77 protein-coding genes, 1 tRNA gene and 1 pseudogene (1 of these 79 cut by a window edge) are annotated in these 93,078 nt (G+C 49.4%); 50 read left to right on the top strand and 29 right to left on the bottom strand.

Annotated features, from left to right (window positions below):
- The first annotated feature begins 133 nt into the window (after positions 1 to 133).
- The 6 genes from CLV60_RS13300 (at position 134) to CLV60_RS34240 (ending at position 2,016) form a co-directional block, all read left to right on the top strand.
- Complete coding sequence (locus tag CLV60_RS13300) at positions 134 to 502, top strand: hypothetical protein (RefSeq protein ID WP_211302238.1); 369 nt, start codon at positions 134 to 136, stop codon at positions 500 to 502.
- Positions 503 to 556: 54 nt separating this feature from the next.
- The gene (locus CLV60_RS34685) at positions 557 to 718 is read left to right on the top strand and encodes a hypothetical protein (protein WP_229210957.1); all 162 of its coding nucleotides are present in this window, start codon (positions 557 to 559) and stop codon (positions 716 to 718) included.
- Positions 719 to 853: 135 nt separating this feature from the next.
- Positions 854 to 1,015: a hypothetical protein gene (locus tag CLV60_RS34680; protein WP_229210956.1), complete on the top strand. Its 162-nt coding sequence runs from the start codon at positions 854 to 856 to the stop codon at positions 1,013 to 1,015.
- A 118-nt stretch (positions 1,016 to 1,133) separates the two neighbouring features.
- Entirely contained in the window at positions 1,134 to 1,445 is a 312-nt protein-coding gene (locus CLV60_RS13290) for a DUF6922 domain-containing protein (protein ID WP_090149797.1), read from the top strand.
- A complete protein-coding gene (locus CLV60_RS13285; RefSeq protein WP_170118773.1) occupies positions 1,403 to 1,759 on the top strand; it encodes a nucleotidyl transferase AbiEii/AbiGii toxin family protein in 357 nt (118 codons plus the stop codon). The genes CLV60_RS13290 and CLV60_RS13285 overlap by 43 nt, the downstream gene beginning before the upstream one ends.
- Positions 1,756 to 2,016 carry a hypothetical protein gene (locus CLV60_RS34240; RefSeq protein ID WP_106595838.1) on the top strand — a complete coding sequence of 87 codons (261 nt, stop codon included), beginning with the start codon at positions 1,756 to 1,758 and terminating at the stop codon, positions 2,014 to 2,016. The genes CLV60_RS13285 and CLV60_RS34240 overlap by 4 nt, the downstream gene beginning before the upstream one ends.
- Before the next feature lie 96 nt (positions 2,017 to 2,112).
- Here CLV60_RS34240 and CLV60_RS13275 read toward each other — a convergent pair whose 3' ends face one another.
- Positions 2,113 to 2,511 (bottom strand): helix-turn-helix domain-containing protein, encoded by a 399-nt coding sequence (locus CLV60_RS13275; RefSeq protein WP_106595837.1) that lies wholly within the window; start codon positions 2,509 to 2,511, stop codon positions 2,113 to 2,115.
- A 140-nt stretch (positions 2,512 to 2,651) separates the two neighbouring features.
- Between CLV60_RS13275 and CLV60_RS34675 the strand changes: the two genes are divergently transcribed.
- The 4 genes and pseudogenes from CLV60_RS34675 to CLV60_RS34670 all read left to right on the top strand — a co-directional run.
- Positions 2,652 to 4,070: a HEPN domain-containing protein gene (locus tag CLV60_RS34675; RefSeq protein ID WP_229210955.1), complete on the top strand. Its 1,419-nt coding sequence runs from the start codon at positions 2,652 to 2,654 to the stop codon at positions 4,068 to 4,070.
- Positions 4,071 to 4,355: 285 nt separating this feature from the next.
- The gene (locus CLV60_RS13265) at positions 4,356 to 4,913 is read left to right on the top strand and encodes an antirestriction protein ArdA (protein ID WP_090149068.1); all 558 of its coding nucleotides are present in this window, start codon (positions 4,356 to 4,358) and stop codon (positions 4,911 to 4,913) included.
- Positions 4,914 to 5,062: 149 nt separating this feature from the next.
- Positions 5,063 to 5,224 carry a hypothetical protein gene (locus tag CLV60_RS34235; RefSeq protein ID WP_170118772.1) on the top strand — a complete coding sequence of 54 codons (162 nt, stop codon included), beginning with the start codon at positions 5,063 to 5,065 and terminating at the stop codon, positions 5,222 to 5,224.
- 57 nt (positions 5,225 to 5,281) lie between these two features.
- Positions 5,282 to 6,064, top strand: a pseudogene (locus tag CLV60_RS34670) (recombinase family protein); the annotation flags it as partial.
- Positions 6,065 to 6,809: 745 nt separating this feature from the next.
- Here the strand turns inward: CLV60_RS34670 and CLV60_RS13255 are convergent.
- The 3 genes from CLV60_RS13255 to hpt all read right to left on the bottom strand — a co-directional run bounded on the left by CLV60_RS13255 (position 6,810) and on the right by hpt (position 8,945).
- Positions 6,810 to 6,893: transfer RNA gene (locus CLV60_RS13255), tRNA-Leu, on the bottom strand.
- A gap of 84 nt (positions 6,894 to 6,977) precedes the next feature.
- Positions 6,978 to 8,378: an MBL fold metallo-hydrolase RNA specificity domain-containing protein gene (locus tag CLV60_RS13250; protein WP_106595836.1), complete on the bottom strand. Its 1,401-nt coding sequence runs from the start codon at positions 8,376 to 8,378 to the stop codon at positions 6,978 to 6,980.
- Positions 8,379 to 8,417: 39 nt separating this feature from the next.
- Positions 8,418 to 8,945, bottom strand: a complete 528-nt coding sequence (gene hpt / locus CLV60_RS13245; protein WP_106595835.1) for a hypoxanthine phosphoribosyltransferase — start codon at positions 8,943 to 8,945, stop codon at positions 8,418 to 8,420.
- 177 nt (positions 8,946 to 9,122) lie between these two features.
- Here hpt and CLV60_RS13240 point away from each other — a divergent pair, with 177 nt between their 5' ends.
- Positions 9,123 to 10,349 carry a tetratricopeptide repeat protein gene (locus CLV60_RS13240; RefSeq protein ID WP_106595834.1) on the top strand — a complete coding sequence of 409 codons (1,227 nt, stop codon included), beginning with the start codon at positions 9,123 to 9,125 and terminating at the stop codon, positions 10,347 to 10,349.
- Positions 10,350 to 10,387: 38 nt separating this feature from the next.
- Here the strand turns inward: CLV60_RS13240 and CLV60_RS13235 are convergent, their stop codons facing one another.
- From CLV60_RS13235 to prmA, 4 genes are all read right to left on the bottom strand, one after another.
- Positions 10,388 to 11,788 (bottom strand): dipeptidase, encoded by a 1,401-nt coding sequence (locus tag CLV60_RS13235; protein WP_262510556.1) that lies wholly within the window; start codon positions 11,786 to 11,788, stop codon positions 10,388 to 10,390.
- A 66-nt stretch (positions 11,789 to 11,854) separates the two neighbouring features.
- Positions 11,855 to 12,505, bottom strand: a complete 651-nt coding sequence (plsY, locus tag CLV60_RS13230) for a glycerol-3-phosphate 1-O-acyltransferase PlsY (protein ID WP_106595832.1) — start codon at positions 12,503 to 12,505, stop codon at positions 11,855 to 11,857.
- 154 nt (positions 12,506 to 12,659) lie between these two features.
- A complete protein-coding gene (locus CLV60_RS13225; RefSeq protein ID WP_106595831.1) occupies positions 12,660 to 17,342 on the bottom strand; it encodes a hypothetical protein in 4,683 nt (1,560 codons plus the stop codon).
- Positions 17,343 to 17,380: 38 nt separating this feature from the next.
- Positions 17,381 to 18,217, bottom strand: coding sequence for a 50S ribosomal protein L11 methyltransferase (gene prmA / locus CLV60_RS13220; RefSeq protein WP_170118771.1), 837 nt, complete (start codon positions 18,215 to 18,217; stop codon positions 17,381 to 17,383).
- 209 nt (positions 18,218 to 18,426) lie between these two features.
- Between prmA and CLV60_RS13215 the strand changes: the two genes are divergently transcribed.
- Positions 18,427 to 19,554: an ATP-binding protein gene (locus CLV60_RS13215; RefSeq protein WP_229210954.1), complete on the top strand. Its 1,128-nt coding sequence runs from the start codon at positions 18,427 to 18,429 to the stop codon at positions 19,552 to 19,554.
- Positions 19,555 to 19,598: 44 nt separating this feature from the next.
- Here the strand turns inward: CLV60_RS13215 and CLV60_RS13210 are convergent, their stop codons facing one another.
- Positions 19,599 to 21,413 (bottom strand): glycosyltransferase, encoded by a 1,815-nt coding sequence (locus tag CLV60_RS13210; RefSeq protein ID WP_106595829.1) that lies wholly within the window; start codon positions 21,411 to 21,413, stop codon positions 19,599 to 19,601.
- Between the two features lie 389 nt (positions 21,414 to 21,802).
- On the opposite strand from CLV60_RS13210, the gene CLV60_RS13205 reads away from it, so the two are divergent.
- Both CLV60_RS13205 and CLV60_RS13200 read left to right on the top strand, forming a co-directional pair.
- Complete coding sequence (locus CLV60_RS13205; protein ID WP_229210953.1) at positions 21,803 to 23,308, top strand: glycoside hydrolase family 10-like protein; 1,506 nt, start codon at positions 21,803 to 21,805, stop codon at positions 23,306 to 23,308.
- A gap of 2 nt (positions 23,309 to 23,310) precedes the next feature.
- Positions 23,311 to 24,528, top strand: coding sequence for an NADH-quinone oxidoreductase subunit D (locus CLV60_RS13200; RefSeq protein WP_106595827.1), 1,218 nt, complete (start codon positions 23,311 to 23,313; stop codon positions 24,526 to 24,528).
- A 73-nt stretch (positions 24,529 to 24,601) separates the two neighbouring features.
- Here the strand turns inward: CLV60_RS13200 and CLV60_RS13195 are convergent, their stop codons facing one another.
- A complete protein-coding gene (locus CLV60_RS13195) occupies positions 24,602 to 25,612 on the bottom strand; it encodes an aspartate-semialdehyde dehydrogenase (protein WP_106595826.1) in 1,011 nt (336 codons plus the stop codon).
- A gap of 209 nt (positions 25,613 to 25,821) precedes the next feature.
- Positions 25,822 to 26,406, bottom strand: coding sequence for a 5-formyltetrahydrofolate cyclo-ligase (locus CLV60_RS13190; protein WP_106595825.1), 585 nt, complete (start codon positions 26,404 to 26,406; stop codon positions 25,822 to 25,824).
- 115 nt (positions 26,407 to 26,521) lie between these two features.
- On the opposite strand from CLV60_RS13190, the gene CLV60_RS13185 reads away from it, so the two are divergent.
- Positions 26,522 to 27,733, top strand: coding sequence for an NADP-dependent isocitrate dehydrogenase (locus tag CLV60_RS13185; protein ID WP_106595824.1), 1,212 nt, complete (start codon positions 26,522 to 26,524; stop codon positions 27,731 to 27,733).
- A 114-nt stretch (positions 27,734 to 27,847) separates the two neighbouring features.
- On the top strand, positions 27,848 to 29,095 hold the full coding sequence (locus tag CLV60_RS13180) for a BamA/TamA family outer membrane protein (protein WP_229210952.1): 1,248 nt from the start codon (positions 27,848 to 27,850) through the stop codon (positions 29,093 to 29,095).
- On the opposite strand, the gene CLV60_RS13175 is transcribed toward CLV60_RS13180, so the two are convergent.
- The 3 genes from CLV60_RS13175 to CLV60_RS13165 are packed head-to-tail and all read right to left on the bottom strand — an operon-like array spanning position 29,092 to position 31,331.
- Positions 29,092 to 29,562, bottom strand: a complete 471-nt coding sequence (locus CLV60_RS13175; protein ID WP_106595823.1) for a type II toxin-antitoxin system VapC family toxin — start codon at positions 29,560 to 29,562, stop codon at positions 29,092 to 29,094. The genes CLV60_RS13180 and CLV60_RS13175 overlap by 4 nt on opposite strands.
- Complete coding sequence (locus CLV60_RS13170) at positions 29,552 to 29,767, bottom strand: hypothetical protein (protein WP_106595822.1); 216 nt, start codon at positions 29,765 to 29,767, stop codon at positions 29,552 to 29,554. The genes CLV60_RS13175 and CLV60_RS13170 overlap by 11 nt, the downstream gene beginning before the upstream one ends.
- 37 nt (positions 29,768 to 29,804) lie before the next feature.
- Positions 29,805 to 31,331 (bottom strand): RtcB family protein, encoded by a 1,527-nt coding sequence (locus tag CLV60_RS13165; protein ID WP_106595821.1) that lies wholly within the window; start codon positions 31,329 to 31,331, stop codon positions 29,805 to 29,807.
- A 182-nt stretch (positions 31,332 to 31,513) separates the two neighbouring features.
- On the opposite strand from CLV60_RS13165, the gene CLV60_RS13160 reads away from it, so the two are divergent.
- The gene (locus CLV60_RS13160; protein WP_106595820.1) at positions 31,514 to 32,728 is read left to right on the top strand and encodes a pyridoxal phosphate-dependent aminotransferase; all 1,215 of its coding nucleotides are present in this window, start codon (positions 31,514 to 31,516) and stop codon (positions 32,726 to 32,728) included.
- 74 nt (positions 32,729 to 32,802) lie between these two features.
- Positions 32,803 to 33,879 carry a ferredoxin--NADP reductase gene (locus tag CLV60_RS13155; protein WP_106595873.1) on the top strand — a complete coding sequence of 359 codons (1,077 nt, stop codon included), beginning with the start codon at positions 32,803 to 32,805 and terminating at the stop codon, positions 33,877 to 33,879.
- Between the two features lie 53 nt (positions 33,880 to 33,932).
- Here CLV60_RS13155 and CLV60_RS13150 read toward each other — a convergent pair whose 3' ends face one another.
- From CLV60_RS13150 to CLV60_RS13130, 5 genes are all read right to left on the bottom strand, one after another.
- The gene (locus CLV60_RS13150) at positions 33,933 to 35,831 is read right to left on the bottom strand and encodes a M56 family metallopeptidase (RefSeq protein WP_106595819.1); all 1,899 of its coding nucleotides are present in this window, start codon (positions 35,829 to 35,831) and stop codon (positions 33,933 to 33,935) included.
- A 2-nt stretch (positions 35,832 to 35,833) separates the two neighbouring features.
- A complete protein-coding gene (locus tag CLV60_RS13145; RefSeq protein WP_015813170.1) occupies positions 35,834 to 36,208 on the bottom strand; it encodes a BlaI/MecI/CopY family transcriptional regulator in 375 nt (124 codons plus the stop codon).
- Positions 36,209 to 36,393: 185 nt separating this feature from the next.
- Positions 36,394 to 37,518, bottom strand: a complete 1,125-nt coding sequence (gene dnaN / locus CLV60_RS13140; protein WP_106595818.1) for a DNA polymerase III subunit beta — start codon at positions 37,516 to 37,518, stop codon at positions 36,394 to 36,396.
- Between the two features lie 109 nt (positions 37,519 to 37,627).
- Entirely contained in the window at positions 37,628 to 39,280 is a 1,653-nt protein-coding gene (gene gldG, locus CLV60_RS13135; RefSeq protein WP_106595817.1) for a gliding motility-associated ABC transporter substrate-binding protein GldG, read from the bottom strand.
- A gap of 114 nt (positions 39,281 to 39,394) precedes the next feature.
- Positions 39,395 to 40,291: a 3-keto-disaccharide hydrolase gene (locus CLV60_RS13130; RefSeq protein ID WP_106595872.1), complete on the bottom strand. Its 897-nt coding sequence runs from the start codon at positions 40,289 to 40,291 to the stop codon at positions 39,395 to 39,397.
- A gap of 272 nt (positions 40,292 to 40,563) precedes the next feature.
- On the opposite strand from CLV60_RS13130, the gene CLV60_RS13125 reads away from it, so the two are divergent.
- Entirely contained in the window at positions 40,564 to 40,815 is a 252-nt protein-coding gene (locus CLV60_RS13125) for a hypothetical protein (protein WP_106595816.1), read from the top strand.
- Here CLV60_RS13125 and rnr read toward each other — a convergent pair whose 3' ends face one another.
- The 4 genes from rnr to lipB all read right to left on the bottom strand — a co-directional run bounded on the left by rnr (position 40,816) and on the right by lipB (position 45,515).
- Positions 40,816 to 43,203 (bottom strand): ribonuclease R, encoded by a 2,388-nt coding sequence (gene rnr / locus CLV60_RS13120; RefSeq protein WP_106595815.1) that lies wholly within the window; start codon positions 43,201 to 43,203, stop codon positions 40,816 to 40,818.
- A 120-nt stretch (positions 43,204 to 43,323) separates the two neighbouring features.
- Complete coding sequence (locus CLV60_RS13115; protein WP_106595814.1) at positions 43,324 to 44,058, bottom strand: 3'-5' exonuclease; 735 nt, start codon at positions 44,056 to 44,058, stop codon at positions 43,324 to 43,326.
- 321 nt (positions 44,059 to 44,379) lie between these two features.
- The gene (locus CLV60_RS13110) at positions 44,380 to 44,793 is read right to left on the bottom strand and encodes a hypothetical protein (protein WP_106595871.1); all 414 of its coding nucleotides are present in this window, start codon (positions 44,791 to 44,793) and stop codon (positions 44,380 to 44,382) included.
- The gene (lipB, locus tag CLV60_RS13105; RefSeq protein ID WP_106595813.1) at positions 44,793 to 45,515 is read right to left on the bottom strand and encodes a lipoyl(octanoyl) transferase LipB; all 723 of its coding nucleotides are present in this window, start codon (positions 45,513 to 45,515) and stop codon (positions 44,793 to 44,795) included. The genes CLV60_RS13110 and lipB overlap by 1 nt, the downstream gene beginning before the upstream one ends.
- 182 nt (positions 45,516 to 45,697) lie before the next feature.
- Between lipB and CLV60_RS13100 the strand changes: the two genes are divergently transcribed.
- The 15 genes from CLV60_RS13100 to CLV60_RS13030 all read left to right on the top strand — a co-directional run bounded on the left by CLV60_RS13100 (position 45,698) and on the right by CLV60_RS13030 (position 66,211).
- Entirely contained in the window at positions 45,698 to 45,928 is a 231-nt protein-coding gene (locus tag CLV60_RS13100) for a hypothetical protein (protein ID WP_106595870.1), read from the top strand.
- Positions 45,894 to 46,226 carry a type II toxin-antitoxin system RelE/ParE family toxin gene (locus tag CLV60_RS13095; RefSeq protein WP_106595812.1) on the top strand — a complete coding sequence of 111 codons (333 nt, stop codon included), beginning with the start codon at positions 45,894 to 45,896 and terminating at the stop codon, positions 46,224 to 46,226. The genes CLV60_RS13100 and CLV60_RS13095 overlap by 35 nt, the downstream gene beginning before the upstream one ends.
- A gap of 22 nt (positions 46,227 to 46,248) precedes the next feature.
- The gene (locus CLV60_RS13090) at positions 46,249 to 46,608 is read left to right on the top strand and encodes a YraN family protein (RefSeq protein ID WP_106595811.1); all 360 of its coding nucleotides are present in this window, start codon (positions 46,249 to 46,251) and stop codon (positions 46,606 to 46,608) included.
- Positions 46,609 to 46,689: 81 nt separating this feature from the next.
- Complete coding sequence (locus CLV60_RS13085) at positions 46,690 to 47,574, top strand: sugar phosphate isomerase/epimerase family protein (protein ID WP_106595810.1); 885 nt, start codon at positions 46,690 to 46,692, stop codon at positions 47,572 to 47,574.
- 122 nt (positions 47,575 to 47,696) lie between these two features.
- Complete coding sequence (locus CLV60_RS13080; RefSeq protein ID WP_106595869.1) at positions 47,697 to 50,606, top strand: PVC-type heme-binding CxxCH protein; 2,910 nt, start codon at positions 47,697 to 47,699, stop codon at positions 50,604 to 50,606.
- A 517-nt stretch (positions 50,607 to 51,123) separates the two neighbouring features.
- Positions 51,124 to 51,699: an RNA polymerase sigma factor gene (locus CLV60_RS13075; protein ID WP_106595809.1), complete on the top strand. Its 576-nt coding sequence runs from the start codon at positions 51,124 to 51,126 to the stop codon at positions 51,697 to 51,699.
- Between the two features lie 222 nt (positions 51,700 to 51,921).
- Complete coding sequence (locus CLV60_RS13070; protein ID WP_106595808.1) at positions 51,922 to 52,974, top strand: FecR family protein; 1,053 nt, start codon at positions 51,922 to 51,924, stop codon at positions 52,972 to 52,974.
- Between the two features lie 225 nt (positions 52,975 to 53,199).
- Positions 53,200 to 56,580, top strand: a complete 3,381-nt coding sequence (locus tag CLV60_RS13065; protein WP_229210951.1) for a SusC/RagA family TonB-linked outer membrane protein — start codon at positions 53,200 to 53,202, stop codon at positions 56,578 to 56,580.
- Between the two features lie 26 nt (positions 56,581 to 56,606).
- The gene (locus CLV60_RS13060) at positions 56,607 to 58,175 is read left to right on the top strand and encodes a RagB/SusD family nutrient uptake outer membrane protein (protein WP_106595806.1); all 1,569 of its coding nucleotides are present in this window, start codon (positions 56,607 to 56,609) and stop codon (positions 58,173 to 58,175) included.
- Between the two features lie 278 nt (positions 58,176 to 58,453).
- Complete coding sequence (locus CLV60_RS13055; RefSeq protein WP_106595805.1) at positions 58,454 to 61,207, top strand: DUF1553 domain-containing protein; 2,754 nt, start codon at positions 58,454 to 58,456, stop codon at positions 61,205 to 61,207.
- Positions 61,207 to 62,688, top strand: coding sequence for a DUF1501 domain-containing protein (locus tag CLV60_RS13050; protein ID WP_106595804.1), 1,482 nt, complete (start codon positions 61,207 to 61,209; stop codon positions 62,686 to 62,688). Before CLV60_RS13055 ends, CLV60_RS13050 begins: the two co-directional genes overlap by 1 nt.
- 33 nt (positions 62,689 to 62,721) lie before the next feature.
- Entirely contained in the window at positions 62,722 to 63,042 is a 321-nt protein-coding gene (rhaM, locus tag CLV60_RS13045) for an L-rhamnose mutarotase (protein WP_106595803.1), read from the top strand.
- A 44-nt stretch (positions 63,043 to 63,086) separates the two neighbouring features.
- Positions 63,087 to 64,595, top strand: a complete 1,509-nt coding sequence (locus tag CLV60_RS13040; RefSeq protein ID WP_106595868.1) for a c-type cytochrome domain-containing protein — start codon at positions 63,087 to 63,089, stop codon at positions 64,593 to 64,595.
- A 175-nt stretch (positions 64,596 to 64,770) separates the two neighbouring features.
- Positions 64,771 to 65,694 (top strand): sugar phosphate isomerase/epimerase family protein, encoded by a 924-nt coding sequence (locus tag CLV60_RS13035; RefSeq protein WP_106595802.1) that lies wholly within the window; start codon positions 64,771 to 64,773, stop codon positions 65,692 to 65,694.
- Between the two features lie 70 nt (positions 65,695 to 65,764).
- Positions 65,765 to 66,211 carry a barstar family protein gene (locus CLV60_RS13030; protein WP_106595801.1) on the top strand — a complete coding sequence of 149 codons (447 nt, stop codon included), beginning with the start codon at positions 65,765 to 65,767 and terminating at the stop codon, positions 66,209 to 66,211.
- A 193-nt stretch (positions 66,212 to 66,404) separates the two neighbouring features.
- On the opposite strand, the gene pnuC is transcribed toward CLV60_RS13030, so the two are convergent.
- Positions 66,405 to 67,019, bottom strand: coding sequence for a nicotinamide riboside transporter PnuC (gene pnuC / locus CLV60_RS13025; RefSeq protein WP_106595800.1), 615 nt, complete (start codon positions 67,017 to 67,019; stop codon positions 66,405 to 66,407).
- Between the two features lie 206 nt (positions 67,020 to 67,225).
- Here pnuC and mfd point away from each other — a divergent pair, with 206 nt between their 5' ends.
- Together mfd and gldJ are read left to right on the top strand one after the other, a co-directional pair.
- On the top strand, positions 67,226 to 70,573 hold the full coding sequence (gene mfd / locus CLV60_RS13020) for a transcription-repair coupling factor (RefSeq protein WP_106595799.1): 3,348 nt from the start codon (positions 67,226 to 67,228) through the stop codon (positions 70,571 to 70,573).
- A gap of 122 nt (positions 70,574 to 70,695) precedes the next feature.
- On the top strand, positions 70,696 to 71,952 hold the full coding sequence (gldJ, locus tag CLV60_RS13015) for a gliding motility lipoprotein GldJ (protein ID WP_106595867.1): 1,257 nt from the start codon (positions 70,696 to 70,698) through the stop codon (positions 71,950 to 71,952).
- A gap of 56 nt (positions 71,953 to 72,008) precedes the next feature.
- Here the strand turns inward: gldJ and CLV60_RS13010 are convergent, their stop codons facing one another.
- The gene (locus CLV60_RS13010; RefSeq protein ID WP_106595798.1) at positions 72,009 to 72,701 is read right to left on the bottom strand and encodes a ComF family protein; all 693 of its coding nucleotides are present in this window, start codon (positions 72,699 to 72,701) and stop codon (positions 72,009 to 72,011) included.
- A gap of 75 nt (positions 72,702 to 72,776) precedes the next feature.
- Here CLV60_RS13010 and CLV60_RS13005 point away from each other — a divergent pair, with 75 nt between their 5' ends.
- The gene (locus CLV60_RS13005) at positions 72,777 to 74,138 is read left to right on the top strand and encodes a dihydroorotase (protein ID WP_106595797.1); all 1,362 of its coding nucleotides are present in this window, start codon (positions 72,777 to 72,779) and stop codon (positions 74,136 to 74,138) included.
- On the opposite strand, the gene CLV60_RS13000 is transcribed toward CLV60_RS13005, so the two are convergent.
- The 3 genes from CLV60_RS13000 to CLV60_RS12990 all read right to left on the bottom strand — a co-directional run bounded on the left by CLV60_RS13000 (position 74,121) and on the right by CLV60_RS12990 (position 78,578).
- The gene (locus CLV60_RS13000; protein WP_106595796.1) at positions 74,121 to 74,546 is read right to left on the bottom strand and encodes a (deoxy)nucleoside triphosphate pyrophosphohydrolase; all 426 of its coding nucleotides are present in this window, start codon (positions 74,544 to 74,546) and stop codon (positions 74,121 to 74,123) included. The genes CLV60_RS13005 and CLV60_RS13000 overlap by 18 nt on opposite strands.
- Before the next feature lie 88 nt (positions 74,547 to 74,634).
- Positions 74,635 to 75,660, bottom strand: coding sequence for a Holliday junction branch migration DNA helicase RuvB (gene ruvB, locus CLV60_RS12995; protein ID WP_106595795.1), 1,026 nt, complete (start codon positions 75,658 to 75,660; stop codon positions 74,635 to 74,637).
- A 101-nt stretch (positions 75,661 to 75,761) separates the two neighbouring features.
- Positions 75,762 to 78,578: a PKD domain-containing protein gene (locus CLV60_RS12990; protein WP_106595794.1), complete on the bottom strand. Its 2,817-nt coding sequence runs from the start codon at positions 78,576 to 78,578 to the stop codon at positions 75,762 to 75,764.
- A gap of 277 nt (positions 78,579 to 78,855) precedes the next feature.
- Here CLV60_RS12990 and CLV60_RS12985 point away from each other — a divergent pair, with 277 nt between their 5' ends.
- From CLV60_RS12985 to CLV60_RS12975, 3 genes are all read left to right on the top strand, one after another.
- Complete coding sequence (locus CLV60_RS12985) at positions 78,856 to 79,887, top strand: PorP/SprF family type IX secretion system membrane protein (protein WP_106595793.1); 1,032 nt, start codon at positions 78,856 to 78,858, stop codon at positions 79,885 to 79,887.
- Between the two features lie 102 nt (positions 79,888 to 79,989).
- Complete coding sequence (locus CLV60_RS12980; protein WP_106595792.1) at positions 79,990 to 80,778, top strand: NIPSNAP family protein; 789 nt, start codon at positions 79,990 to 79,992, stop codon at positions 80,776 to 80,778.
- 98 nt (positions 80,779 to 80,876) lie between these two features.
- Complete coding sequence (locus CLV60_RS12975) at positions 80,877 to 81,887, top strand: alcohol dehydrogenase catalytic domain-containing protein (RefSeq protein ID WP_106595791.1); 1,011 nt, start codon at positions 80,877 to 80,879, stop codon at positions 81,885 to 81,887.
- A gap of 3 nt (positions 81,888 to 81,890) precedes the next feature.
- Here the strand turns inward: CLV60_RS12975 and murQ are convergent, their stop codons facing one another.
- Positions 81,891 to 82,694, bottom strand: a complete 804-nt coding sequence (gene murQ / locus CLV60_RS12970) for an N-acetylmuramic acid 6-phosphate etherase (protein ID WP_211302237.1) — start codon at positions 82,692 to 82,694, stop codon at positions 81,891 to 81,893.
- A 329-nt stretch (positions 82,695 to 83,023) separates the two neighbouring features.
- Here murQ and ilvD point away from each other — a divergent pair, with 329 nt between their 5' ends.
- From ilvD to leuC, 10 genes are all read left to right on the top strand, one after another.
- Positions 83,024 to 84,709, top strand: coding sequence for a dihydroxy-acid dehydratase (gene ilvD / locus CLV60_RS12965; protein WP_106595790.1), 1,686 nt, complete (start codon positions 83,024 to 83,026; stop codon positions 84,707 to 84,709).
- 276 nt (positions 84,710 to 84,985) lie between these two features.
- Positions 84,986 to 86,746: a biosynthetic-type acetolactate synthase large subunit gene (gene ilvB / locus CLV60_RS12955; RefSeq protein ID WP_106595788.1), complete on the top strand. Its 1,761-nt coding sequence runs from the start codon at positions 84,986 to 84,988 to the stop codon at positions 86,744 to 86,746.
- Positions 86,747 to 86,765: 19 nt separating this feature from the next.
- Complete coding sequence (ilvN, locus tag CLV60_RS12950) at positions 86,766 to 87,299, top strand: acetolactate synthase small subunit (RefSeq protein ID WP_106595787.1); 534 nt, start codon at positions 86,766 to 86,768, stop codon at positions 87,297 to 87,299.
- Between the two features lie 64 nt (positions 87,300 to 87,363).
- Entirely contained in the window at positions 87,364 to 88,410 is a 1,047-nt protein-coding gene (ilvC, locus tag CLV60_RS12945) for a ketol-acid reductoisomerase (protein ID WP_106595786.1), read from the top strand.
- 94 nt (positions 88,411 to 88,504) lie between these two features.
- Positions 88,505 to 89,761, top strand: a complete 1,257-nt coding sequence (gene ilvA / locus CLV60_RS12940; RefSeq protein ID WP_106595785.1) for a threonine ammonia-lyase IlvA — start codon at positions 88,505 to 88,507, stop codon at positions 89,759 to 89,761.
- Between the two features lie 18 nt (positions 89,762 to 89,779).
- Entirely contained in the window at positions 89,780 to 90,946 is a 1,167-nt protein-coding gene (locus CLV60_RS12935; RefSeq protein ID WP_106595784.1) for a hypothetical protein, read from the top strand.
- 13 nt (positions 90,947 to 90,959) lie between these two features.
- Positions 90,960 to 91,808 (top strand): AraC family transcriptional regulator, encoded by an 849-nt coding sequence (locus tag CLV60_RS12930; RefSeq protein ID WP_106595783.1) that lies wholly within the window; start codon positions 90,960 to 90,962, stop codon positions 91,806 to 91,808.
- Positions 91,809 to 91,869: 61 nt separating this feature from the next.
- Entirely contained in the window at positions 91,870 to 92,076 is a 207-nt protein-coding gene (locus CLV60_RS12925) for a hypothetical protein (protein ID WP_106595782.1), read from the top strand.
- A gap of 1 nt (position 92,077) precedes the next feature.
- Positions 92,078 to 92,371: a type II toxin-antitoxin system RelE/ParE family toxin gene (locus tag CLV60_RS35015; protein WP_374755646.1), complete on the top strand. Its 294-nt coding sequence runs from the start codon at positions 92,078 to 92,080 to the stop codon at positions 92,369 to 92,371.
- 181 nt (positions 92,372 to 92,552) lie between these two features.
- Positions 92,553 to 93,078, top strand: partial view of a 3-isopropylmalate dehydratase large subunit gene (gene leuC / locus CLV60_RS12915; protein ID WP_106595780.1) — the start only. Its footprint extends 878 nt past the window's final position; 526 of the gene's 1,404 nt are visible here — the first part of the coding sequence; the start codon lies at positions 92,553 to 92,555; its stop codon lies off the right edge, out of view.

Here is a 93,078-nt window from a genome sequence, read left to right as displayed (position 1 = left end):
TGGTCAATTTGCTCCGAAACGGGGTGGTCAATTTCGCCCGGAACAGGTGGTCAGTTTAAACTGAAACGGGGTGGTCAATTTCACCGAATTTTCCATTCATAACTACTCCAGAACAGGCGAATTCTGTCGCAGAATGGAACAACGGCTTGAATTAATCCAGGCACCGGAAATGAGGATCAATAAGCGGCAGGGGCTTGAAAATGTCCTGACCGACAAGCAGCATCTGAAACTTAAATCATCCGTCGACGAGCTTTTAAATACAGTAGTATCGATCGATGAGCTCAAAGCGAAATTGTTAGCCCAGGGGTACAAAACTTATGTCGGAAGAGGTATCGCATTCTATCATCTGCAGAAAAATATCAAGATTAAAGGCTCCGACTTAGGACGGAGCTATTCGCTAGCCTCCATTGAAAAAGGATTGGCTCAAAACATCGGAATCGAGGTGAAAGAGCAGCCAAAGCAGGTGCAAAACAGGCAGAAGAAGCAGGGCCTGGGCATTTGAATGCCAGTTTCTAGGGAGAATGAGTTATTTTAGCCCAAAGTAACCTATAACATCATGAAACTGAAAGCTATCAAATTCTTTTCTCCAGAGGAAAACGTTCCGGAAGCCAAAGCCGCAGCAAAAGCAGCGCCGCTTCCGACGGGCTACATTTCTAATTCTGGCAAGCTCGTTTTTCCGGCCACGGCGCTTCGCGATTTAGGAATTGATCCAGAGTAGGCCAATTTTAAAATCGGGACACAGGACGGAAAGCGAAAAATCAAATCGGTATACCTTGTTCCGGCCGCCAATTCAGATCAGACATTTTCGTTCGAGAAAAGTGGCAGGGGACACGTAATCCCGCTGGCTGTTATATTGAAAAAAGGTGGAGTTGATTATGAAAACAAAAAGCTGATTTTCAAAAGCTTGACTTTTGATTTTGATAAGGCTACCGAAGGATTCGAACTGGCTATTGAGACAGAAGCACCAAACCTGAATACACGGGCAAGCCTCGCGGCAGAAAAGCCAAAACTGTGACTGACTCGGAAAAAATGCACTTGCCTGTGAGCAGCTATTTGCTTACAGGCGGCTGATTTCACGATAGATTCGTAACTTTTGAGCCTAAAAGCCTCCGACATCTCTTACCTTGATGATCATGCAGCAGCCAACAACACTTGAAAAACCTGATTTTGGCCCCAAATGGTTTTGGGATTTGGACTATGAGAAGATAGACTGGCAGGCGTCCTATAAAACGGTAATCGCCCGGATCATCGAGCGTGGTAAAGAAGAGCAGTGGCAAGAATTAGTCCGCTTCTACGGGCTTCAAAAAGTCGTTGACACTCTTAAAAACGAAATTGTCTTTTTACCGGATTATGCCATTGAAGAGGCATGCACATACTTTCCGATCAAAAAAGAGGAAATGCTATGCTACACGAAGAAACAGTCGAGGCCAGCACACTGGCTTTGATTCGCCGGTTAATGGCCGATGAAAATCTTGCGGAGTTTTACCTTGTTGGTGGAACGGCACTGTCCTTAAAGTTAGGTCACAGGATTTCCGTCGACATTGATCTTTTCACCGGCAAAGATTTTGACTCCGCTGCCGTCAGCGAGCATCTTAAAGTGGTCTATGGGCTGACAGACGAGAAAACGGTTAAGAATGGCGTCTTCGGATTTATCGATGATGTCAAGGTGGATTTCATCAGTCATCAATACCCGCTTATCAAACCCGTAGAGCTAACGAGTGGGATCAGAATGCTTTCCTTGGAAGATACGGTGCAATGAAGCTTTCAGCAATCGTACAAAACGGAAGCCGAATCAAAGATTTTATCTATGTCTACTCTCTTTTGGAAAAGTTACCACTGGGGCTGCTCGTAAAGGCGTATACAGACAAATATCTTCAGGCCAGTCCGCAGATTGCCAAGACAAGTCTACTGTACCACCAGGACATCGATTTTTCGGTGCCAATCAAATTACTTGATAGAAAACTCGATTGGCAGGAAACGAGTATGCGCCTGAGCCAGGCTGTTCACAGACCGTAGAGTACGTTTGAGGATGAACAGCCCGAACAATCGCTGAAACCAGGAAAGCGGCCAAGGTTGTAAGCTTATCTGACAACCTTTGAGAAAGTCTCAGGCCTAATCTTGCTTTCCTTTAAGCAATTCTAGCTTTTCGCGTTCGCTTTGTAATAGACGCTCGTATAACTTTTTGTGTTCTTCGAAAAGTTCTACAAGCTTATCGAGTGGATTAAAGGTGCAATGATGGTTGAATGTTCCTGCACTATTATCATTAAAGTTATTGAAGTAGTTAAACACAGCGTCTTCATTAAAATTCTTAATCCCTTCCGCTGAAACGCCGAGAACTTTGCTGATTTGCTCCAACAACTCTTCATCAACCATTTCGCTCTGCTCAATTTTGGATACCGTTTGCTGGCTGACCTTCAGCTCGTAGGCAAGGCTTTCCTGCTTAAGACCGCGAAGTTCACGAATCCGGGCGATCTTCTGACCGACATGGTTTGGTTTTGTTGCTGTGCTCATGGTTACAAATAAAGGGAATATCTACGCTAAGGTCAACAGGCGGCGAGCAGTGTTTTACCAACGCTCTTTGGTAGGATACAACTTGTTGTGGTTCGGCACGCTCATCCGCGGCCTCTTTTTTGTCAAAAAAAGAGAAGCCTATGGAGATTGTAAATTTAACAACAAGCGAAAGTAGGGGTTCGACCGAACAGAAGCTTGCCGACGCTCGTGATCTGGTCGCAGAATTCTTTCACGCGACCGATCTGGAATTCATTCGCGTCGAACTCTGGCAATTCCTCAAAGCAGTAACCACAGAGAAACCGTTTTCATTTCTTGGTGATCCGTCGACGGTACTTTGTCTCCACAGACATTTGCAAAAGATCATCAAGGCATGTAGGCTTCTGCTAGAGGTTGCCGAGGAAGATGGAGTCGAGTTGAACACCAGCGATTTTCAGCCTTTCAGCCATGCACAAATTGAAGCCGATCGGCAGTACATGCGTGATGTCCGCGAGCTCAACGACCGGCATGGCGGAATAATCCGCAGATTGACACTCCCTGAGACCGTGCAGCCCCTTCTGGCGATTAAGCGCGTTTTTAATACTTACGGCTATGACCAATGGCAAGAGATTTTGGAAGACTGGGTGGAATATGGGTTAAGTAAGGTGAGTATCTGCGAGGCCACTGGCGAATGTGTTGAAATCATTCAGTATGAACTGTTGGAATCTCTTCTCGAAGCCGTTTACCTGATTTCAAGAAGCGATCAAGGAATTCCATTTCAGAAACGCCGGCTTGGCAAACTGGCGGGTAGTAAAGCCATCATAGAACTGCTAATTGCAGCACTCGATCCACTTCTAATATTTGAGGTCAAGCATCCTGCGCCTGAATCAACTGAGCAAAAGCCATACAGGGATCTGCTGATTGTGTTTGCCGATGACAACCAAAAGCCCGTCAAAGAGCATCAGCCCATCGTTGAGTTATTCAACGCCGGGGATGGAAAGCTCTGTTGCTCAGTCCACAAATTGTCGGATATTCATCAGGCACTTACCAGCGGGCAAGTATACTTCTCTTTGGCCTGTACCAGCGAAAACCTAGTATACCAACGGAGTGTTACGCCATTACCAAAAATGCTCCCTGAAACCCTCAGGCAACTGATTGAAAAATCAAGGCACGCGTTTAGGGTCGGAATTAGCAAAGCCAGAAAGTTTTTTGAGGGAGCACAGTATTACCAACAAGTAAACGAGCAAGCTCTGTCGATGTTTATGCTGCAACAAGCTGCTGAAACGACTTTTCGTAGCGCTGCAGTTGCGCTCTATGGAAGCGAACGGCGCACGCATTCCATCAGATCACTCAAAAGGTTTAACCATAGATTAGCTCCTCAGTTGAATGACATCTTCCCTGGCGGTTCGCCCGATGAAGAACGGCTTTTAGAGCTTCTAGAAGAAGCATATCTCGGGGCCAGATACAATCCGGACTATCAGATCAGCGAACAAGAAGTTCATTCAATTTCTTCCCGGGTGTTACGCTTGCTAGAATTAGCCGAAGCGGTTTTCGAAGATCGAATAGCTGCAATCAGTGTTTAGTGGGAGAGGTGACTACATACCTTTTTTAAGTTGCTCAGATTGCTGAAAAAAATCATTAAAAGATGCGTTCAGTGCAAACGAAAGTTACAAAGTAAAAAATGACGGTTGCAAGCCTGCACTACGTCATCCGGCTTTTTAGCTGAACCCGCGTTAGCCAGCCGCACCTTAAACCGCCGGATGGGCATGCAACCAAGGGGACGAGCCCCATCATTTTTTCATTGAGTGGAAGGCAGCGATTGCCCTGAGCACAAAGCCGGGCCTAAGCTATTTAAATGCCTTTCGATCATGAGAAATCTCGAAAATGCTCCAAAAATCTATGTTGGAACCTATGGTCAGTATAACAGTGGATCGCTGTTCGGTAAATGGTTTGACCTGACCGAATATGCTGATCTCAAAGAATTCCTGCAAGACTGCCACGAGTTTCATCGTAATGAATTCGACCCCGAACTGATGTTCCAGGACTGGGAGAACATCCCGGATTTTTTGATATCAGAATGCAGCCTTCACAAAGAAGCTTTTGCCTACTTTGAGGCTATCTGTGAAATCGACGATGAGACTGCCGAGGCATTCGAGATTTATTGTAAGCAGATCAACTATTGGCCATCTAATGGGTACGAGCTGGAAGACCAACTTGAAAGTTTCCGAGAAAGCTACCGTGGATTCTTTGGTGGATCGATGAAAGATCCAGAGCTTGAATACGCTTATCAGTACATCGAAGAGACAGGATTGCTGTCTGGCGTGCCATCTATGCTGGAAAAGTACTTTGACTACGAGGCCTTCGCAAGGGATTTGTTCATGGAAGAGTACAGCGAATATGAGGGTCATGTGTTTGCGGACTATTGAAACTTTTTCAAAGGGCTTGGATCTCTCAGGCCCTTTTTCCTTCTCAAATTCTTTTAAAAACATTCTTATTATTCCCTACGGAATGATAGGAACTTGTAAACGATCTATCATTACTAGCTTCCTGATTAACAAAAGTAAGCAGGGAGGGTATGGAGAAGAATGGTAAAAGTGGGATTTCCCTACAAAAGATTGTGCAGCTGTATAAACAGGAAGGTCTGGAAATTACCACTGAGGAGGCAGCATTGATCTTGGATTTTTTGAAGAGAATGGCTAAAATAGCAGTAAATCAGGTGTTTAAAGGGAATGGCTAATACACACCAATCCATTAGAAGGAGCAGTCAGTAACAATATTCATCGACATTGAACATATGAAAATAGCGGATCTCTATGTGCGGGTCAGTACCGACGAGCAGGCAGACAAAGGATATTCCCAGAGGGGACAAGAGGAAGTGCTTCGGAAATATTGCGAGATCAACCGGATAGGTGTCAGAAAGGTCGTTTACGAAGATCATTCAGCCAAGACCTTTGATCGCCCGCAGTGGTCGGCTTTACTAGCTGAACTGAAAAAGTCGAAAGGGAAAACAGACTTGGTGCTTTTTACTAAATGGGATCGTTTCAGCCGGAACGCAGGCGACGCCTATCAAATGATCAATATCCTGAGAAAAGTAGGAGTGGAGCCACAGGCGATCGAACAGCCGCTCGATCTTTCAATTCCCGAAAATAAAATGATGTTGGCCTTTTACCTGGCTGCGCCCGAAGTAGAGAATGACCGCAGGGCCTTAAATACTTTTCATGGGATGCGACGTGCCAAAAAGGAGGGAAGGTATATGGGTGTGGCGCCAGTGGGCTATGTGAACAAGATAGCCGAAAGTGGAAGAAAGTATATTGCGCTACGCGAGCCGGATGCTGGGCTGATGAAATGGGCATTTGAAGAGGTAGCCAAAGGGATCTATTCCGTGGAAGAGGTGAGAAGGCAGGCGGCGCGGAGGGGGCTCAAATGCAGCAATACTTGTTTCTGGCGCGCGTTAGGAAACCCGGTTTACTTTGGAAAGATCGTGGTAAGGGGCTATAAAGATGAAGAGTACCGCTTGGTAGATGGCCAGCATGAACCGTTGATTTCGGAAAAATTATTTTATGATGTGCAGGATGCGATCGATGGAAGGCGTAAAAGATACAGGCCGAACGTGAAAAAGCTGTCCAATGAAATGTTCCCGCTCCGGGGCTTTTTGGGTTGCCCCAAATGTAGCCGAATGCTTACAGCCAGCGCTTCGAAAGGCCGGAACGGGCGTTACCACTACTACCACTGTGTCGCTTCCTGTGGATGTCGGTACCCGGCGGGGCTCGTCAACGATGCCTTTGTTAGTGAACTACAAAAATTCACACCGAGAAAAGCGACGGCCGAAATATTCCGCCAATTAGTAACCGACGAGTTTTCGGATCAAGCAAAAACATCTCAAAATGAAAAGCGGCAATTGCTTAACAAAATTGATGAACTTAGTGCTAAGCTAGCAAAAGCCAGAGAACTTTTGTTGTCTTCAGATATCGATCCCAAAGATTACAAAACAATCAAAACCGAGATCGAAGAGAAACTATTGAGGCTGGAAGCAAGATTAACCGAGTTGACAAACGATGCCGGAGGTGTTCAGGGCCTTGATAAGATGATTGAAAAGGTGCTGGCAGTGCTTTCCAGGCTTGATAAGACCTATATCGGAGCGGATATCAAAATGAAGCGGGAAATTATTGGTTCGATATTTCCCGAAAAGCTCATATTTTCAGAAAGCGGTTATCGAACCGGAAAAATCAACGAGGTAGCTTCGTTTATCTACCAGATAAACAGCGATTTAGCTAAAATAAAAAACGGAACTTCCAGCGATTTATCGCAAAAGTTCCGTTTTGTGCCGAAGGCGGGACTCGAACCCGCACAGGATTGCTCCCTCACGCCCCTGAAACGTGCGTGTCTACCAGTTTCACCACTTCGGCCTGAAATCGGTGCGCAAAGATAGCAATCTTGTTTTGGACTTTACAAGCGTTTCAGGTTTCAAAAGGCGAAAAAATCTGAAAAATTTAAATTTTTACGCCTTCATATAGCGCCGGAATGTGGATTTTGCGGTATCCGGCCTTTTCGAGCTTCAATTTAAAGGCTATTTGCGTCTCGTACTCGCCGTGAACAAGGAACACTTCTTTCACGCGCTCGGGCTTCTGGCACGAAAGAAATTCGATCATCTCATTGTAATCGCCGTGGCCGGAGAAGGAGTCCATCGTTTCGACGCGGCATTTGACCTCGAAGCGCTCGCCGAAAATGTTCACTTGCTTGTCGCCACGCTTCAAAGCGCCCGCGAGCGTGTTCGCAGAGGCGTAGCCCACGAGCAGGATGGTAGAGTTCGGGTCGCCGATGTTGTTGGCAATATGATGCTTGATGCGCCCGGCTTCGGCCATTCCCGAGGCAGAAATGATAATGCAAGGTTCGTGGCGGTCGTTCAGCGCGATGGAATCCTGCACGTCGGAAATGTAGTTGAGGTACGGAAATGCAAATGCATCGCCGTCTTTTTCGATGTATTCAAGGATTTCGGGGTTGAAGCACTCATCGTGCTCCTTCATAATAGCCGTGGCGCGGATGGCAAGCGGACTGTCGATGTAGACCGGGATTTGCGGAAGCTGTCCGGCGCTCGAAAGTTGGTCGAGGGCATAAATGAGCTCCTGCGTGCGGTCGACGGCGAAGGCCGGGATAATGAGCTTGCCACGGCGACGAATGCAGGTCTCTTGAACGATGCGCAGCAAATGGGCGTGCATATCAATTTCCTTTTCATGCAGCCGGTCGCCATAAGTAGACTCACAGATGATGTAGTCGGCCTGCGGAAACTCTTCGGGCTTGCGGAGAATGCGGTCCTCGGGGCGGCCAATGTCGCCGGTAAACGTCACTTGTTTGAATGTCCCGCCGTCGGGGATACTCAAATGCACGGCGGCGCTGCCGAGCAAATGCGCAGCGTCGGTGAGGATTACAGATACTTCGTTGTTGTCACCCAAAAAGAACGTCTGTCCGTATCTCACCGTCTTGAAAAGCGATAATGCGTGTGCGGCATCTTCGGCGTTATACAGTTCTTCGAGTAACGGCCGGCCCTGCTTTTTTCGGCGTTTATTAATGCGCTCCAAGTCTTTTTCCTGAATATGGGCGCTGTCGAGCAGCATAATGCGGCAGAGGTCGGCGGTGGCGGCGGTGCAGTAAATCGGGCCCTTGAAACCCTTGCGCACGAGGCGCGGGAGCAGGCCCGAGTGGTCGATGTGCGCGTGCGAAAGGATCACGTAATCGACGTCGGCGGGTTTGAAGCCAAACTCCTGGTTGAACTCGTCGGTCTGGATGCCTTGGAAAAGGCCGCAGTCGAGCAATATTTTCGTTCCTTTTTCGGTGGTAATGAGGTGCTTGCTTCCGGTTACGGTGCGTGCGGCGCCAAAGAATTGGATAAGCATAAAGGTTGGGAATTTAGAACGTTGTTGAAAAAAGAGGGGTCAGGCGAGAACGTAGATCGCGTCGAGGTTACGCCCGATTCCGTCATAGTCGAGGCCGTAGCCGACCACAAATTTATTTTCGATTTCGAAGCCCACATAACGCATATCAACCGGCGTTTTCAATGCTTCCGGCTTGTGCAGCAAAGTAGCAATTTCGACGGATTTGGGCGACATTGCCTTCACTTTTGTGATCAGTTGCGACATCGTAAGCCCTGTATCTACAATATCTTCAATGATAATCACATCGCGCCCTGCAATGCTGGCGTCCATCCCGATGATCTCACGCACCGAGCCAGTGGAGGAGGTTTGGGAATACGAAGAAAGTCGTATGAAGTTAATCTCGCAGGCCAGCGAAATATTCTTGACCAGCTCACTTGCGAACAAAAACGCGCCGTTCAGCACGATGATGAACACCGGGCAAGAATCCGCGTAATCAGCATTAATGCCGACTGCTAATTCAGTAATACGTTTTTCGATCGTTTCGCGCGAAATAAAGGGGACAAATGTTTTATCCAGAATGTTAATCATAATTTTGAAGTGCGAATCAAGTTCCAATGGCTGGGCGGACTGTTGTTCCGCCGGGTTGTCGGCCGTTGAATGGTGTCAAATACTCTGAGGATCAATATTAACTCTTTTTTTAAAAACCGGGCCGCTGATAAACGCAAAATCTGAACCGGGCGTTAATAGAACAGATTTACCCCTGCTATGAGAAGATCAGTTGTTAACATAATCATATTCTGCTGCTTAACTGTAATTACAAGCCACATTGCGACCGCGCAATTATATTCTTCGGCCGAGCTGGACAAGAAGTATGCGATGGTTCTCCAAAATCCCGGGGTACAGATCGAATCGACCGAGGCGATCAATAAATTGTACAATTACCAGTTCTATGAAGCGGATGCGGAGTTCCGGTGGCTCAAATACCGCTACCCCAAACACCCCATGCCCCATTTTTTGATGGGCCTGGCCGAATGGTGGAAAATTGTACCGAACACAGAGAACGAAGCTTACGACAAAACCTTCCTCGCGCAGATGGATTCTACCATTACGCTGGCGGAGGAGTTGTACGATGATCAGGAAAATAAAATCGAACCTGCATTCTTTCTCGCAGCCGCTTACGCATTCAAAGGCAGGCTTTATGCCGAGCGCGAAAGTTGGGCAAAAGCAGCATTTGCAGGGAAAAAATCATTGAAATATTTCGAACAATGCAAGGGTAATGGTGACCTTTCGCCGGAGTTGCTCTTTGGTGACGGCCTGTATAACTACTATGCCGAATGGGTGCCCAAGGAATACCCGATACTGAAACCGATCCTCGCGCTTTTCCCGAAAGGCAATAAGAAACTCGGCGAGCAGCAACTGGAAAAGGTGGGTAACAATGCATTCTACACGCGCGTAGAGGCCCGGTATTTCCTCTTGCAGATTTACAGCATGGAAAACGAGTACAGCAAGGCGTACGAAATGGCCAAATACATGTGGCAGACATTTCCGAACAATCCCTATTTCGAGCGGTATTTCTGCCGGACGGCATTTGTTACCGGCAAAATGGCCGAAGCGGAGCAGGCTGCGCAGAATATTATTACAAAAATCAACCAGGGAATGCCGGGTTATGAAGGTGTTAGCGGTCGGAATGCTGCTTATGTACTGGCTTATTACAATATGAATTACCGCCACGACTACGACGTAGCGGGCGAATACTACAAGAAGGCGATTGATTATTCAACGCAAACCAACTCGATGAATGCCGGGTATTATGTTTCCTCATTACTGGGCTTGGGCAAAATCGCAGAGCATAAAAAAGATTACGACGAGGCATTACGCTACTACAAACTCGCCGATGACCGGGCCGATAAAAAATCCAGCCAGGATAAAGAAGCAAAGGCGGCGATCGCGAATTTAAAAAAGATGAAGCGGGAGCAGAGGAGACGGCGTTAAAAGGAAAGAGGTGACATTGCTGTCACCTCTTTCCTTTGTTACTTCTTCAATGTCGCATAATGTTTGAAGAAAAGCGGAATGGTCTCAATGCCTTTGTAATAGTTGAACAACCCGTAGCTCTCATTCGGCGAATGCAATGCGTCGATATCCAGCCCGAAGCCCATCAAAATACTCTTGCAGCCCAATTCCTGTTCAAACAGCGCTACAATCGGAATGCTGCCGCCGCCGCGCGTAGGGATGGGTTTCTTGCCAAATGATTCTTCCATGGCCAGTTCGGCTGCGCGGTACTCAACCGAATCCGTCGGTGTGACGTAAGGCAGGCCGCCATGATGCGGTACCACTTTCACTTTCACAGATGCCGGAGCGATCGATTCGAAATGCTTCGTGAAGATTTCACAAATCTCGTCGTCGTTCTGGTGGGGTACGAGACGCATCGAGATTTTGGCGTGCGCTTTCGATGGCAGGACGGTCTTAGCGCCTTCGCCAATATAGCCTCCCCAAATACCGTTTACGTCCAGGGTGGGGCGTACGGAGGTCCTTTCGATAGTCGTGTAGCCCCTTTCGCCCGTGACGTCGTCGATATCGAGGTCTCTTTTGTATTCTTCCAGATCAAACGGAGCTGCGTTCAGCGCTGCGCGCTCGGAGGCGCTTAGCTCCTGCACTTTGTCATAAAAGCCCGGAATGGTAATGTGGCCGTTCTCATCTTTCAGTGAAGCGATCATTTCGCAAAGGACGTTGACCGGATTCGCTACGCCACCGCCGTATACACCTGAATGCAGGTCACGATTGGCCCCTACCACTTCCACTTCTACATAGGTCAGTCCGCGCAGACCGGTTTCAATCGAGGGAACATCGTTAGCGATGATGCTCGTGTCGGAAATAAGGATCGTATCGCATTGCAGCATTTCCTTGTATTTTCGGATAAATGTCCCCAGGTTCGACGACCCGATTTCTTCTTCCCCCTCGATCATTACCTTCACATTGCACGCGAGCGTACCCGTAGCAAGCATGATTTCAAGCGCTTTGATATGCATATAAAACTGCCCTTTGTCGTCGCAAGCTCCGCGTGCGTAAATGCGGTCGTTCTTGATCACCGGCTCGAATGGGGGCGAGTTCCAGAGTTCGTAGGGATCTGCTGGCTGCACATCGTAGTGCCCGTAAACGAGCACGGTCGGTAATGCAGGGTCGATGATTTTTTCGCCGTAAACTACCGGATGGCCTTCTGTTTCGAAGATTTCCGCGCGGTCGGCACCGGCTTCGGCGATCCGATCGCGCACATATTCCGCCGCTTTGAGCATGTCGGGTTTGAACTTCGAATCGGCACTTACCGACGGAATGCGGAGCAGATCGAGCAATTCGTTCAGAAACCGGTCGCGGTTCTTTTCAATATATTCTTGCATTGATTGGTTGTTTTTAGTCTTTACTGAATCGGCGGTCAAGTTAAAAAAATAACCCCTAAGGTTGTGCCTCAGGGGTTGGGATTAACAAGGGTTAGATTAAGAATATCAGCTCCGCGCTTTCGATTTCGCGAAAATATTCACGCGGTTTTCGTTGCCGTTGAGCAGGCGGACAATGTTTTTCTGGTGTGTAAAAACGACCAAGACAAACATTACAAACCCGAAAACGACCAGCAACGGCTCGGGATGCCCGAAGGCGCCTGTCCAGGAAAGTACCGGGAACGCCAGCGTCGCGAGGATCGAGCTCAGCGATACGTACTGAGATGCTATTAGTGTCAGAATAAATATGGTGATGCAGACGGACGCGAGCTCGGGGTGAATGGCGAGTACCATTCCGAGCAGCGTGGCAATGCCCTTGCCGCCTTTGAAATTCACGAAAATAGGGAAGATGTGGCCGATGATGGCGATGATCCCGAAGATGATCTTGTACATCAGGAGCTCGGTTTCGCCGATTTCGTTCATATAGAAAAGCATGGAAGCGAGGCACGTGGCCGTCCAGCCTTTCAGTACGTCGATGAGCATTACAACTGTCCCAGCGCGTTTGCCTAATACCCGAAACGTGTTGGTGGCACCCGCGTTACCGCTGCCGTGTTTCCTGACATCTATTCCGAAATACCCAATGCCGTACCAGACTGAACTTGGGATGGAACCCAGCAAATAAGCAGCAACAATCGCAACTATTAATAAGGCAACACTCATTTTGTACTATTCAAAGATAAATTTAAATTACAAAAAGTTTTTCTCAAAAATACGATAGTTGGAGGATTTTACAAGCGAATGTGGTGTAAAACTACATTTCAGTATAAAATTTTTCAAAAATTAGCAGAAACTATTGTAAATGCTGCTAATGACCTTAGAATCCTTCTGTCGGTTCCGCTTTTTTCTTCTTTTCTTCGGCTTGGGATGGTGCTGCCTTCTTCTTCGCAGTTTTCACGAGCTTCGCTTTCTTAAGGGCAGGCTGGTAGAAATCGTCGAAGCGGTTAACAAACATATCCTTCTCTTCAGTTCCAATACTCACCAGCGTCATGTCCTTGGATTTCACGTTTTTAGACTTTGCGACGATCTCGTCATTGAAATCCAGCATCGAAGAAACGACACCGAGCTCACCTGCTTTCAGATCAAAATAGTACCAAACGTCCGGTGACGCTTCGAGGTACAAGCTAAACTCATCGCCTTCCACGCCGCGGCGGAGTTCAAGCACACCGGTCATTTGCGCATTGATATTGTTACGTCCGAAATGCGACACGCCGATAGGCCCCTGCGAGTAATACGCGTTATGCACGGGCGACCAGTGTAAGTTCACATTCGAAAGTACCATCGGCATATCCAGCAGCGGCGAAGCTTCGAAAATCGGTTTATAGCCCCCGGCCGTCAATTTCATGTAAGCATCTACGCCTTTCGGGCCGATTAATGCGGACAGTTTGCGGTTTAGCTGGTCGGGATCGTCGTCGGCAGCTGTACTATTGGACTCTGCCAAATTCGTTTCAACAATCTTGGCAGCCAGCGTAGGTGCGATAGGTGTGAGAGCAGGTGCATTGAAGAGCAACATCGTATTGAAACGGAATTTGGAGCTGTCTACCTGCACTTCGGCGCTGCCGACCGTTTGCAGCCAGTTGGCTTGCATAAGCTTGAATGGCCCTGCGAAAGAAGCGAGGCCGGTTTTATCGTCAAAGCTTAATGCGCTGCCTTCGTCGATAAGGCCATCGGCACCTGGCGGCGGGTTCACGCGGAATGCCTTTTTATCCTCATCATAGCTCAGGTTCCCTTGCGCCTGGTAAATATCCTCGTCGCCATCCGAATCCTTCGGCGAGAGGAAGCTCATATACATACCTTTCGCTTCATTATAATGCAGCCCGACCGATAGCGGAATCTCGTGCTCGTTTTTAAGGTCTTTATTAATTTTAATGGAAACCGATTCGCCCGGAGAATCCTGGTACACGATCCAGGAACTCTGGAAGTCTTTCCGGAACTTGATCACCGGTTTTACAAAACCATCCAGTTTCAGCGAAGGCTCATAGGCAACGAGGTTAATCGCTCCTTTGTATTGAATGCGGGGCGAAAGGAATAGATTTTCGGCTTCTTTAATGTCTGCGCGTGCGGTGGTATAATACTTAACGCCCGGAGTGGCTGCCTTATCCTTCGGTTTGCGCTTCCCTTCTTCGCCCGCGCCTACTTCCACGAGCTCGAAGTTCTGCATTTTGATATTGAATGTATCCTTCCGCGCCGTAATGTACTGGTAAGTGGCCGAGCCTTCGAAATGATTGCGGGAATCAATGCGGATGTCGGCGTCACGCAGGTGGTGCGAAACATTCAGCGTATCGATCTCAATCCGTGCCTTTTTCAGCGGAACGATCTTGCCTTTGCTATCTACGGCCACCATCCCGCGGTCTGGGATGATTTTCACGTCAGCCGTTTGAATAAAAGGTACGCCCCGGATGTTCAAAGTCACTTTTTCAATGTCATAAATCGCCTCGGAGCCGTTAAAAGTCAGACCTTCCTGATCGGGATCCGTGGAGGTGTAGGAAGAGGTTTCTCCTAAACCTTTCATCAGGATCGTCTTCTTGGTCATATCCCATTTGGCGCTTCCGATAAGCGTCTGGTAGGAAGCTGTCGGGATTTGCATTCCCGAAGAGTCATTTCCAAAACCCGATTCGTCGGTCACGAAGTTGGCAATGCCGGTTTTGAAGTTAAAATCAATATTGACATTGTTTCCAGTCAGCAGCTTTTTGGTAGATTTCACATCCCCGCTGTTGATCGCAAATGCCGATTTGTTAGCCAGAAATCCGTCCTTGTTGAATTTGATATCGGGTGAAGTGAGCTCGGAATCGGCCCGTTTCAATTTGCCATTTCCATACAAACCCGTCGAACGCAGCAATAAACTACCTTCCAGATTGGTAGTACCCTGGTGGAATGCGAAGGATTTGCCCGTAGTGCTGATAAACATGCTATCCGCATTCGGGTACCATTTCAATGCATAATCTTTCAACGCTACGGCCGGGAAATAGCCCTTACCAATTGTGGCTTCCTTAATGCTCGCCAGATCGCCGGTCGCCATGAGCGAATCGGATGTAAGGAGGACATTCTTGGCATTCATCGAGGCCGACAGGTATTTCAACACCGCTTTGGAATGCAAGCCGGTATTGTCCATTGTCAATGTATCCGTAAACTTCGCCAATGCTTTGCCTTCGTACAGTTTCACGTCCGTAACCGGTGGTTTGTAGTCGAAACCGAGCGAGTTATCCGGCATGCTCTTCAAAATGGTCTGAATAGGCGGGATAATGCCGTTGGAATTAAATGTACCCTCAAAAATGACGTCGCGCTGGTCGAGGCCATCCATATCGATCTTGGGAATTTTGAAAAACACCTCCCGCGGGTAAAGCACGGTCCCTCGTTCGGGCTGGTCGAAATAGACGATCATACCGTCGGGCACGACCAGCCTGGGCGATTTCTTGATGCCTTTCTGGATCCCCGACTTGTTTTTTGGATCGCTGAGGTAGAACGTACCACCTTTTTCATACTTCACGTGCCCGCCGACTTCGCCTTTCTGTCCTTTGGCAAACTTTTCGCGAGGCGTAAAGGTGATCGAATCGGACGGTGCCACATTCACGAAAAACTGGTTGTAATCGAATTTGATATTCTGGCCGCGGAACTGGTAGTTGGATGCAACCATCTGCCCATTCAGCGTGAAATTGCGGTTTTTGCCGATGATCACCTTCTTATCGGATGGAACCGCATATATTTTCAACGAATCGCTGACGATAAACCGGGAAACACCGAGCACGGTGAGCATGGTATCGGGCAGGTAAATCGTTGCATTAGCCGTCTCGTCGTTGGCTGCAAACTGGCCGCTCACCTGGAAATTGTCATAATCGGCCTTATCCAGGTTCGCGAGGACATACATCACGCCCTTTTTGCTCAATGCGTACTCATCGGTTGCTTTATTGTAAATGAAATAGTCGTCGAGCGTAAGCCTCTGCAATGCATTACGGATGATCGTCGGGTTTTGCTTGAATTTGGTAGCTAATTCTTCCGGAAGGAAAGACGTTTTTTTTGTCGTCTGTGCATAACTCGCAGCCATAATCAGCGGCTGGAAGCCAAACTCCTTATTAATCTCCCTGAAACGCTCTTTTTTGAAATAATCGAAGGATTCGAGGCGAACGGGTACCTCTGTTTTACCATTAATCCGCAAAAACTCCACTTTATCTGTTGGGAAGCGCCAGCGCATAGCCTGCGACCAGATATTCATTTTGTGGTAAGAATCGCGGTAGGGCAGCGGGCCGTAGTCGGTTTTGTCCATCCGACCGAGCCTTACGAGCCCTTCGTCGTCATTGTATTTAAATGTAACACCCGGGTGTATCAGAGAATCCCCGCCGAGCGGCATTGAATACTGGGCCCAATTGGCTGTAAAAACGGAGTCTTTCAACGCAAATCGCTTGCTGCGCGCTGTGAAAGCGGCTTTCTCCTGGTACTTGACATTAATGGTGGAGTATTTGTCGTTCAAAGCGGAGCTGTACCGGTCCAGACCAATGAGCGAATAGCCGCCTTTGTAATCGATATTCTTGCGGACTTCTTTTAGTTTAGCATCAATATCATTCGAAACGAAGCGCGGGTACTGTGCGGGCTGGCCCTTGATGCGTTTCACGCCCCGGTATTCCACCGTTCCTTTCACCGGCGCAGCCAGGTAGTTGTCCGAATGCAGGGTACTGTTTTCGGCGACCAGTTTGGGGTGGTTGATATTGAATGAATAAGCGTCAAGGTCTGCGTAGATGCTCGAATCACCAGCTGTTTGCCAGGTAAACTTGCCGTTTTTACCAACAAACACCCCATCGCGCAGCGAAACACTGCCATTTGCCGGCCCGAAAACAACAGAATCTCCCCCGGCGACCATTGCAAAAGTGGCGTTTTCAAGATCCATTAACGGCCCTGCGATAATCGGGAGCGAAGCAGATTTTGAGGGAGCAATTACGTAGTTGGAATCTACGGGCGTATCCCAGCCGTCGTTGGCTGCCTGTGTTTCCTTGGCTACGGTCGTGTCCGCTTTGGTATCGAATCTGTATTTGAAATTTCCTCCCAGCAAATAGAGCGTATTATAATTGCTGGCGTATAATTTGTTGCTTTCGGTAATCGGCAGGCTGGTTTGCAATACCTTTTGGAAGGTTTTCGCATCATATTTTTCTCCGGCATTGGCCGCTACATCGAGGAAGCCATCGAGCTTATCCGGCGATTTTTTGGCCAATGCCTGGGTATTTCTGATGAGCAAGGCCAGTAGTGGCCCTCCTTTTTGTCCTTTCGCCACCTGCGTTTTGACAATCGCAATGAATTTCGCCTGCTGTTGCGCATTAATGCCCGATACCCAGACGCTATCCAGCTGGGCCGTCGAGCGGATGAATTGCGGATTCCGGCTGCCGTCCATGATCTTCCGTAACTGCGGCATAAACTGTGCAGGATCATCCGACAGTTTGACCCCTTGTGCAGTTGCGTGTTTTCCGATAAAAGTCAGCAGGTAAAGCAGTATAGCAAAGCGAAATATCTTCATGGTTTGTAGCTGTTAGCTTTCAGCAATTAGCTAATGGACTATTTGATCTTTTCAAAAACAACGGTTGCCCATTGGTTGCGCGTATTGGAGCGGAGCTTTTTCAAGCCGTTTTCCGCGGCGCATTTTTCAATATCAGCCTGATCGGTTTCATAAAATCCACTGGTAACCAGCCAACCGCCGGGTTCCAGATGTTTTACATAGGTCGGAATTTCCGCCAGCAGGATATTCCGGTTTATATTCGCCAGGACTCCTCCGAAAATTTTCGCCTCCGGCACATCCTGAATCGTACCCTGGAACACCTCCGACTCCTCAGCAAGCCCATTCATCGCGAAATTCTCCCGGGTATTTTCCACGGCCCATTCATCGATATCAAAACCCAGCAAATGCGAAGCGCCCAGTTTGTGTGCGAGAATTGCCAGGATTCCCGTCCCGCACCCTACATCCATAATCGAAAGACGTTCATGAGGCAGGCTAAGTTGCTCGTTCATGACCAGCCACGTCGTTTCGTGATGTCCCGTGCCGAACGACATTTTGGGTTGGATCAGCAAATCGTATTTAAAAGAGGGATCGGGCTCATGAAACGTTGCCCGCACGCGTACCTGGTCACCTACCTCGATCGGCTCGTAGCTTTTTTCCCATTCCTCGTTCCAGTTTCTCCTTTCTAACGATTTCCACGTTGCGGCTATTGTCGTTAAATCCAGGTATTTGGCGGTTAAATCGTGGATTGCCTGCTCGTTAAAATCGGCCTCCTGAATGTAGGCGAGCAATCCTTCGTCGGTTTCCACAAACGATTCAAACCCCGCCTCGCCCAGCTCCGCCATCAATATCTCCGAAAACTCGGGATCCACTTTCAAATCCAGTTCGATGTAATTCATTGTAATTGGTTATTGGTAAAAATTGTGTGGTGAAGGTGTTGAAAATTTTCAGGAATGCAAGCAGATGGCTTGTAAGGATTGTTTTAAGCATCAAGGTCAGTACTAGGATTTCAGAATTAATACCGGTAATTTTAAATTGAATTTTAAAATAACGGGCTTAATTTCAAATTATGTTTCCCAGAACTATTGAAAAGGAAATAATTGAGTTGATGTCAGACACCGCGGCGATAGCGTTGCTCGGTCCCAGACAGGTTGGCAAAACGACGCTTGTTAAACAGCTCGCTACCCAATTTCCCAACCCCAGCATTTACCTTGACCTGGAATCGGACACTGACCTCAACAGATTGCGCGATGCCGAACTGTATCTCGGAGAGCGAGAGGAGTCCACTATCATTATAGACGAAATCCAGCGCATGCCTTCACTTTTTCCGTTGCTGAGATCACTGATCGATAAAAAGCGTACCCCGGGGCGATTCGTTCTGCTGGGATCCGCCTCGCCCGACTTACTCAAAAATAGTTCGGAAACGCTGGCCGGACGCATCGCTTATCTGGAACTACATCCGCTGACGTTCGAAGAAGTCAAAGAAAAGGTGTCTTATCGTGAACATTGGCTGCGCGGCGGATTTCCCGATGTTCTGCAAGCAGCATCGGACAATTCTGCATTTCGAAAAATGGGGGATTTCATCAGTACTTATCTCGAGAGAGACCTGCCTTTATTGGGTATTCCGGCCAACCCGCGTGACACACGCTTGCTTATGAATATGCTCGTAAGCGTGCATGGAAGCTTGCTGAATGTGTCACAGCTGGCCAATTCGCTCAAAATGAGTGTTCCGACGGTTCAAAATTATTTGGGCTATCTGGAAAACGCTTTTTTAATCAGACGGTTGCAACCGTGGTTTGTGAATATCAGTAAAAGACTGGTCAAAACGCCTAAACTATACATTCGTGACAGCGGAATGCTTCATTCGCTAGCCGGAATTACGGATTCCGAAGAATTGGCAGGGAATATTCTGCTGGGCAACTCATGGGAGGGCTATGTAATACAGCAAGTGATTGCTAGCCTGCCTTACAATATCCAATCTTACTTCTACCGCACGCAAGATGGTGCAGAACTGGATTTGGTGTTGGTAAAAGGAAATAGTGCCCGGGTAGCGATCGAAATCAAATATACCAACAGCCCGGTATTAAGCCGAGGCAATACGTTCGCGCAGCAGGATCTCGGAAGTCCGCCGTTGCTGGTCGTTACGCCTTCGGCAGAGGATTATAATATGAGGGAGAATGTAATGGTTTGTAGCATTGGAACCCTGGCAGAGCATTTGAAAAAGCTTCTAAAATAAAAAGCCCACCGATTTCATCGATGGGCTCCATAAATATATCCAGCCTATGGCTTCCTTCGCTTCGCAGCCAGATCATGCGCCGTGTCATAATACGACCTTAGATTCATCCAGTCAAACACATCCGAAATGTTCTCAACGCGGTTCCGCTGCATGATGCGGTCGCGACGTTGCATTCGCACGAATTTGAAGAGGATGTCGGCAAGCTGGTCGGCGGCTTGCGAGAAGGTCTGGGATTTGCGATTGATGACGTAAATGCCCCGGTTCTCGTAGTCACGCATGATTTGCATGATGTAATCGCCGAAACCGGAAAGGTCACTGGTGACGGTCGGAACGCCACGGACAACGCATTCGAGCGGGGTGTAACCCCACGGTTCGTAATAGCTCGGGAAGACACCCAAATGGCAGCCGCGTACAAATTGGCCGTAATCCAGACCGAACAACGGGTTGGTCGAAGCGATGAAATCGGGGTGGTAAACGATTTTCACGCGATCGCGCTCGTTGTTGACTAGGTTCGCGCGCTTGCAGAAATCGGTAATACCATCTTCCTGTTTGAGATCGTGCGTGACAAATGCAGGGAGCTTGTCGGTTTTCCAGCTCTGGATGGTCCTTCTCAGACGCAACCGCCAGTATTCGTCCACAAACTCGTTCAAATCAGGCATTTTGTGGTCGGCACCAGAAGCGGTGGCGAGAAAGAGCTTCTCACCGACTTCTTTTTCGATGGCCGTACAAGTTTCCTGCAACTCATTCAGCACCGCGCGCGATTGCAAAACATCGGGATTGACCGACGTATAGGGCTGTTTCGTTACAATGAACATCACCACCGTCATGTCCATATTGGCCTGCACCATTTTCCAGTTCAGGCGTGCGAGCGCTTCCAGTGTGAGGTCGTAACCTTTATTGGAATACTCATAACGGCCCGACGTGAAAAAATAGAGTGTCTTATCCAGATCGAAAGAGTAGCTGGGAAAGAAATGCCCCATTACAAACTCGTGAATGCGCTCTTTATGCTTTAAGTGCAGGTTCTGGAACTCGTGCACCGCCTGGAAGCGCACTACGTTGAGGCCGTTCGGCGTAACAAGGTCGGGCATGCGGCCGAGGAAAACTTCGCATTCGCGGGCGGTAACGTCGCTTACCGTCGTGAGCACATGCGCATTCAATGCAGCCTGGCGTTCGATCGAGCATTGCGCCAGGATACCGTAGTTTTTAGCTTCCTGCTCCCAGTCGAAGAAAGGGAGTTTGTTATAAAAACCCGATACATTTTGTGCAAGGTAGCGGCCCAGCATCGTGGCGTGCGTCGTGAACGTCATAGCGATCTTGACATTCTCGCGTTTCAGCTCGGGAAGCCCGGTGCTGGCCATCCATTCGTGGAATTGTGCCGAGATCTCTTCGCGTTTGGCATTCTCTTCGGCATATTCTTTCAGGAATATACGTACGAGTTCGCCAAAGCAGAGCGTCTGATTGACAAGGTGTTCGACGTTGATCGTCGGGATCCGGTTTTTTTCCCAAAGGTTAAATTTGATGGCATCGAGCTGGTTCATAATGCTGTCGACGTCGAACAGCACCACCCGGGGCTTTCCGGTCACGAGCCAGTAGCCATAATACACCGCGAAACCCATATCACGCATCCGCTTGACGACGCGCCCTGCCGGGGAATCGTCGAGATCGTGAATCATTTCAAATTCGGAAGACGCTTTCTTTTCGAAATAAGGCCCAAGGAGAAAATAGTTCTCTTCCCATTTCTCAACCATCGCGGGGACCTTGGTCCTTATTACGGTATATATCCCTCCAACTTGATTACAAACCTCCCATGCAACTTCGAACAGGACGTTTTTCTTAGTGGTTTTGACAAATGGTTCCAATTAGGGTACAGTTTAAGCGTTACTAGGGTATTTAAAGGGATTTTGCTTCCGGTTATGTCACAAAAATCCTTGTTATTACACAATAAATATGCAGAAAAATAATTCAGAATAACAACACTTGAATGTTTGCGTACACAACCGAAAAGCCGGTTTAAAACATCATTCCAGCGTCAAAATATAACTAAGTCAAGAAAAGGGCATTGGCGCCCATTTTCATATACCTATCCAAATCAAACCGTTATTGCTCGAAATTAAGACGGTTGTCGGCTAACTTTGTTCCAAAATACGTTACTTTGGTTGGATTAACATTTTGCATTGGTCAGATAGTGAAAAAAATTAAAATTGTTGCGCTTTCCTTCGTTCTTATCACGTTTTTGCTGGAAAGTTGCATGGCTCAGAGCGCGGAAACAGAGAGTAATCTGCCCCCGAAGAGAGAGTTTAGAGCGGTCTGGATTGCCACTGTCGACAATATTGATTGGCCAAGCAGCAAGACCCTTCTCCCGGAAGAGCAGCAGGAGGAATTCTCTGAGCTGCTTGATTTTCACAAGCGGGTAGGGATGAATGCGGTGTTTGTACAGGTGCGCGCAGCAGGGGATGCTTTCTATGCCAAAAGCCCCGAACCGTGGTCGGAATGGCTCACGGGCGTGCAGGGGCGTAAACCCGAGCCTATGTGGGATCCGCTCGACTTCATGATCACCGAAGCGCACAAGCGCGGCCTTGAATTTCATGCCTGGCTGAACCTCAACCGCCTGGTGCATAAATCTTCCAAGAGCGTTTCCGCTGAGAATATCAGCCGGCTGCATCCTGAGTGGATTCTGACGTACGACGGTTATAAACTCTTCGATTTCGGGATCCCGGAAGTGCGGAAGTTCATTACCGACATGACGGTCAACGTTGCAAAAAACTATGATGTCGACGGCATCCATTTCGACGATTATTTTTATCCATATGCCGCCCCCGGCCAGGTGATCCAGGACGATGCGACGTTCCGGAAATACTCCGACGGCTACACCAACAAGGCTGATTGGCGCCGCCATAATGTGGATTTGTTGGTAAAACAGATTCACGAAGCACTGGAAGCATTGAATCCGCGACTTAAATTCGGGATCAGTCCATTCGGTGTGTGGCGTAACAAAGACCGTGACGCAGAGGGCTCGAAAACTTTTGGAGCGCTGGCATCCTATGATGATCTTTTTGCGGACAGCCGCCGTTGGGTAAAGGAAGGCTGGATCGATTATATCGCGCCGCAGGTATATTTCTCTTCCGGCTTCAATAGGGTTCCTTATAAAAACCTCGTGGATTGGTGGACTGAAAACCGTTTCGACAGACATTTGTATATAGGTATGGGTGCCTACCGCGTCGGGAATAAGGACAAGGACTCGCACTGGTCGAATCCTGCCGAAATACCGAACCAGGTTCGCTACTTCCGTGATAGCGAGGCCGACGGGTCGATTTTTTTCAGTTCCAGATCGCTGAGGGCTAACAGTCTGGGTTTTGTGGACTCGTTGAGAAGGGACCTTTTCAAATACCCCGCATTGATCCCGACCATGCCGTGGAAAGATAAAGTTCCTCCGTTGTCCCCCAAAAGCCTGAAAGCCACACTGCTTTCCCGCGGCATTGAACTCACCTGGGAGCAGCCTGATGAAGCCTCGGACGGCGACAAAGCCTGGTACTACGTTATTTACCGTTTCCCGCCTGACGAAAAGGCCACAGCTCACGACCCGCGTCGTATTCTCGGAATGTGTTACGAAGGCGAAAAATTCGTAGATATGACTGCCGAAGCGGGCAAAAGATATGTTTATTATGTTACGGCAGTGGATCGCCTGCACAACGAAGGCCGGCCCATCGGTCCGTTGCGCGTGGAAGTACATGATCAGAAGCTAGTCAGGTTTTAGGTATGAGCAATTCTATCCAATACGAATATAAACCGGAGCATTTCATTGCTTCGGCGCCTACGAAATACAACTCCGAAAACCTTCGCACGGAGGAGATGGTGCTCAATATGGGCCCGCAACACCCGTCGACGCACGGAGTATTGCGCCTCGAAGTGGTGACGGACGGAGAAGTGGTGATCGACGTAGTGCCGCATTTGGGCTATTTGCACCGGTGTTTCGAGAAACACGCCGAGTCGCTGCCATTCAACCAGATCATTCCATATGTCGATCGCATGGATTACGTGGCCGCGATGAACTCGGAGCATGCCTATGTAATGGGTGTGGAGCGAATGCTGGGCATCGAAAACGATATTCCCAAACGCATTGAATACATCCGTGTCGTAGTCGCGGAGCTGAATCGCCTGGCCTCGCACTTTGTCGCGCTCGGCACGTACGCGATGGACATAGGTGCGTACACGCCCTTCCTGTGGATGATGCGCGACCGCGAGCAGATCCTGCGCCTGCTCGAATGGACGTGCGGCGCGCGGATGCTGTACAATTATATATGGATAGGCGGGTTGTTCTACGATCTGCCAGTTGGTTTCGAGGAACGTTGTGCAGAGTTTATCAAATATCTGAAACCCAAACTGACCGAATTGCAGCAGTTGGTGGTGGATAATAAGATATTTATCCAGCGGACGGCCAATGTTGGTGTATTGCCTCTGGACGTAGCTATTAATTATGGCTGCACAGGCCCAATGCTTCGTGGTTCGGGTTTGAGATACGATTTACGTAAAGTCGATGGCTATTCGGTCTATCCTGAGCTCGATTTTGAAATACCTATTGGCGAAGGAAAGCTCGGAAAAGTGGGGGACTGCTGGGACCGTACCTGGGTACGCGTGGTGGAATGCTGGGAATCGGTGAAAATCATTGAGCAGAGCCTGGTACAATTGCAGGGAGATCATAAAAGAACCCGCGATTTTGATCCGCAGGCCATTGTTCCGAAAAAGATCCGTCCGAAAGCGATGGATTTTTACGTTCGCGCGGAGAACCCGAAAGGCGAGCTGGGCTTCTATTTCCGTACCGACGGCCGTTCTGATATTCCCGTTCGCTGCAAGGCGAGGGCCTGTTCCTTCAATAACCTCTCTGTGATTGGTGAAATATCAAAAGGCGCATTGCTGGCCGACCTGGTTGCTGTCATTGGCTCGATTGACGTAGTAATGGGAGAGGTCGACAGATAAGTTCAGATTAATATATAAATGCAAAGAGCCGCATTCAAGCGGCTCTTTGCATTTATATAATGTACTTCGGAAATTATGCTTCCGCAGCTACTCCTACGAGGTCGTGTTTCGTCAGGAACTCGGCGATCTGAACCGCATTGGTAGCAGCACCCTTGCGCAAGTTATCCGCTACGATCCACAGATTCAGTGTTTTAGGCTGAGATTCGTCGCGACGGATACGGCCTACGAAAGTTTCGTCCTTGCCGTGAGCCGTCAAAGGCATTGGGTACAATGCATTTTTCGGATCGTCCTGTACGATTACGCCTTCGGTTTCAGCCAGGATCTGGCGTACTTCGTCCAGGTCGTATTCATTTTCGAACTCGATATTAACAGCCTCAGAGTGACCGCCGATCGTAGGGATACGAACAGTAGTAGCGGTTACCGCAATGCTGTCGTCGCTCATGATCTTTTTCGTTTCGTTCGTCATCTTCATTTCCTCTTTGGTATAACCGTTATCGAGGAACACGTCGATATGCGGCAGCACGTTCAGGTCGATCTGGTGCGGGTATACTTTACCTTTGCTGTGATCGCCGGCGCGCTCAGAGAACAATTGATCCACAGCAGCCTTACCGGTTCCGGTTACCGACTGATAAGTGGAAACAACCACACGTTTGATTTTATATTTTTTGTGCAACGGGTTCAGCACCACCACCATTTGGATGGTAGAGCAGTTCGGGTTGGCAATGATTTTGTCTTCTTTCGTCAATTCACCTGCATTGATTTCCGGAACCACCAGTTTTTTGGTTGGATCCATACGCCAAGCCGAAGAGTTATCCACAACCGTGATGCCTGCTTCTGCGAATTTCGGTGCAAGGGCGAGGGAAGTGCCACCGCCAGCCGAGAAGATCGCGATCTCCGGTTTGGCAGCAATCGCATCCTCGAAGCCGATCACCTTTATCTGTTTACCCTTGAATGTAACTTCCTTACCAACAGACCTTTCAGATGCGACGGCCAATAGCTCCGTCACCGGGAAATTACGCTCTTCGAGCACTTTGAGGATTTCGCCGCCCACCAAACCGGTAGCGCCTACTACTGCGATTTTCATTCTTGCATTAAGATTAAAAATGGATAGAATATGATTTACTCTTTGCGACAGACATACAACGCCCTCGCGAAAAGTGCCGCAAATTTACGCAGTTTTTTAGAATGATACCGGAAAATCAACCATTAATGCATTAAAATTCAGGAAGGAAGGATTAAAGCCCACATTTCAGACTAGTTTACTAGGCTTTTATATCTTCAAAATTTCACCATTCAGTTTTTGAAATCGTACGTACGCGTCGGCGTAATGCACAAGTCAAGCGGGATGTCGTATTCATCAACATCCTGTATTTCATCCACTTCCTCGAATAGCGAAAGACCCATTTTGATGCAATCAGGGCGGGTTTGAGGTAGAAATCTGTCATAATAGCCCCCGCCATAACCGACCCGGTAACCTTTGCGGTCAAACGCAAGGAGCGGGACCAGAACGATGTCGATTTCTTCCGGCCGGACTTTTTCAGAGCTGACAGGGTCTGGCTCCGGTATTTTCCATTGATTTACCACCAAATGTGTGAAAGGTGTCACCAGAAAATGCTCCATTTCTCTTGTACCAGGGATGATGTACGGCGCGGCAATGCGCATAGTCGGGAATGTGATGCGGAAGGATTCAATGATGAAAAACGTATCGATTTCGCGTGAACCGAGTTGCGGCAGAAAGGTATGGAGCGTTTTGAAATGCTCATCCTGTACATATTTTTCAAGATTCTGCGTGATCAGGGCATTTTTTTCAACGAGCCAGCGCTCGTCCGCTTCTTTTCTTTTTTGTAAAAACTCCTTTCGCAATGCGGCCTTTTTCATCGGGGACTATTGTCTTTTTGGGGATGTATCAGAGGAAATTTCGCCTTTTTATTCTATTGTTCGTACTTTCACGGTCTGATTTCAAAATCTTTAACTATTGTATAGAATCTAAGACATGAGCAAAATTAAAGTTGACAATCCCGTCGTAGAACTGGATGGCGATGAAATGACCCGCATCATCTGGAAATTTATCAAGGAAAAACTGATCCTCCCTTACATTGACGTAGATATCAAATACTACGACTTGGGTATCGAGTACCGCGACGAGACCAATGACCAGGTGACTATCGACGCTGCCAACGCGATCCGAGAATACGGCGTGGGTATCAAATGTGCGACTATTACACCTGATGAAGCACGTGTTGAAGAATTCGGTCTGAAACAAATGTGGAAATCGCCAAACGGAACCATCCGTAACATCCTCGATGGTACTGTATTCCGTGAGCCGATCGTAATGAGCAACGTGCCTCGCCTGGTTACCAACTGGACTGCACCGATTATCGTAGGTCGTCACGCATTCGGTGATCAATACCGTGCTACCGACTTCGTAGTTCCTGGAAAAGGTAAACTGACCATCAAATTCGAAGGGGAAGACGGACAAGTGATCGAGCACGAAGTGTACCAATTCAAAGGTGCCGGTGTAGCGATGGGTATGTACAACATCGACGAGTCGATCCGTGGCTTCGCGCGTTCATGCTTCAATGTGGCTTTGGACAAAGGATGGCCTCTGTACCTCTCTACCAAAAACACGATCCTCAAAAAATACGACGGTCGCTTCAAGGACATTTTCCAGGAAGTGTACGAAAACGAATACAAAGGAAAAGTACATTACGAGCACCGTCTGATCGACGACATGGTAGCTTCTGCATTGAAATGGGAGGGTAACTTCGTATGGGCTTGTAAAAACTACGACGGTGACGTTCAGTCGGATACTGTTGCCCAAGGTTTCGGTTCACTGGGTCTGATGACTTCTACATTGGTTACGCCGGACGGCAAAACAATGGAAGCTGAGGCCGCACACGGAACTGTAACCCGTCACTACCGCGAGCACCAGAAAGGCAAGCCAACTTCTACGAACCCAATCGCTTCCATCTTCGCATGGACACGTGGTTTGGCGTTCCGTGGTAAACTGGACAACAACCAACCGTTGATCGACTTCTCAGAAGCGCTTGAAAAAGTGTGTATAGAGACTGTGGAAAGCGGAAAAATGACCAAGGATTTGGCTGTGGGTATCTACGGAAACGATGTGAAACACGGTGATCACTACCTGTACACAGAGGAATTCCTGGAAGCTATCGACGAAAATTTGAAAGCTGCTTTGGCATAATAACCACATTTAGTGGTACAAAGCCACCGGTTTCGCGAGAAGCCGGTGGCTTTTTTTGTGGCGGGTACTATTTTAATATATATTACTAGGAATGTACTTAACAAACCCGACCCAGTGATCAAGGCTTCTTACATCATAACCGCGCTCATTATGCTGACCGTGAATGGTTTGCAGGCCGGGAGTTATGTAATCGGAAGCCAGGCCGCTCGTCAGGACACCGTGAGTACTGCGGATTCGGCCCAAAAGGTGATGCAAAAAGACCTGATCGATGTGCTCAGAAAGTGGAAATCGAAGGACAAATCGGATTCGGTACGCGTTCCGAAGATTCGCTCCGGTAAGCCGATCTTCTCCCTCGTACCCGCGGGCGGGTACACGCTCTCGTCCGGGCTCACGGGCTCGCTCAATGCGAACATCGCATTCTATACCAGCAACCCCAAAACGACCAATATTTCGAGCATTACCACCAATTTTATTTACACAGAATACAAGCAAATGACTATTCCGGTCCAGGCCAACATCTGGACGAGGCACAATAACTACAACTTTGTGGTCGACTGGCGGTTTTTCAAATATCCGCAGGATACCTATGGGTTGGGTATGGATTCTAAAATGACCGACGCCACGGGCTTGAAATATAAGCATTTGCGCTTGCACCAGACGGTTTTGAAGAAAATCGGCAAGTCGTTTTTCGTAGGGCTCGGGTTTGCCTATGACAAAAGATGGCAAATCATGCAGACGAACAAGGAGGAAAAGCTGAATCAGGACATTAAAGATTATGGATTAGGTCACAAATCATCATCCGTGGGACCCTTGGTTACAGTTGCTTACGACAGCAGGACGAACTCCATTAACCCGCTGAAAGGCTTTTACAGCAACGTTCAGTTCCGTCCGAACATGACCGCGCTCGGAAGCACCAACAACTGGCAATCCGTCGTGATCGACGTCCGCCGCTATTTCAACTTCCCTCAGGGTAGCCAGAACACCCTTGCATTCTGGAATTACAACTGGCTTACCATCGGCAAGCCGCCATATCTCGACCTTCCCGCTACCGGCTGGGACCCGACGACCAACATCGGCCGGGGTTACATTCAGGGCCGTTTCCGCAGCACCAATCTGCTCTATTTTGAATCCGAATACCGCTTTGCATTGACCAAGAATGGCCTTTTCGGTGGGGTTATCTTCGCCAATGCGCAGAGCGTTTCCGATTGGCCATCGAAAAGCTTCCGAAAAATCGCCCCTGCGGGGGGCCTGGGCATCCGTATAAAGGTTAATAAGACGTCGGGGGCGAATATTGCGATTGATTATGGGTTTGGAATGGATGGGTCAAGGGGGTTGTTTGTGAATTTGGGGGAGGTGTTTTAAGTTATTTGCAAATCTGACATTGAGCTGATAAGTTGGATCCCTTCCTTTTTACACGCGTCGGAAAAGTCTTTGACATCATAACTTGCCAATGCATTAATTGAATTCAGTTTGCAATCAGCAAGGATCAATGCGTCATTAGGAAGCAAATTGTATTTGGACATCATTTCCAGAAATACGGTGGTTATTCCTGGTTTTAATGGAGTTGTTTGAAATACATCCAGAAAGGGTTCAGGGTTATTTTGCTGAATTATAGCCCCGATATTTCCATCCTCCTTCACAGATCTCGGCGACTTTCCGCTCTCAATTGCGAGTAGGTAATATGTGTATTCACTCAGAACAGTGGAGTTCACGAATAAGCTCGACGCCTTATCGCTCATAAGGTAGAAAAGCAAATCGGTTTTGGTTTGCTTCTCAAATTCTACCAGAATGGAACTGTCAATGAAAATTTTCCGATGGTTATTGCTCATGCGGGTCCAAATCTCCTAAGTCAAAATTGGTTGGTTTTGATCTTTTGAGGTATTGTTGAGCAATTTTAAGTCTTGATTCGGCGTCAATTTCAGGCTGCACTAACGGGCGAATGATTACCTCGACCGGATCATCCGTAAATGTCTCCGGGAGAGATATGCTCAGTTTTCCATTTTTAGGTTTCTCAACTAATCTCAGCGCATTCATCCTGATCTTCTTTTACGAAAGATAACAAATTATCTCGTCAATCCTCCCGCCCTTCCTTCCGATTCGCATCCGCCATCCGCACAATCTTAGGTGAAAATTTAGCCAATACCTTCACCAGCTCCGACTGTGCCGCAATCACATCGTCGATATTCTTGTAAACCATCGGCGATTCGTCCAGGTCTCCGCCAATGAGCTGAATACCATTGTCTTGCAGAATCTTATTCATTTGGCTGCGGGTCGTCGTGGTGAATGCCTTGGTGCGGGACATCACGCGGCCGGCACCGTGCGAGGCGGAGTTGAGGGATTCTGCATTGGCTTTGCCGCGGATCACATAACCCGGCTGACTCATCGAACCCGGGATAATGCCCAGTTCGTCGCTGCCGGCTGGCGTGGCGCCTTTGCGGTGGACGATTACCTCGCGGCCGTCGGCCAGTTTTTCTTTCCAGGCGAAATTGTGGTGGTTTTCGATGATCTTCAAAGGCTTTTCACCCAGTGATTTCGCCATTTTGTTGTGGATTTCGTGGTGGTTGGCCGAGGCATAGTCGCCTGCGAGGTTCATCGCGATCCAGTATTCCTGACCTTCTTCCGTATTTAAATCCAGCCAGGCTAAATGCGCAGCTTGTTTGGGCAATACCGTTTTTTGCATCGCCAGTTTGGAATAATAGTTGGCGATGGTCCCACCGAAACCGCGTGAGCCGGAGTGGGAAAGTAGCGAGAGATATTCGCCTTTAGGTAAACTCAAAAGCGGATCGTTTTCAAATACTTCCACAATGCCCCATTCAACGAAATGGTTGCCGGTGCCTGATGTTCCTAGCTGCCGATGGGCCTTGTCTTTCAGCGATCGGATCGTTTTGGTTGCCTCCCATTCGGGCTGATCCATGATGCTTTCGTCGTATTTCCGGGCGATTTCGCCACCCATGCCGAATTTGGTGTTTTCAGTTAAGATCTTTTTCAGAAAATGCGGCTCTCGTTTGAGGTAATCTGTGGGAATGTCGAAAACGGACATGCACATGCGGCAGGCAATGTCAACTCCTACGGCGTAGGGTATTACCTTGTCGGCTTCTGTGGCGAGGACGCCGCCGATGGGCAATCCGTAGCCTTGGTGTGCGTCGGGCATTAATGCGCCAGCGACCGATATGGGTAAGCTAACGGCGGTTTCCATTTGCTGCAATGCGCCTTCTTCGATATGCTGTCTGCCAAAAACGGCGTAATGCAGCTTGTTTTCACGGAGATTAAATGTGTTTTTGGCCTGTGGCTCCTTCGCGTCCGACGTCAGTACAGCTTCTTCATTGGCAAGTAATTCCTGGCCGGCTTCCGTCAGAGAAATTTCGGTTCCGGATTTTCGCAAATCAAAAACCGTTTTAGCCAGATTAGTAACCTTATTTTTGGAATAAGCATATTTCTTAGGGTCGTTCAACATTTTGACGAGCATCAGCAATACCTTCTCTCTCGGGTATTTTGCGCGCTCGTGCAAGCCGTTCGCTACGCGGAGGAATGCAACGTGCAGGTTTTCCGGCACATTGGCCAGGAAGGTGATTTCTTCGATCGTGATTGGTGTGTCCATGGACAAATATCGTCGTTGGCGCCGCCATTTCAAGCAGATAGCGCTTCCTGCCTGCTAACTAATAGGTGGCCGATAAATCTTTCTTAACATAATACAATGCAACTGTTAAAAAACCCGTACCTTTGCGGGCAATTTGTTGATACAGTTCGCAGTACCTTCTTTAACTTAATTAAAACATTGCAATGTCCGCAGTAGCAGAGCAAACCCGGTTGGCCGACCGGATCAACGCCCTCGAAGAATCTTCGACGCTGGCGATGACCAAAATGGCCCGTGAACTGGCCGCACAAGGCCATAAAGTGATCAGTCTGAGCGTGGGAGAGCCAGACTTCAAGACGCCCGCACACATTTGCGAGGCCGCTAAAAAAGCCATCGATGATGGTTTTCATGGTTACTCACCCGTAGCAGGTTACCCTGATCTGCGAAAGGCCATTGCTGATAAGTTAAAGCGCGACAATAATATAGATTGGAAACCTGAAAATATCGTGGTTTCGACCGGTGCCAAGCATTCACTCGCGAACGTGATCCAGGTTCTGGTAAATCCAGGCGACGAAGTGGTGATTTTTGCACCTTACTGGGTGAGCTACTCCGAAATGGTGAAGCTGGCAGAAGGCAAATCGGTGATTATCGATGGTGCATTTGAAAACGATTTCAAAGTAACTGCCGCACAATTGGAAGCAGCGATCACGCCACGTACGAAAGTGGTGATGTACGCCTCACCGAACAACCCGACCGGCGCTGTTTATTCAGAAAAAGAATTGAGAGAAATCGCTGCTGTACTCGAAAAACACGAAGGTGTTTACGTGCTGGCCGACGAGATCTACGAATATATCAACTTCACAGAGGAAGGCCATTTCAGCATCGGTTCTATCCCTGCATTGAAAGATCGCGTGATCACTGTAAACGGTGTTGCGAAAGGTTATGCGATGACAGGCTGGCGGATCGGGTTCATCGCTGCCGCTAAATGGATCGCGGACGGCGTTGAAAAACTGCAAGGCCAGGTTACTTCGGGAACGAACTCTATCGCGCAGAAAGCGGCTACCGCTGCATTCAACGGACCGAAAGAGCCTTCTATCGAAATGGCAAAGGCATACCACCGCCGTCGTGACCTCGTGGTAGGTTTGTTGAAAGACATTCCGGGTTTCAAAGTGAATATACCGCAAGGCGCGTTCTACGCATTCCCGGATGTGAGCTATTACTTCGGCAAATCGGATGGCGAAACGCTGATCAAGGATTCCGACGATTTCGCTAACTGGATTTTGAACAAATCCTATGTTTCGACCGTGGCAGGTTCAGGTTTCGGTGCGCCAAACTGCATCCGTATCTCGACTGCCGCTGCCGACGAAGCATTGGAAGAAGCAGTAAAACGTATCAAAGACGCCGTTGCAACTTTGAAATAATATAAATATGAAATCATAAAGGCCTCATGGGTGTTACCTGTGAGGCCTTTGTGTTTATCGCCGACCATTTAATAATGAGCAAATATTATTTTTTAAAAGTAAAGGAAATAGAGAAAGAAACGGAGGAGGCTGCGACCATCCATTTCTGGCACCCGATCAATGAAGTCGTTCAGTACCGGCCGGGGCAGTTCCTGACTTTGCTGCTGCCTTTTGAAGATAAAAAAATCAGAAGGTCGTACTCGATGTCGAGCTCGCCTTATACCGATGTTTCGCTGGCGATTACCATTAAGCGGGTACCAGGTGGCTATGCATCAAACCACCTGCTCGACACACTGAAAGAGGGTGATGTACTGGAAGCATTGGAGCCTATGGGCCATTTCTTTCCCAAACAAGCTGATGATCAGACACGCCAGGTGGTATTTATCGGTGCAGGAAGCGGTATTACCCCGCTGTTTTCGATTCTGAAATCCGTTCTGATGGTGGAACCGGAAAGCGAAGTTTTTCTGATCTACGGTAGCAGAAGAGAGGATAGCATTATTTTCAAAGACAAAATAGCAGCTTTGGAGGCTAAATATGGCAAGCGCTTTACGGTTATCCACACACTAAGCCAGCCAAACGAAGGCTGGGAAGGCGAAACCGGGCGATTGAACAAGAGCCATGTGCTGAAAATCATCGAAAAACTGCGGGCGCTGGACAAAAAAGAAGCGGAATACTTCCTGTGCGGGCCGGAGGATATGATGGAAGAAGCACACCGGGCGCTATCGATCCTGGCGGTGCCGGAGAGTAAGATACGGAAAGAGAGTTTTGCCACTGCTACCTCGGCCAAGCCGGGAGAAGTGACAGTAGAGCCGGAAGCGGAGGATGATGACTCGCCCAAAACACGTGAGATCACACTGTTTTATGAAGGTACTGAGTACAAACTGCCTGTAAAACCGCATGAAACGGTGCTCGAAGCCGCATTGAATATGGACATCGATCTGCCGTATTCGTGTCAGGCGGGCATGTGTACCGCGTGTATGGGCCGATGCACGTCCGGTAAAGTTCAAATGGACGAAGAGGACGCGCTTTCGGAAGCGGAGATTAATGAAGGGTTCATCCTAACGTGCGTCACTCACCCGATGAGTGACGACGTGGTGATTGAAGTAGAATAGTGAATTTGCATATGTAAATAAAAGGGCAGCGATTCCAATCGCTGCCCTTTTATTTATTCCTTTGGGTCTTTCTTCGGGGGAAGTGGTGGTTTGGGTGCCGGGGCTGGTTTTGCCGGGAGAGCTGGAGTTACTTTCGCTGGTGCGGCCACAGGCGGTGGGGGAGGAGGGGTGCCCGCGCGTCGCATACGTCCGCTACGCGCAACGCGTGGAGCACGTGGAGGCTCTTCGATACCCTGCATTTTCCGGTAGCTCAACGTTTCCAGGCCGATGTTTTTGCCCATTTCGCTGATCTTGTAGTTGACCTCCTCTATTTCCCGCTGCAATTTTACCTCACCTCCATCAACCTTCATAGTCTCTTTGGTTGTATTGGTAATCTGGTTATTGAGTTCGGAAATAATCTGTTCCTGGGCTTTGATCTGTTGCTCAAAATCGGCCAATTGCTTATCCAGTTCTGTATCGCTGATCTTCGCTTCCTTGCCATCCTGATTAAACAGGACGGATCTCTTTTCCATCAAATCGGATCTCAGCTCTTCTGCACGGTGCTTTTTCCACTCCATTTTCTCGATTTCGCGTTCGAGCCGTTCCGTTTCAAATCTGTATTTCTCGCGTTCGCGGTGCAGTTCCTGCAATCTCACATGATAAGGTTTTAACTCCTCATGCATGGCGCGGATCTTTTGGTTGAGCTCCCACATCTTCCGATCCAAAGTATCATTGCCCGAATGCTCGAATTCTATTTCGGGGGAGTCAATATGAACATCGACATCGAAGAATTCTTCTTGGATGTTATCAAGTACCTGCTCTTCGATAGCCACTTCGGCCATTTCTTCCATTTCATGCTCTTTGCGGGTTTCGATTTTCGCCGGTTTCCGTTTTTTGACGGTCATGTGCTTGGCTGCTTTTCTTTCCTTGTCTTTTTCAACCTTTTGCGCAACTGCGTAAGCTGAAATGCCGATCACCAAACCGATAGCAAAAATCATCGCGGGAAGGCTTGAAAAGGTGCGGACAGGTTTTGGATTTAGGCCCAAAACACGCTGCACACGGTGGAGTAGCAATGGTTTTTTAGAAGCAAAAGCCATGGCTAATCCCGGCGTAGCCTGCCATTCGGCTACTTTCACCAGAGCATGAGCCAGGGACATTTTGTCCCCACAAACGGCCAACGCAATGTCGTCGCAGCAATGCTCGCGCTCGGCGCGCACTTTTTCGGACAGCCACCAGATCGCCGGATGGAAGAAAAAAATCACCTCCACGAACGATTGCAGCATATTAATCAGGTAATCGTTCCTGCGGATGTGTGCGAGTTCATGCGCGAGAATAGCTTCTACCTGCGCTGTGGAAAACCCGGAAAGCAAGCCGATCGGGATCAATACCACCGGGCTGAATGTTCCGATTACCATGGGTGTGAGCACCTTGGTGGTTTCGCGAAATTCGACGGCTTTGGAGATATTCATTTTGGCTATGATTACCCCGAATCTCGCCCGCCATTCTTTGTCCATGACGATTTTGGCATTGATACGGAGCCTTTCGGTGAATATCCATCCGCCGGCGAAACGCAGCAGCAGAATACCGGAGCCGATGAGCCAGCAGATCACCAACTCGTGTAAATGGGCAGTGAGCCACATTTGTATTTTAAATGTAATAGGCAGGTCCCGGGAGACTTCCGCCCATGTGCGGGATGCGGATAATGCGGTGTAGCGCGCCAAGGCTTTGGCATTGGAAATCGCGCTGGTGGTTTTAGGATAATAGTAAATGAATGTTCCGACAGACGCAACGACCTGTGCGAAAAGGAAGCCAACACCCGCGAGGTAGCGCGTATTGGCTGATTTTTTTCTCAAAAAATAGAATGCGGCGACAGCGACCAGCATCAGCAGTGTTCCCTGCCAGATGGAGTGGATGAGTGCCCAGCCAAATGCGGAAACGGCCGGACCGGGTAACAGATTTGAGAAGAATTTCATGGCTAACGATTGTTTTCCAGGTTATTTAATAACTCGCGAATTTCATCCAGTTCTTCTTTGGAGGTGGTGTGATTCCCTAGCGCCTGCATGACCATCTGCGCGGCGGAGCCCTGAAAGAGGGTTTCAACCATTTTACCTACCAGATTCTGCTGTGTCTCCTCTTTGCCGAGGAGCGCTACGTAAATGTGGGATCGTCCTTGCTCCGTGCGGTAGAGCAGCCCCTTGTCGTGCATGATCTGCATGAGCTTCAAGGTGGTGGTGTAGCCGACGTCCTTGGTTTCGGAAAGGGCATCGTGCACGGCACGGACGGTACTAGGTCCTGCCTGCCAGAGGTAGTTCAGGATTTCCAGTTCGGAGTCGGTGGGCTTGATATACATGATATTAGTTAATTACGATAATCTTCGTACCAAATGTCTACGAAAAAAATCGTACTTGCAAGCCTTTACTACGATTTTTTTCGTAATTAACGCTTTTGACTGCCTAATATATTGTATTTGAATGGATTATAAAACAAAAGTCCGGCCGAAGGGCCGGACTTTGAAATATTGCTTTGATTCGGTTCCTAAACGTAAGTATTCAGCATTACCGGCATTACCAGCATCAGGATGTCTTCGTTTTCCTCTTGATCTACCGGGATAATTAGTCCGGCGCGGTTTGGAGCGGAAAGTTCGAAGGTGATGGTTTTGCTCGAAAGATTACCTAATACTTCAATCAGGAATTTAGCATTAAAACCAATTTCCATATCGTCGCCATTGTATTCGCACATCAGGCGCTCGTTGGCTTCGTTTGAATAGTCAAGGTCTTCCGCGGAGATTACCAGGTCGTTGAGCGCCATTTTCATGCGCACTTGGTGGGTAGTCCGGTTGGAGTAGATCGAAATACGTCTCAGCGAGCTGAGGATTTCCAGACGGTTAATGGTAAGCGTGTTGGGGTTGTTGGTCGGGATCGCGTTTTCGTAATCCGGGAAACGCTCGTCGATCAACCGGCAGATCATGCGGATGTTACCAAAGCTGAAAAATGCATTTGAAGATGTGAATTCAGCTTTCACGGGAACATCATCAGATGGTAGACAGCTTTTTAGCAGGTTCAATGCTTTCCGCTGGATGATCATCGACGTATCAATGTCCGATTTGATATCGGTGCGACGATAGCGAACCAGGCGGTGACCGTCGGTAGCCACGAACGTTGCGCTTTCAGCTCCCATTTGCACGAACACCCCCGTCATAGCCGGACGAAGGTCGTCGGTACTCGTTGCGAACAATGTGTTTGAAATAGCCGATCCCAAGGCGGTGGAAGAGAAATCCACGGACTGGCCGCGGTTCACAACTGGTGTTTTCGGGAAATCGATCGGGTTTTCGCCCGACAGTTTATAGCGGCCGTTATCGGAAATAATTTCGGTACCAAATGTTTCAGCATTCACCTGCAAGGTAATGGGTTGCTCGGGCAGGCCGCGGAGGGTGTCGAGCAGCAACTTTGCGGGAATGGCAATAGCTCCTTTTTCGGATGATTCCACCTCAATTTCCGTGATCATGACGGTTTGAAGGTCCGATGCGGTCACGGTTAGTGAATTTCCTTCCAGTGTGAGTAGGAAATTTTCAAGGATTGGCACAATTGGGTTCGTTGAAACGACACCGTTTATAGCTGACAGCTGTTTGAGTAGAACTGATGACGAAACGACAAACTTCATAATTCGTGACGTAAGTGTTTAGTTGATAGATTTATATGCGGAAGATTCCGGAAAAACTTTGTTGTAGGGAACAAAAGTATAAAAAATTACGGAAGCGCCAGCCGCGTTGTTACCCAAATTTTCGGATTCTGAGATAATATCTGATGGCTCCAAAAAGGCCTATCAGCACCACGGGCAGCAGCAAATTGAGCGCCTGCCAGAACTTCCGGTTTTCCTGAATCTGGATTTTGTCCAACGCCCGGATGGCGATTTGTTTGCCGCGGGCATTGATCAAGCCGTTGGCGTCGGTCATGTAATCCAGTGCGTGTAGCACGAAATCCTTGTTGCCGAAGGTTTGCTTAGTCACGCGGTCGTAACCGAGCGGTAACGGTGCATTCCTTTTATAATCATAGTCGTTTACGATGAGGTCCCCATCGGAGCAGATAATCACCTTTCCGCTACTACCGCTGGCCTTGAACTTCGCTGCACGCGGATCACCGGGCAGAATGCGGTTTTGAAAGAGCGATGTGAATGATCCTTCGAGCAACACCCCGGCCAGTTTGATACCCGAACGATATTCCGCCGGTTGCGGGTCCTTACGTGCCTCGTTATAACCTACCAGCGCAGGTGCATTCACGAGCTGTGTGTAAGGCGAGGTCATCAGCAAAGGTGTTTTGGCAATGCCGTTCGCCCCGCCGACGGTGTCGATCGAGCTCAGAAACCGCGTGTAAACCGCATTCAGGTTACGGGTGACGGTATGTGGGCCGAAATTATTCAATAAAGGAAAGAAGCGCCAGGGCATTGGACGGATCTCCGGGTTGTCGCCTACATTACCCACATTCAGGAGAATCTGAGCACAGTTGAGGTCTTTGACGAGGTTAGTATTCAATCTAATGCCCCATTTGAAAAACAGGTCACCGAGATTCAAATCCAATGGCTGGGCATAATTGCCGTCGAGGCTCACGCTATCTACGCGCGCACCATCCACGAAGAACATGGCTTTGCCTCCTCCCACTACGTACTGATCGAGCTTGTATTTCTCATCTTCCGAAAACGCGCTGTCAGGTTTCATGACGATCAATGCGTCGAGACCCTCATAGGATTCCGGGTTGTTCATGTCCAGAAACACATCATAGCTCTGTTGGATTGTCGCAATAATGTCGCTCAAACGGGCGGGGGAAATTTTCGTATGGCTTACCACAAACCCCACTTTTTTGCGCTGCGGGTTCGCCAGCACGCGTATCGCGGATGCCAGTTCAAACTCGACGCCTTCGTAGGATTGGTTCAATTGTTCCTCCGGTGTGCTCGCTTTATTGCCTTTTAACAATTGAACAGGTACGGAAAGGGTATCAGCCTGGACGATAACGCCGGGGAAAATGATTTTTTCGGTGCGTTTGCCATCCTCGTTCGCGAAAACATTGGTGGGGTTTAGCCCGCGGTCGATGAGGCTCATGTATTGTTTCTGACGCTGCTCTTCACTCGTCGCGTCGGAAGGGTCTGAGTAATTGACGATCAGGTGGCCGTTGGCGTAGGTTTTAAACTCCTCCAAGGTCTCCCGTGTAGCGCTTTCGAGGCGTTCGAAGCCCGCCGGAAAGTCGCCCGAGAGGTACACATTCACGATTACGTCCCTTTCCAGGCTACCGAGAAGTTGCTTGGTGGCGTCGGAAATACTGTACCGCTTATCTTCGGTAAGGTCCCACCTGAAAAAGAAAGACGATGCCAGCCAGTTGATCCCGGCCAGGACAACCACGAGCAGTACAAACCGGGTAATGGTGTTTTTCATTAGCACAATGGCTGATTTATAAACGAAGAATGGACGATTCAGACGAACCGTCCATTCCTGCAAAAATATAAAAAACCGAAAATCAATCGGGTTTTATTGCCCGCATGACGCTGGTTATTTCTTTTTATAGGTACAAGTTGAATTGTCGGCTGCTACGTAATACGACTTGTAATTCGTCGCCTTCGGGTCCATACAGCCTTTCAGATTGAGCAATTCGATATTCCGGAAGTCGATCGGGTGGCTCTCTGCCTGCAATGCAATGTAGCCGCTGCCAAGTTTCGTACCGTCCTTTTTGATCCATTCGGCCTCGTTACCGACTTTACCGTCCTTGAACGTATGATTTTTGCCGACATAACCGCCGCCTATGCGCGGATTGGTGTAAACGAGTACCGTATCGCCGCCGATCATATGGTAAACGATCGAATCGCCGAGCACAATGGCTTCCGCATCCACCCATTGGTCGCCATTGTAGGTTTTGGAATCGGAATCAATACAATGCGCTTCGGCCAGCTTGCCATTGATATCCACGATTGTTCCGGGCGTGCATAGGTTACCTGTGTTGCGCTCGCCTGCATTAAGGCCGCCGAGATATTGCATTTCCAGTGATATCGGGAAGTCCTGATCGAGCCCGAGGCTTGCCGCGGATTGCGAGTGCAGCATAATACCGCTGTTCCGTACATTCCACGATGCCCCGCCGGGTACCTGGTTGCCGGTGAAACGGTATTGGAGCCTGATTTTGTAATGCGAATAGGGCTTGTTATAGTACATATGGCCGTATTCCGTCGTGAATTTGTCGTACTCCTTATAATTCACCCGGATCATATTGTCCTCCACCAGAAAGGTGTTTTTGTAATTGTCATTCACCTTATGGCCTGCAATTTTAACGTCCCAGCCGGTCAGGTCCTTGCCGTTGAAGAGGGGTTGCCATTCTTCTTTGTCGGCAGGTTTTTGGGCTTGGGTTGCAAGAGATATCAGGGATACAAAAAGGAAGAGGAAAATTTTCGGAGTCATAGCGCTAATTTTTTGCAGATAATACCATTTAATCGGCCAAACGGGGTGTTTGTACATCAAATGGAAGCTCCGGCCGGTATTTTTCTACCTTCGTCACCGTGCTTTTAATTGTTTTTTATTGGTTAAATTTATGTCTGATGCTGAAAGAAAAGAGCTGGCGGAGGAGGATGAGCTTCTAAAAAAACTCCTTAATTTATATCACGAATACAGGCAGGATATCAGCATGACAGATGAGAATTGGCACAACACGTTGATGCTATACTAGAACGAATATGGGAAATCAAACAGCTTTTGAAAAGTTCAATGTAGGATCCTTAGTACATCCTCTATTCCTGCCTTGTGTAAAGGAATATCTCGCTTTGGAATCAGAGGAAGAGCGTAAGAATTTCTGGAAAACCAGGAAAATCGACGCAGATCAAGAGGCCATAACAGCGGCATGGCGTTATGGAATGCAACGACTCGCCGAACGTGCGGACGACCTGAAAAGGCGAGTCATTGCAGCAAAATGTGCGGAGCAGCACTAACTACCGCCTCCGCCGCTTCACCTTAGCTGAGCTTCCACCACCCGTTCCCCCAGCGCCCCGCTTCACACGCCCCGAACCTCTCGGCTCCTTCGGCTTGCGGTCGCGCGGCCGGCGATCGTTATCCCTATCAAAGCTCGGACGGCTGAATTCGCTTCTGCGGCCAGGCTTGGTTCCTGCCAAATAAAGGTCCATACTCCGGCGCGCGAGGTTGGTTTCCTTCACTTTTACTTTTACAGCATCGCCGAATGCGTAAATCTTCTTGGTATGCTGACCAATCACGCGGTAATTGTCTTTGTCGAGCTCGTAGTAGTCGTCGCCCAGGTCGGTCATTCGGATTAATCCTTCCGAAGCGGTTTCGGTGATTTCCACGAAAATACCGAACTCGGTTACGCCGGTGATGATACCGTCGAACTCCTTCTCAGGATCCATCATGCTCATGAACTCGACCTGCTTGTATTTGATCGAAGCCCGTTCCGCTTCGGCAGCGAGTCGCTCGCGTTCGGAGGAATGCTTCGAAGCAAGTTCATATTGCTCGCTATCGACGTTGTTGCCGCCGTCGAGATAATGCTGCAACAGCCTGTGCGCCATCACGTCGGGGTAGCGGCGAATAGGTGAGGTGAAGTGCGAATACCGCCTGAATGCCAGTCCGAAGTGACCAAGGTCCGCGGTACTGTACCGGGCTTTGGCCATCGTACGCACTGCGAGTGATTCGATCAGATTTTGCTCGGGCTTGCCCTCCACTTTCGCCAGCATCGCATTCATCGATTTGGCGATCTTACTCTCCTCTTCCACTTCCAGTTTCAGGCCGAGTTTCGCCACAAAATTCGCGAAAGTCTGCAAACGGTCGGGATCGGGAGCCTCGTGAATGCGGTACACCATCGTGTTTTTATCCTCGCCTTTAGACAGCGAGTACACGTATTCCGCCACACGCTTATTGGCGAGCAGCATAAATTCCTCGATCAGCTTGTTCGAATCGTGGCGTTCTTTGGTATAAATGCCCAGCGGGCGACTTTCCGGGTCGAGGCGGAAGCGAACTTCCGGTGTTTCGAAATTGATAGCACCTTTTTTGAACCGTTCTTTCCGGAAAACTTTCGCCAGCTTGTTCAGCGTATCCAGTTCTTTCGGGAAATCGCCTTCGCCTGAATCGAGCACGGCTTGTGCCTCTTCATAGGTAAAGCGCCGGTCGGAATGGATGACCGTCCTGCCAAACCACTCTTTCAGCAACTTGCCCTTTGAATTAATCTCAAAAATGGCCGAAAATGCCAGCCTGTCCTCATTCGGGCGCAGCGAGCAAAGGTTGTTCGACAGCTTTTCGGGTAGCATCGGCACAGTCCTGTCGACCAGGTAAACGGATGTGGCGCGACGGAAGGCCTCTTTTTCAAGCTCGGTCCCGGGCAGTACATAATGCGAAACGTCGGCAATATGCACTCCTACTTCTACCACATCTTCATCCAGGTACCTTACAGACAATGCGTCGTCAAAGTCCTTGGCATCGACAGGGTCGATCGTGAACGTTAGTACATCGCGTATATCTCGACGTTTGGCAATATCCTTTTTGGCAATTTTATCCGGAATCTTTTGGGCCTCGGCTTCCACAATTTCAGGGAAGTGGTATGGCAGTCCAAATTCCGCCAGGATTGCGTGCATTTCCACATCGTTGTTTCCCGCTTTGCCGAGCACAGATACGATTTCTCCCTCCGCCTGGCTTCTGCGCGTGGGCCATTCGGTTACCCTGACGATCACTTTGTCGCCATGACGAGCCTCGCCCACCTGATCCGGTTCGAGGAAAATCGGATCGTAAAGTTTTTTGCTATCGGGCTGTACGACTGCAAATCGTGGATTAATTTCAATAATACCTACAATTTCGGCATTCGAACGCTCCACGATTTCGGTCACGCGCCCTTCGGTCCGGTTCCGTCCGGAGTCGTTGCGGGACCTGGAATTTCGCGTATTTCTCGAAAGTGGCTGTATCTGCACGATGTCGCCGTCCCAGGCGCCATTCAGCAATTCCAAATCGACGTAAATATCGTCTTCGCGGCCCTCAATTATTACAAAAGCAAACCCTTTGTTGACGCGATCGACGCGCCCGGTTAACCCTTGCGGTTTGGTTTTATGGGGGACGGCGGTATAAGTGCCGTTTTTGTTATAAATCAGCCTGCCATCCTGTTCCAGCTCATGCAGGATCTCGTTGAAAAGCAGCCGCACTTTTTTGTCGTGCACCCCGAAATGGTCGTGCACATCGAAAGGGCGGAATGTATGTTCGGCATTCAGATCGAAGAATGCGGCAATGTCCGCCTTTAAATTATCTATGTAAGAAACAATATGATGAGGCGTTGCGGCCTCCCTTCTTTCAGGTTGTTGTTTCTTTTTACTCTTTTTTTCTCTCATGTATTCAATGTATGAAATGTCCCGCGTTGTGCGGAACGACTATGTTGGGGCTGCTGTTGCTTGACCGCTGACCGCTGACCGCTGACCGCTGACCGCTGACCGCTGACCGCTGACCGCGGGTCACTCTACCCGTACGATATTTGGTTCGGGTATTTGGTCAAGGCAATGCAGCCGTAAATAAAGTTGGGCCAGCACCACTACGTCCTCTCTGCAATATCGGGAAATTTTAGCCAGATCATTTTCCTCGTAGTAAACCTTTGTTACCTGGTCGCCGCTCATTTCGTTCTTGCTTCCGGGAATATCAAAAACGGCGGCGAGCAAATCGAGCGAGGTGTAGCTTTTGTAATCACCGAATTTCCACAGATCCATCGTATCCTGGTGGAGAAGTTCCCAGGGTTTTTTACCCGTAATCTGTAATGCTTTGGGGATTTCGATGCGGTGGATCAGCATCCGTCGGCAAATGAACGGGAAGTCGAGTTCTTTGCCATTGTGGGCGCAGAGGATCAGCTGTTCGGCGGGGTATTTTTCAATCAACGCCTTGAATTGCAGCAGCAAATGAACTTCGTCGTCTCCGGCGAAGCTACTCACCTTAAACGCAATCTCATCTTTTTCGTTCCAATAGTATGCACCGAACGCGATGCAGATGATCTTTCCAAATTCTGCGTAAATGGCGCCGCGGTCGTAGAAGTAGTCGGCATTAGTAGTAGTATCGTCGCCTTTTTTGAGCGTCAGCGCCTTCTTGTCCCAAAGTTTCTGCATTCGCTCAGGGAGCCCGTTGTAGCTGGCGTGCGAGCAAACAGTTTCAATGTCGAGGAGCAGAAAATTTTTAACGCGGCGTTTGAAATCTTCGGTCATAGTGTGTTGCTGTTTGGTTTTGGTCAGGTATTGTCATGAATGGCCAGGTATTGTCATTTGTAGTTTGATAATTGAGAGAGGAAATAGTTCGACGGTGATTTTCAATATTATCGAAAATACTGAGAATGGCAACTGGCTACACGCCAAACCGGCATACATATTATTCAACAGCCGAGCTAACTTATCGAACTGCCCTAACCAGCAACCAATGGCAACTCGTGACTACCATCTGCAATACCTGACTCACATACAATACCTGACAACAAATGACTACACCTGACCATGAATGACCAGCACCAATTGTCGTCACACAACCCAACGTCATTCGTGCAAAACACCTTCAAGCCCCAGTGGATCGATCGTCATCATGTTTTCCTCGATGATGCTATCGGGTACGAAGATGAATTTTTTATCAAAAATCTGGCTGCCAATGAAATAGCTCACCCAGAACTCATTGTTCAAATGAAAAACATCCGGCATGATGGGCTCCACCACCACGTGACCGCCGGAAGGGATTTCAGGAAAGAAATGCCTTAATGTCGATGTCCGTTGGTCGGTATTCGTGCCCGATTCACTGTTACTGTAACCTTTCGAAGTCACAAAAACGCTTGTTACCGGCTCGTCGTTGCGGTTAATCACGACCACGTTCCATTCCTCGGTATTCAAGTCGTTGATATTCCGCACAATCGCGACTTGTATTCCCTTCACAGGGTGAAAAATAATATCCTTCTTCATTACACTGCTTCCCATTCCATGCTGAACAAATGCGCCAGATGGTTTTTTAATTTTACTGAAACTTCTTCCAAATCTACTTCCCTGCCCAGCTCCGCCGACAACGACGTAACTGCCTTATCATCAATGCCGCACGGTACGATATTGCCGAAATACGACAAATCTGTATTGACATTCAATGCAAATCCGTGCATCGTTACCCAGCGGCTCGCCTTCACGCCCAGCGCGCAGATTTTTCTCGGATTTTTCTGTTCCTCAAAATCAATCCAAACGCCCGTTAACCCAGCAATGCGCCCCGCTTGCACATCGTATTCCGCTAATGTAAGAATAATCGCCTCTTCGAGCGTACGCATGTACACATGGATGTCCGTAAAGAAATTGTCGAGGTCCAGGATCGGGTAGCCCACAATTTGCCCCGGTCCGTGGTAGGTAATGTCTCCTCCCCGGTTGATTTTGTAATATTTCGCCTGCTTGGCGGCTAAATCATCCTCAGCCAGCAGCAGATGGTCCGGCTTGCCGCTTTTGCCTAACGTATACACATGAGGGTGCTGACAGAAGAGCAGGAAATTCGGCGTCAGTTGCTGGCTTTCCGCATCCAGGCTCCGGTTCTGCGTCTTAACCGCCAAAGTCTCCGCAAAAATTTTTTCCTGGTAATCCCACGCCTCCTGGTAATCGATCAGGCCGAGGTCCCGGAACTGTACTTTTTTATTGATCAGGGTATTCATTTCAATATTCAAAAAAAATTTGAGGACGAGCGCGTTACCAATTTATAGTTCTGACGTCTAAATGTTCAGACCGGCGGCATCCGGTTCATGAAACGTATTGTACACACATGTCCCGGTTTCACAACGCTAATTTATTAGCTAAATGTTCGTTAAATTTGTTAGTGCAACTAAATTCTGTGGTTATGAAGGTTTTACTGGATATTAAAGACGACAAAGCTCAGTTTGTGTTAGGCTTACTGAGGAGGCTTCCGTATGTCAAAGTGAAGCCTTTTACACCCTTTCAGTTTGAAGTGCTGGATAGCACAAGAACCGCATTGGAAGAATTGCAACTGATCAAAGAAGGCAAACTCGAAGCCCGGGACGCAGAAGAGTTGCTGAATGAGATACTTTGTAAAGACAACGCCGGAGTTTGACTCCAGACTTAAAAGCCTTTTAAAGAAATATCCGTCACTGTCCGTTGAATTTAGGGAACTAGTGCTCTCGCTTGCAGAGAATCCCCGAAATGGAATTTCATTAGGGAAAGGTTGTTACAAGAAAAGGCTTTCCATTGCTTCGAAAGGTAAGGGGAAATCTGGCGGAGCACGTGTGATTTATTATGTCCACGTTTCAGAGACCACAATTTATTTACTTACAATCTTCGATAAAAGCGAACGGGAATCTCTGTCGCCGATAGAGTTGAAAGAACTATTATCTACCGTTGATCGCAGCTAAGACATTTTTAACCATACACACTATGGCAGCACACAATGACCTCGGCCGCTGGGGCGAAACCTCCGCGGCATCCTTCCTGCTCGAAAAAGGCTTCAAAATCATCGCCAGAAATTACCGCAACTGGCAATCCGAGATCGATCTGATCGCTTCGAAAGACGATATGCTGATTTTCGTGGAAGTAAAAACCCGCACCGGTACCGCCTTCGGAATGCCGGAAGAATTCGTGAATGCGGCCAAAGCAAAGCTCATCATGCGCGCTGCGGAGCAGTATATTTTTGACGCCGATTGGGACCATGACGTCCGTTTCGATATCGTTTCGGTATTGATTTTACCGGATGGCTCGACGGACATCCGGCATATAGAGGACGCATTCAGCCGGTAACGTTACCCGGCAATATAAGTAGAAACCCAATCACAGCAGATTTTGAAGATATTCTGATAAGTATTTCAAAATCTGACTGTAATGAAAGATGGTTTGGCGTTGAACCGGCGGGAAATGCTCAAAAGCAGTGCGCTGCTGCTGGCATCCGCAGCATTCGATGAGGATAATGCTTTGAAAAACCTTCCTGCATTGGTTCCGAAATACCAGATTGGTGCTTGTGACTGGTCGGTAGGGCGGCAGCTGAGTCCGGAAGCGTTCGAGCGTGCGAAGCAAATCGGTTTGAACGGAATTCAGGTAAGCTACAATACCGGGAAGGATGAAAAAGGCCTTTCGGCGCCGGAAACCTTGCAGGCGATCCGCGACGCTTCCGCGCGTACGGGTGTGAAGGTGTCGAGCCTCGCGATCGGCGAACTGAACCGGGTGCCGTATAAATCACAGCCGAAAACGGAAGAGTGGGTCTGGAACAGCGTGGATGCAGCCAAAGCATTGGGTGTGAAGGTGATTTTGCTCGCATTCTTTTCGGAAGGTGACTTGCGGAATGACGACGCCGGTAAAAAAGCCGTGATCGAACGGTTGAAAAAAGTAGCGCCGCACGCCGAAAAACAGGGTATTACCTTGGGTATCGAATCGTGGCTGAGCGGTCAGGAGCATTTAGACATTATCCATGCAGTCGGCTCGAAGGCGGTGAAGGTGTATTACGACTTCCGCAATTCCACCGATGCCGGCCATGATATTTTCAAGGAAATACCCATGCTCGGCAGAGACATGATCTGTGAAATACATATGAAGGAAAACGGCCAGCGCCTCGGCGAAGGCCCGCTCGACTGGCCGCGTGTAGCGAAAGCGGTGAAGGACATCGGGTACGAAGGCTGGATGCAGATCGAAGGTGCTACGCCGCAAGGAGCCGAGATTATCCCGTGTTACCAACATAATCTTGATTACCTCAAAGGATTATTTGTAACGTAGGCTTTAATGGAGAAAGGAGGAAAGGGAGGATGGAAGAAGGGGACGAAAAAGAAATCACTTTATTTTTCATTTTCCTTTCCTCCATCCTCCCTTTCTTCCCCTTACTCCTTCAAACAATCATTATGAACATTACCAGTACATTATCGCTCCGTAAAACCGGTATTCTGGCAGGAAGCATGCTGCTCGCTGCTGCTTTCAGCATTGTTTCAATCCAAAACGGGCAAAAGTCGCCGAAACGTGCTGTCACGCCCGTTGCCGTCGCCGACGATTCCTCGCGCCTGTACGTGCCCGACGATCTCGAAGCCACATTATGGGCCGAGGCTCCGATGTTCTACAACCCGACCAACATGGATATCGATGCCAGGGGCCGGATATGGATTACGGAGGCGGTTAATTACCGGGACTTCAATACCAAACCTGCCGAGCGCCTCAGCCATAAGCAAAAAGGCGACCGGGTGATGATCCTGGAAGACAAAGACGGCGACGGCAAAGCCGAATCGGCCAAGGTGTATGTCGAAGATTCCTTGCTGACGGCGCCGCTCGGGATTGCAGTCATTGGAAACAAAACCATCGTTTCGTGTGCGCCTAACCTGCTAGTGTATACAGACACGAATGGCGACGATAAACCGGACAAACGGGAGGTTTTCCTGACCGGTTTCGGCGGTTTCGACCACGACCATTCGCTGCATTCGCTGATCGTAGGGCCGGATGGAAAGTACTATTTCAATACCGGCAATGCGGGCCCGCATAATGTCACCGACAAAAGCGGCTGGACATTGCGCAGCGGTAGCCTCTACGTTGGCGGCACGCCTTATAACAAAAAGAACGAGGGTAATCAGAAGTCGGACGACGGCCGCATTTGGGTAGGGGGGCTTGCATTGCGCATCAATCCGGATGGTACCGGCCTGAAAGTACTCGGCCACAACTTCCGCAACAGCTACGAGGTGTGCCTCGATAGCTACGGCAATATGTGGCAGAACGACAACGACGACCAGGTAATCACCTGCCGCGTTTCCTTTTTGCAGGAAAACGGCAACGCGGGCTACTTTTCGGCTGACGGTACCCGCTACTGGCAGGCAGATCGGAGGCCTGGACAGGACATTTTCGCTACGCACTGGCACCAGGAAGACCCGGGTGTAATGCCGGCCGGAGACAATTCCGGCGCAGGTTCGCCTACGGGAATTGTGTTTTATGAGGGGGATGAGTTAGGAAAAAATTACCGCGGCACATTGCTGAGCTGCGAGGCCGGGCGCAATGTGATATTTGCCTATCAACCAAAGCCGCAGGGGGCCGGTTTCGAATTGAAACGCCAGGATCTGATCAGCTCTTTCCCAAAAGTTTCGGAGCGCTACGAATGGTATGAAACCGATCAGGACTACCGCAAATGGTTCCGGCCGTCGGACGTGGCCGTGGGGCCCGATGGGGCCGTTTACATCGCCGACTGGTACGACCCCGTGGTAGGCGGTCATGCGATGAAGGATAAAAAGGGTTACGGACGCATTTACCGCATTACCCCGAAAGGCAAAAAACTAACGACCCCGAAACTGGATTTTACGACTACGGCAGGCCTTGTCGATGCTTTGAAAAACCCCGCCATCAATGTTCGTGCATTAGGTTTTGAAGGATTAAAGGCAAAGGGAGACGCGGTGGTACCGAATGTAAAACAACTGCTTACCTCCGAAAACCCCTATCATCAGGCACGAGCGATCTGGCTTTTGGCACAGTTGGGAGAGCAGGGCAATGCGGAGGCGATTAAATTGCTCGACTCACCTAATGCGATGCACAGGCTCGCCGCTTTTCGTGCATTAAAATCGACTGGAAAGGCCAATATCTATTTGGAAAAAATGTCGAAAGATGCCGATCCGTCCGTCCGTCGGGAGGTAGGAATCGCGTTGCGGGATATTCCTTATGATCAGGCTATTAATAGCATTGCAAATCTTATCAAAAATTACGATGGCAAAGATCCCTGGATGCTGGAAGCAATCGGGACGGCGGCTGACGGAAAGGAGGCCCAGGTGTACGCCTATGTGCGCGAGGCGTTCAAAGCCGATCCGCCGAACTGGAAACCGCAGCGTGCGGGCCTTGCATGGCGACTGCATCCTGTATCTGCGGTGGAGGAATTGAAAATCAGGGCCGGATCTGCAAAAGTATCGGAGCCGGAGCGACGCAAAGCATTGACAGCCATTGGCTTTATCAAGGATAAAAAAGCGGCCGAGGCGATGATCGCATTGTCCAAATCCACATTGCCGGACGTCGCGTCGCTGGCCTCCTACTGGATCAACTTCCGCAAAAGCAACGACTGGGCCGATCTCATGAACTGGGAACAGGCCACCGCGCAGGTAATGACACCCGCCTACAAGCGCATGCTCGACCTGAAAAAGACCGTCGTCGATAAAACGCAACCGATGCCGCAGCGCATTGAAACCGCCCGGCAAATGGCGTCGGACGTGAATGGCGGCAATATCCTCGTGGATATGCGCGTACAAGGCCAACTGCCCGATACCATTGCGAAATCCGTCAGCGAGATCATTTTCAAAAATCCCGACCAGAACGTGCGTGTGGTTGCCAGCCAGTTTTTCCCGAGAAACGGCAAGGTTTTGAAAACGGATTTTATATCGAGAATGAATTCGGACCCTGCGCATGGCGAAAAAATATTCTCGACTACATGCGCTGCCTGCCATAAACACGGCAAATCCGGCGCCGAAATCGGGCCGGATTTGACTACCATTCATAAAAAGTTCGATAAAGCGGGCCTCCTGGATGCCATTGTGAACCCATCGGCGAGCATGGTTTTCGGCTATGAAAGCTACACGATCGTAACCAAAAAGGGTGATACCTATTTCGGCTTCCTCATGAGCGACGGCGCGAACGTGGTTTTGAAAGATGCCGCCGGTCAGCAGCATACGATCAAGGCGGATCAGATCAAAACCCGGGAGAAAATGCCGTCGTCGTTGATGCCGGAACCTACCGCACTAGGCCTGAACGAGCAGGATCTGGCCGATTTGACGGGGTATTTGTTGAATTTTAAATAACGGATCAACAAATCTTACGGTGCGCTGCACCTTCGGCACGTTTGGTTTCCTTGTCCGGGTCTACAAGTGTTTCGGCGCTCTGCGCCTCTGTTTGATGGAACAATTTTGCTTATTGGCACGGAAGGTTCCAATCTGCGCAGGGACGGGTGCAGAGCTCCCAAATATTTGTAGACAATACCAAGGATTGAGAGGTGCAGCGCACCGTAAGAATTTTGTTTAGTGCCCTGCCGAAGGTGTCCTAAATGCGCCGTGCACGCATCCGGAGGTTTTCACCTGACCCGCACCATGGCAGGGCAATTGCTGGGGTATTCTTATGCACGGACTTTGGTAGGAGCGCGCATAATCGACAGAATTTAAGTTGAATACAAGCGTCATCGGTGGGAAATGATCAATCGAACTGCTCCGCATTATCAATCGGTTCCTGTTTTATTACAAATTTTAATTACTGGATAATAAAAGCAAATAATATAACTTTGCCAGAATCCTGTTTCCTGATCTTTAACAAAAACAAGCTGTAATGGTGGATAACGACAAGGCCGGCCACCTGCTCCTCGCATTGCAAAATGGGGATGCGGAAGCATTTACGGCGGTTTATAAGGCCTATTGGTACGACATGTTCCTGGTCGCATACCGCAAGCTCCGCAACAAGGAAGCGGCCGAAGAGATTGTGCAGGACATTTTTCTGCGGCTTTGGAGAGAGCGGGATACGCTGCGTATTGAAAATCTGAACTACTATCTTTTTTCCGCTGTCCGCTACGAGGTCATCGATTACATCCGCACCAAAGGCCGAACCTTCGAAAACCTCGACGACTATGGATCAATCGAAGGCATGCAGGATTTGAATACCGAAAACCAGCTCGCATTGGATGAACTGCTGCGGGTAATCGATGAATGCCTGCATATTCTACCCGAAAAAACCCAAGAAATCTTCCGCCTGCATAAGCTGGAATACTGGCCCATTTCCCGCATTGCCGTCCGTTTCGGGCTTTCGGAGAAGGCAGTCGAATACCACCTCACCAAATCCGTGCGCGTTGTACGTACATACCTGAAAGAGGTAATGATTCTCCTCCTGGCCGCCTCCGGCCTGTTCTAGTACCACGCGCATCGAAAACGTCCGGTTCTCCATCCATCCATCCATCCTCCGTTTCCTCCTTCCTCCCTCTCCTCCCTTTTTCGTCCTCCCACTATTATCTTTTTCCAAGAACTTCCGGCTCTTAATGCATTTCAAATTGTATAATTCAAATATTTTCTAAATCTATTTAGGGAATAGGGCCATTTTTTCGGCTTATGATTCGAAGACCTGATTTACACATCAATGAACAACAAGGAATGGCAAGCCCTGCTCCTGAAATACCGGGAAGGAAACTGCACGAAGGAGGAAAAGCTGAGAATTCACCAGTGGTATGAAAGCCTCAATGCCGATGGGATGGCAGTGCTCAGCGACCTGGAAAAACGTGAAATGGAGGAACGAATGCTGGGTAAACTGGCCACAGAAACATCGGTAGCGGATTACGCCGAACCGGTCGTTGTACGGCATTGGTGGCGCAGGGCCTCGGTGTATATGGCCACAGCCGCGGCTGTGTTGCTCGTGGTTGGTTTCTGGGCATTTCTGGGTAAAGAGCCTCGCAAGCCAGGTGTGATGCAGGAGAAGATGTTTGTGCAAGCGCCCCAAAGCCGTCTGATCACCGAAGAAAACACGACGGATCTTCCGAAGCGCCTCACATTGAGCGATCATAGCACGGTAACCCTCGAACCGGGGGCTAAAATCGTGTTTCCGGCATCATTTGCAGGCGACAAGCGCACGGTACAGCTTACGGGTAATGCATTTTTTGAAATCACCCGCAATCCCGACCAGCCGTTCCTCGTGTACAGCGGCAAAATCATCACCCGCGTGCTCGGGACCAGCTTCCGGATCAAAAACAATGCGAAAGATAAGGCGCTGGAAGTGGAGGTTGTGACCGGAAAAGTTTCCGTATTTGAAAACCGCGAGGCATTCAGCGAAGGAGATTCTGTTGATAACCACGATAATGGCGTGGTGCTGACACCGAACCAACGGGTGACGTATTTCGCCGAAAGCCGCCATTTGATGACTGGCCTTGTACCGGAGCCGGTGAAAACATCGCAGGTTGCCGAGGAGGCAAAAATGATTTTCAACGACGAAAAGCTTGAAAAAATAGCCGCCGCATTGCAGGATGCCTACGGAATAGAGATCGTCTTCGCGAACGATCGCATCGCGCATTGCTCTTTCACCGGCGACCTTACCGATATGCAGCTGTACGACAAGCTGGCGCTCGTTTGCAAATCCAATGGCGCCGATTATGAAGTGAAAGGAACACGCATTCTGATCAACGGCCGCGGTTGCGACTAAGTCTTTCCTAATCCTAAACCCTTAAATATGGAACTATAAAAACTACCCCACCGACCTGAAACAAAGAAACCGATAGTGTACCACCACTACCGGCTTCGGAAATGCCTGCTTACGTGATCCTGGACAGACGGTAAGCGGGCGGATGTCCTGTTTTTCACAAATAGAACCTTCAAAAATATGCAAAAAACCCAACAGTTAAAATGGTGTGCATCACTATGCATGGTCATGAAAATAACATTTGCCCAAATCCTTTTTGCAGTGGTTTTCACGACGCTCACCCACGCTGCGAGCGAGGGGCGCGCGCAGGAGATCATGGAGAGAATGGTGACGATCCATGCACAGAATGCAGAACTGAGAAATGTCCTGCGTGAGATCGAAGGGCAGGCCGACGTGAAATTTGCGTACAGCCAGAAGAATATCCGCGCCGAGCGGACGATTGATGTGCATATCAACCGGCAGAAGCTGTCGACTGCACTGAGCACGCTGCTCGATCCGCTGCACATCGCCTATGAACTAACCGCAGGCCGTATTTTGCTGACTGCCGAAACCGGCGCTGTTACCGAACCGCAGCAGCCCGATGTCACAGAAAATATGGCCAGTCCGGCCGTAGCGCTGGTCAAAGGCAAGGTGATCGACGAAAACAACGCGGGTCTGCCCGGCGTGAGCGTGATCATCAAAGGCACGCAAAAAGGCACTACTACCGATCAGGAAGGTGCATTTGCAATAGACGTGGCCGAACAGAGCGCCGTGCTGGTTTTCAGTTTTGTGGGCTACAAGCCACAAGAAGTGGTATTGGGTGGTCAAACGACATTGAACGTAACGATGCAGCCGGATAACCAGGCGTTGGAAGAAGTGGTGGTGGTAGGTTATGGTTCGGTGCGGAAAAGTGACCTCACCGGTTCGGTAGCGAGCATTAAGGGTGACGCGATCCGCGAAATGCCGGTGACTTCGGTCGATCAGGCGATCCAGTCGCGGGCGCCGGGTGTGCAGGTGACGCAAACGTCGGGCGCACCGGGCGGCGGTATTTCCATCCGTGTGCGTGGCGCCAACTCCATCAACAGCGGTAGCGAGCCGCTTTATGTAATCGACGGCTTTCCTATTTATCCCGACAATGGCGCATTGGGTACCAGCGGTAACCGCCAGCCTACCAATGCGATGGCGACCATTAACCCGAATGAAATCGAATCCATTGAAATACTGAAAGATGCCTCAGCAACCTCCATTTACGGTTCCCGCGGGGCGAATGGCGTGATTTTGATTACGACCAAACGCGGCAAGGAAGGCCAGAGCCGCGTGGACTATGATGGCTCCTATTCATTCCAGACCATCGCACGCGAAGTGGATGTGCTCAATGGCGCCGATTATGCGCGCTACATTAATATGCTGGAACGCAGCCAGGGTGGAAACCCGCGCTATACCGACGCGCAGATCGCACAAATTGGCAAAGGTACCGACTGGTGGGACGTAATTTCACGTACCGGCGGGCTGTCCAATCACCAGCTTTCGTTTACAGGCGGCAACAAAGGAATGCGCTACGCATTTGTAGGTAATTATTTGAATAACAAAGGGATCATTAAGAATACGGATTTCAACCGCTATGGTTTCCGGATGAACCTGGATAACGATTTCCTCAAAGGCAAGGCTACGCTGAGCAACAGCTGGTCGTTCAACCGGTCGGGCAGCAGCAATGTGCCTACGGACCGCGGCGGACCGGGCGGTATCGTCATCACAGCATTGGGCCTCGATCCTACCGGCCCGGTTTACGATCAGAATGGCGGCTACCAGTATGCGAGTTACGACCAGCGTTTTATGACCAACCCCCTGGCGGAGGCCGTAGAGGGTTATGATAAGGATTTTACCAACCGCCTTTTCGGTACTTCGGCGCTGAGTGTGAATATCCTGGAAGGTTTGAAATTCCGCACGAGCCTGGGCTTGGACATTGTGAACGCACGTCGTACGACTTTCTACAACAACTTCACGTACATAGGCCGCCAGAATGGCCGCGAGTTGCAGAAAGCAAACCGAAACTCCAATAACATATTGAATGAGAACATTTTAACATACAACAAGGAAGTTGCCAAAGGGCATTATCTCGATGTGACATTGGGTTATACCTACCAAAAGGAGATCAACTATTTCGAATCCAATGCGACGCGCGGGCTTCCTTCCGATGATATCGATGCCGTGAATATGCAAAACGGCAGCCGGCCACTGGTGCCTAACTCAGGCCGAGTGGAATGGGAGCTGATGTCGATGCTGGGGCGGGTGAATTTCAATTTGAAAGACCGCTACCTGCTTACCGTGACGCTTCGCCGCGATGGCTCGTCCAAATTCGGGCCGAACAACAAATGGGCGATCTTCCCTTCGGCGGCAATCGGCTGGCGTGTGGTGAATGAGGATTTTTTCAAAAATTCGGGGTTAGGGAAGGTTTTTGACGATTTTAAAATCCGCGCGAGCTATGGTTTGACGGGTAATTCGCAAATCCCGGTTTATCGTTCCGTGGCTGGATTGGTACCTTACAATTACGTTTTCGGGGGAGTACCCACGCTCGTTTCAGGCTACGCGCCAAACCGTATTCCGAACTCGGATTTGAAGTGGGAAAGTACTTCGATGCTTAATATCGGTCTGGATTTCGCATTGCTGAACAACCGCCTCAGCCTGACGATCGACGCATTTAAAAATAAAACCACCGATCTGCTGCTCGACGTTTCCATTCCGCAAAGCACCGGTTTCAGCACGATAATGCTCAATTCCGGCTCGTTGAGTAACAAGGGACTTGAATTTTCGGCTAACTATAAGCTGATCAGCACCAATGCATTAACCTGGGACGTGAGCGGTAATGTTTCTATCCTGCGCAACAAGATCCTCGACCTGGGCATGAGTACGCCATTCTTTTCCAACAGTACCAGCGGCCACCTTGGCGTGCTCGGCAGCTGGGTGCAGGGCGGGAATCCGATCGGCGTTTGGAGCGGATATAACTACATTGGCTTATTCCAATCCGATGAGGAGGGTAAAAGCTACTCTGCAAAAGCGGGTTACCCCAAGTATGAAGACGTGAACGGCGACGGCAAATACACCACCGACGATTTCAAGATCATCGGCGACCCCAACCCGAAACTGACCTGGGGATTCAACACCACCCTGAAATACAAAGGCTTTGACCTCGCAGTATTCTTCCGTGGGGTGCATGGCAACAAGATCCGCAACCTGCAACAATCCGAAATGGGTGATGGCGTGCAGAAAATCAATCAGATCGCCAATATCCTGACCGATTCCTGGACACCTGAAAACCCGAATGCACCGCGTCCGGTAATTGATGGCCGCCGCGATTTCATTTCTTTCCGCCGGTCGTCATTCTTCATCCAGGATGGCTCGTTCGTCCGTCTGCAGAACCTCTCGCTCGGGTATACGGTCCCGGTCAAGAGCGCCTACATCCGCAGTGCGCGCGTGTATGTGAGCGGGCAGAACCTCTTCCTGATTACCAAGTACAAAGGTTTTGATCCCGAAGTGAACAACCAGGGCCAGAATAACCTGAACCGCGGCGATGATTACGACGCTTACCCCCGGTCGCGCATGTTTACAGTGGGTGTTAATCTTGGTATTTAATATTTCAAATTGAAAATCAGTTTGTTATGAAAAAGTCATTTTTATATAAAATCAGATTGACGGGACTTTCGGCACTGCTGTTTGCTGCGGCAGGCTGTTCGGATTTGAAGGAGAAGCCCGATTTTATCAACCCCGACACGTTCTATAAAACAGCGACGGAGCTGGTGTTGGGCGTGAATGCGGTTTACGATGACCTGAATTCGGGAGGTTTCGGTTTCTTCTACGACCGCTATGTATTTGAATGCCTGGTGGGTTATCAGGTTGGGTGGGAGAAAGGGCCTCTGCAATACCAATTGGGCAACGTAAGCCCGGCCGACGAATACATCGAGGCGTACTGGGGAACTTGCTACCGGTCCATTAACCGGGCGAATGCGATCATTGAAACTGCAGATGCGATGAAAGACCCTTCGAACGAGGCATTAATCAAGCGTGTGAAAGGGGAAGCGCTGTTTTTGCGTGCATTCTATTATTACAGCTTGCTGAGCTATTTCGATAATGTGCCGCTGGCAACGAAATCGACGCAGGATATTTCGGAGTTGCCTTCCAACTCTGGCGGTAAAGCGGCGGTGATCGCGCAGATTTATGCTGATAGCAAAGCGGCAGCTGAATTGCTGCCGGCGAGCTACACCGGTGCGGATATTGGTCGCGCGACGAAATGGGCCGCGAAATCGATCCTGATGAAAACTCAGCTTTGGGACGAAAAATGGGCCGACGCGAAGGCGACGGGCGAGGATATTATCAATAACAGCGGCATTGCGCTCTTCACTGATTTTTCCCACAATTTTGACCTGGGTCATGAAAACCAGGGCGAAAGAATCTTCGAAGCCCAGGTTTCGGCCTCAGCCAATCCGAGCGAGTACAATGTGCATTCAATGCACTTCAACCCGGAGGATTTCCCCAGCGAATTGGGCGGATCGGGATGGAGCTGGATCAGCGCTACCCAGGAGTTTCGCGCGAGCTATGATCCAAAGGACAAACGTATTGCAGGAACGTTTATCGAAAGTTATCCAACGGGCCGTTTCGGTAAAATCAATGGCGCTTACCCGATTGTGCATTGGAGCGAAAAGGCGGATTATAACCTGTCGCGCTTCGGCGGTGTGGTGAAATCTGATGCAAACCCGAACGATCCGGCGCAGATGATTTTCGGAAAAGCATGGGCGGCGAAGATCGTAGAGCTTGACAAAAGCAATGCCGCTACCGAGAAAAACACGATTTACATTCGTTTGGCGGACATTTTGCTCGGGCACTCGGAAGCCTGCAACGAAAGTGGCCAGGGCGATGCATTCGCGTCGATTAACAAGGTACGGACCCGTGCCGGGCTGGCCGCATTGAAAGGCCTCAGCCAGTCGGCTTTGAGAGATGCAATTATCCACGAGCGCATGCAGGAGTTTGTTTTCGAACAGGTAATGTACCCGGAGCTGCGCAGGAAAAGTAAGCTGGGCGGGCCGGTGGATTACCTCGGTAAGGAAATCAAGCATTTCGCGGAGAAGTACAAGCTCGACCGCGTGCCCAAAGAGCGCGACTATGTGCTGCCGCTGCCGCAAAAAGAACTGCTGGGCAACCCTAATGTGACGCAGAACGCCATCTGGCAGTAACCGATACCCCGTCGCCGACCTGATTTAGTGGGTAATTTTGTTTAAATTCAGTCTTTTAGCTATGAAATCAGCAGGATAACTCAAATATGCTGCTTGTTCATTAAGTTATGTTGCGGCGGGGTTTTGGGGTTTAAATTCAGTGTTCTTTCGAATGGGTATCAATTTTTTTTAGAGTTTGTATAAACATTTTTCAAGTTTGTATAAACAATTGTTTCGTATTGATAAACCTCTTGGTATTTTTGTAATTCTTGTTGAAATAATTATTTAAAATTAAACCAATGCATACCAGATTTTTGATCGGTTTAGTGGTGGTAGCTGTGCCGGTAATGTACTTTTCGTGGGGCGGGCTACCGTGGAGCAGGAAGGTGGATTACAATGCGGATGTAAAGCCGATCCTTAACAAGCATTGCATGGGCTGCCACGGCGGCGTGAAAAAGGCCGGCGACGTGAGTTTTCTGTTTGAGCACGAAATGCTGGAACCGGGGAAATCGGGCAAAATACCCGTTGTGCGCGGTGATGCGGATGCGAGTGAGATGATCCGGCGCATTTTGACGGACGATCCCGACGAGAAAATGCCGAAAAACGGCACGCCGCTGAATGAAAAGGAAATAGGTATCCTGAAACAATGGATCAATGAAGGCGCGAAGTGGGAAACGCACTGGGCCTATAAAAAGATAGAGAAGCCGGATGTGCCGTCCCTGAATACTTTTTCGAACCTGTTTGGCCTGTTGAATAGCGGTGATAAGGCGTGGGCTAAGAACGAAATCGACCATTTTGTTGCCAAAAAACTCAAAGAAGAAGGCCTGAAAACGTCGCCGGAAGCCGACCGCGCTACATTACTTCGGCGCGTGAGCCTGGATATCACCGGCTTGCCCCCAACAGAAAAAGAAGTGCAGGATTTCGAGAACGACAAGTCGCCCGATGCTTACGAAAAGGTGGTGGATAAGTTGCTCAAATCGCCTGCTTATGGAGAGAAATGGACGTCGATGTGGATGGACCTCGCGCGCTACGCCGATACAAAAGGCTATGAAAGCGACGGCGGACGGACGATGTGGCGTTACCGTGACTATGTGGTCAAATCCTTTAATGAGGATAAGCCATTCGACCGGTTCACGATCGAACAATTAGCGGGGGATCTTCTGCCGGAAAAGAAAGACGGCTTCCCCGTTGAGCAAAACGTGATCGCTACCGGCTTCCACCGGAATACGATGACGAACAATGAGGGCGGAACCGACGACGAAGAGTTTCGTACAGCCGCATTGATCGACCGGGTGAATACCACCTGGGAAGTTTGGCAGGGAACTACATTTGCCTGTATCCAATGCCACAGCCACCCCTACGACCCTATTCCGCACGACGAATATTACAAGTACGCGGCCTTCTTCAACAACTCGCGCGACGAGGACGTGTGGGACGAATGGCCGAAATTACGGTTCTACAAGGGCGAAGATTCTGCCCGTTTCGAACGGGTGAAGGAATGGGTGAGGAAATACGATCCGAAAGAACTGGAAGCGAAAACGCAGTTCATGAAGGTGGTGGAGCCGAAAATCAATGCACACAACTTTGTGAAAGGTGACCAATCGACCGTGCTAGTGATTTCCTATTATGGCGTGAAAGACAAAGGCAATGCGCGTATTCCGCAGGTAAATCTTACCGGTGCCGACAATGTACTGATGAATATCGGTACGAGGGCTGAAAATGCGGTATTGACCCTGCATTTGGATAAGCTCGACGGCCCAGTGCTTTCGACGATTAAAGTGCCAACCCGTGATACGGTCATTGTGGCTCCGATCACGAAAACCAGCGGAAAACATGACATTTACCTCTCTTTAGTTAGTCCCAAAGCCCCTGAGGAATGGGTACGCATATCGTGGGCGGCATTTCAGAAGGCATTGCCGGGTGCGGGTCAGCCGGGTTACGATCAGATTATCACCGACTACGCCACCGCATTGACCAGGCCTACCGAAAGTATGCCCGTACTTTGGGAAGGGAAGGGTGATTTTGCGCGGAAAACGAACGTGTTTGTCCGAGGGAACTGGATGGTGAAAGGTCCCGAAGTGAAACCCGATGTCCCCAAACTGCTCGCTCCGCTACCGAAAGATGCTTCGCGCGACCGGCTTGGTTTGGCCAAATGGATTGTTAGTCGAGATAACGCATTAACAGGGCGTGTGATCGTGAACCGTTTCTGGGAGCAGCTTTTTGGAAGGGGAATTGTGGAAACCGTCGAGGATTTCGGATCACAAGGTGCCGAGCCGTCCCATCCCGAGCTGCTTGACTGGCTGGCCGTTTCGTTTATGGATGATTATAAATGGAGTGTCAAGAAATTGTTGAAGACGGTCGTCATGTCGGCCACCTACCGGCAGGATTCCCGCTCCGATGGGCACCGGAAAGAAAAAGACCCTTATAACGTGTGGCTCTCGCGCGGGCCTCGCGTACGCCTGAGCGCCGAGCAGGTGCGCGACCAGGCACTCGCTTGCAGCGGGCTTATTTCAGGTAAAATGTACGGCCCGAGCGTGATGCCGCCGCAGCCCGACAAAATCTGGCAGTCGCCATACAGCGGCGAGAGCTGGGTTGTCAGCGAAGGGGAGGACAAATACCGCCGGGGAGTTTATACCTATTGGAAAAGAACGGCTCCTTATCCGTCGATGACCACCTTCGATGCGCCGAGCCGTGAATTTTGCCAGTCGAGAAGGATCATTACCAACACGCCACTGCAGGCATTGGTAACCCTGAATGATCCGGTATACCTCGAAGCGGCCGAAAAATTGGCTTCTAAAATGAAGACCCGCGGCAAGACGCCCGAGCAGCAATTGAAGGAGGGTTACCGACTGCTTACTTTCAAGCCTATCGAACAAAAAAGTTTGAATGTACTGATGAAAGTTTACAGAGACGCGCTCAACGAATACCGGCAAAAGCCTTCGGAGGTGGATAGTATTTTGGTTTATGGAAAGGAAAAATCTCCCGAACTAGCCGCACTGACTGTTTCAGCGAACGTCCTGCTCAATCTCGATAACGTCGTTACCAAAGAGTAATGGAAAAACTACTAAAAGAACTACAATACGCCGACGTGCAGCGCCAGACGCGCCGCCACTTTTTGCAATCGGCCGGCTTTGGGCTGGGAGCGCTGGGCCTGGGCTCACTGCTGGGCTCTTGCGGCTCGTCGAAAGCAGGGGATGCCGCTGGCGCATCGGAATCGCTCGCAGGTAGCGGAATCCCGCAGTTTGCGCCGAAAGCCAAGCGTGTGATTTACATCCACATGGCCGGCGCGCCGTCGCAGCTCGAACTTTTTGATTACAAGCCCGAACTGGTTAAATACCATGGGAAGGACTGTCCGGCAGAGTTCCTGGAAGGCAAGAAGTTTGCATTCATCCAGGGCGTACCCAAGATGCTCGGGCCGCAGGGGAAGTTCGCACAATATGGTCAATCCGGCGCCTGGCTATCGGATTACCTGCCCTATCTGCAGACAGTCGCCGACGAGATCACTTTCCTGAAAGCGATGCATACCGACCAGTTCAACCACGCGCCCGCGCAGCTGCTCCTGCATACGGGTAGCCCGCGACTTGGGCGCCCCAGCCTGGGTGCATGGGCAGTGTATGGGTTGGGTTCCGAAAACCGCAATTTGCCCGGCTTTATCGTGCTCGCCTCCGGTGGTCGTCAGCCCGATGCAGGAAAAAGTGTGTACGGAAGCGGCTTTTTACCATCGGTTTATCAGGGTGTGCAATGCCGCACCGGCGGTGACCCGGTGCTGTACGTGACCGACCCGAACGGAATGAACCGTAACATCCGCAAGAAGACGATCGACGCGATCAACGAAATTAACCGGCAGACTTACGAGGAAGTGCAGGATCCGGAGATTCTGACGCGAATCAGCCAGTATGAGATGGCTTTCCGAATGCAAATGTCGGTGCCGGAGGTAATGGATGTGGCCAAGGAGCCGCAATTTATTCTGGATATGTATGGAGTAAAAGCCGGAGAAGGAAGCTTTGGTATGAACTGTCTGCTTGCCCGGAAGCTGATCGAAAACGATGTGCGATTTGTGCAGCTTTTCGACTGGGGATGGGATGGGCACGGGACCAACGCGACTGACAATGTCGAAGGCGGGCTGCGTTCTAAATGCCAGATTTCCGACAAGCCCATTGCCGCATTGATCAAAGATCTCAAAATGCGCGGGTTACTGGAAGAAACGCTGGTCATATTCGGCGCGGAATTCGGTCGGACGCCCATGCAGGAAAACCGGAATGGCGTTGTAATGCCCTATATGGGCCGTGACCACCACCTCGAAGCCTACACCATGTGGATGGCAGGGGGCGGCGTGAAGCAAGGATACAGCCACGGCGAAACCGACGAACTGGGCTACTACGGTGTGAAAGACCGTGTCCATGTGCATGATTTGCAGGCGACCATCCTGCATTTAATGGGTTTTGACCACGAGAAATTTACTTATCCGTTCCAGGGAAGAAATTTCAGGCTGACAGATACCGAAGGGAAAGTTGTGAAGCAAGTGATCGCATAACTAGTCACATTTTAGCAGTATTTAAAACAAACCATGGCGGAGGAAACAGTTAAGGCATTCCGGATGCAGCTCAAACCGGGATTTGAAGCGGAATACAAGAAGCGGCACGACGAAATATGGCCGGAACTCAGCCAGCTTTTGAAAGAGGCAGGCATTACGGAATACTATATTTTCCTCGACGAAGCCACGCTTGCGCTCTTCGCATTTCAAAAACTGGGTGCTACCGACACCACCGCCAGCCTTCCCGCACTGCCCATTATGAAAAAATGGTGGGACCATATGGCGGACATCATGGAAGTAAACTCTGACAATTCTCCGGTGGCGATCCCATGTCCCGAGGTTTTCAGATTGTAATGCAATGATTGAATAATCCTAACCCCTTAATGTTGATTTCCAGTATGCTCATTCCTCTTCTTCAAGCGTCGCCCTGGGCATTGTTTATCGGGCGGTTCCACCCTGTGCTGGTGCATTTACCCATTGGCTTTTTGTTGATTGCAGCCCTCATTGAGATCGGTCGCAGGACCGGCAAGATTTCGGTGAGCGAATCCACCGTGGTTTTTGTACTGTTTTGGTCGGCGGTGAGTGCCACTTTCGCCTGTATCGCGGGTTACTTGCTGTCGCTTGGCGGCGGTTATGACGAAGACCTGCTGGGTGCGCACATGTGGAAAGGCATTGGTGTGGCAGTATTCGCCTGGGTGGCTTGGCTGGTCAAATCGGACCGGTTGGCCGGGAAAATATCGTTTGGAAAGGTCGTTTACTTGCCTGCATTTGCGGTGGCGGTGTTGTTAACCATGACAGCCGGCCACGACGGTGGTTCACTCACGCATGGCGACGGCTATCTCACCCAATACACGCCCGAGCCGTTCCGCAGCCTTGCAGGAATGGATCCTATCGAGGAAAAAGCGAAGGAAATCAAGCCTATTACCGATGTGCAGCAGGCATTGGTTTACAAAGATATTGTTCAGCCTATCCTCGAAGCGCGCTGTACACAATGCCACAATGCCAGCAAGAAAAAGGGCGATTTGCGTATGGACGAGCTCGCATTGCTCATGAAAGGCGGTGAAAACGGCCCGGCACTGGTAGCAGGCAAAGGTGCAGAAAGCGATATGATCAAGCGCTGCCTGCTCGATGAAAGCGACGACAACCACATGCCTCCCAAAGGCAAACCGCAATTGAGCACCGAGCAAATTGCCTTGCTATCCTGGTGGATTGACCAGGGAGCGCCCGCGGATAAAAAAGTATCTGAGCTAACCGTGCCCGATCAGGTAAAACCGGCGCTTGCATCGCTCGGAGGCGGTTCGGCGACGGGTGGATCCGGCGGTGCAAAACAGAAAGAATCCGCGATTGCGACATTGAAGGTTTCGCCTGCGAAAGAGAGCGATATCCAGGCGTTGCGGAAAGCTGGATTGATCGTCAATACATTATCGCAAGACCAGAATTTGCTGGAAGTGAGCGCGGTGAATGCGCCACAGTTCAGTGATAAGGACATTGCATTGCTTTTACCCGTAGCAGAGCAGGTAACCTGGCTGAAACTGGGCGGTACCCAGATCACCGACAGCGGATTGAAAGAAATTGCCAAACTGAAAAACCTCACCAAGCTTCATTTGGAGCACTCCGGCGTGACAGACCAGGGCATTGCGCAAATCAAAAGCCTGCCGCATTTGGAATACCTGAATGTGATCGATACCAAAATGGGCGATGCGGGATTGAAAAATATCGCGTCGATGAAAGGCCTGCGATCGATTTATGTGTGGCAATCGGGCGTAACCGATAGCGCAGTGGCACAAGCAGCGAAGCAGTCCCCCGGTTTGCAGATCGTCAATGGTTTCAGTGAAGCCGAGGTGGCGCAGTTCCTGAAAGCAGGCGATAGTACCGCTGCGGGCAAGCCAGTTGCCACTAAAAAGTAGTCATGTATTGTCATGTGTTGTCTTGTGTTGTCAGGTTTGGTCAATTATTGTCAATAGTAGTCAAGTATTGGGGCGATTTTTTTGCTGACAACTTCCTGACCACCAATGACCACTCCTGACTATTCTTGACAACTCCTGACCATACCTGACCTATTCAACCGTTCGAAAATTAGAAATGAACCGAAGAAATTTCATTGGCTCCGCCGCGGCTGCCGCTGGCGCATTGACCACTTTTGAATCCATTGCCGACGCGAACAAAGCTGCGGTGCAGTTTGAAAATAAACTGTCATTGAAAGTACTCGGTACCAACTGGGGCTTTCAGGGAACTACCGACCAGTTTTGTGCTGCCGTTAAAAAAGAAGGTTACGATGGCATCGAAATGTGGTGGCAGGGCTCGAAAGACAAGCAGAAGGAGCTGTTCGACGCATTGAAAAAGCATAACCTCGAAGTGGGGTTTCTCTGCGGATCGGGCGAGCGGGATCATAAGGCTCATTTGAATGCATTCAAATCGCAGATCGACGCGGCTACGACGCAATGGCCTGTGAAACCGCTTTACATCAACTGCCACAGCGGCCGAGACCATTTCACTTACGAACAAAACAAGGCGTTTATCGATCATACCACCGAGGCTTCTGCCAAAAGCGGCATACCTATTTATCATGAAACCCACCGCGGGCGGATGCTTTTTGCGGCGCACATAGCCCGGAATTTCATCGAGAAAAACCCCGCATTAAGGCTTACACTCGATATTTCGCATTGGTGTAATGTGCATGAAAGCCTTTTGCAGGATCAGGAAGAAACGGTTCAGCTCGCGCTGGCTCGTGTGGGGCACATACACTCACGCGTAGGGCACGAGGAAGGCCCGCAGGTGAACGACCCGCGAGCACCGGAATGGGAGGCGGCTGTGAAGGCCCATTTGGCGTGGTGGGACAAAGTGGTTGAGTACAAAGTCAAAAGCGGTGAAACGCTGACCGTTCTGACGGAATTCGGGCCGCCGAATTATCAACCAACCGTACCGTTTACACATCAGCCGCTATCGGATCAGTGGGGTATCAATGTACATATGATGCATTTGTTAAGAAAGCGGTATTTGAAGTAAAACACTACTGAAAGGTTGGACTTGCACGTCCATTTTTCTCTAACTTGCAGTGTTTTAAATCAACGACTCTATGAAAAACACACACTTCCTGCTGGCCCGGGAAGAATCCGATGTCCGTAAAACGTTCCTGGGTGCATTTATAGCCCATATCGACGGAGCCAAAGCAACTTCCGTCAAAGATTTCCACGAGGCGATCGCCGCTGCGATGCATTTCCCCGATTATTCCGGCAAAAACCTCGAAGCTCTTGACGAAATGCTCAACGACCTGGAATGGATCGATGAAAAAAAGGTGATTATCTACATCGGAAATTCCGGTGAATGGCTTTCAAGAGAAAAATCCGAAGATAAGCTGTTGACCATCATCGATATTTTCGACGCCACTGCCGAGGATTGGAAATGGCTCGACGAGGAAGAGGAAGGTGTAGCGAAAAAGGAGCTGCAAATCGTTTTCCAGGATTCGCCACGCATCCGCACATTGCTCGAAGATCAGGAAATTCCGTTCGATACGCTCGACTGAACGTCGTTCATAATGGAGACGTTGGTTTGTCATTTGTTGTCAGGTATTGTCATGTGTTGTCAAGAATAGTCAGTAGTTGTCAAGTGTAGCCTGAATGGAGGAGATTTAAACAACACCAATTCCTGACTACCAACCATTCAAGACTACACATGACCATCAATGACCATACCTGACTACCAATGACCAATCCTGACTACGCCTGACCGTACGTGCCAACGTCCCTGCGCCACTGTACGAACCCGATGACCGCAAGTATGAGAAAGACGCCGTACAAAATCGCGGTAAGATGTAGGTCTTTGTAGAAATAAACCACCACATAAGCTGCATCGGCGACGATCCAGACGATCCAATTTTCGAGGTATTTGCGGGCCATCATCCATTGGCCGATCAGGCTGGCGATCGTCAGCGCCGAGTCGGCGTAAGTGAGGCTCGCGTTGGTAAATTTGCCCAATAAAAACCCCCAGGAGAGGGTTACTGCGATAAAAATTAGCCCAAAAATCGGGTAGAGTTTCACAGGTGTGCGCGTAACACGGAGGCCGTCATGGTTTTGTCCACCAAATTTCCACATCCACCAGCCATAAATGCTCGTCAGAAAGTAGTAGCCCTGTAAACCCATGTCGGCGTACAATCTTACCTGCCAGAAAACCACCCCGTATAACACCGCATTAATGATCCCGAAAAACCAGCCGAGCACATTCTGCCGTGTATTAAGGTAAACGCAGATCGCCCCGGTGATGAAACCCAGGATTTCGAGCATGGTTGTCGGCAGTCCTGCCAACGAAACGGGTTGATTAAGCCAGTCGGTCATGAGGGATTGGGATGAGAAAAGGTAAAAATAAAATGATCTGACCGATTTTTACGCGGAATGATTTAGGGCTATTTTTGTAGCCCGGTTGGTTACAGCAACAAAAAGCGGCCAGCCATTGTTATTTATTTTGCCGGTCGGGAAATTTCCCGAAACGGCTTTTTGCGTTTACGTTCACTGCGGTTGAGGCTGCACAGCATTTGATATAATTGGAAGTTAAAGACTTATTAACACTGTACGGAGGCGACAGCTACATGGATGTGCTGAGCGCGCAGATTGCCTCTAAGGATCCCGACGCGGCGCATGTGCAGGTAAAGGGGTTGGTAGGAAGCCTCGACGCGGTGGTTGCCGCTGCCGTGCAGCATAAGAAGAAAACACCGGCATTGTACATTCTCAGCGACCGCGAGGAAGCCGCCTATTTTCAGAACGACCTGCAAAATCTGCTAGGCACTACCGAAGTCCTGTTTTATCCTACATCCTATAAAAGGCCTTACCACTATGAGGAGGTAGATAATGCAAATGTGCTTATGCGCGGTGAAATCCTGAACAAACTCAGCGCAGGACGCAACACGCCGGTGCAAATTGTGACTTATCCGGAAGCATTGTTCGAAAAGGTAATCAACAAGCGATCGCTGAAAGCCAATACGTTTTCAGTGAAAGTGGGAGAAAAGCTCGATCCTGCATTTCTGACGGAGTTTTTGAACAGCTATGGTTTTGAAATTACCGACTTCGTATTCGAAGCCGGGCAGTTTTCGGTGCGCGGGGGGATTCTCGACGTGTTTTCATTTGCTAACGAGCATCCGTTCCGGATCGAGCTGTTCGGGGATGAAGTGGAGAGTATCCGCTCGTTCGACCCGGATACGCAGCTGTCCATTGAGAGCGCGAAGCAGATCAACATCGTGCCGGATATTCAGCAGAAATTGTCGCATGAGACGCGAGATTCGTTTCTGAGCTTCTTCTCCGATGATACCGCCGTATGGTTCAAGGATGCGGAACTGACACTGGAAGTGATTGAAAAATGCTTCGAAAGGGCTGAAAAGGCGTTGGAAGAAGTAACCGGAGGCGGCGTGCAGATCGTTTCGAACCCCAACGAGCTTTTTGAAACGCGGCGCGGGTTCTTGAATCAGGTCAAGAAATTCAAAACGGTTGAATTTGGTAAGAAATCCTATTTCAAAACCGAAATAAAGCTGCCCTATTCTTCGAAACCGCAGCCTTCGTTTAACAAGGATTTTAAAAGGCTTTTGGATGATTTGTCCGACAATCAGAACAAAGGCTATATGAATATCATCGTCGCCGAGCAGCCCAAGCAGCTCGATCGCCTCGAGAGGATTTTCGAAGACCTTGATCCGTTCGTGAAATTCAGGCCGATGCACATTTCGCTTCGGGAGGGTTTTGTGGACGACAACCTGAAAGTGGCGTGCTACACCGATCACCAGATTTTCGCCCGTTTTCATAAATACCGCCTGAAAGAGAAGTTCAGCAAATCGAAGGCTATGACCTTGAAGGAGCTGAAATCCTTGCAGGTAGGCGACTTTGTGACGCACGTCGACTACGGGATCGGCCGGTTTGCCGGTATGGAGCGCAAGGATGTGAATGGCAAGGAACAGGAAGCGGTGCGGCTTATTTACCGGGACAACGACTTGCTGTATGTGAGTGTGCATAACCTGCACAAAATTGCGAAGTATACAGGCAAGGAGGGCACGCCGCCTGCCATGAGCAAGCTGGGTTCCGGCGAATGGGAAGCAAAAAAGTCGAAGGTTAAGAAGCAGCTGAAAGACATCGCGCACGAGCTGATCGCATTGTATGCCAAGCGGCGCCAGGCACCGGGTTTCCCATTCTCGAAAGACAATTACCTGCAAGTGGAGCTGGAATCTTCCTTTATATATGAAGACACGCCCGATCAGGCAACTGCGACCGCCAATGTGAAGGACGATATGGAGAAAGGCCATCCGATGGACAGGCTCGTATGCGGGGATGTAGGTTTCGGTAAAACCGAAATCGCGATCCGCGCTGCATTTAAAGCGGTTTGTGACAGCAAGCAGGTGGCGGTGCTTGTGCCTACGACGATTTTGGCCATGCAGCATTATAAGACGTTCAGCGAGCGCCTCGCCGATTTTCCTGCGCGGGTGGGGTACATCAACCGTTTTAAGTCTACGAAAGAGATTAAAGACACTTTGAAACAGGCCGAGGAGGGCAAGATCGATATTCTGATCGGTACCCACCGCATTTTGAATAAGGATGTGAAATTCAAAGACCTTGGCTTGCTGATCGTCGATGAGGAACAGAAGTTTGGCGTAAAAGCCAAAGACCGCCTAAAAGAAATGCGCGTGAATGTGGACGTGCTTACGCTTACCGCGACGCCGATCCCGCGCACATTGCATTTCTCGCTCATGGGCGCACGCGACCTTTCGGTCATCGCGACTCCGCCGCCTAACCGCCAGCCGGTTACGACGGAAGTGCACACATTTAGCGAGGAGTTCATCCGCGATGCGATCAGCTTCGAGGTCCAGCGCGGTGGTCAGGTTTTCTTTGTTCATAACCGGGTCAACGACATCGAATCCATCGCGAATATCATCCTCCGCCTCGTGCCCGATGTGCGCATAGGCGTGGCGCACGGGCAAATGGACGGCGATAAGCTGGAAAAAGTGATGATGAATTTCATCGAAGGCGAGTACGACATTCTGGTTTCGACGAATATCATCGAATCCGGGATCGACATTGCCAATGCGAATACCATTATTATTAATTCAGCACACATGTTCGGGCTCTCGGACCTGCACCAGATGCGCGGTCGCGTGGGACGCTCGAACAGGAAGGCATTCTGTTACCTGCTCACGCCGTCGGCATCGACCCTTGCCAGCGATTCACGCAAACGTTTACAGACCCTGGAAGAGTTTTCGGACCTGGGCGACGGTTTTAAAGTGGCGATGCGTGACCTCGACATCCGTGGTGCTGGTAACCTGCTGGGTGCCGAGCAAAGCGGTTTTGTGAATGATCTGGGATATGAATTATACCACAAAATGCTCGACGAGGCCGTTCAGGAGCTGAAAAGTAATGAGTTTAAGGATCTGTTCGAGGGGGTATTCAGCCTGCCGAAAAATCTGGTGCCGGATACGCAGATCGAAACGGATTTCGCGACATTGATACCGGATGATTATGTCAAAAATATTTCCGAAAGGTTGTCGTTATATACCCGCCTCGATAATATTGCGACAGAGGAAGAACTGGGGAAATTCGAAAAAGAAATCCTCGACCGCTTTGGTCCGGTGCCGCATGAGGTGCAGGATTTGTTGAAAACAGTCCGTTTGCGCTGGGAAGCAGAGGCTTTGCAGTTTGAAAAACTGACTTTGAAAAGCAATACGATGAAAGGCTACTTCGTTACTTCGCAGAATGACGAATTCTTTCAGTCGGCGAAGTTTGGGCAGGTAATCGATTACATTAAAAAACACCCTAAGCAAATTTCGCTTAAAGATCAGAAAGGCAAGCTGATACTGATTTGTGAGGACATCAAAAGCATTGATCAGGCACGCCAGGTGCTGATGGAAATGACCCAGTAGCAAACGGATCCCGGTTACCTGATAATTGATTTTTAAAAATAATATCGATTGATTTCATACATTTGCGGTTTCGCATACTATAAAATACCAAACACTTAAGTCACTTTAAAGCAATGATTTGCATGCAAAAGATGGGTACCCGGTCGATCGCGCTGATTCTGATAGTGTTATTAGCGGCAACTGCGTGTAGTAAAAAGAAGCCAACCAGCTTGAAACCTGGCAAGACCAGTTCTAAAACAGGCTTGGCTTACAACGGCAAAGACGGGTTTGAAGTAAAGCAATACAAAGCTTTGCCGGCCGGTCCTGACCTAGTGTACATCGAAGGTGGGCGTTTTACGATGGGTTCTTTGGAAGAGGATGTGATGGCCCGCCGGGATAACCCGAAACGGACTGTCAGTATCCAGTCGTTCTACATGGACCAAACCGAAGTGGCGAACGTTCACTACCTCGAATACCTGAATGCGATCCAGAGAGATTCTTCGGAAGAGTTCTATGCTAAGGCACTTCCTGATACAACAGTTTGGTATAACGAGTTGTCATTCAATGACTCTTACGTAACTATGTACCTCCGTCACCCGGGCTTCCGCCTCTATCCGGTGGTTGGTGTTTCGTGGGTTCAGGCCAACGACTATTGTGCATGGCGTACCGCTGCTGTAAGCCAGGTTAACAACGCCAAGGGCGCCAGCGCCGGAACCAAGAAGAAAAAAGGATTCTCTTTCGGCAAGAAGAAGAAAGCAGAAGGCGAAGCGGTTGCAGCAGCTGATGGTCCCGCACCACAACTTCGCATTGAAAGTGGCTACGTAATGCCTCCATACCGTCTTCCGACAGAAGCAGAATTTGAATATGCAGCAATGGCGATGATCGGAACGCAATATTCTGATGAAAACCAGGCGAACTCGAGAATTTATCCATGGGATGGTTCTACGATGCGTAACCCACGTGGCCGCAAACAAGGAACAATGCTCGCGAATTTCAAACGTGGTCCTGGTGACTATGCCGGTATCGCGGGTAAATCCAACGATGGTGCGATCATTACACAGGAAATCCGGTCATATCCGGCCAACGACAACGGTCTTTATGACATGGCCGGTAACGTAAGTGAGTGGGTTTACGATGTGTACCGCCCGCTTTCAAACAGCGATGTAAACGACCTGAACTCTTTCCGTCGCGACGGTTACCAGGATGAAGCCAAAAACTATGACTCGAAAGGTAACAACTCAATGGTTGACGACAAGCTGAGAGTTTACAAAGGTGGTTCATGGTCTGACGTGGCTTACTGGTTGTCTCCGGGAACGCGCCGTTATATGGATCAGGATTCTGCTACTGCGATGGTAGGTTTCCGCTGCGCAATGATCGCAACAGGAACGCACAAAGAGTAGGAAAGATAATATCAATCGAAAAGCCGCTGTTCTTCCGAATGGCGGCTTTTCTGTTTTTAATGCTGTGCCAACGCGATGGTGAGAATGTGAAATTGTTTGCAGCCGGAGGCCAGCAATGTTCTCGCGCATTCTTCCAGAGTGGCACCGGTAGTAAGTACGTCGTCGATCAGGATCACGCTTTTAGGACAAAATCCCTTTTTGACCGCAAATACGCCCTGCACGTTTTCCCTTCTTTCTATTTTGGTTTTACCAGTTTGCGTGGCGGTGTACTTAACGCGTTGGAGCATTGCGCCGGACCATGGGATATGTGTAGCCCTGGAAAAGCCTTCTGCAAGCAGGTCGCTTTGATTGTAGCCTCGTTGTTTTCGCTTTTTGGGATGAAGCGGAATGCTCAGGATAATTTCAGCCTCCGGTAAATGCCCCGACGCTTTCAATTCCTGACCGAACATCTGCCCGAGCAATATTCCTACTCCCTTGTTGCCTTTGTATTTCAATGCATGCAAAAGCTTTTGGACCTTGCTCCTCTTGGTAAACAGCAAAAACGAATGGGAGGAAAGCACCTCGGGAAGACTTACGAATTTAAATTGAAGCGATTCGCTATTCAATCCGTCCGACCCTACGCGCGGCAGCGAGATGCGGCATAGCGTGCAAATAATGGCTTCATTGCCTTGTAGTACCCGATCGCAGCTTTCACAACAGCGGGGAAACAGCAAGTCGGCGAAATCGCGAAGGAGTTGTTTCAGGTTCATTTTTGTGTGATTCAATGAGTGAATTTCAACCGGTCTGAATACCTTTGCACGACATCAATCCAATCACCGCCGCACATGACAACGCTGATCTTAAATGCCCAGGTCGTAAATGAAAACCAGGTTCAGTATTTAGACGTACTAATTGAAAATGGTCACATTAAAAAAATCGAACGGGATTTGCAGCATGTGCAAGCGGACAGGGTGATTGATGCAAAGGGGCTTTTGCTGATGCCGGGGGTGATCGACGACCAGGTGCATTTCCGCGAGCCGGGGCTTACCCACAAGGCGAATATTTACACGGAATCGAAAGCGGCCGTTGCCGGAGGGGTTACCTCATTCATGGAAATGCCTAACACGGTTCCCAATACGTTGACGCAGCAGTTGCTGGAAGATAAGTACCAGATCGGCGCCAACACTTCTCTTGCCAACTACTCCTTCTTCATGGGGGCGTCGAACGACAATTATGATGAGGTAATGCGTACCGATCCCACGCGGGTTTGCGGTATCAAGATATTCATGGGCTCTTCCACGGGTAATATGCTCGTAGACGCGCCCGAGGTGCTCGAAAAGCTCTTCGCCAATGCTCCCTGCATTATCGCGACGCATTGTGAAGATGAGCCGACTGTGAAGGCCCGCATGGCTTATTTCAAGGATAAGTACGGGGACGATGTGCCTTACGACATTCATGCGTTGATCCGGAATGAGGAGGCCTGTCTCAAATCATCCACTTTTGCGAGCTCACTCGCGCACAAGCACGGAACGCGCCTGCACATTCTTCATATTTCTACCGGGGATGAGGTTCATTTGTTCGAACCGGGTATCCGAAGCAATGGCAAAATCCTGCTCGCAAACGGGAAGCCCAAGCTTGTAACAGCCGAAGCATGTGTGCACCATTTGTGGTTCGATTCAGAGGATTACAAGAGGTTGGGTAACGAAATCAAATGCAACCCGGCGATTAAAGCGCCACATCACAAGGAGGCGATCCTGCAAGCCGTGCTCGATAATCGCATCGATGTGATCGCAACCGATCACGCACCGCATACCATCGAGGAAAAAGCACAGCATTACTGGCAGGCGCCATCAGGCTTGCCTCTGGTGCAGCATACGCTGAATGTGATGCTCGAGCTGAGCAAATCGGGCAAGATCTCGATCGATCGCGTCGCTGAAAAAATGAGCCACGCGGTGGCCGATCTGTTCGATATCAAAGACCGTGGTTATATCCGGGAAGGTTACTGGGCAGATTTGGTCCTGGTGGATCCGAATGGGACAACGGAGGTTAACCCTTCCAATATTTACTCCAAATGCGGCTGGTCGCCGTTCAATGGCACTGAATTCCAGTCAAGGATTACCCACACGTTCGTGTCAGGGCACCTGGTTTATGAAAACGGGCAATTTGATGAAACGGTGAAAGGAAAGCGGTTAGCTTTTAGCCGCTAAGTAATCGTAGTAGTTCTTGATCACATTCAGGTCGGCTTCGGTCCAGTCGAGGGTAGGGAGATCGTCGGGATCCAGCCAGAGGATTTGTTCGTGCTCAGTCAGGATAAAATCGATTGTATCCACCTTGCAAACGAACGGTACCAGTACGATCTCGCGCCAGCCCTGGTCTTTGGAAGTTTCGGGGAGTTTATCGACGATTTCAACGGTCACATTGAGCTCCTCCATGATCTCACGTAGCAATGCCTGTTCGTCGGTTTCGCCTTTTTCGAGTTTTCCGCCCGGGAATTCCCATTGGAGAGGGAAAGACAAAGCTGCGCTTCGCTGCCCGGCGAGTACTTTTCCATCACGTTCAATCACAGCACAGGGCACTCTCACTACCAACTTTTCGGAAACCAGTACTTCGATCATAGGAGGCGGTTACGCTAATTTACCGCAAAATTACAATTTTCAGGGTTATGTTGTATGTGAATGTTAAAACTTCTTAAAAAGTTAACGCTCAGAACAATTCGCCTGAGCGGTGGCGTGGTAAAATACCCAGATGCTTGAATGCTTTTTCGGTCACCTCACGGCCTCGCGAAGTCCGTTTGATATAGCCTTCCTGGATCAGAAAGGGCTCATATACTTCCTCGATGGTGTCGGCTTCTTCGCCGCAGGCAGTGGCAATGGTGGATAAGCCTACCGGCCCGCCTTTAAACTTCTGGATAATTGTGCTCAGAATGCGATTATCCATTTCATCCAGCCCGTTTTGGTCTACATCCAAAGCCTGCAACGCCATTTGGGCGATGGCTACGGTGATGCGCCCATTACCCTTCACTTGTGCGAAATCGCGGGTTCTGCGAAGCAGGTTATTGGCGATACGCGGTGTGCCGCGGCTGCGCCGGGCAATTTCGTAAGCCGCATCCTCTTCCAACGGCGTTCCCAAAATGGAGGCCGAACGTTTCAGGATGGACGATAGCAGCTGGGCATCGTAATATTCCAGCCTCGCATTGATCCCGAACCTCGCGCGCAGGGGCGACGTGAGCATGCCGGCGCGTGTAGTGGCACCTATGAGCGTGAAGGGGTTCAGGCCGATCTGAATGCTGCGGGCATTTGGGCCGCTATCGAGCATGATATCGATTTTATAGTCCTCCATGGCCGAATACAGGTATTCTTCCACAATGGGATTGAGACGATGGATTTCATCTATGAAAAGGACGTCGTGCTCCTGCAAATTGGTTAGCAGACCAGCCAGATCGCTGGGTTTATCGAGTACCGGACCGGAAGTGATCTTGATCCCCGATCCGAGCTCATTTGCAATGATATTCGACAATGTGGTTTTGCCTAATCCCGGAGGTCCGTGAAGCAGCACGTGATCCAATGCGTCACCGCGCTGGCGGGCCGCCTGAACGAATATTCTCAGGTTTTCAAGAATCTTGTCCTGGCCGGTAAAGTCCTCGAAAGACAACGGACGTAATGCACGCTCGATGTCTTTATCGGTGTTTGAAAGGTTTTCTTTATCTCCGGACAGATAATCCTGGCGCATAGTCGGTTGATCAGATAGTGAAAACCAGCCGTCCGGTTTAGTGGCGGCTGGTTTGATATTATTTAACCAAAAATAATTGATTTAATCTGCAAAAGGAAAGGCTAGCGGATCACCATCACCGACCCGCGCTTCGTGATCGGGTTGCGTTCGGGATAGTAGAGCGCTTCATAGGAAATGATGTAAGGATAGCTTCCCGGTTGTACTTTCAACCCTTTGTAAGTTCCGTCCCAACGCGCTTCTATATCGGTAGTAGCGAAAATAACCTCGCCCCAGCGGTTGTAAATGCGCATCGAGAAATTGGTATAGTAAGCCCCGAACACCTGTAAGATCTCGTTGTGCCCCTCGCCATCAGGTGTGAATGCGTCGGGGATGAAGAACCGCGGCTCGCATTTGTCAATCACTTCGGTGGTTTGCTCTACGGAGCAACCTTCCTTGTTAGTTGCCCGCACGGTGTATTTTCCTTCCTGGTTGACGGTAATTGTTTTCGTTGTGTCACCGGAATGCGGCCAGAGATATTCGTAAGGTTCTCGCCCATTGGCATCCAGTATGACGGACTGGCCGTCAGGAATACAGATGTAGTTCTCGGGTGCTAATCCCAGAATAGGGGACGGACGCTCGCCAATCTGTATCGTATCCGAATTGTAGCAGTCGTTTCTGTCCTTGACCGTAACGGAGTATGAGCCTGGTTCTCTGACTGTTATCTCCGGGGTTGTTTCTCCTGTGCTCCAATTAAACTCGATCCATCTGGTACTTCCTACGCCCAACACAATGGAACTGTCGCGGCAGAGCGTCGTATCCGGGCCGATGGAGACCGCAGGTGGCTTACGTAATGTGATTTCGATTGTATCGGCTGCGTAGCAATCACCTTGCGGGCCGTTGAATGCGATGGCGATGTAACGGCCGGTTGATGGGGCGTTGTAAGTACGGCTGCGACCAACGACCCGACCGCGATAAATCCATCTGTAAACTTCCGCGTTTACCTTCATATCCAATGGCACATATGCGCCGCAAGTGTCTTTATCGGGCCCCAGATCGATGTCCGAGGGCGTTTCATAGATGGTAACCTCCTGCACGATCGTTGTGTCGGTACATTTGTTGGTAGCCCGCATCGCCACCATGTAGGTGCCCGGTTTGGTGTAGGTATAGGTGGCCTGCTGCTGCTTGGAAGGGGTCGAAAATTGCCCATTTCCAAGAAAATCCCACGAATAGGTATCTTCAATTGGGTCACACATCGGGCTGGCCTGGAATGTGGTGGGTTCGTTGGTACAAAACCCATCCGCCTCAAATCCCGGCCCCGAAGATTCCTGGGTAAAATCCTGAACCATATTCGGCAAACCCAACTGGCTTTTTTTACCTCCCAGATTCGCCCCGTCGCGCTCATAGTCGACGCCCGTCAACGAATTCCCTTCCGGCTCACCGATCGTTGCCAGGTATTCACTTCCTTGAATGGCCATGTAAATCCGCCCATCGGGCCCGAATTGCAATGCACCGAACTTCTGCGTGGCGGAACTGTCGATGGTAATAGCCGTTTCTATGACGAGGCTATCCGGCAACGTGAGGTCGTATTGCTTCAAATAGGATTTCGTGCCATTCTCGCCCTGGAAAGAGACGTACATTTTTTCTCCCGTTGGCGAGAATTCTATCCCATATGCAATGGGTGGCGCAGGGCCGAGGTCCATTGTCTTTTTGTAAGTCAGGGTTCCGGTTGAATCGTCAAAACTGAACAGCTCCACATAGTTGCGAGCAGGACCAGGGATTACCACGGCTAGCTGACGAAAGCCAGTAGTACTATCCGGCGCCGAAAATTTCATATAACCCTCAGCCTTGTTGGTACTGTCGTGCGCCATACCCAGCTCGGGAGCCGCTACTTCTACGAGCCCACCCGTGGTAGCGTGGAAAATGCGGAACTTGTTGGTGCCATAATCGTGGGAGACGACCCAATAGGTGCTGTCGCGGTCGTTGCGGACGGCGGCAATCCGCTCGGTAGTGGGGGTTTGAAGGGTTGTATTTTGTTCGATAATCTGGCCCAGACCGTTGTTGCGGCGCATATCCACAACGCTCACAGTCAGCAGCTTTTCGCCATTAATATCCGAAGTTGTAAATACATTATAAAGGTACTCGCAGCCCCTGCAAGTCGGCTGGGGCACAATGAGCACGGATTGCGTCGAATTGGGACTTCCCTTCATGGGCGCGCAGGCCCCGAACGTACACGTCATTTCATCCCCGTTCTTATTCCATACTTTAATACCATCGGAATAGAAGAGCAGTTGTCCTTTCGAATTGGCAATGGACGAGGTCCCCTCGGGGGTATTCAGTTTGCCGTCGGTTAGGGGTGAGGGAGGCGTATTCGAAAAATCGAGGCCGGCATTGCCCCCGAAATACCACTTGGAGCCTTCCTGTGCCTGCGGTTCCATACAAATTTTGACATTGATCCGGTTCTGCATCTTGCAGCCATTTATGATCACCTCTACGGAATAACACCCTGAACTGTCGACTCTTAAAGTCTGTGTGGTGTCACCTTTGGGATACCAGATATATTTTGCACCGGCTGGTGCGCCGTTGGGATAGGGATCGAGCGTGATGGTGTCACCTTTACAAATGGTTGTATCTATTCGCCATTGCTGAAATTCAGGGGGAAGCTCACCGATTTGCACGGGTTGTGTAACCGTTTCCGTCGCGCCGTTTTTCAGCGTCCGGATCAGGGTGACGGTGTAAGTACCGGGCGACGTGTATGAGTGTTGCGGATTGCGTCGCGTATCGGTCGCGCCGCCTTCTCCGAAGCTCCATCGCCACGCAGTTGCATCTATGACGGGGTCCCGGAACGATGTGGAATCCGCTTCACAGTCGGGATTCTGCATGCATTGCCCCTTAACTTCAAAGGGTGTCTGCGCCAGGGCATTTGCGCCGATGAGGAGCATGAGCAGGCAGAGGACATAAAAAAATCGGTGATGTCTATTATAAAATCGCCCCATGTTTCGTTACTTGTTCAAACACCCCTACCGTCTCAAAGAATATTCAAGTTACCCGACATTACTAACGAAAATAAAATGTTAAAATTTTGTGCGGTAATGTCGTAAAAACCACTCTAATTTGAATATTAATACGCAATTTGAGGATAATTTGTGAAATTAATCAGGTAATTTTTTTGAGCCCGGAACGTGTCCGTTTTTCGGCAAGCGGCAAGCCAATAAATCTATGATCAAGCGTTTACTTCCTCTCTTCCTACTGACACTGCTTTGCCTGAAAGGTTGGAGCCAGGATCCGCAATTTTCCCAATTCTACGCAAACCCATTATACTTAAACCCGGCATTGGCCGGAGGGGCGCTGGCGCCGCGTGCAACCATCAATTATCGTAACCAATGGCCTTCATTGTCGGCCAACTTTGTGACTACCTCGATAGGCGCCGATGTATTCCTACCCAATTATAACAGCGGTCTGGGTGTGCTGGTAACGATGGATAGCCAGGGCCTGGGAAACCTTAAATCGACCGAAGCGGCGTTGCAATATTCTTACCAAATCCAGTTCAACGAATTAACTTCACTGCGCCTTGGAATCCAGGGTGGCTTTGCTTCACGGACGCTGGATTACTTCGGATTGACATTCGGAGATCAATACAACAATGGCGGGTTAACCGGCCAGCCATCGGAAGATCCGTTCGCAAAAGGCGGTCCAAACGTATTTTACGCCGATTTCGGTGCCGGCGCAATGCTCTATTCCGACTGGTACTGGGCAGGGGTTTCGGCGCATCACCTGAACCGTCCCAATCAGGCATTTTCGGAACTTACAGAGGCACGCCTGCCAGTAAAAGCCAGCTTACAGGCTGGCTTGCGCATTCCATTCGCGGGTTACACGTTCCTCGGCGACGAAATTGATAAGGAAAAGACCATCTCTCCCGCCATCATGTACAAAAAGCAAGGTAAATACGATCAGTTCGATGCCGGTATGTACGTGACCATCGAGCCGTTGGTGATCGGGGCGTGGTATCGTGGGATTCCTTTCAAGAAATACGAACAGAATATCAATAACCACGAATCGCTGATATTCCTGGCAGGGTATCGTCAGGACAAATTTTCGATCGGTTATAGCTACGACCTTACTATTTCGACATTGGGCGCCGGTAGCGGCGGTGCGCACGAGATTTCACTTTCCTATGTTTTCGCTCCGCTCGAATCAAAACCGAAGCGCCCGAAAACCCGCAAACGGCAGCTTTCGTGCCCGAAATTCTGATGTGCTTCGAAAAAAATTAGTGAGAATTGAAATAGGGTAAACTCAGGCGACAAAAGTCTTTTTTGGTGATTAATTCACTATTTAAATGCCATTTTGACGACTATGTCCAACTACCGAAACCTGAATTTTCTTTTCACTCTTTTGTTGCTCGTCGTTGCGCTGGGCACAGTAGCGGCACCCCCCAAACGGGAGTTTTACGAAATCAAGATCTACCATCTCAGAAATGCCGACCAGGAAGCGCGTGTAGAAGCTTTCCTGAAAGATGCATACGTTCCCGCGGCCCATCGTGCGGGAATCAAAAACGTAGGTGTTTTCAAGCCTGTGGCTACCGACACCATGGCCGGGAAATTGATTTACGTATTAACCCCTATCAAATCCCTGGACCTCCTGCTGACTTTGCCCAAAACTTTGGACAAAGACGCTGCTTATGCGTCGGCAGGAAAGGATTATATCGAAGCTAACTATAAAACCCCGCCGTACGCCCGGTTTGAGTCGATTGTGCTCCAAGCCTTCACAGATGCGCCCGTGCATATGAAGCCCAATCTTACCGGTCCCAAAAGCGAGAGAGTTTACGAATTGCGGAGCTACGAAGGGCATACCGAGAAAATCTATCAGAACAAGGTGAAGATGTTTAACGCGGGCGGCGAAGTTCCGTTGTTTAAACGTTTGGGCTTCAATGCGGTATTCTATGGCGAAGTGATCGTGGGAAGCCACATGCCGAACCTGATGTACATGACCACTTTCGAGAACAAGGCATCGCGTGACGCGCATTGGAAATCGTTCACGGAGGACGCAGAATGGAATAAGCTGAAGGTAAATCCCGAGTATCAGAACAACGTTTCAAAAAACACCAGCTTCTTCTTGTATCCCACCGAATATTCGGATATATAGCATCTGAAACGGTTCCAGTCATTTTGAAATGATGAACTACGGCAGGTACCGTTTCGGGCAGGCCGGTTCATCATTTTTTTGTTTAAAAACCCAACATTATGAAAGCCGCTATTTTAAAAAACCTTCATGAGCCGCTTGTGATCGAAACCACCCAGAAACCGAATCCGGGGCCCGGGGAAGTGCTCGTCGAAGTCAAAGCCGCATCGCTCAACCACCGGGACGTGTGGATACAAAAAGGCCTCTATCCGAGGATTACAACTCCTATCATCCCCGGTTCTGATGGCGCGGGCATTGTGACCGAGGTGGGTGATGGCGTTGCCAAAAGCTGGATTGGGAAAGAGGTGATCATCAATCCGTCCCAAAACTGGGGTGAAAATCCTGATTTTTACAGCGAGGACCACAAAATACTCGGCCTTCCCGACAATGGCACATTTGCGGAATATGTAAAGACTGAGGCGAAGTACCTTGCCGAAAAGCCGGCGCATTTGTCGTTTGAAGAAGCGGCCGCATTACCTATGGGAGGACTGACCGCCTGGCGTTCACTGATGACGCGCTGCCGGTTCAAGGAAGGCGATCGGGTGCTCGTAACGGGTGCTGGCGGTGGCGTGGCGCTTTTTGCCATTCAAATCGCCATTGCGGCCGGTGCGGAGGTGTGGGTAACGTCCGGTTCCGATCAGAAAATACAGAAAGCGATTGAAATGGGCGCGAAAGGCGGGATCAATTATAAAAACCCGACCTGGTTCCGGGATTTGCTCGTGAAAGCGCGCGGGCCCAAGACGGGTTATTTCAATGTCATTATCGATAGCGCAGGCGGCCCTGGCTTTGCGAAGCTGATAGATATCGCCGCTCCCGGAGCCCGCATTTGCTTCTACGGCGGCGGTACCGGCAATATCACCGATATCGTTCCGGCGAAAGTGTTTTTTAAACAGCTGAATATTTACGGCAGCACCATGGGCACCGAACAGGAATTTGCCGATATGGTACAGTTTGTCGCTGAAAAACAGATTGTGCCGGTCATCGACAAGGTATTTCCACTCGAAGAGGCCGAGCAGGCACTCCGTTATATGGATTCGGGGCAGCAGTTCGGCAAGATCGTACTTTCGGTATAGCCCCTATTTCTTCACTGCGTCGATCGCCGCGCGGACGCTTCCGTGCTCGTCGAGTAGTGATTGCGCCTCATCAGGCGAGATATTCAGTTCATCAATGATCATGCGCAACGCCCTGTTGACCAGTTTTTCATTGGTGAGCTGCATATCCACCATTTTGTTCCCTTTCACTTTTCCCAGACGGATCATTACTGACGTTGAAATCATATTCAGCGCCAGTTTTTGAGCGGTACCGGATTTCATTCGGGTGCTTCCCGTCAAAAATTCGGGTCCTACCACGATTTCAACCGGATATTCGCATGCCTTGGCAACTGCGGAGCCGTCGTTGCAAACGACGCAGCCTGTAAGCAAGCCCGCATTACGCGCTTCATTTAAACCGCCGATCACGTAAGGCGTGCGGCCAGAAGCTGCTATTCCAATTAATGTATCATTTTCGTTAGGTGCATATACCGCGAGGTCTTTCCACGCCTGGTTCCAGTCGTCTTCCGCGTTTTCCACCGCTTTGCGAATGGCAGTGTCGCCGCCGGCGATGATGCCAACCACCAAGTCGAATGGTACACCGAATGTCGGTGGGCATTCCGATGCATCCACAACGCCCAGTCTTCCGGAGGTTCCGGCACCGATGTAGAAGAGCCGGCCGCCTTTTTGCATCCTGGGAACGATCTGTTCTACCAATGCTTCGATTTGCGGGATCGATTTCTGAACGGCATGAGGCACGGTTTGATCCTCACGGTTGATAGAAGTCAGAATGTCGTGGACACTCATTTTTTCGAGATCATTATAGTTCGAAGACGATTCGGTTGTCAGCATTGCGGTTCGTGGTTTTTGGAATTCAAAATTAAATCTTTTCCGATAACGATCCTCCACCGGGAAGAAATTTGGTATTTATCATAGATTAATAACAAAAAAAGCTTTGAATGTTTGGAAAATAAAAAGAATGGCTTCTAATTTGTAACACCAAGTCAAAAGCAGCGAAATTTCGCTAGACTTAAATGTTCCGCTAAAAATGAAACTGACTCTTATCGTCCCGGTCCTAATTATCGTCACGCCACAAGCGTGAGTGGGATGATAGCACATAACTGGCACCTCACTCACCCAATCGAGTGGGGTGTTTTTATTTTAAATACAATCATTCACCAATGGCGACAGAATTAAACAGATTTTCGAAGACCCTTACCCAGGAAGTAACCAATCCGGCCGCACAGGCAATGCTTTATGGAATTGGTTTGAAAGAAGAAGACTTTGTTAAACCGCAGATCGGGATTGCCAGCACAGGTTATGAAGGTAACCCGTGCAACATGCACCTGAACGGTCTTTCGGTGTACGTGAAACAAGGGGTGAATGCCAATGACATGGTCGGCCTGATCTTCAACACGATCGGTGTTTCGGATGGTATGACTAACGGAAACGACGGTATGCGTTACTCGCTCCCAAGCCGTGACATTATCGCGGATTCGATCGAAACCGTGGTGGCTGCACAATGGTATGATGGCGTGATCGCAGTCGTGGGTTGCGACAAAAATATGCCGGGTGCTATTATGGCCATGGCGCGCCTCGACCGTCCTGCTATTATGGTGTACGGCGGAACGATCCGTTCGGGACATTATAAAGGACAGAAACTCGATATCGTTTCGGCATTCGAAGCGTTGGGTAAGAAGTTCGCCAACAATATTTCTGACGAAGATTATAAAGGAGTAATTCAAAATTCGATTCCTGGCCAGGGAGCTTGCGGTGGTATGTACACTGCTAACACCATGGCTTCTTCAATCGAAGCAATGGGGCTGAGTTTGCCATTCAGCAGCTCGTACCCGGCTACGCACGAAGGCAAGCAGGAAGAATGCAAGAAGATCGGTGCGGCGATGAAGAAATTGCTCGAACTGAACATTACTCCGAAAGATATTATTACCAAAAAGTCGCTCGAAAACGCATTGACGGTGGTAATGGCGCTGGGTGGATCTACCAACGCGGCATTGCATTACCTGGCGATCGCCCGCGCAGCAGGCATTCCATTGACATTGGATGACATTCAGGCGATTTCCGACCGTACGCCGTTTATCGCGGATTTGAAACCTAGCGGTAAATACTTCATGGAAGACATCCTTGAAATCGGTGGTGTTCCTGCGGTGACGAAATATCTGTATTCGGTAGGACTCATCCACGGCGATTGCATGACCGTAACCGGTAAAACGGTTGCTGAAAACCTCGCCGAAGCGCCCGACTTGAATTTTGAAACGCAAAAAATGGTGTTCCCGATTGAAACACCAATCAAGCACACAGGCCACATTCAGGTGCTTTATGGTAACCTGGCTCCCGAAGGTGCGGTTGCGAAAATTACCGGTAAGGAAGGTCTGACATTCGATGGTGAAGCGAAAGTGTGCGAGCACGAGTCGGAGATCATCGAAATGCTTGCCAAAGGCGAAATTAAAGCCGGCCACGTGGTTGTGATTCGCAATGCGGGTCCGAAAGGCGGCCCGGGGATGTCGGAAATGCTGAAACCTACTTCCGCAGTAATGGGAGCTGGCCTTGGCGACAAAATTGCATTGATCACCGATGGTCGTTTCTCGGGAGGTACGCACGGTTTCGTGGTAGGCCACATTACCCCGGAGGCATTTGACGGCGGCCCGATTGCATTGGTTAAAGATGGCGACCGCATTTCTATCGACGCCAACACCCGCGTACTGACCCTGCACATTTCCGACGAAGAAATGGCAGCCCGCAAAGCAGCCTGGGTACAACCCGCACCGCGCTTTACCAAAGGTATGCTGGGAAGATATATCAGAACCGTGAAATCAGCCAGCGAAGGTTGTGTGACTGACGAAGCGTAAAAAACTAAGCATTATGTCGGAAGGGAAATTCAAATTGGATAGAACGGCCTTCCATGCCGGGACTCATTCGGAGACTGAGAAGTACCATGCGAAAAATCAGCCGAAAACTTTGAAAGAAAGGTTGGAAGCAGCGCATTACCTGAACAGTATTGCATTTCAGTTTGATTTGCAAAACCCGCCCCGAATGGACAGAAGTGTTTTTTCAATGCGAAAACACCCGGACATAAATGATATTGAAAATCTTGAAAATTCATCCGACTAAATAAAATAGAGGTCATGGGATTTAATGAAAATCAAACTGCAACAATTCGGGGCTCGGAACCGGTGGTTTCGGTGGCCAAGCCGGAGCTGATCAATGGCTCGCATGCGGTGATCCAGTCGCTGATTGCGGAAGGGGTGAAAACCATTTTCGGTTATCCGGGCGGCGCGATTATGCCGGTGTACGATGCGATCTACGACTATCAGGATCAGATCAACCACATTCTCGTGCGTCACGAGCAAGGTGCTGCACACGCGGCGGAGGGGTTTGCGCGCATTACGGGTGAGGTAGGGGTTTGCCTTGTTACTTCGGGACCGGGTGCTACCAACCTGGTAACCGGTATCGCCGACGCGATCATTGACTCTACGCCGATGGTCTGCATTATCGGTCAGGTGGCGTCGCATTTGCTCGGTACCGATGCATTCCAGGAGACGGACGTGATGGGTATCACCATTCCTATTACGAAATGGAACTATCAGGTGACCAACGCGGATGAGATCCCTGAAATCATTGCCAAAGCATTTTACATAGCAAAATCAGGCCGTCCGGGTCCGGTTTTGATCGATATTACCAAGGATGCGCAGCAGAAGCTGATGACGAAGCCTTTCGTACATAAGAAGACAGAGACTTTGCTAAGCTATCACCCGCGCCTTGCACCGAAGGAGGAGCAACTGGCGGCAGCTGCGAAGCTGATCAACCAGGCTAAGCGTCCGTTCCTTTTCGTAGGCCACGGCGTGCAGATTGCCGGCGCGGAACAGGAATTGATCCGTTTCATTGAAAAAACAGATATTCCTGCTGCTTCGACACTGCTTGGACTTTCGTCGATGTCTGTTGACCACCCCAACTATGTAGGCTGGCTGGGAATGCACGGGAACTACGGTACCAACGTGTTGACCAACCAATGCGACCTCATTATCGCAGTCGGAATGCGTTTCGACGACCGCGTAACGGGTGATTTGAGCCGCTATGCGAAACAAGCGAAAGTGGTTCATATTGAAATCGACCCGGCTGAGATCGACAAGATCGTGAAAGCGGATGCTCCGGTGGTAGGTGATGCGAAAATCGCGCTCGAACAGCTGCTTCCATTGGTGAATGCGAACAACCATGCAGCCTGGATCGCGGAATTCAAGAAGTACGACGTGATCGAGGACGAGAAAATCACGCAGCCGGAATTGGCTCCGACGACCGAGAAGATCAAGATGGCTGAGGTAATACGTACGCTTTCGGATAAAACCAAAGGCGAGGCGGTGATCGTGGCGGACGTAGGCCAGCATCAGATGATGGCTGCACGCTATTATCAGTTCAAAAAGCCTAGTTCGTATATTACCTCGGGTGGTCTGGGAACAATGGGTTATGCCTTGCCGGCCTCATTCGGAGCGAAAGTAGGTGCGCCGGACCGTGAAGTGGTTGCGATTATCGGTGATGGGTGCTTCCAGATGACGATTCAGGAGCTTGGTACTATCGCTCAAAGCGGTTTGCCAGTAAAAATCATCATCCTGAACAACAACTTCCTCGGAATGGTACGCCAGTGGCAACAGCTTTTCCACCAGAAACGCTACTCGTTCGTGGAGCTGCAAAACCCTGATTTCATCACAATCGCTAAGGGCTTCGGTATCGACGGTCATACCTGCGCGAAACGCGAGGATTTGCACGCGTCGCTCGATACAATGCTCGCTTCCGACAAGCCTTATCTGCTGGAAGTATTGGTAGAGAAAGAAGAAAACGTGTTCCCGATGGTGCCAACGGGTGCCTGCGTAGCTGATATCCGTTTGGAATAATATAAAAGAGGAAGAAATTATGACATCATACACCATTTGTGTTTTTACTGAAAACACGATCGGCATTCTGAACAAGATCACCACGATTTTCACGCGGCGGCGGATCAATATCGATAGCCTGACAGTTTCGGAAACCGAGCGTAAGGGTATTTCCCGCTTTACGATCGTCATCCGTCATGAATCGCGCGACGCGGTGGAGAAACTCGTCCGCCAGATCCGTAAGATCATCGAAGTACTCGCGGTTTTCGGGTATCTCAATGAAGACATCGCATACAACGAGATCGCATTGTTCAAGGTTTCTACGCCGATCGGTGCGAAACCGCTCGATATCGAGACGATCAACAAGACTTACAAGGCTTGGGTCGTGTACTGGCACCTTACTTACGTGATCATTCAGAAGACGGGTACGGAAGAAGAGATCTTTGAATTTTTCGACTATATCAAACCCCACGAAATCCTCGAATTCGTTCGCTCGGGACGCGTGGCGGTGAGCAAATCGCCTCAGACACTGGTAGATTATCTGCCCGAAGCTGAGTGGGAATATTACCAATAGTCGGCCAGTTTTTAGTAGTATTGTTTTTTAATTCGTAGTAAATCAATAATCCAATCAATAATCAATGGCAAAATTAAATTTCGGCGGGGTCGAAGAAGAAGTAGTAACCCGTGAAGAATTTCCACTTGAAAAAGCACGTGAAGTACTTTCTACTGAAACTATCGCTGTAATTGGTTACGGCGTACAAGGCCCAGGCCAAAGCTTGAACATGCGCGACAACGGATTCAATGTAATCGTTGGTCAGCGTAAAGGTGGTAAGTCTTGGGACAAAGCCGTTGCTGACGGATGGGTACCAGGCGAAACCCTTTTCGACATCGAAGAGGCGCTTGCAAAAGGAACTATCATTTGCTACTTGCTTTCTGACGCTGCTCAGATCGAACTTTGGCCAACTGTTAAAAAACACCTTACTGCTGGAAAATCACTGTATTTCTCACACGGTTTCGGTGTAACTTATAAAGATCAGACTGGCATCGTTCCTCCTGCTGACGTGGATGTGTACCTGGTTGCTCCAAAAGGATCGGGAACTTCACTTCGCCGCTTGTTCGTAGAAGGAAAAGGCTTGAACTCTTCTTTCGCGGTATTCCAGGATGCTACCGGCAAAGCGCGTGAAAAATGTATCGCAATGGGTATCGGTGTAGGTTCAGGTTACCTGTTCGAAACTGATTTCTACCGTGAAGTAACTTCTGACCTTACCGGTGAGCGTGGTACTTTGATGGGTGCTATCCAGGGTATTTTCGCGGCACAATACGAAGTGTTGCGTTCGAATGGCCACACGCCATCGGAAGCATTCAACGAAACAGTTGAAGAATTGACTCAATCGTTGATGCCATTGGTTGCTGAAAACGGTATGGACTGGATGTACGCTAACTGCTCTACTACTGCACAGCGCGGTGCTTTGGACTGGTGGAAACCTTTCCGTGACGCTACCAAGCCTGTTTTCGAGCAACTTTACAACTCTGTAAAATCAGGCGAGCAAGCTACTATCTCGATCACCCGCAACTCACAGCCTGACTACCGCGTGAAGCTGGAAGCTGAATTGGCTGAATTGCGTGAATCAGAAATGTGGCAAGCTGGTACAACTGTACGCGGATTGCGCCCAGAAAGAAACTAATTGTTTCAAAATAATTTATTGCAGTTGACTTAAGTCAACTGCAAAAGAAAAAAATGGAGCTTTGCTTTTTGCAAAGCTCTTTTCATTGAATCCTATGAGCACTTCACATTCCGTTCCGACTCTCGATAACATATTCCTCGCCGCCGAACGCCTGCGAGGGGTGATTAACCACACACCAATATTTTTTAATGCACATCTTTCGGAGCAGTATGGGGCCAATATTTACCTCAAAAGAGAAGATCTGCAAACCGTTCGCTCTTACAAAATCCGCGGCGCGTACAACAAAATGGCAAGCCTCACGCCCGAAGCCCTTGCAGGCGGGGTCGTGTGTGCGAGCGCGGGCAACCACGCGCAAGGCGTAGCATATGCGTGCCGGAAAATGGAAGTAAAAGGCGCGATTTTCATGCCTACCACCACGCCGGCGCAGAAAGTGAAGCAAGTGCGGCTTTTCGGCCAGGAATGGATTGAAATACATCTGGTAGGCGATACTTACGACGACGCTTACCATGCATCGATGGCCTATCGCGATAGCACTAATGCCGTTTTCGTACACCCATTCGACGATTTGCAGGTCATTGAAGGCCAGGGAACCGTAGGCCTTGAAATTTTCAAAGACGCTGATTTCAAAATTGACTATCTATTGATGGCGATCGGCGGAGGGGGCTTAGCATCAGGCATTTCCACTGTTTTTAAACAGCTTTCTCCCAAAACACAGCTGATTGGCGTAGAACCGGAAGGCTCACCTACCATGCACAAATCCATTCAGGAAGGGCATGTGGTGACGCTGGATAACATTGACAAATTCGTCGATGGTGCCGCGGTGAAACGTGCCGGCGACATTACATTTGATATTTGCAGTAAGAGTCTGAACCAAATCCTGCTGGTTCCGGAGGGAAAGGTATGCTCGTCGATTTTGCAGCTTTATAATGAAGAAGCGATCGTCGCGGAACCTGCCGGCGCATTGACAGTGGCCGCATTGGATTTGATCAAAGAAGATATCAAAGGTAAAAACGTCGTTGTGCTCATCAGCGGTGGGAACAACGACATTACGCGCACCGAGGAAATCAAAGAACGCTCATTGCTTTACGAAGGCTTGAAGCATTATTTCATCATTCGCTTCCCGCAGCGCTCGGGTGCATTCCGCGAGTTTTTGAATGTCCTCGGCCCGAACGACGACATTGCGCGTTTTGAATATGTGAAGAAAACCAACCGCGAGCAGGGACCTGCATTGGTCGGGATTGAATTGAAAAGTCGCGAAGACTTTGCGCCACTCATCGAGCGAATGGATGCGAACCGCGTTGTTTATGAGTATTTGAATGATCAACCGGATTTGTTTCAGTTTATGGTGTAGGTATAACTGATATCGTGTATGAATTTGAATTTACTCGGGAGGTCGTATCGTTTAATTACCGGGGTATTGCTGGCTCTTACAACTTTTTCACAGAGCTTCGGTCAGGGAAAAGCGCTGGATGGGTACATTGTTTCTGCCAAAGGTGACACGGTCAGAGGATATATCCGTTACGATGGCTGGGGTACCAGCCCGATGACAGTCGATTTTGCCAGGGAGAAAAACGGCATCGCCGAAAAAGTGGGCCCGGACGAGGCAGCACAGTTTTACATTGCACCACTTAATGAGCGTTATATCAGCAAAAGGATCGGCATACTAAACATCGATTTGAGCAAAACTTACGAGTTGGCTCCGTCTTTCAAGGCAAAGGACTCGGTAACTGTTTATTTACGCGAAATAACCTCCGGCCCGAAAGCGACTTTACTGGAATATATGGACCTTTCCGAGCAGCCGCATTTCTTCCTGCAAAAGGGTGGAAAGTTGACGGAGCTGTTCAATTATCCGTTTTACAGACTGACTGGCGGAAAAAAGTATCTCATTCAATACGACGAATATGTGCGCCAATTACCGGTATTGCTGGCCGACGGGCCAGATAATGGCCCTGTTCGCGGGTATTCGGCTAAGGAATTGGGGCGCTATGTCGACCGGTATAACGGCCTGAATGCCCCGGAAAAGCAGAAGACAGGCGCTGCTGCGGAGTCGGAAATGGAGATAGATGCGTATGTGATGGGCGGTATCGAAGCCTGGGAGGAAACCGATGTTAACCTCGGGACAACAGCTACATTCGGAGTGGGGTTGCGTGTAAACCTGCCGAGAAGATTTCACAACCGATATTTCAAAATCCTGTTTGCGACAATACCGGGTGTCTCCGTGAGCAAGGTGTACAATTACGTTCCTGATGAGAAAACCAGTCTGAATACCTTGGAGATAGGTGCGGGAACTTATATAGGTTCCGGCGATTTTCGTCCTAATATCGGTTTTGAGTACAGTTTTCCCATGGATAGCTGGCGGACGGCTATTTTGGGGCCGCATGCGGGTATCTCTTTCCGGAGGCAGTTCAGTCTTGAAATCTCACATTTCGCGAATTTTTCATCGCTGGTTTCAGACGAGGTCACCTTTTTCAACCGCCCGCGCATCAGTTTGAACTACTATCTGAATCTGAACAAACTTTTTAAAAACCGGAAATAGCCGCTGCCCGCCAATGCTCCGTGTACCATCCGATATCAGCTCCCAGGAATTTGAGTCCCTGAAAATTCAGGACATGACTTTCGTGGCTTACCGGAATGAGGTATACCCTTCCAAATACGATGTGTTTTTCGAAGAGCATGCGGTGATTGTGGTACTGGAAGGTGAAAAGAAATTTACCAGCCCGACGCAGGAGGTACACGTTGAAAAAGGAGATATTCTGTTCATTCAGAGGGGCTTTTACTTAATGTCGGAATCGATTCATGAGGCTTATAAGAGTCTGGTTTTCTTTTTCGATGAAAAGCTGCTGAAAGAATTTGTTGGACTACACCCTGAGCTTTTCGATGCACAGAAAGACAACGAAACTGTCGAATATCCGATTTTACTTTTGAAGTCGGATGACAATTTTGAGAAGTTTATACAGTCGGTATTTCCCTATTTCCGCTCGCGAACGGAGTTGAAGAACCACTTCCTGCGCTTGAAATTTCAGGAGCTGTTGCTGCATTTGATGGAGCTGGATAATTCAAACCAGCTGCGGGGCATTTTGTACAGTCTCTACAAAGGCGAAAAGGTTGATCTTTCGTTTTTAATGAACAGCTACTACCTGAAACCGCTTACATTGAATGAACTGGCGCGACTTTCCGGTAGGAGTCTTTCCGCATTCAAGCGGGATTTTCAGGACGAATTCGATACTTCACCTGCATTGTGGCTGAAAAACAAGCGGCTGGATTACGCGGATTTCTTATTGAGAAACAGCACGAAGAACGTTTCAGAGATCAGCACGGAAATCGGGTACGAGAGCGTTTCGCATTTTATCAAGACTTACAAAGAAAAATACGGGACTACGCCGAAGCGGCAGGGGTGACGAGACGGTGCTTCTGCCGGTAAATCGTTATATTTGTTTACACTAACAGTCGAATCAGCCAATGGAAGCTATTCATATATATCCAACAAAGGATCAGGAAGAAGCAGTAATCGCTTTTTTGGAAGCAATGGAAGTTCCATTTGACAGAGAGGAAGAACTGCCGGAACACGTTTTGAAAGGGATTCAGACTGGTAGGGAGGAAATACAGGCTGGTCGTTACATGACCTTGGACGAGTTTAAAAACAGAAAACGGGATATTGGCTTATGAAGTGATCTTGGCGCCCAGGGCGGTCGAAACATTCGACGCCATCTATGACCAGATTGCATCACGATTTGGTAAGAATGTTGCCAAACAATTTAACCGCAGGGTAATTCATATCTTAGACACGATAAGTATCACTCCTTTCATTTTCAAAGGCACCCGTGAAAATCCCAACATACGCAAGGGATGGATTCATAAGAATTGCTCAGTATTCTACGAACTCGTAGGTGATCAAATACATATACTATTCTTTTGGGACAATCGACAAGAGCCGCTCATGGAGCCCGAGGCTTTGGAATAAAGATTTCCGCTCAAATATGCCGCCCAAACCAAAATCACTATTTTTTGAACCTTTACCGTTATACATATTCCTTTATTTATGCGGTAATTTGTAATGTCGGTTCTCCTTCTGAGAAAGGCGTTGATTATCAGCTCTTTCTTTGAAGCCTGAACGACGAGGCGAAATTCTAATTTTAATCAAAATGAGTAATCAAGCGAGTACCCTTTTCGACAAAGTGTGGGATGCCCACGTTGTCCGTAAAATCGAGGACGGTCCGGATGTGTTCTTCATCGACCGCCATTTTATCCATGAGGTAACAAGCCCTGTTGCTTTCCTAGGACTCGAAACCAGAGGCATTGGCGTGATGTATCCTGAGCGCACATTCGCGACGGCGGATCACAACACCCCGACGATCAACCAGCACCTTCCCGTGGCTGACCCGCTTTCAGCTAACCAATTGAAAGCCCTCGAAGCGAACGCTGCGAAATACGGTATTTCACACTGGGGATTGGGCCACGCTCGTAACGGTATTGTGCACGTGGTTGGACCTGAAAATGGCATCACACTGCCAGGTATGACCATCGTTTGCGGTGACTCGCACACTTCTACCCACGGTGCGTTCGGCGCAATCGCGTTCGGTATCGGTACTTCCGAGGTGGAAATGGTGCTTTCTTCGCAATGCATTATGCAGCCTAAGCCTAAGAAAATGCGTGTAAACGTAAATGGCC

It is taken from the genome of Dyadobacter jiangsuensis, assembly GCF_003014695.1.
GTDB lineage: Bacteria > Bacteroidota > Bacteroidia > Cytophagales > Spirosomataceae > Dyadobacter > Dyadobacter jiangsuensis.
Note: the sequence above shows the minus strand (reverse complement) of the source record. Positions and strands in the feature narration are given on the sequence as shown.

Excerpts from the sequence above, each read along its gene's own strand:
- CLV60_RS13300 (WP_211302238.1), top strand. The coding sequence starts at position 134 with ATGGAACAACGGCTTGAATTAATCCAGGCACCGGAAATGAGGATCAAT.
- CLV60_RS34685 (WP_229210957.1), top strand. The coding sequence starts at position 557 with ATGAAACTGAAAGCTATCAAATTCTTTTCTCCAGAGGAAAACGTTCCG.
- CLV60_RS13290 (WP_090149797.1), top strand. The coding sequence starts at position 1,134 with ATGCAGCAGCCAACAACACTTGAAAAACCTGATTTTGGCCCCAAATGG.
- CLV60_RS13285 (WP_170118773.1), top strand. The coding sequence starts at position 1,403 with ATGCTACACGAAGAAACAGTCGAGGCCAGCACACTGGCTTTGATTCGC.
- CLV60_RS34240 (WP_106595838.1), top strand. The coding sequence starts at position 1,756 with ATGAAGCTTTCAGCAATCGTACAAAACGGAAGCCGAATCAAAGATTTT.
- CLV60_RS13275 (WP_106595837.1), bottom strand. The coding sequence starts at position 2,511 with ATGAGCACAGCAACAAAACCAAACCATGTCGGTCAGAAGATCGCCCGG.
- CLV60_RS34675 (WP_229210955.1), top strand. The coding sequence starts at position 2,652 with ATGGAGATTGTAAATTTAACAACAAGCGAAAGTAGGGGTTCGACCGAA.
- CLV60_RS13265 (WP_090149068.1), top strand. The coding sequence starts at position 4,356 with ATGAGAAATCTCGAAAATGCTCCAAAAATCTATGTTGGAACCTATGGT.
- CLV60_RS34235 (WP_170118772.1), top strand. The coding sequence starts at position 5,063 with ATGGAGAAGAATGGTAAAAGTGGGATTTCCCTACAAAAGATTGTGCAG.
- CLV60_RS13250 (WP_106595836.1), bottom strand. The coding sequence starts at position 8,378 with ATGCTTATCCAATTCTTTGGCGCCGCACGCACCGTAACCGGAAGCAAG.
- hpt (WP_106595835.1), bottom strand. The coding sequence starts at position 8,945 with ATGATTAACATTCTGGATAAAACATTTGTCCCCTTTATTTCGCGCGAA.
- CLV60_RS13240 (WP_106595834.1), top strand. The coding sequence starts at position 9,123 with ATGAGAAGATCAGTTGTTAACATAATCATATTCTGCTGCTTAACTGTA.
- plsY (WP_106595832.1), bottom strand. The coding sequence starts at position 12,505 with ATGAGTGTTGCCTTATTAATAGTTGCGATTGTTGCTGCTTATTTGCTG.
- CLV60_RS13225 (WP_106595831.1), bottom strand. The coding sequence starts at position 17,342 with ATGAAGATATTTCGCTTTGCTATACTGCTTTACCTGCTGACTTTTATC.
- prmA (WP_170118771.1), bottom strand. The coding sequence starts at position 18,217 with ATGAATTACATCGAACTGGATTTGAAAGTGGATCCCGAGTTTTCGGAG.
- CLV60_RS13215 (WP_229210954.1), top strand. The coding sequence starts at position 18,427 with ATGTCAGACACCGCGGCGATAGCGTTGCTCGGTCCCAGACAGGTTGGC.
- CLV60_RS13205 (WP_229210953.1), top strand. The coding sequence starts at position 21,803 with ATGGCTCAGAGCGCGGAAACAGAGAGTAATCTGCCCCCGAAGAGAGAG.
- CLV60_RS13200 (WP_106595827.1), top strand. The coding sequence starts at position 23,311 with ATGAGCAATTCTATCCAATACGAATATAAACCGGAGCATTTCATTGCT.
- CLV60_RS13195 (WP_106595826.1), bottom strand. The coding sequence starts at position 25,612 with ATGAAAATCGCAGTAGTAGGCGCTACCGGTTTGGTGGGCGGCGAAATC.
- CLV60_RS13190 (WP_106595825.1), bottom strand. The coding sequence starts at position 26,406 with ATGAAAAAGGCCGCATTGCGAAAGGAGTTTTTACAAAAAAGAAAAGAA.
- CLV60_RS13185 (WP_106595824.1), top strand. The coding sequence starts at position 26,522 with ATGAGCAAAATTAAAGTTGACAATCCCGTCGTAGAACTGGATGGCGAT.
- CLV60_RS13175 (WP_106595823.1), bottom strand. The coding sequence starts at position 29,562 with ATGAGCAATAACCATCGGAAAATTTTCATTGACAGTTCCATTCTGGTA.
- CLV60_RS13170 (WP_106595822.1), bottom strand. The coding sequence starts at position 29,767 with ATGAATGCGCTGAGATTAGTTGAGAAACCTAAAAATGGAAAACTGAGC.
- CLV60_RS13165 (WP_106595821.1), bottom strand. The coding sequence starts at position 31,331 with ATGGACACACCAATCACGATCGAAGAAATCACCTTCCTGGCCAATGTG.
- CLV60_RS13160 (WP_106595820.1), top strand. The coding sequence starts at position 31,514 with ATGTCCGCAGTAGCAGAGCAAACCCGGTTGGCCGACCGGATCAACGCC.
- CLV60_RS13155 (WP_106595873.1), top strand. The coding sequence starts at position 32,803 with ATGAGCAAATATTATTTTTTAAAAGTAAAGGAAATAGAGAAAGAAACG.
- CLV60_RS13150 (WP_106595819.1), bottom strand. The coding sequence starts at position 35,831 with ATGAAATTCTTCTCAAATCTGTTACCCGGTCCGGCCGTTTCCGCATTT.
- CLV60_RS13145 (WP_015813170.1), bottom strand. The coding sequence starts at position 36,208 with ATGTATATCAAGCCCACCGACTCCGAACTGGAAATCCTGAACTACCTC.
- dnaN (WP_106595818.1), bottom strand. The coding sequence starts at position 37,518 with ATGAAGTTTGTCGTTTCGTCATCAGTTCTACTCAAACAGCTGTCAGCT.
- gldG (WP_106595817.1), bottom strand. The coding sequence starts at position 39,280 with ATGAAAAACACCATTACCCGGTTTGTACTGCTCGTGGTTGTCCTGGCC.
- CLV60_RS13130 (WP_106595872.1), bottom strand. The coding sequence starts at position 40,291 with ATGACTCCGAAAATTTTCCTCTTCCTTTTTGTATCCCTGATATCTCTT.
- CLV60_RS13125 (WP_106595816.1), top strand. The coding sequence starts at position 40,564 with ATGGGAAATCAAACAGCTTTTGAAAAGTTCAATGTAGGATCCTTAGTA.
- rnr (WP_106595815.1), bottom strand. The coding sequence starts at position 43,203 with ATGAGAGAAAAAAAGAGTAAAAAGAAACAACAACCTGAAAGAAGGGAG.
- CLV60_RS13115 (WP_106595814.1), bottom strand. The coding sequence starts at position 44,058 with ATGACCGAAGATTTCAAACGCCGCGTTAAAAATTTTCTGCTCCTCGAC.
- CLV60_RS13110 (WP_106595871.1), bottom strand. The coding sequence starts at position 44,793 with ATGAAGAAGGATATTATTTTTCACCCTGTGAAGGGAATACAAGTCGCG.
- lipB (WP_106595813.1), bottom strand. The coding sequence starts at position 45,515 with ATGAATACCCTGATCAATAAAAAAGTACAGTTCCGGGACCTCGGCCTG.
- CLV60_RS13100 (WP_106595870.1), top strand. The coding sequence starts at position 45,698 with ATGAAGGTTTTACTGGATATTAAAGACGACAAAGCTCAGTTTGTGTTA.
- CLV60_RS13095 (WP_106595812.1), top strand. The coding sequence starts at position 45,894 with ATGAGATACTTTGTAAAGACAACGCCGGAGTTTGACTCCAGACTTAAA.
- CLV60_RS13090 (WP_106595811.1), top strand. The coding sequence starts at position 46,249 with ATGGCAGCACACAATGACCTCGGCCGCTGGGGCGAAACCTCCGCGGCA.
- CLV60_RS13085 (WP_106595810.1), top strand. The coding sequence starts at position 46,690 with ATGAAAGATGGTTTGGCGTTGAACCGGCGGGAAATGCTCAAAAGCAGT.
- CLV60_RS13080 (WP_106595869.1), top strand. The coding sequence starts at position 47,697 with ATGAACATTACCAGTACATTATCGCTCCGTAAAACCGGTATTCTGGCA.
- CLV60_RS13075 (WP_106595809.1), top strand. The coding sequence starts at position 51,124 with ATGGTGGATAACGACAAGGCCGGCCACCTGCTCCTCGCATTGCAAAAT.
- CLV60_RS13070 (WP_106595808.1), top strand. The coding sequence starts at position 51,922 with ATGAACAACAAGGAATGGCAAGCCCTGCTCCTGAAATACCGGGAAGGA.
- CLV60_RS13065 (WP_229210951.1), top strand. The coding sequence starts at position 53,200 with ATGAAAATAACATTTGCCCAAATCCTTTTTGCAGTGGTTTTCACGACG.
- CLV60_RS13060 (WP_106595806.1), top strand. The coding sequence starts at position 56,607 with ATGAAAAAGTCATTTTTATATAAAATCAGATTGACGGGACTTTCGGCA.
- CLV60_RS13055 (WP_106595805.1), top strand. The coding sequence starts at position 58,454 with ATGCATACCAGATTTTTGATCGGTTTAGTGGTGGTAGCTGTGCCGGTA.
- CLV60_RS13050 (WP_106595804.1), top strand. The coding sequence starts at position 61,207 with ATGGAAAAACTACTAAAAGAACTACAATACGCCGACGTGCAGCGCCAG.
- rhaM (WP_106595803.1), top strand. The coding sequence starts at position 62,722 with ATGGCGGAGGAAACAGTTAAGGCATTCCGGATGCAGCTCAAACCGGGA.
- CLV60_RS13040 (WP_106595868.1), top strand. The coding sequence starts at position 63,087 with ATGCTCATTCCTCTTCTTCAAGCGTCGCCCTGGGCATTGTTTATCGGG.
- CLV60_RS13035 (WP_106595802.1), top strand. The coding sequence starts at position 64,771 with ATGAACCGAAGAAATTTCATTGGCTCCGCCGCGGCTGCCGCTGGCGCA.
- CLV60_RS13030 (WP_106595801.1), top strand. The coding sequence starts at position 65,765 with ATGAAAAACACACACTTCCTGCTGGCCCGGGAAGAATCCGATGTCCGT.
- pnuC (WP_106595800.1), bottom strand. The coding sequence starts at position 67,019 with ATGACCGACTGGCTTAATCAACCCGTTTCGTTGGCAGGACTGCCGACA.
- gldJ (WP_106595867.1), top strand. The coding sequence starts at position 70,696 with ATGCAAAAGATGGGTACCCGGTCGATCGCGCTGATTCTGATAGTGTTA.
- CLV60_RS13010 (WP_106595798.1), bottom strand. The coding sequence starts at position 72,701 with ATGAACCTGAAACAACTCCTTCGCGATTTCGCCGACTTGCTGTTTCCC.
- CLV60_RS13005 (WP_106595797.1), top strand. The coding sequence starts at position 72,777 with ATGACAACGCTGATCTTAAATGCCCAGGTCGTAAATGAAAACCAGGTT.
- CLV60_RS13000 (WP_106595796.1), bottom strand. The coding sequence starts at position 74,546 with ATGATCGAAGTACTGGTTTCCGAAAAGTTGGTAGTGAGAGTGCCCTGT.
- ruvB (WP_106595795.1), bottom strand. The coding sequence starts at position 75,660 with ATGCGCCAGGATTATCTGTCCGGAGATAAAGAAAACCTTTCAAACACC.
- CLV60_RS12990 (WP_106595794.1), bottom strand. The coding sequence starts at position 78,578 with ATGCTCCTCATCGGCGCAAATGCCCTGGCGCAGACACCCTTTGAAGTT.
- CLV60_RS12985 (WP_106595793.1), top strand. The coding sequence starts at position 78,856 with ATGATCAAGCGTTTACTTCCTCTCTTCCTACTGACACTGCTTTGCCTG.
- CLV60_RS12980 (WP_106595792.1), top strand. The coding sequence starts at position 79,990 with ATGTCCAACTACCGAAACCTGAATTTTCTTTTCACTCTTTTGTTGCTC.
- CLV60_RS12975 (WP_106595791.1), top strand. The coding sequence starts at position 80,877 with ATGAAAGCCGCTATTTTAAAAAACCTTCATGAGCCGCTTGTGATCGAA.
- murQ (WP_211302237.1), bottom strand. The coding sequence starts at position 82,694 with ATGCTGACAACCGAATCGTCTTCGAACTATAATGATCTCGAAAAAATG.
- ilvD (WP_106595790.1), top strand. The coding sequence starts at position 83,024 with ATGGCGACAGAATTAAACAGATTTTCGAAGACCCTTACCCAGGAAGTA.
- ilvB (WP_106595788.1), top strand. The coding sequence starts at position 84,986 with ATGGGATTTAATGAAAATCAAACTGCAACAATTCGGGGCTCGGAACCG.
- ilvN (WP_106595787.1), top strand. The coding sequence starts at position 86,766 with ATGACATCATACACCATTTGTGTTTTTACTGAAAACACGATCGGCATT.
- ilvC (WP_106595786.1), top strand. The coding sequence starts at position 87,364 with ATGGCAAAATTAAATTTCGGCGGGGTCGAAGAAGAAGTAGTAACCCGT.
- ilvA (WP_106595785.1), top strand. The coding sequence starts at position 88,505 with ATGAGCACTTCACATTCCGTTCCGACTCTCGATAACATATTCCTCGCC.
- CLV60_RS12935 (WP_106595784.1), top strand. The coding sequence starts at position 89,780 with ATGAATTTGAATTTACTCGGGAGGTCGTATCGTTTAATTACCGGGGTA.
- CLV60_RS12930 (WP_106595783.1), top strand. The coding sequence starts at position 90,960 with ATGCTCCGTGTACCATCCGATATCAGCTCCCAGGAATTTGAGTCCCTG.
- CLV60_RS12925 (WP_106595782.1), top strand. The coding sequence starts at position 91,870 with ATGGAAGCTATTCATATATATCCAACAAAGGATCAGGAAGAAGCAGTA.